This is a genomic window from Streptomyces sp. NPDC021096, from assembly GCF_040641275.1.
Lineage (GTDB): Bacteria > Actinomycetota > Actinomycetes > Streptomycetales > Streptomycetaceae > Streptomyces.
The window spans coordinates 57095-163555 of the sequence record NZ_JBFADG010000012.1; the positions used below are offsets into that span (position 1 = coordinate 57095).

The window sequence follows — 106461 nt, forward strand, 5'->3', positions numbered from 1 at the left end:
CGGTACGGATTGATTTCACGGGGTGTACCTCCTTGCTTCCGAGGTTCACCCGGCAACCCGGGCGGAGCATCCGCAGGGTAGTCGTATTGCTCCATTCGGTAAGGGATTCCGGCCGGATGGGTGGCGCGGCCCGGGATTCCGACTGAATCCGGGGCGGCGGGGGCTTGGTCGAGGAAGCGGTCCCAAGCCCCTGCGCCGCAGGTGGGAGGCCTTACGCGAATGTCCTGAGGGGATGCGTCGTCAGGAAGAGGGAGTCGGCCCCTCTATGTGCTCGCTTATCCACTCGATGGGCCCCTTGCCGAGATTCGGGGCGTAGGTGGCGCCGTCGTGCTTGCCGCCCTCGATGGTGTTCAGGTAGGTGTGGACCGGGCCCTGGGTGTATGTCGCCATGAATTTCTTGACGTCGGGCAAGGTGTGCTTGTTGCTTTCCCTGGTACCGACCTGGAAGGCGAGATAGACGTCCGGGCCCTTGGTGTCGATCAGCCGCTTGGCCAGGACCTCGGGGTTGTTCTCCGCCTTCTCCTTCTCGTGGCCGTTCCAGAGGGGGGAGTCGGGGACGACGTCGGGCCCGTTGGCGATGACGGCCTTGAACTTGTCCGGGTGCTTCAGCACGGCCTTGAGGCCGGCGAACCCACCGGTGGAAGAGCCCATGAATGCCCAGCCGTCGCGCGACGTGAGGGTGCGGAAATTGGCCTTCATCAGGTCGGGGACGTCCTCGGTCAGCCAGGTGCCCATCTTCGGCTGGCCGGGGATGTCACTGCCGTCCCAGTAGATTCCCTTGTCGTCCGGCCCCGGATTCAGCACCGGCATGGCCAGCAGGAACGGCTTGCTCTTGCCCTCCTTGTACCACTTGGCCATGTTCTCCTGGAACCTGAAGCCGGCCCACCAGTAGTTCGTGCCGTAGCCCGGCCCGCCGGGCAGAGCGATCATGACGGGGAACCCGCTCTTGGCATACTTCGGGTCGTCCGTGTACTCCTTGGGCGCCCAGACCCACACCTTCCCCTTGAAGCCCGACTTCTTGCCGTCGAGGGTGACGACGCTGACGTGGGTGCCGTCCTCCAGAGTCCGCGCGTTCTTGAAGTCCGCGGCGGGACCGGTCGGCATGAGGACCTTGGGGTCGGCGGCCTTGGCGCCGTTCCTCCCGCCTTTACCGCCGCCACCCTGGGACTGGCTGGGGACCTTTCCGTAGCTGACGGGGTCGCCCTTGTCCGTGAACGGGGGAATCTCGAAATAGCTCATGACGGGCCAGGCGATCAGCCCGAGCACGACTATGCACGCCGTGACGATGCCCCATCGCCTCGCCCGCGAGGCCCGGCGAGGCCCCCGGGGCGGGTGAGTACCGGAAGGTGAACGCGTCATCGGCTGGCTCCGCAAGGGTCCGCGGCCCCGGAGGGCACATGGCAGGTGGTGTGCCCTTGTGGAGGGGGGAGCGGGGCCTGGGCGTTCCCGATGTGTGGCGTGAAAACCGCCACAGGGGCGGAAGGCGCCGGTGTGCGGCAGTGCGCGATCCGCTATGCGAAGGCGGACGTGCCGGTGACGGCTGCCCGCCTACGGCGCGCGGCCGGCCTGCGGTTCGACCTGATCCGTCGCCACGGGCCGGAACCCCTGCAGGGGGAGCTGGACCTCGGCCTGGAGGACACGCACGCCCAGGAGATCCACGGCGACCTGAGCCGCCTCGCCCCGGACGTGAGCCTGGTCCTGGTGGCGTACGCCTGCTCCATGGACCGCGGGGTGATGCGCCTCGAATGGGGCATCGCGGAGGTGCTCCCGGACCGGTACTTGCTCTGGCACCATCATGAGCCGCTGCCTTTGCCGGATCGACCAACGCTTGCCTGACATTCATGGCGCTCGAAGAGAGGAGTCACTTGGGCGACGGCTCCGGAGTGATCTCCTCCTGGCCGATTTGATCGCCGGAATCGTAGATCGTGACGACTCCGTCGTGAATGACATAGCGGTACGAGTCGTTGTTCGCCTCGTACCCGTCGGTCGTTTTCTCGGCGCGCATGGCGATGCCAGGCTCGCGGTGGTCGCTGAACTCTCCGAAGTAGTAGAGCGAGCCGCCGGTCGTACGGCACAGCGTGATCTGCTTGTTGTCCGTGCGGAACGCCTCGACCAGCTCGGCGTTTTCTCCGTGGGGCAGCTCGGCCGCGACCCGGCCTGGGCAGGATGCCGCGGTACGGCTCGGGCGTGGGTCACTGTCCGGGCCGTCGGAGTCGAACATGCCCTGGCACTTGTCGACCAACAGGGCGAGAAGAACGAAGATCACAGCCGCCCCTATGCAGCCTGACAAGCGCCCTTCGGAGTTCTTCTTGGGGGCGGCCGACGGCCAGGGCCGCGGCGCCGGGGCCGGAGCCGGCGCGGGCCGTGGAGGGGAGTGCGGGGCCGGCGGGCGTGGCGCCGTGGGGGTATAGCCGGCCGTTCCTGATGAGGGGTAGAAAATTCCCTCGGGGCGCGGGCCGCCAGATGCGCTGCGCCCGGAGCCAGTCGACGGTCGGCCGGCGGCGCCGGGGCTGGGAGACTTCGGCGCGGACGCGGAAGCCCTAGCTGCGGAGGATCCGGAGGGCGCCCGTTTCGGTGTCGGCTTCTTGGGTGCTGTCGTCCTGGTGGTCGACTTCCTCGGCGCGGCCTTCCCGGTGCCGGACGGTGCCCCGCCTGATGCCCCTGCGGCGGGCTTCCCGGCAGCCGACTTCTTCGTGGCCGCCTTCCAGCCCGTGCCACAGACGATGCAGGCGAGGTCGCTGCGGGCGTTGTTCGTATCGCACAGGTTGCATCGCCAACCGGCGGCGGGCCGCCCCGCCGCCGGTCGCTTTGCCGCTGAGGGAGGCTTGCGAGGGGCGGATTTGGCGGCACTCGGCCTCGACGGAGTCGGCTCGGCGCCGGTGGATTTCGGAGAGCCCGGCTTCGATGCCGCCGGTTTCGAGGCCGTTGGGCCCGTGGCGGCGGCCGTGCGACGCTTCCCCCCGCAGATCGTGCAGGACCTTTCCGCAGGAGAGTTGTACGTGTCGCAGTCCGCGCAGCGCCAGTTGGCCGTTGCCCCCACCCGTGTTCTACCTCTCCTTGTCGAGTAGTTCAGTCGGTGTCGCGTGCGATTCGGGCCATGACATGCTCGAACAGCTCTTCGGACGCCGGTCCCGCAGGAGCCACGATCCAGCCCGGCCCGTCGGGGACCCTCTCCAGCTCGGTGTCGTCGCTTCGCTCTTCCGGTTGGTCCGGCACCCCGAACTGCAGCCACAGAGTGTTCATGAACATCTGTGCCTCCCGGGCCTGCCGGGCCGGAGCGTCGACACGCACCACCACCAGGTCCTGCCTCTCCTGCGCATCGCCCCCTGCGGGGAAGCGAAATCGGAAGATCAGCTGACATCCGCTGTCCGGGCCGGGAGAGTGGAATGTCGCGGCGACGCACCGCTCCAATTTGGCGTCGAACACGCCGAAGCTCTCCCAGACGAACTCCAGGCGGCCCTCGCTGCCGCACGACAGGGAGAACCCCGGCCAGTGCAGCTTCACAGGCTGTTCGCGATTGTCTCGATGATCTCGTCCATCTCGAATTCCTCCAGGCCCGCTCCGGCCTTGGACGCGAAGTGGAGGGTCAGGTCCCACTCCTCGGCGATGGGATCGGACCAGGGGGCTCCCTCCGGGGCGAACAGGACGAGCCGCTTCGCCGACTGCTCCATGACGGCGGTCTGGCTGCGCGCGTAACCCCACTGTTCGAAGAGGTCGTCGATGCTGCGCGGGATGTCGGACGGGTAGGTATGCGCCGTGGTGCCGACCGTGCCAAGGGGATGGGCCGGGGCATCGGTGAACATCACGATCACATGGCGTCGACGGTCGAGGCCGGTCTCCCACGGTGCGTTGATGGCCAGAGCGAGTGCCTCCAGGCCGGATTCCGGGATGTCGCCGCCGCCGGACGCCTCGATGCCCCGCACGAACTGCTCGAAGCCCTTCGCCTGGGAGGGCAGGTGCAGGAAGTCGGTCTGTTCGATCGCGGACCCCGGGTCGTCGCCGAAATCCCGGAAGGCGATGGTCTTGAGGCGCAGCTGGCTGATTGCCTTTCCCTTCTTCGCCATCACGTCGTTGAGCCGGTCATGGAACTGCAGCGCGCTCGACTTCACGTTGTCGAGGACGGGAAACATGCTGCCGGTCGCGTCGATGCACAGGACGATGTCCACCGCGTACTGCAGGTTGCCCTGGTACTGGTCGATGTTGGCGTTCACTCACGTCTCCTTGTGTGGGGTCAGGGTGTGCGACGTTCCCGGCCGCGGTCACCCAGATTGATCCGGACCCGGGACGGCCGAGGGCCGGGCGGCTCGGTGACCGCAGGCGCCGGGTGGGCGGCCGCGGGATCCGCGGCGGCCGGCGGCGGTGGAGCGGGCGCGGTCGTCTCCGTGCCGGCCCGTCCCGCCGACCCCTGCTTGAGGTTGGTCCGGATGCGGCTCGTGCGAGGCCCGGGTGCCTTCGGTCCGCCGGCCGTGGTGGGTGCAACCGCCGGCTTGCTGGTCCCCGGCCTGCGGTGCTGGAGTGCGCACACCTTGGGATCCGACAGGGCCTTCAAGAACGCCGCCATGCGGGGGCGCCTGCCGGGAGCGCGGGCGGTCATCGCGCGCAGAAGCCCGAGCATGTCGTCGGACAACCGTGTGCTGAACGAGAGTTCCTCGCCGGCGTTCACCGCGTCGGCCGGGGATCCGAACCGCTCCGCGTGGTGCGGAAGCTCACCCGTGATGTAGAGGTGCGTCATCAGTCCGAGCGCGAACACATCCACGGCGCAGGTGAGGTGCTCCGGGCCGACCCCGTCATCGCGCTGCATGTAGCGGCGCCACTCCGGCGCCCCGTACACCGAGTCGCCGGAGATGTCGTCGGGCTCCGGCGGGCTCCCGGAGATGTACGAATCGTCGAAGTCGATGAGTTTCGCGGTGTGGAACGCGGCGTCATCGCGCTTTTGCACCAGAACGTTCAGCGGCTTCAGGTCACCGTGCACCACGTCGATGTCGTGCAGCTGCTTGAGGCTCGTGCCGAGGGTCTTGAGCAACACCATCTTGTGGCGCGGCTCCAGGGCCTGCGGCTTCTCCAGGCTGGAGGTGTCAATCCGCTCCGTGACCTTGTAGTACGTGCTTCCCTCATGGAAGAAGTCCGTGGCCAGAACGATGTTGCCACCGCCTCGGGCGTCGGGCCGTAGACGCGTCATGATCGTACGGTGACGCTCCTCGAATTCCCGTGCCAGCTGGCGGCGGATTCGCAGGCTGGGGGTGTCGCGGCTGTCGTCGTCACGCGGACGCTTGGGCTCCAGGAACTGCTTGACGAAGTAGTGAGACCCGCCCTTTTCGGCGAACGCCCATATGCATTTCCCTCCGTTGGCGTTGGTGGGCTCTGTGGTGATGCGGTAGCCCGCGATCACATCGCCGTTCTTCATGCTCGCTCCTCGGGTGCGGGCGGCAGGTATGTTTCGTAGCCGGCGCGGTAGGCGTGCCAGGTGTCGTCCTGCCAAGCACGGATGGCGGCGGACATCTCGCCCGGGTCCTCCTGCTCCGGAGGCCGGCCCGGGGACGCCGCCGTCCGGCGGTCGAGGGCGTGAGGCCGTGTCCGAACATGGCGGTCGGTCACATGGCGCAACCGATCGGCGAACAGGTCCCGCAAGGAGGCGAAGTTGTCGTGGCCCAGAGCCAGAAGGGCGAGAGAGGCATCGTCCGCCGTGTAGCTCTGCACCTCGCGACGCAGCAGATCGGCCCACTCGTCCTCGGTGTTGGCCTCTTGCAGCGTGCGGAGCAGAACGTACTCGAAGTCCGCAGGGGTGTGGACATAGCCGAAGAACCCGTCGGTGGCGACGACGAGCACGCAGGGCAGCGGGAAGTCTGCGAGGAGCTGCGTGTCGACCTCGAAGCCGCGGTCCGCGCAGATCAGGTTGGTCATGGGCGGGTCTGTGCGCAACAGCTCGAGGGCGTCGCTCTCGCGGGTGTGGTCGCGGGTGATCACGTGCAGGCCCGTCGCGGGCAGCAGTACGTACGCCCGGGAATCGCCGGCCCACAGGGGCCGCAGCTCAGCATGGGCGCCGCCGTCCAGTACGCGATAGTGCACAGCCGCCAACGTGGTGGGCAGCTGGCGCCGCATCGTGCCGCTGATCTTGCTGCGGCGCTGCGGTGCCTTGGACAGGTACCACTGGAGGTACTCCTGCAGGTCCTCCGGCCCGCCGGGCTCGCCACCCCGCGCCACTTCGCGGAACCAGCAGTCCGTCGCCAGGCGTGCCACCCGCGCGCCCACCCAGGCACCGGTGCGCGTGGTGCCGTCCGGGGCCTGCCATACGGGAGCCGCGCCCGAGCCACCCGAGCCGTCGAACACAGCCAGCAGCCCTTGGTGGCTTTCCCAATGGTGTGCCACAAACGGTTCCGCGTCTTCGCCGCGGCCGTGGACCCGTTCCGTCCAGACGGTGAGTGCCCGCACACCGGACTCGCGCCACGTCCAGATCTGCTGCGGAGGTTCCAGGCGGTCCGCTTCCGCCTCCGCGCGCGGGGCCGTGACATGCGGTTCGTCAGATGCGGAAGCAGGAGATCCTTCGACTTGCGCGTCGAGCGGGAACGTGAGCGGGCCGGTCTGCTGACGTGTCGGTGCAATCCAGGAGCGCGGCTGCGGTGCCGGGGCGGCGTGCCGTGGTCGGGGAGCATGTTCGGTCATCGTCGCTCTCCCTCGGTGCCGCCATGCGTACGCTTGGCGGTTCCTCGAACGCGGCTCACACGGGGTGCGGGAGCCGTGGGGCGATCGGGGGTGTCCCCGGAGCCGGGGTACGGACTGTGCCGCTCGGCGTTTCCGTCTCCAGCAGGTGGGCGGTGGGGCGCTCGTTCCACGGTGTCGCTCTCGGCGGTCGGCGAGGAGTGGCTGCTGCCGGGTGTCGGCAGCGGTTCGTCGCCGGGCGGGGTCGAGCCTGCGCCGGCCACCCGGGACGTACCTCGCCGTGGGTCGTGGCGGCCGGCGCGGTCGTGGGGCGTGGGGCCCCGGCCGTCGTCGGCGGTGCGGGGCTCGTGATGGACCACCTCGCCCCGAAGCGGCGCGCGGCGTGAAGAGTCCTCCCCGGAGACCGGGGCGTCGTCCCGGGAGGCAGGATCCAGCGCACGGGACAGGGAACCGCTCAGCCGGCCGCGCCGCGCCGCAGTACCGAACACCCCGTCTCCGTCGCGCAGCACCTCCTCCAAGACCGCGCGCTCCAGCTCGGTCTGCTCGAACGGTTCGCGGTCGGCGTCCCCGCGTTCCAGGACCATGCGCATCACTTCACGCCGGACCTCGCGCTTCTCCGCCTCGCCCTTCTCGATCCAGGCCAGCGCCGCACGGGGACCCTCTCTTTCCATGATCTCGGCGATGAGGCCGTCGACGCCGTCTTCGCGGATCATGCCGAGGTGCCTTTCGCGGCGCATGCCCGCGAGCCGCGTCTCCCGTACGACGTCTCTGAACTCTCGTCCGCTGGCGGCGATTTCGTCCTCGTCGACGAGTAATTCCACCTGTATGCCGCGGAGGCGTATCGCGTCGTCGCCGGTGAAGCCGGAAAGAGCGGCGCCGAGCGCCTGCTCCGCCTCGTGGAACTGGGCGATGTCGTAGTCCCGGGCCACTGCGCGCAGGGTTTTGCGTAAGAAGCCGTACAGCGCTCCGCTCATGTCCCGGATGCCGCGCGACACCACCTTCGCGGGGTCGGCCACTCGACATACCAGCTCCACCCGACTGCGGAACGAGAATGTGGGGTCACGGCTGAGCAACGGGATGTCGAGGACGAGCCGGTGCTCGGCCAGGTCGACGGTGAACACACTGCGATATACGCCGAAGCGCGAGGACGGGATCTCCTCGCCGCTGCGGATCGTCAGCGACGGCCCGCTGTCCCGCACCAGGACCAGGGCGCGCCCCGGATCCGGAGGCCGGAGCGGATTGGTCAGCCGCCACTTGGGCAGCTCCTCGATCGCCAAGACCGGATCGTAGGTGTGTTCCTCCACGGTTTCTTCCACCCCTTCGCTGGGTTCTCGCGGCGTACGCAGGACAGGCGTGCGGGGTCGCATGTCGCGGACGCCTACTGATGGGCGTCAAGAATCTCGCTCGAGCCGGCGATGCAGCGCTGCCGCGTTCGCGGACGGATGCTCACGGTCGTTCGCCCACTTGGCCAGCCACCACAGGAGCCGCTCGCGGTGCCGGCCCGGTCGGCCGGCCACATCGGCAAGGAGCGTGCCGATCGCGTCGAGCGAGCCGGGGCACCGATCTGCGTACGAGGTGACCCACTCGCGCAGTGCTACCAGTGCGGTGTCCTGTACGGGACGCCGGGCCAGGGCGCGCGCCCACAGCTCGGCAAGCCGGTCGCTGTGCCGGGGGAGGTCACTCAGCAACAGTGGAACTCCCGGGACGACGGCGCGCCCGGTCGCATCGGGGCCGTCTGAGGGCTTCTCGTACGGACGGGACGCCGCGAAGACGAAGGCAGAGAGAGTCTTGACGACTATCGGGGAGAGGTCCTGTGGTGCCGACCAGTCGAGGTACGCGTCGAGCAGAGGGCCGGCCTGCCCTTGATGGATCAGATGGACGCCGCCCCAGGCAACCGAGGGCAGGGTGCCCCAGTCGTCCCCGCGATCCAGGGCGCTGCGCAGCACCGCGACGGCCTGGTCGGGAGAGTGCCGGCCGAGGATCCCGCCCGCGGCGTTCGCCGCAGTTCCCGCGAGGCGCCGCTCGTAGGCCGAGCTGCCCCGGCAGGCCCAGTCGTGCAGCAATCCCCAGACGGCATCCGCTGATTCGGGGCGGTTGCCTGCCACGCCGAGCGCGGTGGCGGCGGCCTGCCGCAAGGGCCATGAGGTGCTTCCGGCCCATGTCGTGAGGAACCGGTGCGTGGCGTAATGGTGATCCGCCCAGGTGAGGACGCCGGCGGCGACCGCGGCCCGCGCCCGCACCTCGAGATCGCTGTGGCTCAGCAGCCTCCGCAGCCACTCGAGCACGGCGTCGCGGCGGCCGTCGAGAGTGCTCCAGGCGTAGACGAGGATCACCTGGCCGAGCAGCGCGTTGCGGAACCGTACCCGCATCGGGCCGGTAGCAACTGCGGGCCCGGAGTCGGCTGCCTGGAGCTGTATCCAATGCTGCTCATAGCCCAGCCGGTCCCGGAACCTCAGGTCGGGCGGGGCGAGGTCGGGGGGAGTGAGAGCCGCGCAGAGCTTGACCGCGGCCTCCGCGACAGTGAGGTAGCCGCTGTCCTCCAGGACGGCGGAGGCGAGGGTGAACGCGAGCGCTTCCGGCTCACGGTGCTGGTCGAACCATGCGCGCACCTGGCCGCTGGGATCGCGCAGGGCGGCCACCGCCGCTGCCACATCCCCGCCCGCGCTGATCACCGAGGCGAGGTGAACGGCGTGCCGTGCGGCGGGCTGCTCGCGCAGCGCCCCGGCGGTGCCGCTGGATTCGATCAGCACGTGCAGCTCCGCGCGGGCGTCGGGATCCTCGCTGTGTCCCAGTACGCGACGCTCGAGGACGGCCAGCGGGTCGACCGGCGTCAGAGCGTGCCGGGCGACCGTTTCGCCGCCCGGTCCGGCGGCGGCCACGGCGAGGTCATGACCGCCTGTGAGCACGAGATGGCAGCCGGATGCGCGTAAGGAGGTGACGACAGAGGCCAGCTGCCGTACTCCCGCGCTCCCCCGTCCGGCGCCGACGGCCCGGCTCGCACCGAAGGCCGCGGCGAATTCCCCGACCCCAGAAGGTCCGTCCGCCAGTTCGGCCAAATATCCGCAGTTTTTGACGGGCGGCTCCCAGCCCGGTTCGAGCATCACGGCAGGCTCGAGGAGCCGGTGGCAGCCGCCGTCGCCCCCACCGTCCAGGGCGGAGGCTTCGGCCAGGAGGTTGACGGCGGTGGCCTCGCGGCCGCTGCCGGCCGGCCCTGTCAGGACGAGCAGCCGATGCTCGCACAGGCCGCCCAAGGCCTCGTCGTAGCCCTCGGGTTGTACGAACAGGTCGGTGAACTCGGCGAGTTCCTGCGAAGCGAACGGCAGAGCCGCCTCTGCACTCCGCAGGCCCGCGGGGGTGCCGTACGGTCGACCGCCTGCTGTGTGGAACCCACCGCCGAAACTGACCGTGTCGTTGAACAGCGCGAGGGTGCCGATGCGGGTGCCGGACGCATCGGCGTTCAGGCGCTGGGCGATGAGATCCGCGATCGCGCCGGCCCGAAGCGCCTCGGACCGCTCGGCCGCTTCGTGCCCGACGCCGTCGGCGAGGGAGCGCAGGGCGTCGGTCTCGCTGACGGGGCCATCGCGTTCCTCGCCGGAGAGCGGCTCGGGAGCGGTGTCCTTCGTGGCCGACGCCGGGTCGGTGGCAGTCGGTTCCGGTACGGGGGCCTCGGCTTCCGCAGCGGGTTCGGCCGTGGGTTCCTTGCTCATGACTCTCGGTCTTCTGGAGGCTGGATCGGGTCATCCGGTGCGGTAGGCGCGCAGCGCGGGCGCATCGCACGGCAGCGCGGGCCGCCTGAGGTCACAGACGTGTGCTCCGGTGGGTGAACGGCAATTCCACGTGCCGTTACGAGATGTTCCAGTCCCCCTGCACTTCGACCTTCTCATTGAAGACCTGCGCGTTCTTGATCAGCGCCGCGTTGACCTGGGCACCGCGCCCCCGGGCACTGACGGCCTCGTCCACCAGGCGCCGCATCTCGTCCTCGAAGGACCGGTCACGCAACATATGGGCGGCGATCACCCGCGCGAGCTCCTGCTGGGCGGCCTCGTCGCCCGGTGTCCGGGTCAGCCGGTCCAGTGCGTTCTGCGCGTCGGTGTCGCCGCGGAACCTCGCACGGATTCGCTCCACCAGACGCGCTCCGCCACCCCAACCGGACCGTCCGGCCTCCTGGCCGACCGACTCCAGGGCCCCCTTGGCCATGAGCGCGACACCTGCCGCCGCGACGGCTGTTACCGGATCCATCTCTTGCTCTCCCCGTTTCCCGCACAGACAAGGCAGTTAATCTAGGGGACCTTCATAACTTTTGAATGCTCTTCCGCGCGGTTGGCCGAAACTCGCCTGACAACCGCGCCCGTCGGAGGCGGGATGTCCGATGGGTGGAACTGTGGGGCAAGCGTGGATGTTTACCGTCCATTTGAAGTGAACGGTGCGAACGTTCCCCGGCGTGCCCTCCGCTGCCCGGCGCCCGCGGACGGACACCCTGGGCTGTTACCCGGCACCGGCCTCGACCCAGGAGCGCTCATCATGTTCGACGTGGCCCACGAACCCCCGTACCCCGACGCCTTTCGACAGGACGAAGCACCTGCACCGCACGAACTGCTCGCGCCTCTGATCGGGTTCCTGGGCACCTGGACCGGTCGGGGCATCGGTGGGTACCCGACGCTCACTGAGGAGTTCGCGTACGCGCAGGAGGTCACCTTCAGCCACGACGGGCGTCCCTTCCTCCGCTACGAGGCGCGCGCCTGGCTCCTCGACGCGGACGACACCCCGTTGCGGCCGTCGGCTCGGGAGAGCGGCTGGTGGCGGCTGCAGCCCGACGGGCGCGTGGAGGCGTTGATCACCCAGCCCACCGGCGTCGCGGAGATCTCGGTCGGCCGCGCCGGTGACGGCACGGTCGATCTCGCCACCCATGAGGTGGCCCTCACTCCCACAGCCAAGGAAGTCAACGCCACCCGCCGCCGCTACACCCTGACCGACGAGGACACGCTCGCTTTCGTCCACGACCTCGCGGCGGTTGGCCAGCCGTTGCAACACCACCTTTCGGCGCAGCTTCGACGCGGGGGCAGAAGCTTCAGCGACCGTCTTCGGTTGGGTTGACCACGGAGACGCGGATTCGGGCCTACGCGCGGAAGGCCTTCCGGAGGAGTTCGCCGAACTCTGCGGGGTGGGTGGTCAGGCCGGTGTGGCCGCCGGGGAAGTGGAGGAGTTCCGTGCCGAGGCGCTCGGCCAGGAGTGCGGCCGGACGGTAGGGCAGTTCGCCGCGTGAGTCCTGGCCGCAGGCGAGCACGAGGCGGTCCGACAGCGCTTCCAGACGGTGGATGTCAGGGGTGTAGGACATGAAGCGGGGCACGATGCGCCCGACGAAGTACGGCAGGTTGGCCATCGTCCGCTCGGCCCGGGCCGCCGCCTGGGGCGGGAGTTTGAGTTCGGCCTTCGGCTCGGCGGTGTCGCCGCCCTTCTTCTTCATGCCGGCGGCGAACACGGCCATGGCCGGCATGAGCCCCTCGGAGCGGAAGGTCTCCTGCACGCGTGCGACGAGGGCGCGGTGTTCGGGGGCGTCCGGAAGGACCTCCACCAGCGGCGGTTCGTGCGCCACGAGGCGTTCGACGCGTTCGGGGTGGGTGGTGAGCAGGTGCACGGCGGCGATCGCGCCCGAGCTGGAGCCGAACACCCGGGCGGGCTCGCCGGGCGACAGCAGGTCCAGTATCCGCAGAGCGTCGTCGGCGTGCTCGGCCACGCGCTGCTCGGCCTCGGGGTCGTCCAGTGTGCTGCGGGACATGCCGCGCGGGTCGTAGGTCGCGACGGTGTACTCGGCGGCCAGGTCGTCGGCGATGCCGTCGAAGGCGGCCGCGCCGCCCGCCCCGCCGGGGATCAGCAGCAGGAGCGGGCCCTGACCGCGTACTTCGTAGTGCAGGGTCGCGCCGTTCACGCGCAGGCTGCCGGTGGTCGGGTCGGTCATGAGGAGTCTCCTTCTCGGGACGGGGGCCAGTGCTCCAGGAGGGCGTGCAGGGCGTCGAGGGCGCGGAGCCAGGACTGCTGCGGCGAACGCTTGTGCGCGAACCCGCCGGCAGCCTCCAGGGCGACGAACCCGTGGAACGTGCTGCGCAACAACCGGACCGCGTCGGTCAGGTCGGGCTCGGCCAGTCCGTAGCCGCGCAGCATGCCGTAGGTCAGCTCGACGGCGCGGCGCGGTCCGGGCGCCTGTGCGGCCAGCTCGGGGTCGATCTGGATCGGGGTCTGCGTCGCCATGTAGCGGCCCGGATGCTCGTGGGCGTACTCCCGCCAGGCGTTGGCGAACGCGACCAGCGCGTCCTTGCCCGCGCATCCGGCGGTCGCCTCCGCGATGCGGATGGTCTTCTCGTCCGCCGCCAGCAGCGCGATCCGTCCACGCAGATCCTCCAGATTGCGCACGTGGCTGTAGAGGCTCGCGTCCTTCACGCCGAGCCGCCGTGCCACCTGCGACATGGTCACCCGGTCGAACCCGACCTCGTCCGCCAACTCGGCGCCCGCGACCGTCACCCGCTCCGCCGTCAGCCCTGCACGCACCATGCGCCCTCCAGTCGTTCCTTGGGCCTCTAGTTTTAACCTAGGAGTCCTAGGTAAGCAAGCGGGAGGCGACACGAAGGCAACGCGAAGCCCCCCGCCCGGACCTGGGCGGGGGGCGACGGGGGGCTTCGTGTTGAGGGAAAGTCGCTGATCTAGCCTTTGCGTATGCGCATCGACGAGATCTCTTCCTGGCTTGACGAACATGGCGCGAGCGCGGGGCCGGCGGCTCTGTCGGCCGAGTTCGATGCGTACCTCTGCACGCTTCCGTGGGCGGGATCGGGCATTGACTGGCGGGAGATCCCGCACCGCTCGCTCGCACTGGACGGCGTCTCGGACGACGCGGCAGTGGAGTGGGCTCGGCAGACGCCCATGGCCCTGCACGATCACGTACTGGTGATCGATTCGGCTTCCGAGCCGGGGGTGGTGTGCCGGTTCGAGGACGCCGTGAGGGACTTCGAGCTGTTGTCCAACCGTCCGGAGCTGTACATGTGCGGTGTCGACCTCGTGGGCGCCGAAGTGCGTCCGGCCTTCGACCGCTTCATCGAGCGCCGGTTCTTCATGACCCTCAACGCCCGTATCTGAGCGCTGGACGGCGCCGTCCCGGGCCGACGGCTCAGCCGGAGTGGGTGTGGTTCAGGCCCAGGGCGCGGAAGGTGACGCGCTGGTCGAACCACAGCAGGGTCACCGTCAGCGCGGCCATGACGAGCCCGAGCGCGAGGTGGCCGGCCGTCGAGGCGATCGGAGCGCCGACGGCGGCCAGCAGGCCGTGGACGCCAAGGCGCAGGGCGACCAGGGCGAACACGATCTTGCGGGTGCGGGAGTTCTTGAGCATGGCCTTCACCAGCTTCGTCCGGCGGCGCAGCACCGTCAGGCCGACCAGGATGTTGACGGCGCAGAGGGCGGCGAGGACCATCCAGGCGCCGTCCCACGCCTTGCAGAGGTCGAACGCCGCGGCCAGGGCGCCTTCGAAGGCGAAGAACCACACCGGCAGCGGCTTCACCTCGGAGAGGGCGGCGGCCTGGGTGTTCTCGGTCTGCCGCTCGGTGATGCCGTTCATGTGACCCGCTCCTGAAGGTGGTGTGGTGTGTGCCGTCTTTCCGACACCCACGATCATTCCGGCCGGCGGACGCTGTCGGCAGAGTCGGGCGTCCTCCTTCCTCCATGACAAATGTCGTACGGGGAGGCGGACGGGCTGCTCGGCCTGCCGGCGCCCGCAACCATGAACGAAACGGATACGTGAGAATCGATGGCCACCCATCGGCGCCCGATCCAGGGCGACGAGGCAGTGACGAGGCAGTGACGGGGCCACGAGGCGGAGGAGACAGGATGCTGACCGAGACCGAGTTCCGGACCGAAGACCTACCCGGTGCGGACCGGTTCGACTTCTGGTGCGAGCACATCGGCCGAACCCACGCACCCCTGGACCTGCACAGCGAGTACGCGGCGGATTACCGGGCGCATCTGCGCGTATTGGAGCTCGGCGCGGTTCATGTCTGGCCCACGACCCATCAGGCCCTTCGATTTCGCCGTACCCCGAAGCTCATCCGCCAGTCCGATCCCGAGCGGTACCACTTCGGGATCCCGCTGCGCGGCACCCACCGAGTCGCCTGGGGCGACCGGAATGCCGTGCACGGGCCGTACGAGATAGTGCCCTTCGACAGCTCACGGGCTTGCGAAGTCACCTGCGTCAACGGAACCGATCCCTTCTCCGGGATCGGGATCGAAATCCCCAGGTCGTTACTGCACCTGCCGCAGAGCAAGATGGACCGGCTGTTCGCCCGTGGAATGTCCGGGCGGGAGGGGATGGGCGCCCTGCTCGTCCAGTTCCTCACCCAGCTGACGGCGGACACCAGCCCCTATCTGCCGTCCGACGGCCCCCGTCTGGGAACGGTCGTGGTCGACCTGCTGTCCGCGCTGCTGGCTCACACTCTGGACGCCGACCGCTCCCTTCCACCGGAATCCCGCAGCCGGACTCTGGTGCTGCGCATTCGCTCCTACGTCCAACAGAACCTGCACGACCCGAGGTTGACCCCGCGCGCGATCGCCGCCGCGCACAACATCTCCACCAGCTATCTGCACCGCCTCTTCCAGGACGAGCACGAGACCATCGCGGCCTGGATCCGCCAACAGCGCCTGGAACGCGCCCGCCGCGACCTCGCCGACCCCGCGATGTTCTCCACCACCATCCAGGCCATCGCCGCCCGCTGGGGCTTCACCCGCGCCGCCGACTTCACACGCGCCTTCCGCACTGCCTACGGCATGCCGCCCAAGCACTACCGCCAGCAATGCCTCCACAGCCCTGAACCGACTGCGTGGACTCATTGCTAGGAACCTGTGGACGCTGCGCGAACGACTTCCGGCCGTATCTCCGGCAAGCTGGCTGACAGCTGCAGCCGGCGCGTACCTGCAAGGGAATACGGGGGTTTTCCTTGCAGGTACGACCCGTGTCCGCGAGCCGTGTCTGCCACCCGTGTCTGCCACCCGTGTCTGCAGCGCGCAGGCGAGGCCATCAGGCCTAGGCCATACTTAGGGTGGTCCTGGCTTTCCCAGGAACGGCAGAGCTCTGGGTCGCCGTTCCGCCCGGGCGCAGAGTGGTCCGCATCAGCCCACCGCGCCGGCCTATCGGGACCCACCGGTCCACCGGGGCCCCACCGGCCCCTTGGCCCACCGGCCCATCGGCCACCATGTCGGTCCCCACCGATACCGGCCTGCGCAGCAGACCAGGAGCACGTACCCATGAGCTACCCCGCCCTCGCCACCCGCACCGCGGTCGTCACCGGAGCTGCCAGCGGCATCGGCGCGGCCGTCGCCCGCCAGCTCGCCACCGGTGGCGCCCGCGTCGCGCTGCTCGCCCGGCGCACCGACCGGCTGGAGGCGCTGGCCGCCGACATCACCGCGGCCGGAGGCCAGGCCCTCACCGTCACCGCCGACATCACCGACCAGGCGTCCGTCGACGCGGCCGCCAAGGCCGTCCACGATGCCTACGGCCGGGTCGACCTGGTGGTCAACAACGCCGGTGTGATGCTGCCCAATCCCCTCGCCGACGGTCGGCTCGACGAGTGGACCCGCATGATCGACACCAACCTCACCGGCGCCCTGCGCGTCATCCGCGCCTTCACCGCCGACCTCACCGCGGCCGCCGCCGACGGCCGCACCGCCGACCTGGTCAACGTCTCCTCCATCGCCTCCCACGTCCTCTTCCCCGACTACGCCGTGTACGGAGCCACCAAGGCCGCCCTCACCCAGCTGTCCGCAGCGCTGCGCACCGAGCTGGGCCCGCTCGACGTCCGGGTCAGCGCCATCGAGCCGGGCCTGACCGACACCGAACTCGGTGGGCACATCGACAACCGGGAACTGCGCGAACAGCTCGGCGGCATGTTCGATGCGGTGCCCGCCCTCGCCGCCGAGGACATCGCGGACGTCATCGCGTACACCGTCAGCCGCCCCCGGCACGTCAACCTCCGCCAGTCGATCGTCCTGCCGACCCGCCAGGCCTGACGTATTTCGTCACGCACCTTGCCGGGACCCGGGCGGCCCGCGCGCCCGGTGAGCCTGGCCCTGACAGGGCCAGGCTCACCACCCACACCACCAGGCACAATCACCGCATGAGCACAGCGATCGACCTGGGCGCGTTCCTGCGGACCCGCCGCGCCCGTCTACGCCCCGAAGACGTCGCCCTGCCGGACTACGGCGGCCGGCGCCGGGTCGCCGGGCTGCGCCGCGAGGAGATCGCCCAGCTCGCCGGCGTCAGCGTCGACTACTACATCCGCATGGAACAGGGCCGCGTGCGCCCCTCACCGGCCGTCCTCGACGCCCTCGCCCGCGCCCTGCGCCTGGACGAGGACGAGACCCGCCACCTGCACCGCCTCGCCCAGCCCCGCCCCACGGCCCGGCACGCTCCCCGGCCCCGCCCCGAACAGCAGCAGGTGCGCCCCATGCTCCGGCTGCTGCTGGAGGAACTGCGGGACGTCCCGGCCATGGTGATGGGCCGACGCATGGACATCCTCGCCTGGAACACGGCAGCCTGCGCCCTCATGGGCGACTACGCGTCCCTGAAACCCGCCGAACGCAACATCCCCCGCATCACCTTCCTCGACCCCGCCTCCCGGCACCTCTACGCGGACTGGACCGCCTGCGCCCGCGAGAACGTCGCCTACCTGCGCCTGGAGGCCGGCCGGTACCCCGACGACCCGCAGCTGGCGAGCCTGATCGGGGAGTTGTCGCTGAAGAGCGAGGACTTCCGCCGGTGGTGGGCCGAGCACCCCGTCCAGGACAAGACGTCCGGCACCAAGCGGTTCCACCACCCGGTCGTGGGCGACCTGGCCCTCACCTACGAGACCCTGAGGGCCGCGGACGACCCCAGCCAGGCCCTGATCACCTACGCCGCCGCCCCCGGCACCTCCTCCCACGACGCCCTCCGCATGCTGCTGGCCTGGGCCGCCCCGACGGCCACGACTGATTACGGTCCGGCCCATGGCCGGAAAGAATTGCTATGACCTTGTGAACTCACGGGTTTAGAGCACCAGTTGTGCCACCAGTCGCTACCGTCTCCTCCGCAACCACCTCCGACGGGTGGTCGCTCCATGGCATCGGGAGTCCATCCGCCCTCGCACGCCGCATAGAAGCGACGCGCCTGGACGGCTCTGGTGACGGGTCTGTGGAGGCGGCGCTTGCGTCGTCACGCAGGTGAGTTCCGCTCTCCTGCGCAGCACACCGATGACGCACCCGTCCTCACCGTGTCCCCCGTACCGCACTCCATGGCCGTGCACTCGGCGTTCTTCCGCCTTCCGCCGTCGGCCGGCGCCTCGTGCGTACGGGCATCGCGCTGCGACGGGTGTCGACCCCATGAGGAGGTTGCCACCCATGGCTGCCCGTAAGAGCACCTTCCAGTTCCTCGCCCCCAACAGCCTGGACGTGAATTCCGACGCCGTCCCGCTCGACGGCGTGTTCCCTCTGCTGCCGCCGGTCTTCGAGCCCCTGAGTGGCGAGCCCGCCCTCTCCGACGGGGAGCCGCCCACCGAGCTCGGCAAGGCCGTCATGGAGTGGTACGGCCAGGCACGGGGCTGCCCGCCCGAGGAGACCCCTGCCGGGCTCGTACGGGCCATCGAGGCTGTCTCGGTCGGCCGGGAGAACGTCGCGGCCGTGCGCCGGGCGCACTGGCGGCGCAACCACGCCGGACGGCTGTCGGTGGCTCAGCTCGTGGTGTGCGTCCCGATGGTGCGACCGGCCACCGTGCAGCCGCGCATGGCCGCCTCCGCCCAGCGGATCATGCGTGAGGAGTACAAGCAGTCATTGATCCACGAGGTCGGTATCGGCCTGCGCATCCAGGCCCGCTCCGCCCAGCACCTGCGCGACATCACCGACGCGCAGAAGAAGGTGCGCATCCCGCATGCGTACGCGGGCGAGGCCGAGAAGGAGTTCGCCGACTCGCTGGCCCTCGAAGGGATCCGCGAGGAGATCCGCGGATTCGCCTACGACATGTACGTGTCCGACGGCGAGCGCGGCCACCTCGTCGAGACGGACGACGGCTGGACGCGGGTGAGCGTCGCCCAGTCGTTCATGGCCCAGCTGATCGGCCTGGACGCCAACCTGTCCACGCTGCACTGGGAGAACCCGGCCGACGGCACCCTCACCGTGCGCCCCCACACCCCCGACAGCATCGAGGCCGCACACCGGGAGCTGCGCTTCGAGGACGCGTCCTTCGCCGTGTGGCCTGCCGGCCGGACGAGGAACGCCGTAGAGGCATGGCTCGACGGCGCCTCGCCGGAGGCCCAGGCGACCCTGCGCATGATGACGGCCCGGATGGACATCGGCATCGCCGTCCGGCCGTACCGCGAGAACAGCGACCACGACGTGGTCTACGCCGACATGGCCCGCTTCCACGTCAAGGGCCAGAACCCGACCCTGTGGGGGAAGGCGGACGACGAGGCCTTCAAGGCCCGCACGGTCGTCAACGACCTCGTGCGCCGCGGCTACGTCACCGAGGAACAGCGGGACGTGTTCTTCGGTGACACGGTGGTGCCCTGGGCGGACGACCCGGCGTGCACGCCCTACCGCAACCGGGTGGTGGCCACCACCCACGTCATGGTCTCCACGGTGGTGGACGACCCGGCCGTCTCCACCCGGTACTGCGTGGTGCGCGAGACGCTCAAGCGCCTGCGGGTGCGCAACTCGCCCCTGCAGGCGGCGACCACCACCGCCTCGCTGGCCGGCCTGGTCGCGGGCCTCGAAGGGGACGGCGAGATGGGCCAGTTCACCGCGGTGATCGCGCGCTCGTTCCGCAAGGCGGAGTTGCGCGACATCGGTCAGCACGGCGGCAACTGGACCGAGTTGATCGAGCGGGACGTCGAGGAGATCGCCGAGGGCGCCCGCCAGGAGCTCGAGAACGCCCTGCACGCCAAGCGGACCCGGCTGAGCCCGCACCAGCGCGCCCTCGCCGTCCTCGCCCTCGTCGCGCACGCGGCGAACCCCGCCCTGCGCGACTACCGCCGCCCGGACGGCGGCACCAACTCCGACGGCACCCCCCGCACGATCCGCTACCCGTCCTCGATGACCCTGACCGGCCGTGGTGGCCGCGGTGGCGTGATCAAGGTCGAGGCGGATGTCATCTTCTTCCACGCGGCCCGCTCGCCCGAGGGAATCGACCAGCTCGAGGCGATCATCGCCGCGGCCACCACCGAGAACCCCGTCGTCCCGGTCGACCCGGCCAGCGGTGACGAACTGCTGGAGGAGTGGCTGCGGCGGCGGTGGGCGAACGGGCCCGGCCCCGGCCCTGGCCCCGACGGCCGCCCCGCCGACCGATCCGACCGATCCGACCGCGGTACGGACGGCTTCGCGGGACCCTATGCCCTCGTAACCGGGGCCTCTGCCCTCGTACCCGGGGCACGTACCGATGGCGCCGACCAGGGTCCGGCCGACCGGTCCGGGGCGGTCCTCACCCTGTGGCAGGACACACCGGAGGAGGAAGAGGGCCGGGCCGGTGGTGCCCACCCGCTCGCCGACACCGGCGAATGGGGGCAGGCCACGGCCGATCTGGTCGAGGACATCGACCACCTGGCCGCCCGGGCGAGCGCGCTCGCCGACGTCCGGGTGGACGCAGTACGCGCCGGCATCGACGAGAAGGACTACGACCCCGATGACGAGAGCCTCCCCCGCATGATCGACGCGGTCGGCATCGACCCGGACGTGGAAGGCGGCACCGACGAGTCCCTCGAAAGCCTGCGCCGCTTCCTCCGGCAGGGCGTGATGGCCTACCTCAAGCAGCAGGCCCGCCGGTGACCGCAGACCCGCTGATGACCGCCGTCGAGACCGAGAACGATCGCGCCACAGGCACAGGCACAGGCACAGGCACAGGCACAGTCACCGTCGACGAGGACGGCCGCCCCGTCGTCCGCCGGCCCCCGCACGTCACCGACCGCTGGTGGCAGGACGTGATCGCCCTCCTCGGGCCCACCTTGCACGGCGCCTCCGCCACAGCGGCGACCGCGACCTCGGTCACCGTGCGCCGCGACCGGGCCCGTGCGCTGCCCCGGCTGCTCGCCCGCTACCCCGCGGCCGCCGCTCGATGGATGTGGACGCCGGCCGCCGAGCGGCTGCGCGCGGGCGGGGTCGCCGCGGCGGACGGACTGGCCCGGCTGCTCGCCACCGACGTGGCCGAACAGTCCGTCTGGCCGGCCGGAGTCGATCTCCCGGCCCTGGGGTTCGTCCGACCCCTGCGCCCCTTCCAGCGCACGGCCGTGGCCCGGCTGCTCGCCGCCGGTGGCGGGGCGAACTTCTCCGTGCCGGGCTCGGGGAAGACCACGGTGGCGTACGCCGTGTTCACCGCGCTACGTGCCCGGGGCGCGGCACACGCCATGCTCGTGGTCGCACCGCCGTCCGCGTTCGAGGCATGGGTGGAGGAGGCCCGCGCCTGCTTCGCGCCGGACCGGGTGCCCTCCGTCGCCGTACGCCCCCGGGTCCTCGCGCGCGCCGACACCGTCGTGGTGCTCAATTACGAGCGGCTCGGCGACCCGGCGGTGCGCGCCGGGCTCGCCGGCTGGTCCCGCGGCCGGAAGGTCCTCACGGTGTTCGACGAGGCCCACCGCGCCAAGGCCGGCGCGGCGTCCCGCCGTGGCGCGGAGGCGGCGGAACTCGCCCGCCGCGCCGACGCCGCGATGGTCCTGACCGGCACCCCGATGCCCAACCGGCCGCGCGATCTGGAGGCCGTCTTCGACCTGGTGTGGCCGGGGCAGGGGCACCGCCTCGTCCACGGCGACCTCACCCGTCTCCGGGAACGGGCCTACGTACGGGCCACCAAGGACGACCTGGAGCTGCCGCCGCTGCAACTACGGGTGGAGCGCATCGCCCTCGACTCCACCCACCGTGCCCTGTACGACGCCATGACGAGCCGGGTACGGGAGTGGGCGCGGGAGGCGGACGGGCCCGAGGGGGCCGCCTCGGGGGCGGTGGCTGCCCAGGCGGGCCGTGCCCTGTTGCATCTGATCGCCGCCGCGGCCAACCCGGCCGCCGTCTTCGCCCCGGGCCGCCCGTGGTCCCTGCCGCTGGAGGAGGCGGCCCACGCGGACCTGGCATCCCTCGTCGCCGATCCGACCGGGCACATCCGCCCGGCCAAGGTCGTCCGCGCTGCCCAGCTCGTCGCCGAGAACCGTGCCCAGGGCCGTAGGACCGTCGTCTGGTCCGGCTTCCTCGGCAACGTCGAGGCCCTGGCCACGGCACTGGCCCGGCACCGCCCGGCCGTCGTCACGGGCGCCACCCCGCTCGACGGCCCTGCGGGCCGGGCCGACCGCCGGGCCGAGCTCGACCGCTTCCGTCACGACGACGACTGCTGGGCACTGGTCGCGACCCCGCAGACCCTGGGGGAGGGGGTCTCCCTGCACCTGGCGGCGACCGACCAGGTGCACCTGGACCGCGGGTACGCCGCCGGCACCTGGCTCCAGGCCATCGACCGCACGCACCGCCTGGGCCTGCCCGCGGATGCCCGCCCCACCTGTACGGTGCTGCTCGCCGCCGACACCGTCGACGAACGGGTCAACGAGGTGCTCAACCACAAGGTCGCCGCCCTGGCCGCCGCGCTGCGCGACCCGGCGCTCCGGCCCGTCGCGGATCCGTCTCTGACGGACGAGGACACCGACGGGCTGCTGGGTGACATCGACGCGCTGCGTGAGCTGCTGGGGCTGCGGTAGCCGCTCGATATGTGCCCCAAATCATCACTCCGGGCAATTCCGTCCGGGGAAATTCAACAAGTTCTTGCCCTGAGTTCTAGTGGATGCGGACCTTCCCCGCTTCGTGCTCCTCGTCGAGGATCGTGTGACATCCGGAAGCAGTCAGTCCGCTTCGTCGACTCTGTACTCCTATGAGGACTCATGTGGGCCCCAATCGACTCCCTGCTCTGCGTGTCTGTGCCTAGAGGACGAGGCGCTTGGGGTGATGTCGCCAGGCGGTATGCCCGGAAGAAGTCACTTCGCGCAGTGGATGGGGGAGCGCTGGCGCCTTGAGATTCCGGATCGGTCGTCCAAGCAGCACATCCGCATACCCGGCTCCGGAAGATCCGGCACCTTTCCAGGCCGTACACACCGGAGAACCGGAGACCGCCGAACCGCCTCTGTCGGACTACGAGATAGGCCTGATAAGGGCTTCCCTGTCGGTAGTCGAGCCGCAGGCAGGGGAAATAACGGTCTACTTCTACGCAATCCTGTTCGCTCGGTACCCCGAGGTCCGTTCGATGTTCCCGCACGGGATGGACCCCCAGCGCGATCGCCTCCTGCGCGCGCTGTTGCGCATCGTGGATCTGGTCGACGACCCCGAGAATCTCGTCCGCTTCTGCGGAAGTCTCGGCCGCGATCACCGCAAGTTCGGCGCACTCCCCGCGCACTTCCCGGCAGTGGGCGAATGCCTCCTCGCCACTCTTGCCCGATATGCCGGCTCCGCGTGGACGCCGGAAATCGAGGCCGCCTGGACGAAGGCGTACGGCACGGTCGCCCAAGTCATGATCAGTGCGGCCGAGGAGGACGAGGCGGTACGGCCCGCCGTGTGGCCCGCCACGGTCGTGCACCGTATCTCGCGCGGCCATGGAATCGCCGAAATCACCGTGCGTCCCCATATGGACTATGAATTCGCCGCAGGCCAGTACGTGAGCGTCGAGACCCCATGGTGGCCGAAGCACTGGCGCTATTACTCCGCCGCCAACGCGCCTCGTCGGGACGGCACGCTCACCTTTCACGTACGCGCGGTGCCCGGCGGCTCGGTCAGCAATGCGCTGGTGCACCGAGCGGTGGTGGGAGACGTCATCCAGCTGGGCGCTCCGATGGGGGACATGGTCCTGGACGCGGCCGACCACAGAGACCTCCTCTTCGTGGCCGGCGGCACTGGTCTCGCCCCGATCCGCGCACTCATCGAAGAGGTCGCCCGCCGAGGGGGACACAACCAAGTGCAGCTCTTCCTCGGCGCCCGAACCGGGGCGGAACTGTACGGCGTCGACGACATGCTCCGGATGGCCCAACGGCACCACTGGCTGACCATCAGGGCCGCGGTCTCCGACGAGTACATCCCCGGAATCCGCGGATCCCTGCCGGACGTACTGACCGAGTACGGGCCGTGGTACGAGCACGACGTCTTTCTCAGCGGCCCGGCTCAAATGGTCGCCTCCGCCAGGGAATCGCTCACCCTCAACGGCACCCCGCTCGACCGCATCCACCACGACCCGTTCGAGACCCCCGTCCTGTCCACTCCCTGAGCCGTACCGACCCCGTATCCGCCCTGCCAGGAGACCTCTTCGTGACCGTGCCCCCGCCGCCTTTCGGATCAGCAGGTGAGCACCAGCTGCAGCAGCACCTCGGCACCGCCGACCGCGCTGCCCGGTTCTACGACCAACAGGTGCGGCGCCATCTCACCCCCGAGATGCGGGACTTCATCGGCCGCCAGTCCATGGTCTTCCTGGCCACCGCCGACTCGCACGGAGAATGCGATTCCAGCTTCCGCGCCGGCCCACCGGGTTTCGTCCACGTCATCGACTCCCACACCCTCGCCTACCCCGAATTCCGCGGAAACGGCGTAATGGCCAGCGCCGGCAACATGCTCGAGAACCCCCACCTCGGCATGCTCTTCGTGGACTTCACCCACCATCACGTGGGCCTCCACATCAACGGCGTGGCCCACCTCTACGGCGACTACGACCTCCGCAGCATCCACCCCGGCCTACCGACTGACGTAGCCCCCGGCCGCAGCCCCGAAATGTGGGTGCACCTCACGATCGAGGAGGCCTACATCCACTGCTCCAAGTACATCCCCCACCTGGAGCCGGCCCCCCGCCCGGCCGGCCGCGACGCGGCGCGACCCAAGGACTCGGACTATTTCACCAGTCCCCGTACGACACACTGGCCGAGTCATTCGTGAAGGCGATTACCCCAGCTCCCACCCGGACGGGGCGGCGCCCAGGGTCGTAGTGCCGCGGCAGAGGCCCTCGACGCGGAACCACAGGCCCGGGGCGTAGACCGCATGGATGACGGCGCCCTCGCCCCTTGTGACCCGCAGGATTCTCAGGACGCCGCCGGGAAGCACGTCGTACTGGTAAGTGATCTCGGAATCACCCTCGACGGTGTCGTCGTAGGAGACATCCGCCGTACGGTCGTTCGCGTATTCCTTCGGCGGGCGATTCTCCACCAGCTTGATGAAGACGCTCATGGACCAACGGTACGGGCCTTTCGCGAGCTTCGCCCTCCGGCATGTGGGGAGGCCGCTGAGCTGGGGGTCTGTACGGGGCCAGTACGGGGCATGCGCGGGCTGTTCAGGCCTTGTCATCCTGCGGATGGTCGGCCGCCGCAGGCCGGCTGGTCACCAGCCAGGATCGCGCGGGCTCGGGGGGATGCGTGGTGTCCACGGTGAGGTGGAGGCGGGTACCGCCTTCGCGGCCGGCGGGGTAGCTGCGTTGCTCGGTGGAATCGAAGCAGCGCCGGAGGACTTCCGCGACGCGGCGGGCGGTCTCGGGGGACGCGGCGATGACGCGAATGTCGGCGTGTCCCGCCGGCGGCACCGGCTCCGCTGGTGTGCGGGTGGGTGTTGCGCGTGCGGACGTCATGTTCACCACCTCCGGCCGGAGAAGAGCCGTAGTCGCCTGCGTGCGGTCCCCATGCGGTCGCTCGCGGCGGTTACGGGCGAGGGAAGCCCCGACCGGCTTCCCGACCGGCTTCCCGGCCGGTGGCGGCGCGGTCCCGCCCTCGGTCTCCCACTCCTCTTCGCTGTCCCGCGACTCGGCCGCGTCGTCCGCCGCTCGCTCGTCGTCCATCAGCATGCTCGCGGTGAGAAGGCTTCCGGGGACGGCCGCGGCGGTCATCAGCCGGGCGGCCGCGGCCGGGCTGGTCTCCGGCGGGACGACCAGCAGGTCCCAGCGGCCGGAGCAGGAGAACAGCAGCAGCTTGTGCGGGTCCTGTTCACCGGCGAACCAGCCCACGTGCACCGTGTGTCCGGTGACGGGCACCTTGCGGGGGATCACGGGCCAGGAGGCAGGGTTCACCGTGACGCGGGTGATCCGCCCCCAGCAGTGGTCCAGCCTGTCCGTCAGTGCGGGGAGTTCGCGGGAGAGGTCACGCGATCGAGGCCACCAGGCGCCGTCCAGCAGGCCCGGCGTCCTTCCCGGGGTCAGGGACAGGCGGGCGGGCGGCGAAGGGGCGCGCTCGTCGGCGGTCGTACGGTCGATGGTCACGGTCATGCTGCGGACCTGCCCCCGGGCTCGTCGACTGCCCGGCATCGTGGCTCACCGGAAACGACACCCGCGTGGAAGCCGGTGTACGAAGTGCTCCCGGTCTTCTCACCCTACTCCGGCTCTACTCCGGTCGGCGGTTCCGAGATCGCCGACGACCAGGCAATTCTCCGGTGAGCGCGGGCGTGCGTCCGGCACTGCCGACGAGCCTGCCGCCGGGCCCGCGGAGTACGGTGGGAATACCGCGAGCGCTTCGCCCGGTGAAGCGACGCACGCCGGACGACGAATGAACGCGCCGAATTCGCCGAATTCTCGGAGACAGGCGAGCACACCATGGCCGATTCCGACACCCCAGACCTTCCCAGGCTTCTGCCGGACGCGATTCACCACGCCGTGAAACCCGGAACGGCGCTCCTGCGGCTGGAGACGACGCAGGAGCGCGGAGGAATCCTGGACGGCGCGTGGTGGCCACGCTCCCGCGACATCGGCGCCGAGCTTCCCGGCCTGATCAGCGCCCTGACCGAGCACCTCGGCCCCATCACCCGCGTCGGCCTGGACGCGAGCGCCTGGGAGGCGCTCCCCACACGGCTGACCGTCGACGACCGGGTCGTCCACCTGGATTCCTTCCCCGTCGGTGACGACACCGTCCTCATCACCCGGGGCGACAACGATCACTTCACCCTGCTGGTGGTCCCACCCGACGCGGCACTCGACGCGGCCCGGGCGGCGATGGCCAGAGCCGTACGGGCCGACAACGTCACCCAGGCCGGACAGATCCTCATCGACACCGGCAGCACCCCGCAGACCTGAACGTCCGGGCAGCGCGGCGTCCGGTCAGCCTCCGAGGAAGGACATCCGGACCCGGCGGTCGGGGGCGTCCCGGCCGGCGGTCACCAGAACGACGGACTGCGAGGCCCCCAGCTCGAGCTCACCGCCGACCACGGGCAGCGTGGCGTGGGGCGGGACCAGAGCCGGGAGCATGTGATCAGGACCCGGGCCCGCACCGCCGTGCCGGTCCCGCCAACGGTCGCCCGCGGGAAGCACCTCACGGAGGGCCGCCAACAGGTCGTCGTCACTGCCCGCGCCGGTCTCGATGACAGCCAGACCGGACGCCGCGTGCGGGGTGAAGACGTTCAGCAGCCCGTCCCGACCGTGAGCGACCTCCCGGAGGAACGTGGAACACGCGTTTGTCAGGTCGTGCATGGTTTCGGTGGAGCCGGTCGTCACGTCGACAGTGCGGGTGCTGAAGGTGCCAGTCATGGTTCACCAGTACCCGCTGTACGGGAGCGGCGCTGACGGCCGGACGGGTTGGGTTGTCGAGGGCGTTCTGTTCAGCCCTGTCCGTGACGTACGGGCAGGACTAGGCTGCGCGGTGGGGCCCCAGCCCTCGGCAGCATCGAGGTGTGATCCGCTCCGAGGAGGCACGTGGTGCCCGTAGAGCGCACGACCGTCCCTGTCCCCGCCCCCGCCGAAGCTCCGCGAGGGGCAGGCGGGCGGGTGTCCGCATCGCACTGCCACTCCTCACCCTCCGGCGGCGGCCCACGGGACCGCGTGCTCATGGTGCGCGGAAGGCTGGACCTCTCCGGCGTTCCGAAGCTGCGCGAGTGCCTTCTGCACGTATCCCACAGCCCCGGAAGCCGCCTGCTCCTCGACCTGTCCGGCGTCCCCTCCTGCGACGCCCTGGGCCTCGGCCTCCTCGTCGCCGCCGCCCGCTGCGCCCGCCACTCCGGCGGCGACCTCTGCCTTGTCGCACCGCGTCCCGCTGTCGCCCAGGCGCTGAAGGTCAGCGGGCTGAGCAGGATCCTCCCGGTCCTTCCCGGCTTTGACGGCCAGGGTCGCTAGGCGTTGCTCCACCCGGCTGTGCTGGAATACGAGTCGAGCAGGTCCACCACGAAGACCAGGGTCGAGCCCGGCGGGATCAACGGCGAGGGCGACTGTTTGCCGTAGCCGAGACGCGGGGGAACGATGATCTCGCGCCGACCGCCGACCTTCATCCCCCTCACCCCCCGGTCCCAGCCCTTGATGACCCTGCCACTGCCCAGGGCGAACTTGAACGGCTGGCCCCGGTCCCAGGAGGCATCGAACTCCTTCCCGGACTCGAAGGTCACCCCGACATAGTGGACCCTGACCACCATGCCCGGCGTCACCTCGGCCCCGTCCCCGACGACCAGGTCCCGGATGGTCAGCTCGGTAGGAGCCTCACCCTCCGGAACCTCGACCTCGGGCTTCGTCAGTTCACTCATTGCAGCCTCATCACTCTCCGTCGAAAGCCCCCGCACGGACCGGCCGGACACGTGGACATCCCATGCAGCAGATGGTCACGCTACCCGCAGCAATCGCCCGAACGAGACGAGGCGCAGACGGCTGTCGGCACACTGACGCGCTTTGTTGCTCGCTCAGAAAAAGCCCAGCTTCTTCGGCGAGTAGCTCACGAGCAAGTTCTTCGTCTGCTGGTAGTGGTCCAGCATCATCTTGTGGCCCTCCCTCCCTATCCCCGACTGCTTGTAGCCGCCGAAAGCGGCATGGGCCGGGTAGGCGTGGTAGCAGTTCGTCCAGACTCGGCCTGCCTGGATGGCTCGGCCCGCGCGGTAGGCCGTGGTGCCGTTGCGGGTCCAGAGGCCGGCGCCCAGGCCGTAGAGGGTGTCGTTGGCCAGGGAGATCGCTTCGTCGAAGTCCTTGAAGGGGGCCACCGCCACTACGGGGCCGAAGATTTCTTCCTGGAAGACGCGCATGTCGTTGCGGCCTTCGAAGATGGTGGGCTGGACGTAGTAGCCGCCCTCGAGTTCGCCGCCCAGTTCGGCCCGGGCGCCGCCTGTGAGGGTGCGGGCGCCTTCCTGGCGGCCTATGTCGAGGTAGGAGAGGATTTTTTCCAGCTGGTCGTTGGAGGCCTGGGCGCCGATCATCGTGTTCGTGTCCAGGGGGTGGCCGGGTGCGATCGCTTCGGTGCGGGCTATCGCTGCTTCCAGGAACGGCGCGTAGTGGCCGCGCTGGATCAGGGCGCGGGACGGGCAGGTGCAGACTTCGCCCTGGTTCAGGGCGAACATCGTGAAGCCCTCCAGGGCCTTGTCGAGGAAGTCGTCGTCGGCGGCCGAGACGTCGTCGAAGAAGATGTTCGGGCTCTTGCCGCCGAGTTCGAGCGTCACCGGCTTCAGGTTCTCGGAGGCGTACTGCATGATCAGGCGGCCCGTCGTCGTCTCGCCGGTGAAGGCGATCTTGGCGACGCGGGGGCTCGACGCCAGTGGCTTGCCCGCCTCCGCGCCGAAGCCGTTGACGATGTTGACCACGCCCGGGGGCAGGAGGTCCGCCACCAGGTCCAGCCAGACGTGGATCGAGGCCGGGGTCTGCTCGGCGGGCTTCAGCACCACCGCGTTGCCCGCCGCCAGGGCCGGGGCGAGCTTCCAGGCGGCCATCAGGATGGGGAAGTTCCACGGGATGATCTGGGCCACCACGCCCAGCGGCTCGTGGAAGTGGTACGCGACCGTGTCCTCGTCGAGCTCCGAGAGGCTGCCCTCCTGGGCGCGGATCGCGCCCGCGAAGTAGCGGAAGTGGTCGACGGCGAGCGGGATGTCGGCCGCGAGGGTCTCGCGGACGGGCTTGCCGTTCTCCCAGGACTCGGCGACCGCGAGGGCCTCGAGGTTGTGCTCCATGCGGTCCGCGATGCGGTTCAGGACCGCGGCGCGCTCCGCCGGGGACGTGCGGCCCCACGCCGGGGCCGCGGCGTGCGCGGCGTCCAGGGCGCGTTCGACGTCCTCGGCCGTGCCGCGCGCGACCTCGGTGAAGGGCAGGCCGTTCACCGGGCTCGGGTTCTCGAAGTAGCCGCCCTGCTTGGGCGGTACGTACTCGCCGCCGATCCAGTGGTCGTAACGCGGCCGGAACGAGACGACGGCGTCGGGGGAGCCCGGGCTGGCGTAGCGGGTCATGGGGCGGCCCTTTCGTTGACGGAGGTGCCAGGACGCTAGTCGCGCGCAGGTTGCGTGAACGTTGCCCGCAGGCGCCTCGCCCGCGCCGCCACCGAGCCGCGGTGCGCCGCGCTCTCCGGGAGCGCGGCCAGCAGCCGCTCCCACACCTCCAAGTCGTCCTCGCCCCACGGGCTGTCCGCCCACAGCTGCAGCGCCCCCGCGTCCGCGCTGCCCAGCACCGTCCGTCGCAGCCGGTCCTCCAGCAGCCGGCGCATCCTGCACACCCCCGGCGCCTCGGACAGGGGGAGGAGCGGGCCGTTGTACGCGTGGAGGGCCGATCGGAGGTCGCCCGCCTCCAACTCCCGTTCCACTGCCGCCACGTCCGTCTCCATTGGGACGTTCAGGCGGTACGGGCGCGACGCCACCAGTTCGCCCACCAGGCGGCGCAGACGCGACAGCTCCGCCCGCAGCGTCACCGCCGGAACCGACCGTTCGCCGTACAGCGCCATGGCCAGGCGGTCGCCGGACAGGCCGTCCGGGTGGGCAGCCAGCAGGGCGAGGATCTCGCTGTGCCGTCTGCCCAGCCGTAATCGCCGGCCGTCCGTCACCAGGAGCGCCTCGTCCCGGCCCAGTACGGACAGGGCCTGGCGCGGCCCGGCCGCGGCGCCCGCCAGCTGCGCCTCCGCCGCCCGTGCGGTCGCCTGGACCAGGGCCAGGCTGTGCGGGCCCGCCAGATGGTCGCCGCCGGTGATGTCCACCGCGCCCAGCAGTCGGCCGGTGCGCGGGTCGTGGACGGGGGCGGCGGCGCAAGTCCAGGGCTGGACCCGGCGGTTGTAGTGCTCGGTGGCGAAGATCTGCACGGCGTGGTCCAGGGCGAGTGCCGTGCCGGGGGCGTTGGTACCGGCGTGTCGCTCGTCCCAGCGGGCGCCCGGGACGAAGTTCATGCCCTCCGCGCGCTTCCGTACGCCCCGGTGTCCCTCCACCCACAGCATGCGGCCCGCGGCGTCGCAGACCGCGAGCAGGTGGGCCCCGTCGTCGGCGATGGAACCGAGCAGTTCACGGAAGAGCGGCATGACCCGCGCGAGCGGATGCGCCCGGCGGTGGACCTCCAGCTCGCCGTCGGCCAGATCGATGGGAACCGTGAACTCCGGTGCGGCCAGGGCCGCCGCGGAGCGCCGCCAGGAGTCCGCGACCACCGTGCGTACGTGCGGGTTCAGCTCGCCCCCGGTGACGAACGCGGCGTGCGCGCCGCGGACCGTACGGCACCGCTCGGCGGGGTCGATGCCACAGGCCATCGCCAGCCAGGGGTTGACCGTGTCGACCATAGGAGCCCCTTCCCTGCGGGCCGGGCTCGGTGGAGCGCCGGCCCTCGCCGGCCCTCGCCGGCCCTCGTCGGCCGCTGCCTGCCGTCGCCGTGACGATACTGCTGGGCGCTCCGGTGCCGAACCGCCGTGCAGCGGGTACATCCTGGCGCGGCAGAGGCTTGCGGTGCACACGTCACAGCAGGGACTCTGCCATCTGGAACCGACCTGGAGTGGGCCAACTTCCGCTCCTCGTCGTACGTCCGAAGCAACTCACTCGCGAACTCCCCGAAACGGAAACACATTTATGCGCAAGGTGCTTGTCGACATCGCCGAACGTACTCTCGCCGCCTACGTGACCACTTTCCTCGGTCTGCTCATAGCCGACGGATTCGATCTCACCAGCGTCTCGGCGATAAAGGCCGCCGCCATCGCCTCGCTGCCCGCCGCGCTCTCCGTCATCAAGGGAGCGATCGGCAGCCGCTTCGGCGACAAGGGCACCGCGGCCTGGCTGCCCGCCCGGCGGGGCGCCGACCGGGCGTAGCTACGCTCGGGCGGATGGGCAGCTTCACAACACACCGCCGTCGGGCGCACGACCGTACGCGCTCACCGGTGCAGCGCTTCGGCGCGCTGCGCACGTGCCTCGCGGAGTTCGCCCCGTACGGCTTCCATGCGACCTACCACCACCTGTGCCGCAGCGCCGGGATTCCGGCCGAGCCGGGGATGGATGCGGAGGCGGTGGGGCGGGCGGTCGAGGAGCTGCACGCCGCGCGGGAGATCTGGTTGGCGGAGTTCCGGGTGTGGCAGGTCCGCCGCCGTGAGCAGAAGGCCGCCGGCGCACGCGTACCCGACTCGCCCGAGCCGCGGCGCGCGCTCTGGTACCCCGACCCGGAGTTCCATCCGGGCGAACCGCTCGCGACGGTGATGCCGCTCATTCTGCGTGCTCCGGTAGGGGATCTGGTGGAATGCCCGGTGTGCGGGGCGGGCCCCCGTACGAAGGCCTGGCACGACGGGTTCGCCGAACACCGGCTCTGCGCGGGATGCGGGGCGAGCCTCGCCAGGCGGCCCACCGAGCCCGCGCCCGTGGTCGGGGCCGCCCGCGCGGAGCGCTGGAGGCTGGTCTGGAGGCGGCGGGTGTGAGGGCGGGCGGCTGCGGTCGCGCTCGTCGCGCGGCGGCGGCCTCGTTCCTCGCGCGGCGGTGACCCCTCGCTCCCGGTCCGGTGGGCGGCTGTCCTGTACCAGGCTCCGCCGCGAGGGCGGCCCGCCCGGCCCCCGCTCGTCGCGCGGCGGTGACCCTTGCTTCCGGGTCCGGTGGGCGGCCGCCCTGTTCCGGGCCCCGCCGCGAGGGCTGCCCGCCCGGCCCCCTCGCTCGTCGCGCGGCGGTGACCCTCGCTCCCGGTCCGGTGGGCGGCTGTCCTGTACCGGGCTCCGCTACGAGGGCTGCCCGCCCCGCCGCCCGCGCGGAAGGCCGCAGTCCACACGGGGTGTGCGCGGCGCACCCGCGGCCACCCCCCTACACACGCTGCCGCCCGGGGCCCGTGCGCGGTTCACTCGACAGCGCGAGTCCCACTGGCGCGACGGGACCGGGTTGCCGGTCATTCCCCCCGAGCCGGCGGCCCACCGCCCCGTACCGCCGGGCGGACGGTACGGGGCGGAGCCATGCGCCCGAGCGGGGGGTCGTACGGGCGTCAGCGCGCCCCCCGCCGTCGCGCCGCGCGGGGCGGGTGCAACGATGTCTCCGTCATGAGAGCAGGGCCGGAGACCGGGCAGGGACCGCGCGCGCTGCGAGCCGGTGTGTTCGCAGCGGTCTGTGTGCTGCTCGCGGCCCTGGGCCACGCCGTCATGTCCGGGACCACCGTCCCGTGGTGGGCCATAGCCGTCGCGCTGTCGACGACCGGCGCCTGCGCCTGGTTCCTGGCCGGCCGCGAACGCGGTCCGCTGCTGATCACGCTCGCCACCGTGGGCGCGCAGACCGGGCTCCACTCCTTCTTCACGCTCGCCCAGAACGTCGTCCAGAACACGGCGCGGGAGGCCGCCCAGGCGGCCGGCGGCGTCGTCGTGGACCTCGGCACCATGGGTTCGTCCGCCATGTGCGGGGGCGCGGGGCATGTCATGGGCATGGGCGGTGGCCCTGCGGGGCCGTCCGGGCCGACGTCCATGTCCGGTTCCATGCCCATGGATCACGCCATGGGCGGCATGGACATGAGTGGCATGGGCGGCATGCACGCCGGCCATGGCGCCCTCGGCATGTGGTCCGCCCACGTGCTCGTCGCCGTGATCTGCGGCGCCTGGCTCTCCGGCGGCGAACAGGCCGCCTTCCGGCTAGGCCGGACCATCGGCGCCCGACTCTGCGCGCCGCTGCTCCTCCTCTTCCACGACGTACCCGTACGCACGGGTCCGCCCCGCGTCCGCGCCGGGCTCGGGCGCCCCGCCCAGCGGCTGCGCCAGCTGCTGTACGCCCATGTCCTCGCCACGCGTGGTCCGCCGGCCGGCGTCGCCGCCTGCTGACCCCTTCGGGGTCCGGCCGGCGTGCGACCGACCAGGTCGGATCACGTCACCGGGCCGGCCCGCCGCACCTTCGACCAGTGCCGGGCGCCCGGATTCCAGGAAGGACCCAGGGCGATGACCCCTGCCCTCACACTCTTCGGCCTCTCACACGAGGCCCAGGCCCGCCGCGAGCACCTTGAGCCTGCGGGCCCGCGTGCCCCATTCGCTGCACTCGGCGCAGCCGTACAGATGCGCGTCGAGCGCCGCCGGGGAGATGCCCGGCGGCAGCTCCTCGCCGTCGACGCGCGCGGATATAGCGGTACGAACCTCACTGCAATGCACCCCGCCATCGTCCCCGGCGCGGGTACGGCCGTCCCCACCGGGGGCCGTCGTGCGTGACGACGAGACGGTCACCGCCTGGGCCCTGGCGGCGCGCGGCGGCGACGGCGACGCGGTGGAACGGTTCATCCGTGCCACGCAGGGCGACGTACGGCGGTACGTGGCGCGCCTGAGCAATGACCCGCAGGGTGCCGATGATCTTGTGCAGGAGACGTTTCTGCGGGCTTTGCGGTCGCTGCCGCGGTTCGAGGGGCGCTCGTCCGCCCGTACGTGGCTGCTGTCCATCGCGCGGCGCACGGTCGTGGACCGGCTGCGGTTCCAGGCGGCGCGGCCGCGGCTGTCCGATACGGATGACTGGCAGTCGGCTGCCGAGCGGGCGCAGTCGGCGGAGCTGCCGGGGTTCGACGAGGGGGTTGCCCTCTCGCAGCTCCTGGACCGGCTGCCGTACGAGCGGCGGGAGGCGTTCGTGCTGACGCAGCTGCTGGGGTTGCCGTATGCGGAGGCTGCCGTTGTCGCCGGGTGTCCGGTGGGGACGGTGCGGTCGCGGGTCGCGCGGGCGCGGGAGGCGTTGATCGTGCAGCTTGATGCGGCGGAGAGGGGGGCGGTGCGGATGCCTGTGGTGCGGGTGCCGTCTGTGCGGGTTGCTGCGCTTGCCGGGTAGGGCGCGCGTGATGGTCGCCGGGGGCCGGGCGTGTTCGTCGCCTTGGCCCCCGGCGCTGTTGGGGGGCTTTCTTTCCCCGATCCCGCCCCTTCCCGAAACCGGGGGCTCCGCCCCCGGGCCCCCGGTCCTCAAACGCCGGACGGGCTGGAACGACGGCTCGCTCAATTAGGTTGCCGACCACACATCAAGGGATTAGCGTGGTCGGCAACCTATTGGGGAGGCGGTCCCAGGCATGACCGACACATCCGAACTCAGCGCCTCCGACCGGTTTCCGGTCAGCTTCGCCGTCTTCGCGGTCGCCCGCACCCATCGGGCCCTGGCGGCATCGCTGTTGCGGGAACTCGGGCTCTACCCCGGGCAGGAGATCATGCTTCTGCAACTGTGGGACCGTGACGGCCAGTCCCAGCAAGCCCTGGGGAAGACGCTGGGGCTCGACCACTCCACGGTCGCGAAATCCGTTCGCCGGCTCGCCGACGCCGGACTGGTCACACGTCAGCGCAGTGACACCGACCGCCGTGTGACCGTCGTGTCACTGACACCGGAGGGGCGGGCGCTCGAGCCCCTTGTCGCACAGGTGTGGGCGCGGCTCGAAGAGCGCACCACCGCGGGACTCGGCGAACGGGAGCGGGCGCAGTTCGTGGCGACTGCCCGCGCCATAGAGGCCAACATCGACGGCTGACCCCGCACCACTCACCACCGAACCGACTGGAAGGAAAACTGCCATGTCATCACCCTCCGGGCGCAAGGCCGCGTTGATCACGGGAGGTTCACGTGGCATCGGTGCCGCGATCGCCACGCGACTGGCCGCGGACGGCGTGCGCGTCGCGATCACCTACCACTCGTCTCCCACCGCGGCCGACGACGTCGTCAAGACCATCACCGCGGCCGGCGGCCACGCACTGGCGCTTCGTGCCGACAGCGCCGACCCGGACCAGCTCCGCGCCGCCGCCGAGGAGGCGAGCAGGGCCTACGGCAAGATCCACATTCTGGTCAACAACGCCGGCATCGGCGAGGCCGCACCGTTCGACGAGATGTCACTCGAACACTTCGACCGCATCATGGCGGTCAACGTGCGCGGCCCGTTCGTCGCCGCCCAGGCCGTGCTCCCGCACATGCCCGAGAACGGGCGGATCATCAACATCGGCAGCGTGTTCGCCGACCGGACCCCGTTCGGCAGCATGTCGGCGTACGTCACCAGCAAGGCCGCCCTCGCCGGCCTGACCCGTGCCCTCGCCCGTGACCTCGGCGCCCGCGGCATCACCGTCAACAACATCCAGCCCGGCCCCATCAGCACCGACCTGACCTCGTCCGCCGACGCCCACGCGCACGACGTCATGACCGCGGCCACCGCCCTGCGGCGTTTCGGCACCCCGGAAGAGATCGCCGGACTCGTCGCCTACCTTGCCGGCGAAGAGGCCGCCTACATCACCGGCGCCACGATCAACGCCGACGGTGGTTACACGACCTGAGGCCGAATCCCGCGTCCCCGCAGCCTCCTCGCCGCCCCCGACCGGTCCCGCCAATTCAGTTCCCCGGCCTTACCACCCTCGCCTCCACCCTCATCGTGCCGCTCTCGCGGAAGCGGAGGACGACCGGGACCGTGTCGCCCACGCGGACCTGCGGTGGGCGGTAGACCATGATGTCCAGGGTGTGGGGGGTCATCCTCACCGTGCTGCGGGCGGGGACGGTCGCTGTCGGGATCATGCGCATGGAGCCAGCGCCGTTCTTGACGACCGTGCGGCTCAGCATGGCGCCGCCCGCTGAGGGGACGTCGACGGAGAGGAGTTCGTCGTCGGCGTCGCCGGTGTTGCGGAGGGTGAACATCGCGGCCGTGTCGTCGATGCCGAACGGCAGCAGGATGCGGCCGTCCTCGGCGGTCACCGACGCCGGGCGGCCCGCGGCGCCGGAGGCGGTCCAGGCGGTGAGGCCGCCCAGGGCCACCGCGCAGGCCACGACGGGGACGAGGGCCGCACGGGCGGTGGGGAGCAGGGAGTCCTTCATCGGTTCGCACCTCGTGTGGGCCGGGTTCCGGTGGGGCGCGGCTGCCAGCCGCGCAGGCGCAGGCTGTTGCCGACGACCAGCAGTGAGCTGGCGGACATCGCCGCGGCGGCGACCATCGGGCTCAGCAGGCCGACCGCGGCGAGCGGCACGGTGATGAGGTTGTAGCCGAAGGCCCAGGCCAGGTTGGAGCGGACGGTCACCGAGGTGCGGCGGGCCAGGCGGACCGCGTCGGCCAGGGCGCTCATGTCCTCGCGTACGAGGGTGACGTCCGCCGCGCCGATGGCCGCGTCCGTGCCGCTGCCCATGGCGATACCGAGGTCGGCGCCCGCGAGGGCGGCGGTGTCGTTGACGCCGTCGCCGATGACGGCGACGCGGTGGCCGCGTTCGCGCAGCGTGCGGACGAGTTCCGCCTTGTCCTCGGGGGTGGCCCGGGCGTGGACCTCGGTGATGCCGAGTTCGCCGGCCACGGCCTTGGCGGCGGCCTCGCTGTCGCCCGTGGCCAGTACGGGCCGCAGGCCGAGTCGCTTGAGGTGGTCGACGGCGCGGTAGCTGCCGGCCCGTACGGTGTCGCCGAGGGCGACGACGGCCTCGGCGGTGCCGTCCACGCGGACGAGGACGGCCGTGTGGCCGTGCTGCCCGGCCCGCCGGACCGCGTCGGGGAGCGCCTTGTCCTTGCCGCGGGAGGCGGGGGAGAGGTCCGCGGTCTCCGCCCGGACCACCTCCACCACGTGCCCGTCCACCTTCGCGCGCACGCCCACGCCCGCCGTGGCGGTGAAGTCCTCCGCCGTCGGCAGCGGGCCGTCCGCCGACTCCAGGACGTACGCGTGGATCGCCCGGCCCACCGGGTGCTCCGAGCCGGCCTCCGCCGCCGCGGCCAGCCGCAGGGCCTTCTCGCGGCCCGGGCCGCCGGTACGGACGGTCGCCTCGGTCACCGTCATGGAACCGGTCGTCAGCGTGCCGGTCTTGTCCAGCACCACCGTGTCGACCCGGCGCAGTCCCTCGAGCGCCTGCGGGCCGCTGACCAGGATGCCCAGGCCCGCGCCCCGGCCCGTGGCCGCCAGCAGGGCCGTGGGGGTGGCCAGGCCCAGGGCGCACGGGCAGGCGACCACGAGCACCGCGACCGCCGCGGTGATCGCGGCCTGCGGGGAGGCGCCCGCGCCCAGCCAGAAGCCGAGGACGGTGACGGCGACGGTCAGGACCGCCGGGACGAAGACGCCGGCGACCGCGTCGGCGACGCGCTGCACGCGTGCCTTGCCCGCCTGCGCGTCCTCCACCAGGCGGGCGATGCGGGCCAGCTGGGTGTCGGCGCCGACCGCTTCGGCGCGTACCTCCAGCACGCCGCCGGAGTTGACCGCGCCACCGACCACCGCCGAGCCGGGACCCGCCTCGACCGGCGCGCTCTCGCCCGTGACCAGCGACAGGTCGAGCGCCGAGCCGCCCGAGACGACGACGCCGTCGGTGGCCACGCGCTCGCCGGGCCGTACGACGAAGTGGTCGCCGACGCGCAACCGCGCGATGGGGATCGTGCGTTCCGTGCCGTCCGCGGTCCGGACGACCACGTCCTTCGCCGCGAGCGAGGCGAGCGCCCGCAGCGCGGAGCCCGTGCCGCGCCGTGCGCGCGCCTCCAGCAGCCGGCCCGTCAGGACGAACAGCGGGACGCCGACCACCGCTTCCAGGTACACGTCGGCCGTGTCGCCCATGGCCTGCGGTACGAGCGTGAACGGCATCGTCATCCCCGGCTCACCGGCGCCGCCGAAGAACAGCGCGTACGCCGACCAGAGGTAGGAGGCCAGCACGCCGAGGGAGACGAGGGTGTCCATGGTCGCGTCCGAGTGCCGCAGCCCGCGCAGCGCGCGCTGGTGGAACGGCCACGAGCCCCACACGGCGACGGGCGTGGCCAGGACGAAGCACAGCCACTGCCAGTTGCGGAACTGCCACGCCGGCACCATGGACAGCACCAGCACCGGTACCGACAGGACGGCGGTGATCAGCAGCCGGTTCAGGGCCGCGGCCTCCGGCCTGCCCGCGTCGTCCGCGGACGCGCTCTCGTCGGGCGCCGGCGGTTCGGGGAGCGAGGCGGTGAAGCCCAGGCCCTCGATGACCGCCACCACCTCGGCGACGGTCACCTCGGCGGGGTGGCTGACGCGCGCCCGGCCGGTGGCCAGGTTGACGCTCGCGCTGACCCCCTCCAGCCGGCCGACCTTCTTCTCGATGCGGGCCACGCACGCCGCGCAGGTCATCCCGCCGACGATCAGCTCGGTCTCGACCGTGGACCCGGCGGCGGCATGCGTATCGGTACTCGTCGTCGTGCTCATCAGTGGCCCATCCCGTGCATGCCGCCGCCCATGCCGCCCATGCCTCCGCCGGAGCCGCCCGCCGGCTCACCGCCGGAGACCTCGCCACCGCCGGTGCGGTGCATTCCGGGTGCCACCGGGCCGGCCGCCGACCCGGCCGCGTAGGCGACGCCGAAGACGGCGGCCAGCAGCAGGACGAAACCGGTGAGGGTGGCGTACGGGCGGAGTGGGGGGCGTGCTCGACGTGCGGTCATCGCCGCATCGTGACACGGTCCGAGCCGCCCGGAGTCGCGCCTGCCGCTTCCTCGGCGCGTGAGGATTATCCCTTTCGCGCCCGGGAACCAGAGGGGCCGCGCAGCCGACTACCCCTAGATCGCGGGACTTCGTCGAAGACCCGTGCGAACGGGTGTGAACGGCCGGGAACCCGCCGGGCGTTCCATCCGACTTCTCAGGGGTCCACGACTTCGCGAGGAGAGCCCACCGTGTCGCTGCCCGACCCCGTACCCCTCTACGGCCCCGAGTACAAGCGCGATCCCTATCCGCTGTACGCGCGGATGCGCGAGGCGGGGCCGATCCACCGGGTCCTCTTCCCCAGCGGGGTCACCGCCTGGCTGGTCACCGGCCACGCCGCCGCCCAGCAGACCCTCGCCGACCTCCGGCTCGGCAAGAACCACGCGCGCGGCAACGACCGCTGGCGCGAACGCGCCTCGATCATGCCCGAGCCGCAGCACTCCCAGCTCCAGGTCCACCTCCTGCACCAGGACCCGCCGAAGCACACCGCCATGCGCCGGCTCGTCACCGACGCCTTCGCCCCGCGCCGCGTGGAGGAGTTGCGGCCGCGGTTCCAGGAGATGGCCGAGGCGCTCGTGGACGCGATGACGGACGCGCCGGCCCGGACGACGGCGCACGCCGGGGTCGTCGGGACGGCGGAGGCGCCCGTAGACGCCATGCCCGCCGGAACCGGAACCGGAACCGGGACCGCCGGCGGCGGCACGGTCGATCTGGTCCGCTGCTTCGCCGCCCGCTTCCCCTTTCAGGTCCTCGCCGAAGTCATCGGCCTGCCCCCGCACCTGGCCGCCCGCTTCCGTCGCGAGTGGGGCAAGGTCGTGGCGCCCGTGGGCCCCACCGACCCCGGCCGGCCCGCGTACGAGGCGCTGCTGCGCGAACTGCAGGGCTATATCGCCGAGGTCGTCGCCGACCGCCGCGAGCACCCCGGCGACGGGCTCCTCAGCCGCCTGGTCACCGCCCGCGACGCGGGCGAACTGACGGCGGAGGAGCTGGACTCCATGATCTTCCAGCTGCTCGTAGCCGGCCAGGAGCCGGTCACCAACCAGATCACCACCGCCCTGGTGGCCCTGCTGCGCCACCCCGACGCGCTGGCCCGGCTGCGGGACGAACCGGAGCTCATGCCCGCGGCCGTCGAGGAGCTGATGCGCCTCGACGGCGCCTTCGAGCTGACCACCTGGCGCTTCCTCGCCGAGGACGCCGAGCTGCACGGCACCCGCGTGCCCGCCGGCGACTCCGTGATCGTCTCCCTGTGCGCCGCCAACCGGGACCCCGAGCGCTTCCCCGACCCCGACACCCTCGACCTCGACCGGGCGCAGGGCCCGCACCTGGCCTTCGGGCACGGCATCCACTTCTGCCCCGGTGCGGCCCTCGCCCGCATCGAACTCCAGGTCGCCCTCGCCACCCTGATCACCCGGCTGCCGGGCCTGCGCCTGGCCGTCCCCGACGAGGAGCTCTCCTGGATCCCGGCCGTCCTCGGCCGCGGCACGGCCGAGCTGCCCGTCGCCTTCGACCGGCCCGCGTGCCCGTACTCCCGTGGAACGACCGCATGACGACCTGCAGCGACACCCTCACCGCGCCCGCGCCCGGCACCACCGCCGCAGACGCCGCGGACGTCGCGACCCGCATCCTGGGGCTCCTGCTGCCCTACCACCGCACCACCGAGCCGGGGCCGTGCGAACCCGGCGCCCACCCGGAACAGCTGCGCCAGATACGGCGGTTCACGGACGCGGGCCTGCCGGTGCTCTTCACCCTCCCCGGCTTCCCCTGCAAGTCCCCCAACCCCGCCAAGGTCCTCGGCCACCTCCCCGACGAGGGCGAACGCCTCTCGCTGGCCTTCCTCGACCGGCTGTGCGCGCGCATCGGCGAGATATACGCGCCGGGCGCCCGCATGCTCATCTGCTCCGACGGCCACATCTTCGGCGACCTCATCGACGTCCCCGACGCACACATCGACGCCTACGGCGACGGCCTGCGTGCCATGATCCGCGACGAGGGCCTGCGCCACCTCGAGACCTTCGACATGCGCCACGTGCACGGCGACGCCGACTACGACACCAAGCGCGCCCTGGTCAGCGAGGCCTACGCCCCCTCCCTCGACTCCCTGCGCGCCCTCGTCCGCGGCGACGAGGAGACCGCCCGGCTCTACCGCGGCATCACACGCTTCCTCGTCGAGGACACCGCGGGCTTCACCGGCACCCGCTCCGCCCTGCAGCGCGAGTGCCGCGGCCGGGCGTACGGCGTCATCGCCCGCAGCCGCGCCTGGGGCGACCTCATCGCCGACTGCCACCCCCACTCCGTACGGCTGTCGATCCACCCGCAGCGGCCGGGCGCCGCCAAGTTCGGCATCCGGCTCCTGGAGTCCGCCGACGCGTGGGCCACGCCCTGGCACACGGCCGTGCTGCGCGAGGCCGGGGGAGCGGCGCGGCTGGTGCACCGCGCGGACGCCGAAAAGCTGGGTCGCCTCGTCCTGCGCGACGGGCGGCCGAGCCACTTCGAAGCCCCGCGCTGACACGCGCAGACGAGGGGAGGGGCTGATGCGTCCGCATCAGCCCCTCCCCTCGTCTCACGCGCCGGACAGCGGATCAGCTGACCGGTACGACCACGGCCCCCGCCTCCGCCGGCGACCGGTGGTCGAAGGCGATCAGCGGATCCCCGGTCAGCGGGTGCTCGACCACCGCGGCCCGCACCCCGAACACCTCCGCCAGCAGCTCGGGCGTCAGCACCTCGCGCGGCGCACCCGACGCCACCACCGCCCCCTCGTGCAGGACGTGCAGCCGGTCGCACACGGACGCGGCCGCGTTCAGGTCGTGCAGCGCCAGCAGCGTCGTACGGCGCTGGGCCCGCAGCAGGGCCAGCAACTCCACCTGGTGGCGCACGTCCAGATGGTTGGTCGGCTCGTCCAGCACCAGCACCTTCGGGTCCTGGGCCAGCGCCCGGGCGAGCAGCACCCGCTGCCGCTCGCCGCCCGACAGCGCCGAGAACCGGCGCCGCGCCGCGCCCGCCATGCCCGCCTGGGCCAGCGCCTCGGTCACCGCGTCCCGGTCGGCCGCGTCCTCGCCCGCGAACGCCCGCTTGTAGGGCGTACGGCCCATGGCGACGACCTCGCGGACCGACAGCTCGAAGTCGGTGCCCCGCTCCTGCGGCAGCGCCGCGACCTGCCGCGCGGACTGCAGCGGCGTCAGCTGCCGGATGTCGGTGCCGCCGACGAGCACCCGGCCGGCCTGCGGCGCCAGATGCCGGTAGACGGTCCGCAGCACCGTGGACTTGCCGCTTCCGTTGGGACCCACGAGCCCGGCGATCTCACCGTCGTCGGCGAGCAGGTCGACCCCGGAGACCACCGTCCGCCCCGACAGTGCCACCTCCAGGCCCTCGATGGCGATCCTCACAGCCGCTCCATCCGTCGGTCCAGCAGGTACAGCAGCGTCGGCGCGCCGATCAGCGCGGTCACCACGCCCACCGGCAGCTCCTGGTCGGGAAGAACGGTACGGGCCAGCAGGTCGACGACGACCAGCAGCAGGGCGCCGAACAGCCCGGCCACCGGCAGCAGCCTGCGGTGATCGCCGCCCACCAGCATCCGGCACGCGTGCGGCACCATCAGCCCCACGAAGCCGATCGCCCCCGACACCGACACCAGCACGCCGGTCAGCAGGCTCGTCACCACGAACAGCTCGCGCCGCAGCCGCGTCACGTCCACGCCCAGGCTGGCGGCGGTCTCGTCGCCCATCAGCATGGCGTTGAGCCCCCGGGCCCGGGCCAGCAGCGCCGCCGTGGCGAGCACCACGGCGGCCGTGGGCAGGGCGAGCGTGGCCCACTGGGCCCCGCCCAGGGAACCCATCAGCCAGAACAGCGCGCCGTGCGTCTGCTGTTCGTCCCCGGCCTGCAGCACCAGGTAATGCGTGAAGCCCGACAGGAACTGCCCGATGCCCACCCCCGCCAGCACCAGGCGCAGCGGCCGGAAGCCGCCCCCGCGCCGGGCGAAGGTCCACACCAGCGCGAAGGAGGCGAGCGCCCCGGCGAACGCCGCCGAGGACAGTCCCAGCCCCAGCGCCCCGCCCGTGCTCGCCCCCAGCACGATCGCCGAGACCGCGCCCAGCGACGCCCCGCTGGAGATGCCCAGCAGATAGGGGTCGGCCAGCGGGTTGCGCACCAGGGCCTGGACGGCCGTGCCGACCAGGCCCAGGCCCGCGCCCACCACGGCCGCCAGCAGGGCGCGCGGCACCCGCAGCTGCCACACGATCAGGTCCTGGGTGCCGGGCACCGGCCCCTGCCCGCCGATGCCGCGCACCACCGCCGACCACACGTCCGCCGGCGGCACCGAGGTCGAGCCCAGACAGACGGAGGCGACCAGCGCCGCCAGCAGGCCGGCCCCCAGCGCGGCGCACGCCCAGCCGGCGCCCACCGTGCGGGCGGCCCCTTCACGATCCTCCCGCGCCTTGCCGGCGTCGGCGAGCGTCGTCATCTACTTGACCCGGTCCGGGTGGAGTACGTGCGCGATCTCGCGCACCGTGTCGGCGCTGCGCACCCCGCCGATCGTGGTGCGCTCGGAGCCGATGCGCAGGAAGCGGCCCGCCTTGACGGCCTCGAGCTCGGCGGTGGCGGGGAAGGACTTCAGGAACGCCGCGGCCTCGTCGAAGGCCTTGTCGTTCGCCTCCTGGCTGCCGCGGTTGCGCACGGCCAGCTGGATGTAGTCCGGGTTCTTGGCGACGACGTCCTCCCAGCCCACGGGCTTGAAGTCGCCGTCGCAGCCCGCGAAGACGTTCCGGCCGCCCGCCATGGTGATCACGGCGTTGGCGACCTGGCGGTTGCAGACCGCCATCGGCTGCTTGGTGCCGGCGTCGAAGTCGAACAGGAAGTAGGTCGGCCGCTTGTCCTCGGGCACGTCCTTGAGGGCGCCCCGCACCTCGCCCGTCTTCTTGCGCATGCCCTCGACGAGCTCGGCGGCACGCTTCGAGGTGCCGGTGACCTTGCCGAGCTCCTCGATGTCGGCCTCGACGCCCGACAGGTCCGTGCGGGCGGACTTGTTCATCGCCGCGCAGGCCGTCGACTTCAGGAAGACGTGCTTGATGCCCGCCGCCTCGAACTCCTTGGGCGTGGGGGCGTCGCCCATCTTGCCCATGTTCTTCATGGAGGAGAACGAGTCGACGTACAGCTGCGCGCCCGAGCCCAGCAGCTTCTCCTTCGGGATCACCGTCCTGCCCAGCACCGGCACCTTCGCCGCCTGCTCGCCGTACTGCTCGGGCAGGACGCCCTTGCCGGGCGGGAAGCCCGTACCGACGACCTTGTCGCCCGCGCCCAGCCACATCAGCAGCTCCAGGCCGGCGGAGTTGCTGGTGACGATCCGCTGCGGCGGCGCGTCGAACGCCGTCTTCGCGCCCATGCAGTCGCTGACGCTCACCGGGAACCCGGCCTTCGCGCCGGCGGCCGCGTCGTCGGCCTTCTTCGCCTCACCGCCACCGCCGCCGCAAGCCGTCGCCGACAGGGCCACAGCGGCCAGCACACCGCACCACGCACGAGGGCGCATCAGTAACTCTCCAGAAGCTCGACGTTCCCGGGCCCGCCGATACGGGCCCGGATCAGATAGTCGGACCGCGCGTCCCCCCAGTTCCCGCGTGTCGCGAAGAAGAGCGAAAAGCGGCGGCGACGCCCCGCATACGCTGCCCCGGGGCGCATCGACCGTGGAAGACCGGACGCGAAGGAGACGCCATGTCCGACCAGCTCGCCGAGATGCCCACCGACTGGCGGCGCGCCCTCGCCGTCGTCGCCCACCCCGACGACCTCGAGTACGGCGCCTCCGCCGCCGTCGCCGCCTGGACCGACGACGGCCGCGAGTGCGCCTACCTGCTGGCCACCTTTGGCGAGGCGGGCATCGACACCGTCACCCCCGCCGAGGCCGCGCCCCTGCGCGAGAGCGAGCAGCGGGCCAGCGCCGCCGCCGTGGGGGTGGGGAGCGTGGAGTTCCTCGGCCACACCGACGGCACCCTCGAGTACGGCACCGCCCTGCGCCGCGAGTTCGCCGCCGCCATCCGCCGCCACCGCCCCGAGCTGGTGCTGACCCTCAACCACCGCGACACCTGGAACCCGGGCAGCGGCGGCTTCTGGAACACCCCCGACCACCGGGCCGTGGGCCGGGCCGTCCTGGACGCCGCCGCCGACGCCGGCAACCGCTGGATCTTCCCCGAGCTCGTCGAGGACGGCCTGATGCCCTGGAACGGCGTGCGGTACGTGGCCGTCGCCGGCTCCCCGCAGCCCACCCATGCCGTGGACGCGCGCGCCGGCTTCGAGCGGGCCGTGGAGTCGCTGCTCTGTCATCGCACGTACATCGAGGCGCTCACGGACGAGGCCCCGCGGACGTACTGCCGCCGGTTCCTCGAGGGCGGCATGGCCGCCGTCGCCGACCGCTTCGGCGGCCGGCCCGGCGTGGCCTTCGAGCTGTTCACGCGCTGACGGGCCCGCATGTCAGCCGGCCTCCCGCGGCCCGGCGGGGGCGTCGGCCGCGCGCTCCATCACCAGGACCGCCACGTCGTCCTGCAGCCGGCCGCCGGTGTGCGCGTCGAGGTCGGCGCGCAGCCGCGCCAGCAGCTCGGGCGTCGGCAGGCCCGCCCAGTCGTTCAGCCGCTCGGCCAGCGGATAGAAGCCGCCGTCCGGGCCGCGCGCCTCCGTGACCCCGTCGGTGCAGGCCAGCACCCGGCAGTCCGCCGGCAGCGCGATCCGCCGGGGCGAGCGCGGCTGCGGCACCAGATTGCCGAGCCCCAGGGGCAGGCCCGGGTCCTGCTCCAGCTCGTGGACGCCGCCGTCCGAACCGATCAGGAACGGGGCCACGTGCCCGCAGTCGAGGAAGACCACCCGCACCCGGCCGGCGGCATCCGGCCGCTCCGAGGGGTCCTCCGGATCCTCCTCCGTGCCGAAGACCAGCGCGGTGACGAACTCCTCCGCCGCCTGCGCACCCCCCGAGCTCGCCTCGTACTCCACCGAGCGGTGGTAGCGGTACAGCCCCTGCTCCATCGCCACCACCCCGCCCTCCAGGTCCTGCCGGTGGTACGCGGCCTCCCGGAACGCCGTCAGCACCGCCGCCCCCGCACCGAGCGTGCCGAGCCCCTTGCCCCGCACGTCACCGATCAGCACCCGCGTCCCGTACGGGGTGTCGACGACCTCGTAGATGTCGCCGCCGATCAGCGCCTCCCGCTGCGAGGACACGTAGAAGCCGTCCACGACCACGCGGCGGGTGCGCAGCGGCAGCGGCCGCAGCAGCGCCCGCTGGGCGGCCTCGCCGGTGGCGCGCACCCGCTCCAGCAGGTCGACCTCGTCGCGCCGCAGCCGGGCCACGGCGATGCTCGCGCCGGCCATGAGGGCGTTGCCCAGCACGGAGCCGACGCGGTTGACGGCCGGCATCCCCGCGGGCAGCACCCCGTGGTGCGCCACCATCAGGCCGAAGTCCAGGACGCCGACGAACACCGTCTGGCGGTAGGTGCACAGGGCGGCCGCGGTCATGGGCGCCAGTGCGGCGTACATGTCCAGGCGGAGGTCGGCGGGGGTCACCAGATCGATGATCACCACGGCCATGAGGTAGGTCAGGGCCAGAGCGAAGGGCACGCCGCCCGGCCTCGACCGCGACATCGACAGGGTGCGCGACACCGTGGCAGGACCTCCGAGCCGGGGTCGCCGGAACACCGGGACGACAAGGGAAGGGAAAAGGGAACACGTAGACAGTTCCAGACTTTCCCGTCGAATGTCCCGCGGTCGCCCTCGTGTCGGCCACATCTGTTCGGTTGCCGCGGCCCGCGGCACGGCCCTGACAGGCCGGGGCCGTCAGAGCTTGCGGTACGTCCGCGCGTCGTCCGTCGCCGCGAGGACCGCCGCCCGGTCGCCGCCCGCCGACGCCGTCACCGCGGCCGCCACCGCACCCTCCACGAAGGGCGCGTCCGCGATGCGCACCTCCTCGAACCCCTTCTCCGTCAGCAGCGTCTTGACGGTCAGGACCGCGCTGCCCATGTCGCACAGGACGACCACGCCGGCGCCCTCGTCGGCGTCCTGTACCGCCCGGCGCACCAGCTCGGCGCTGGTGCCGATCGAGCCGTCGGGCAGGCCGCCCGCCGGTGCGACCGGCGCCGCGTCACCCGTGCCGACCAGGGCCCGGGCCAGCGCCGCGGCCGACCCGGCGACCTCGCGGCTGTGCGAGACCAGCACGACGCCGACCCGCCCGGCCTTCCGCTCCGGCAGGGGCGCCGCCTCCCGCTCCTCCGCCTCCGCCTGAGGTACTCGGGCGCACAGCGCCGGGTCCGTGGCCTCCCACAGCGCGGTCAGCAGCAGCGCCGAGGAGGTGGCGCCCGGGTCCTGGTGGCCGATGCTGCGCTCGCCCAGATAGCTGGCGCGCCCGCGCCGCGCCTGCAGCGGAATTGTGGCCTCCGCGCCCGCGCGGGCCGCGCGGGCCGCCGCGTCGAGAGCGGCCGTCACATCGCCCTGCTCCAGGGCCTCGGCGTAGGCGTCGGCGGCCGGCTGCAGGGCGTCGACCATGGTCTTGTCGCCGGGGGCGGAGTCCCCGAGCCGCCGTACGCTCGCCACGGCCGCGGCCAGCGCCCGGCCCAGCGTGGCGGGTTCGACGACGGGGTCCTCGCCCAGGATCTTGCCCATGCGGCGCAGCACGGTCCCGTACAGCGGGCCGGAGGCGCCGCCGACCGTGTTGGTCAGGTGCACCCCGACGGCGGTCAGCAGCGCCCCCGGGGTGGCGGGCGGCTCGGCGGCGACCGCCTCGGCGGCGGAGGTGAAGCCGCGCTTGAGGTTGGCGCCGTGGTCGGCGTCGCCGATGGCCGCGTCGAGCTCGGTCAGGTGTGCGGCCTCGGCGACGAGGACGCGCGTGGCGCGGTCCAGGAAGCGGCGGAAGAAGTCCAGGTCGAGCGTGACGGTCATGGGCGGCGGCTCCTTGTGCGGGCTCGGTTCCGCTCAGGGTAGTTCGGCCGCCCATGACCGTGGATCAGCCGCCCGTGACCGTGGATCAGTTGATCGCCTTGATCAGCTCGCCGTTCGCGGTGTCACCGCTGAGCTCCCAGAAGAACGTTCCGCCCAGGTTCTGCCGGTTCTTGTACGCCATCTTGCCCGCGATGGTCGACGGGGTGTCGTAACTCCACCAGTCGTTGCCGCACTTGGCGTAGGCCGTGCCGCCGACCGTGCCGTTCGCGGGGCACTTCGACTTCAGGACCTTGTAGTCCTCGAAGCCCGCCTCGTAGGTGCCCTTCGCGGGACCGGTGGCCGTGCCGCCGGGGGCGGACTGGGTGACACCCGTCCAGCCGCGGCCGTAGAAGCCCAGGCCCAGCAGGAGCTTGGAGGAGGGGATGCCCAGGGACGTGAGTTTGGTGATGGTGGCGTCGGTGTTGAAGCCGGCCTTCGGGATGCCGTTGTAGGAGCTCAGGGGGGAGTGCGGGGCGGTGGGGCCCTTGGCCTCCCAGGCGCCGAAGTAGTCGTACGTCATGGGGTTGTACCAGTCGACGTAGCGTGCCGCGCCCGCGTAGTCGACGGCGTCGATCTTGCCGCCGGCGGAGGCGTCGGCGGTGATGGCGGCCGTGACCAGGTTCTTGCCCCCGAACTTCGCCCGCAGGGCCGCCATCACGTCGCGGAAGGCGGTGCGGCCGCTGGTGTCGCAGGTCAGGCCGCAGGCGTTGGGGTACTCCCAGTCGATGTCGATGCCGTCGAAGACGTCGGCCCAGCGGGGGTCCTTGACCAGGCCGTAACAGGACTCGGCGAAGGCGGCGGGGTTCTTCGCGGCCTCGCCGAAGCCGCCGGACCAGGTCCAGCCGCCGAAGGACCAGACGACCTTGAGGCCCGGGTGCAGCTTCTTGAGCTTGCGCAGCTGGTTGAAGTTGCCGCGCAGGGCGCCGTCGTCCCAGGTGTCGGCCTTGCCGTCGACGCTGCCGGCCGCGTCGTAGGCCTTGTCGTAGTCGGCGTAGGCGTCGCCGATGGCGCACTTGCCGCCGGTGACGTTGCCGAAGGCGTAGTTGATGTGGGTGAGCTTGGCGGCCGAGCCGGAGGTCTCGATGTTCTTGACGTGGTAATTGCGCTCGTACACGCCCCAGTTGGTGAAGTAGCCGACCACCCGCTTGCCGGCGGCGGTGTCGTCGTCCGGGGTGTCGGCGGTGGCCGGGGCCGCGGCGAGGGCGGTGGCCAGGAGCGTGGCGGCGGCCGCCGCCGAGGCGAGCAGGGCGTGGGGGCGGCGGATTCCGTGCGGTCGGGGCATGGTTCTCCTCGGTGGGTGGGGAGAGCGGCGGGGGTGACCGGCGTCCCGGGTGTTGGCATGGACGCGTTGAACGGTGGGGAAACCGTAGAAGGACTAGACCAATGGGTCAATGGTTCGGACCAAACCTCGCGGAGAACTGTTCAAGATCCGCAGACCCGTGACGTCAGGCCCCCGATCGGGCATACTCCAAGCGCCACAGCCGCAGGTCACCCACGGTCCGCAACCCGGCACGGGACCTTCGGCTGGGCGACCACGGTGGCGCCGCCGACACCCTTTGCGCGCCCGCCGCCGCCGCGCCCGACAGGGAGGAGAGCCGCCGTCATGACCGAGCACGGCCCGCAGCCGGTGGAGCGTCAGCTGCCCACCGAGGAGGCCCACGACCTGATCTCGCTCGTCCGCGATCTGATCCGGCGGGAGATCGAGCCCCACGCGGCCGAGGAGGAGGACGCCGGGCACTTCCCGCGCGAGGTCTTCGGCCTGCTCTCCGCGTCCGGCCTGCTCGCCCTGCCCTACTCCGAGGAGTTCGGCGGCGGCGACCAGCCCTACGAGGTCTACCTGCAGGTGCTGGAGGAGCTCGCCGCGGCCCGGCTCACGGTGGGCCTGGGCGTCAGCGTGCACACCCTCGCCTGCCACGCGCTCGCCGGTTACGGCACCAAGGAGCAGCGCCAGGAGCACCTGCCCGCCATGCTCGGCGGCGGCCTGCTCGGCGCCTACTGCCTCTCCGAGCCGTCCTCCGGCTCCGACGCCGCCTCCCTGCGCACCCGCGCCACCCGCACCGGCGACACCTGGACCCTCGAGGGCACCAAGGCCTGGATCACCCACGGCGGGATCGCCGACTTCTACACCGTCCTGGCCCGCACGGGCGGCCAAGGGCCCCACGGGATCACGGCCTTCCTCGTGCCCGGCGACGCCCCGGGCCTGTCGGCCGCGCCGCCCGAGCGCAAGATGGGCATGAAGGGCTCGCCCACCGCGCAACTGCACTTCGACGGCGTCGAGATCGGCGACTCCCGCCGCCTCGGCGCCGAGGGCCAGGGCTTCGCCATCGCCCTGGACGCCCTCGACTCCGGCCGCCTCGGCATCGCCGCCTGCGCCGTCGGCGTCGCCCAGGCCGCGCTCGACCAGGCCCTGGCCTTCGTCACCGAGCGCCGGCAGTTCGGGCGCCCGCTGTCCGACTTCCAGGGGCTGCGCTTCATGCTCGCGGACATGGCCACCCAGATAGAGGCCGGCCGCTCGCTCTACCTCGCCGCCGCCCGCCTGCGCGACGGGGGCAGGCCCTTCTCCCGCCAGGCCGCCATGGCCAAGCTCTTCTGCACCGACGCCGCGATGCGGGTGACCACCGACGCCGTCCAGCTCATGGGCGGCTACGGCTACACCGCCGACTTCCCCGCCGAGCGCTACATGCGCGAGGCGAAGGTCCTGCAGATCGTCGAGGGCACCAACCAGATCCAGCGGATGGTCATCGCCCGCCACCTCGCGGGCCCCGAGACCCACGTCGGCTGACCCGGGACCGCCCGGGGCGCGCCCGCCCCGGGCGGCGCGCGCTCAGGGCCGGCGGCGCATCTCCGGCACGCGCAGCGGGCGCGAGCCGGGCCCGCCGATGTGCGAGAACGGCTGCGTGCGCCAGTCCAGGCTCTCGGGCAGGGTGAGCAGCATCGCCGCGTCCAGACCCTGCGCGGTCAGCGACTCGTCGGCCGCGGAGGCGTCCTCCATGCCGCGCCCCGAGCCCGGGCACACCGTGAGCCCGAAGGGGTTCCACGGCGACGGGCAGAGCGCGTGCTCCGGCAGTACGTCCTCGTCGGCGAGCAGCGCGATGGGCCGTGCGCAGTCCGGGCACGTCACCCGGAACATCTCGTAGGTCTCGAAGTCGTACGGGCTGCCGTCGCCGTCGTTCTCCAGGCGTTCCAGGCTGGGCATAGTGTTTTTCCCCCTCGGATGGGCCGGCCAGGCACCTCGGCCTCGGCCACAGCAAGCACTTCCCTCGTGGAGAGTCGGGTAATCGCCGCGTACGGGAGGACACGGGTGCATACCTGTGGTGTTTGTCACATACGCAGTGCGCCTGCGGCGCCGTCGGCTGTCCTGGACACGCAGGGACGCAGTAGGTTGACCCATGTGGAGGAGTTGGACAGAGAAATCGTGGAACTGCTCGTCAAGGACGGGCGGATGAGCTACACCGACCTGGGCAAGGCCACGGGCCTGTCCACTTCGGCGGTGCACCAGCGTGTGCGCCGGCTCGAACAGCGGGGCGTCATCCGCGGATACGCGGCGGTCGTCGACCCCGAGGCCGTCGGGCTGCCCCTGACCGCGTTCATCTCGGTCAAGCCCTTCGACCCCAGCGCCCCCGACGACATCGCCGACCGGCTCGCCGAGATCCCCGAGATCGAGGCCTGCCACAGCGTCGCCGGCGACGAGAACTACATCCTCAAGGTGCGCGTCGCCACGCCCCTGGAGCTGGAACACCTGCTGGCCCGCATCCGCTCGCTGGCGGGCGTCTCGACCCGCACCACGATCGTGCTGTCCACCCCCTACGAGGCGCGGCCGCCGAGAGTCGGCTGAGGCGGGCCGTTCGCCGGCTCCTCCCACGCGCGGGGGAGCGGGCCCGGTTTCGGGAAGTGGCGGCACGGGGGCCACACTGATCCCCATGAGCGAGCGCACCGCCTTCCAGGACCAGCCGCACCGTACCGTTCTGCTGCGGAACGGCACCGTGCACAGCCCCGCGGACCCCTTCGCCACCGCCATGGTGGTCGAGAACGGCCACATCGCCTGGGTCGGTTCCGAGGGCGCCGCGGACTCCTTCGCCGACGGCGTCGACGACGTCGTCAACCTCGAAGGGGCGCTCGTCACCCCCGCGTTCACCGACGCGCACGTGCACACCACCGCCACCGGCCTCGCGCTGACCGGCCTCGACCTCACCGGCGTCGCCACGCTCGCCGACGCCCTCGAGCGCATCCGCGCCCACGCCGCCTCCCGCCCCGCCGACCGGGTCATCCTCGGGCACGGCTGGGACGCCAGCGCCTGGCCCGAGCGGCGGCCCCCCTCCCGCCGGGAGCTCGACGAGGCCACCGGCGGCCGGGCGCTCTACCTCACCCGCTCCGACGTCCACTCCGCCGTCGTCACCACCGCCCTGCTCGACCTCGTGCCCCGCGCCCGTGAGATCAGCGGATACGCCGCCGACGCGCCCCTGACCGGCCCGGCCCACCACGCCGTGCGCGCCGCCGCGTACGACAGCGTCACCCCCGCGCAGCGCACCGAGGCGCAGCGCGCCGCGCTCGCCCGCGCGGCCTCGCTCGGCATCGGCTCCCTCCACGAGTGCGCCGGGCCCGAGATCTCCAGCGCCGACGACCTCACCGGGCTGCTGAGCCTGGCCGCCGCGGAGGCCGGCCCCCGCGTGACCGGCTACTGGGCCGAGGCGCTCACCTCCGTCGAGGGCGCCGGGCGGGTCCGCGAACTCGGCGCGATCGGCGCGGCCGGCGACCTGTTCGTCGACGGCTCGCTCGGCTCCCACACCGCCTGCCTCCACGAGCCGTACGCGGACGCCGCCGGGCAGCACGGCGTCGCCCACCTCGACGCCGGGGCCATCGGCGCCCACGTCATCGCCTGCACCGAGGCCGGCATCCAGGCCGGCTTCCACGCCATCGGCGACGCCGCGCTCTCGGCCGTCGTCGAGGGCGTGCGCACCGCCGCCGACAAGCTCGGCCTCGCCCGCGTCCGCGCCGCCCGGCACCGCGTCGAGCACGCCGAGATGCTCAGCCCCGAGCTCATCGCCGCCTTCGCCGAACTCGCCCTGACCGCCTCCGTCCAGCCCGCCTTCGACGCGGCCTGGGGCGGCGAGGAGGCCATGTACGCCCGGCGCCTGGGCCCCGAGCGCGCCCGCACCCTCAACCCGTACGCGGCGCTGCTGCGCGCCGGCGTCCCGCTCGCCCTCGGCTCCGACAGCCCCGTCACGCCCCTGGACCCCTGGGGCACGGTCCGCGCCGCCGCCTTCCACCGCACGCCCGAGCACCGCATCTCGGTCCGGGCCGCGTTCACCGCGCACACCCGTGGCGGCTGGCGGGCCATCGGCCGGGACGACGCGGGCATCCTGGTGCCGGGCGCGCCCGCCGACTACGCCCTGTGGCGCACCGGCGACCTCGTCGTCCAGGTCCCCGACACCCGGGTCGCCAACTGGTCCACCGACCCCCGCTCGGGCACGCCGGGCCTGCCCGAGCTCATTCCGGGGGGCCCGCTGCCGGTCTGCCTGCGGACCGTCGTGGGCGGCCACACGGTGCATGCGGGCCCGAACGAGTGACGCGTCAAGATCGGCGTACCGCCGAACGACGTGCCGCGGCCGGTCGCCGCCCTGCGTCATCTGCCGTACTGACCTGCTGATTTGAAAGAGGCACGCAGGTCGCGAGGGTGTTGACACGGTCCGGGCGGCGGCGGGTAGGTTCTCCGCTGTCCACCACAGGACGTCCGACCGGTGAATCTCCACGCAGTCGTCGAGCGCCGCTGGGCCATGGGGCGGGGTGCCGAGCAGGCGCGCCGCCACTGGGAGCCAGGTCCAGCGCACGGGGGCGAGGGAAGGTTCCGCCGGGCCGGCAGGTGCGACCCGGGTGGGGCCCGGACGTTCAGTAGACAACGGCTCTCGGTCGACCCGCAGCCAGCGGATCCCAGGTCGGTACGAAGGACACCGGGCCCCCATTCCGCCCTTTCCGCCCCCTCGCGAGATCGCCCGGCCACCCGCCGGGCCGCGGCGCGCCCGGAGCGAGGTACGGTCAGCTGATACCCCGAAAGCTCCAGGAAGGCGCGACCGTGCCCCCGGGTCCCGAAACCACCCCAGAAGCCGCAGTGAGCCCGTCGGCGGCCGACAGCGTGCCCTCCCGACCGGCCGATGCGGCGCGCCCCGGACGGGCCGTGCGCCTGGCCCGGCTCGCCCGCCGCGAGGCGCCCCGAACGGCCCTGGCCGCCGCCGGCGGCCTCGCCCTGGCCGCGGCTTTCCCGCCGTACGGCCTGTGGCCGCTGTCGGTCGTCGCCGTGGCCGTGCTCGCCCTGCTGACCCGCGGGCGCACCGCGCGGCAGGGCGCCTGGAGCGGCTTCGCCTTCGCGCTGCCGTTCTTCTTCGTCCTGCTGCGCTGGCTGCACGTGGTCGGCTACGACGCGGTGCTGGGCCTGTCCGTCGTCGAGGCGCTGTTCGTGGCCGCGCTCGGCGCGGGCCTGGCGGTGAGCTCGCGGCTGCCCGGGTGGCCGCTGTGGGGCGCCTGCCTGTGGATCACACAGGAGTGGGCGCGTGACCGGGTGCCGTTCGGCGGCTTCCCCTGGGGACGGCTCGCCTTCGCCAACACCGGCTCCCCCTTCACCCCCCTCGCCGCCCTCGGCGGGGCGCCGCTGGTGACCTTCGGGGTGGCTCTGGCCGGTTCCCTGCTGGCCTACGGGGCGGTCGCCGCGTACCGGCTGCGGACGGGCCCGTGGAGCCCGCGGGCGGCGCTGCCGGGCGTGGGAGCCCTGGGGCTGGCCGCGGCCGTGCTCGTGGCCGGGTACGCCGTCCCGGTGCCCACCAAGGGCGACGACACGGTGGACATCGCCATCGTGCAGGGCAACGTCGAGAAGCCCGGCATGGACTTCCTCGGCCGTCCGCTGATGGTCCTCAACAACCACGTGGACGCCACCCTCGAGCTGGCCCGGGACATCCAGGCGGGCAAGAAGAAGCGGCCCGACCTGGTCATCTGGCCGGAGAACTCCTCCGACCTCGACCCGTTCCAGTACCCCCAGGCCCGCGACCGGATCGAGGAGGCGGTACGGGCCGTCGGCGTACCGGTCCTGGTCGGCGCCCTCATAGACCACCCGGGCAAGCAGGGCTACATCGACAACAAGGGCATCGTCTGGGACCCGAGGAGCGGTCCGGGCGCCTCGTACGCCAAGCAGCACCCGGTGCCCTTCGGCGAGTACGTGCCCTTCCGGGACCAGCTGAGCAAGGTCATCACCCGGCTCCAGCGCGTCCCCCGCGACTTCTACCCCGGCGACCACACCGGTGTGCTGCAGCTCGGCCCGGCCCGCCTCGGTGACGTCATCTGCTTCGAGGTCGCCTACGACGAGATCGTCCGCGACACCGTCAAGGCCGGCGCCCGGGCCCTGGTCGTCCAGACCAACAACGCCACCTACGGCCGCACCGGCCAGCCCGAGCAGCAGCTGGCGATGTCCCGGCTGCGGGCCGTGGAGCACGGCCGGGCCGTGGTGACCGCCGCGACGAGCGGCATCAGCGCGGTGGTCTCCCCCGACGGCAGGGTGCTGCAGCGCAGCGAGGAGTTCACCCGGGACGTGATCACCGCGAGCATCCCGCTGCGGGACGGGACGACCGTCGCGGACCGCGCCGGTGCGGCTCCCGAATGGGTGCTCGCTATGGTGGGCCTTCTGTCCTGCGCGGCCGCAGTCCTGATCGGCCGCCGGGGACGTCCTGACAAGGAGGGGCAGAAGTGAACGACGATGGTCAGCGGAGATATGGTCCGCTCGGCACGACCTTGGTGATCATCCCGACCTACAACGAGGCGGAGAACATCAAGTCCATCGTCGCGCGGGTGCGCGAGGCGGTACCGGAGGCGCACGTCCTCGTCGCCGACGACAACAGCCCCGACGGCACCGGAAAGCTCGCCGACGAGATGGCGGCGGAGGACGAGCACGTCAAGGTGCTGCACCGCAAGGGCAAGGAAGGGCTCGGCGCCGCCTATCTGGCGGGCTTCCGCTGGGGCCTGGACCACGGCTACGGCGTGCTGGTGGAGATGGACGCCGACGGCTCCCACCAGCCCGAGGAGCTGCCCCGGCTGCTCACCGCGCTCAAGAGCGCCGACCTGGTGCTCGGCTCCCGCTGGGTGCCGGGCGGCCGGGTGGTGAACTGGCCGCGCTACCGCGAGTTCCTCTCCCGCGGCGGCTCCACCTACTCGCGCCTGATGCTCGACGTGCCGATCCGTGACGTGACCGGCGGCTACCGTGCCTTCCGGCGCGAGACGCTGGAGGGGCTGGGCATGGAGGAGGTGGCCTCCCAGGGCTACTGCTTCCAGGTCGACCTGGCCTGGCGCGCGGTCAAGGCGGGCTTCCACGTCGTGGAGGTCCCCATCACCTTCGTCGAGCGCGAGCTGGGCGACAGCAAGATGAGCCGTGACATCGTCGCCGAGGCCCTGTGGCGGGTCACGTCCTGGGGGCTGGGCTCCCGGGCCTCCAAGGCGCTGGGCCGGGACCAGTAAGGTCCCCATAAGCCCGCTCCGGCCGTTCCGCCACCCTCCGGGCACACTTGAGGCATGACGTTCGGAGCGCAGCAGCAGACGTTGAACAGCCGGCCGCCCAAGCGCGGCCGTGCCCGCCGGCTCATCCCCCTGGCCGTGGCCGCGTGGGCGGTCCTGGAGATCTGGCTCCTGACCCTGGTGGCCGGTGCGGCGGGCGGCTGGACGGTCTTCGCCCTGCTGGCCGGCGGCGTGGTCGCCGGATCGTATGTGATCAAGCGGGCGGGCCGGCGGGCCTGGCAGCGCCTGACCCAGTCCCTGCAGACGCCCGGGGCGGCCCCCGCGCCGGAGACGGGCGGCGGCAACGCCCTGACGATGCTGGGCGGCCTGCTGCTGATGGTGCCGGGCCTGCTCTCCGACGTGGCCGGGCTGCTGTGCCTCTTCCCGCCGACCCGGGCGCTGCTGCGCAGGACGGTGGGGCGCCGGTTGGAGCGCGCGGGCGGCGCCGGCCCGGGGAGCCTGGGCGAGGCGTTCCGCCAGGCGCGCGCCGGTCAGGGCGGCGGCACGGTGGTCCAGGGCGAGGTCGTCCGCGACGACGAGCCGCCCGCGCCGCGCCCCGGCGGACCCCAGCTGCCGAGGTAGCCGGCGGTCCCCGTACGGATGCGACAAAGGGCCCGGGCCACTGCGTGAGCAGTGGCCCGGGCCCTTTGTCGTGCTGGTGGTGCTTCCGCCGTCAGGCGGACTTGCGCGTGTCCCGCGGGTGCACGGCAATGTTCATGGCACCGGAGCGCAGGACGGCCAGCCTCTCGGCCAGCACCTCCTCGAGCTCCTCGCGGGTACGCCGCTCCATGAGCATGTCCCAGTGCGTACGCGCGGGCTTGCCCTTCTTCTCCTCCGGCCCATCGCCGTCCACAAGGAGTGCCACGGCGCCGCACGCCTTGCACTCCCACTCCGGCGGAATCTCCGCCTCTACCGAGAACGGCATCTCGAATCGATGGCCGTTCGGGCATGCGTACTCCACCGCCTGGCGCGGTGCCAGATCGATGCCGCGGTCGGTCTCGTAGCTGGTAACCACAAGTCGCGTGCCGCGGAGAGCTCGCTCACTCATGAATCGTGCCTCCCGGGCTTGTCGCCCACAGGACAGGTGTCGCTGTCGTCGTCATCCGGTCAACGTCCGGTCGGCGGTGAAGATTCCCCGTTGAGGGACATGCGTCGCCCGTCGTGCCGCCCCTTGTTGTACCCACCAGCGCCCGTTTTGTCACATCTGACAACAGATGTCACCCTGTGTTTCTGCTGCTTGAGCGCGCAGTAACGGTCCGTCCGGTGGGTCAGAGGCGTACACTACCGGCCCGCTTGGTTCACGCCTAAACCGGGTCCGGGCATTCGCGGACAGGCGTGGTCGGAAGCGCCACTTCCGGTACCTTCGGGCGCTCCTCCGGCGCCTGCGGGAGCCCCTTCTCGGGCAGGGCGAAGACCCGCAGGAAGAACTGTGCCAGCGGGCCTATGCCCACCGCGTAGAGCACCGTGCCGACGCCCACCGAGCCGCCCAGCGCGAAGCCGGTCGCCAGCACCACGACCTCGATGCAGGTCCGCACCAGCCGCACCGAGCGCCCCGTACGGCGGTGCAGCCCGGTCATCAGGCCGTCGCGCGGCCCCGTCCCGAAGCGGGGCGAGATGTAGAGGCCGGTCGCCACCCCGCAGAGCACTATGGAGAACAGCAGCAGCGGGATCCGCACCCACAGGGAGGTGGGGGCGGGCGTCAGGCTCAGCGTGGCGTCGATCACCAGACCGATCAGCAGCACGTTCGAGAGCGTGCCGAGCCCGGGGCGCTGTCGCAGCGGGATCCACAGCAGCAGCACCGCCGCGCCCACCACGATCGTGGCGGTGCCGATCGACATGCCGGTGTGGCGGGAGATGCCCTGATTGAGCACGTCCCACGGCGCCAGCCCGAGGCCCGCCCGCAGCTGCAGGGCGGAACTGACCCCGTACAGCACGACCCCGCCGTACAGCTGGACGAGACGGCGGGTGAGACCTGATCCCCGATGCGCGGACAAAGAAATCCTCCCCTTGCGATGGTGCAGTGGTGGTGCGAGTGGCATGTCGCGTGACAGTCTGTGGACTGGGCCTGGCGAAGATCCATGGCCAATCCCGGGAAGGTGGACTGCAAGCGATGACTCAGTGGACCTCTTCGGTGGGGGCGCCCCAACTGGCACGCCTCCTCGGTTCGCAGCACGAGCGCGCCCTGGTGACGTCGCTCGGCTCCCGCCGGACGCCCGCCTACCGCTCCCTCGCGGACGGCGTCCGGCTGCTCGTCCTGGAGGGCCGCGTCCCCGTGGCCGCCCGGCTGCCCGCCGAACGGGAGCTGGCCGCCGCCCTCTCCGTCAGCCGCACCACCGTCGCCGCCGCCTACGAGGCGCTGCGCGGCGAGGGCTTCCTGGAGTCCCGCCGCGGCGCGGGCAGCTGGACCGCCATGCCCGCCGGCAGCCCGCTGCCCACCCGCGCCCTCGATCCGCTGCCCCCGGAGGCCGCCGGCTCGGTCATCGACCTCGGCTGCGCCGCCCTGACGGCCCCCGAACCCTGGCTGACCCGCGCCTTCCAGGGTGCCCTGGAGGAGCTGCCGCCCTACGCCCACACCCACGGCGACTACCCGGCCGGCCTGCCCGCCCTGCGCGAGGCCCTCGCCGACCGCTACACCGCCCGCGGCATCCCCACCATGCCCGAACAGATCATGGTCACCACCGGTGCCATGGGCGCCGTCGCCGCCATCTGCCGGCTCATGGCCGGGCGCGGCGAGCGCGTCGCCGTCGAGTCGCCCTCCTACGCCAACGTCCTGCAGCTCATGCGCGAGGCCGGCGCCCGGCTCGTGCCCGTCGCGATGGCCGACCGGCTCGCCGGCTGGGACCTGCCCGCCTGGCGCCAGGTACTGCGCGACGCCGCACCGCGCATGGCCTACGTCATCGCCGACTTCCACAACCCCACCGGCGCCCTCGCCCCCGAGGAGCAGCGCCGGGAGCTCGTCGAGGCGGCCCGGGCGGCCGGCACCCTGCTGGTCGCCGACGAGACCATGTCCGAGCTTGTGCTGGAGGACGGCCTCGAACTGCCCCGGCCGGTCTGCGCCTTCGACCCCGCCGGCAACGCCGTCATCACCGTCGGCTCGGCCAGCAAGTCCTTCTGGGCCGGGCTGCGCATCGGCTGGGTGCGCGCCGCCCCGGACGTCATCCGCAACCTCGTCGCCGCCCGCGCCTACGCCGACCTGGGCACCCCCGTCGTCGACCAGCTCGCCGTCTCCTGGCTGCTGAACACCGGAGGCTGGGACTCCGCCCTGGCCCTGCGGCGCGCCCAGACCCGCGAGAACCGCGACGCTGTCGTCGCCGCGCTCCGCCGCCACGTACCCGACTGGGAGTTCACCGTCCCCCGCGGCGGCCTCACCCTGTGGGCGCGCACCGGCGGGCTGTCCGGCTCGCGGATCGCCGAGGCGGGGGAGCGGCTGGGGGTGCGGGTGCCCTCCGGCCCGCGCTTCGGCGTCGACGGGGCCTTCGAGGGCTACGTCCGGCTGCCGTTCACCGTCGGCGAGGCGGTCGCGGAGGAGGCCGCGACGCGGCTGGCCGAGGCGGCCCGCCTGGTGGCGAGCGGCGCGACCGCCGCCGTGGAGATGCCGCGCACCTACGTGGCCTGAACCGGCAGCACCCCCTCGTCCACCGCCCGGCCCGTCACCGCGAGGATGCGCTCCGGCAGCAGGTCCAGCACCGCCTGCCGCTGCGCCTCGGAGGCGTCCTGGTCGTACGGGTCCGGGGTGGCCGGCACCTGCAGCCGGTGCACCGGCCCCGCGCCCAGCCGCGCGTACCCCCGGCCGGGCGGCACGTCCTCGGCCGGCGTGGTGTGCGGGGGCACGCCCAGCACGGCCGCCACGTCCTCGGGCGCGAGCGCGCCCAGCACCACCCGGGCGGCCGTCCGGGCGAGCAGCTGCTCGCCGAGCAGCCCCGCGCCGTCGAGCTGCTCGCCCGCCACCACGGTCACCTGGGCCATGTGCCCGTGCCGCAGCGCCGTCCCGAGCAGCGCCTGCGGGTCGCGGCGGCCCTGCTCGGCCGCGAGCCGGCTCAGCGCCACGGGCCGGTCCACGACGATCCACAGCGGCCGGCGGACGTCGTCGGCCGGCGGACGCCCCAGCCGGCGGGCGTGGTGCGCGGCCGCCAGCCGCCGCTCCGTCTCGTACGACGCCCACTCCAGGGCGGCCAGCACGCCGCAGGGCGCCGATTCGACGGCCAGCACGCCCTCGCGCCCCGCCAGACAGGCGTACTCGCCCGTGCCGCCGCCGTCCACGACCAGGACGTGGCCGTGGTGCAGGGCCTGGACGGCGACCGAGCGCAGCAGGGTCGTGGTGCCGCTGCCGGGCCGGCCGAGGACGAGCAGGTGCGGCTCGGTCGAGCGCCGGCCCGTGCGCCAGACGACCGGGGGCGCGTCACGGGTGCCGCCGCCGACGGTGACCGGCAGCGTCCGCTGCACGGTGGACGGATCGGTGAAGCCCAGGACCGTCTCGCCGGGCGCGGTCACGAAGCGCTGCGCCCCGATGTCGGTGGGCAGCGGCGGCAGCGCGCTCAGGTACAGCCGGTTGGTGGCCTCGTCCCAGTCGAACCGGTACTCCCGGCCCCGCCCCGCCTTCAGGTACAGCAACTGCTCGATCCTGGCCCGGGCCTCAGGCTCGCCGTCGGTGAAGTAGCCCGGATAGCGCAGGGTCAGGGCGGCCAGTCGGCCGTGCTCGTCGAAGGCGTGCCCCTCGAAGGCCGTCTCCCGGTCGCCGCCGTGCTCGTAGAGCGGCGCCGGGTCCTGCGGGTCGGAGAAGTACGGCACCAGGGCCTCGTAGACCGCCTGCAGCCGCGCCTCCTCCGCCTCGCCCGCCTCGGCCTCCTCGGGTTCGCGCTCGCGCCCCGCCCAGGCGCCCGCCGCCATCAGGGCCGCCGCGGCGAGGGTCGGCCCGTACGGGAGCAGGGCCACGATGACCGTGCACGAGGCCAGCAGGAGCAGGGTGGGGCCGCGCCGGTCGCCGGGCATCGCCTGCCATCGGTGCCACGCCCCGGCCGCCAGGGCGCGCAGCCCGCGCGCCACGACCAGCAGCGGATGGAGCATGTCCCGGGTGTTGTCGGCGACGCTGTGCGCGAGCTCCCGGCCCTGGGCGAGCGAGGTGCGGGCGGGCAGGGTGCGGGGGAGCGATCGCCGGCCCATGCGGGCCTCCCTGGTGTCGGTGCGACAGGTGCGACAGGTGCGACGAGTGCGAACGGGCTAGAACTTGATGCCGCCCAGCAGGCTGGCGAGGCTCGCGCCGCCCGCCTTGATGCTGGGGGCGATGCCCGTTCCCGCCAGGTAGAAGCCGAACAGGGCGCACACGAGCCCGTGCGAGGCCTTCAGGTTGTCCTTGCGGAAGAAGAGAAAGACGACGACACCGAGGAGCACGACGCCCGAGATGGAGAGGATCATGGGAATCTCCTGGAACTGGGGGGCGGTCACCATGAGCCCCTCCAGCTTCACAGAAAGTACTTTTCCGGCAACTGGGGATACCCCCGTACGGAGGATGGCAGACCATGACCGGACCGACGCCCGAGTTCGAAGAGCCCGCCCACGACCCCGAGCTGCTCCAGCTCGCGGCCAAGGTCTTCGACCTGGCGCGACACGGCGACACCGATACCCTCGCCGCCTATGTGGACGCAGGAGTTCCGGTGAACCTCACCAACGACCGGGGAGACTCCCTCGTCATGCTGGCCGCCTACCACGGCCATCCGGCGACCGTCACCTCCCTGCTGGAGCGCGACGCCGACCCGAACCGGCCCAACGACCGGGGCCAGACCCCGCTGGCGGGCGCCGTCTTCAAGGGCGAGAGCGAGATCGTACGCATCCTCGTCGCCCACGGCGCCGACCCGGCCGCCGGGGAGCCGTCCGCGATCGACACCGCGGCCATGTTCGCCCGCCAGGACCTGCTCGACATCCTCCAGGGCCGCTGACGCGAGCCGGCCGGGGCCGCCGACCTCTGCAGTGACGTTTCCTCAGCGTCCTTGGTCCCGGCCGGATTTCGCTGGTCCTCCTTAGAACTCTCTTAAGGCGGACCGTTATCAACTCCTCATGCACTTCAACAACCCCAGCCGCACCGCCCGCGCCGCCGCCGTGGCGCTCGCGGTGACCATCCCGTGCGTCACGCTCGCCACGCCCGTCCACGCCGCCGACCGGAAGCCGGCCCAGGCCGTCCGCGTGCACGACCGGCTCGTCGACATCCCGCTCAAGGGCGGCACCGCCACCGTCGACACCACCACCCTGCGCGTGAGCGCCCGCACCGCCCGGGGAACCGTCGAGCTCTCCGCCCCCGCCGCGAACGCCCCCGGCACCCCCGGCGCCGTCACCACCACCGCGGACGGCGTCCGCTGGACGTACGGCGACACGGGCCTGACCGTCACCGCCCGCGCCGACCGGGGCCGCCTCCTGGTCTCCGTACGCTCCACCGGCACCGCCGACCGCACCCTGAAGTGGCCCGTCACCGGCACCGGATCCACCGCCTCCGCCCTCCAGCTGCCGCGCGGCGAAGGCCTGTCCATACCGGTGGCCGACGCCTTCTGGAACGGGCCCGACGCCGGGCTCGCCGGCAGCGACATCGCCATGGACTCCCAGCTGTCCCTGCCGCTGTGGGGCTACAGCGCCGGCGGCGTGGGCGTCAGCTACCTCGTCCCCACCGACATCGGCACCACCCTGAAGGTCACCTCCGAACAGGGCCGGCTGCGCACCACCGCCGTGCACGCCTTCTCCCGCGCCGAGGACACCACCGAGTACACCGTCGCCCTCTCCCTCACCGACGGCTCGCCCGTCGCCCCCGCCGCCGACTACCGCGCCTGGCTCCGCGAGCACGGGCAGCTCGGCAGCCTCAAGCGCAAGATCCAGGCCGTTCCGGCCAACGAGAAGCTGCTCGGCGCCTTCCACGCCTACACCTGGGGCGGGGCCCGCACAGCCGAGGGCGTCCGCAAGCTGCGCGCGCTCGGCGTGGACCGCATGTGGCTCGGCTACGACGCCGACGACCAGCCCATGACCCCGGACGCCGTCAAGGCCGCCAAGGAGGCCGGCTACCTCGTCGGCCCCTACGACTCCTTCGCCAACGGCCAGGACCCGCAGAAGTCCGACGCGCCCACCTCCGTCTGGCCGGACAAGGTCTACCCCGACTTCTGTGTCGAGCGGGCCGACGGCTCGCCCGAGCCCGGCTTCCACGACCGCGGCTGCTACCTCAGCACCGAGGCGTTCGAGAAGGCCGAGCCCACCCGCCACTACCTCGCCGACCGCACGCGCAAGATGACCGCCAACGGCGCCGACAGCTACTTCCTCGACGTCGACGCGGCCGGCGAGCTCTTCCGCGACCACAGCGCCGCCCACCCCATGACCAAGGCCCAGGACCGCGCCAACCGCCTCGCCCGCATGAAGCGCCTGGCCGACGGCGACAAGCTCGTGCTCGGCTCCGAGTCCGCGGGCGCCTGGTCCAACCAGGTCCTCGCCTACGACCACGGATCCGGCACCCCCGTCCACGACGGCCTGTGGAAGGCCCAGCGCGACAAGGAGAAGTGGGGCGGCTACACCCCCGCCAAGGCACCCGGCGTCTTCTTCAAGCCCGCCGAGCTGCCGGCCCCCGTCGCGAAGGCCATGTACGACCCCACGTACCGCGTCCCGCTGTACGAGACGGCCCTGCACGACTCCCTCGTCAACGCCGAGCGCTGGGAGCTCTCCTACGACAAGCTGCCGCGGCAGAAGACGGACCGCGCCCTGCTGGCGATGCTCTACAACACCCCGCTCAACTTCGTCATCGGAGGCGACTCCCTGGAGAAGCAGGGCAGCGAACTGGCCGCCCTGCAGAAGTACTTCTCCCCGCTGCACAGGGCGGCGGGGACCGAGGCGATGACGGACTTCCGCACGCTCACTGGTGACCGCACGGTCCAGCGCACCGTCTTCGGCGACGGGACGCTGACCGTGACGGCGAACTTCGGCACGAAGGCGTACGACGGGCTGCCGGGCGGTTGCGTCGACGCGAAGCTGAAGGGCGACAAGGAGCCGCGCCGGCTCTGCCCTTCGGACGTCAACCGGTAGGTTCAATCGCCGGGGTCCGGGGCGGAGCCCCGGCCCAGGGCCAGCACCGTCTCCACCGTGTCCGCCTCCTCGGCCCGCTTGTCCTCCCGGTACCGCACCACGCGCGCGAACCGCAGCGTCACCCCCGCCGGGTACCGGGTGGACCGCTGGAGACCGTCGAAGGCGATCTCCACCACCAGCTCCGGCCGCACCGTCACCACGAAGCCGTCGTCGCCCACCGCCAGCGACCGCAGCCGCTCGGTCTGCCACGCCAGCATCACGTCCGTCATGCCCTTGAACGTCTTGCCGAGCATCGCGAACGAGCCGTCCGCCCGCCGCGCCCCCAGGTGCAGGTTCGACAGCTTCCCCTGCCGGCGCCCGTGCCCCCACTCGACGGCCAGCACCACCAGGTCCAGGGTGTGCACCGGCTTCACCTTCAGCCACGACGCGCCCCGCCTGCCCGCGCTGTACGCCGCGTCCAGCGCCTTGACCACCACCCCCTCGTGGCCCCGCCGCAGCACCTCGGCCGCGAACTCCCGCGCCGCCGCCCGGGCCCGGTCGTCCCCCGGGTCCGCCACCACCTGCCGCCGCACCCGCAGCGGCCCGGGCACCACCTCGTCCAGCACCGCGTGGCGCTCGGCCGTGGACAGCGCCAGCAGCTCGCGGCCGTCCACGGCCAGCACGTCGAAGAAGACCGGCGACAGGGGGAGCGCCGCTCCGGCGGCCGGCACGTCGAGCCGGGAGCCGACCCGGCCCGCGACGTCCTGGAAGGGGTGCGGCCGGCCCGCCGCGTCCAGGGCGATGACCTCGCCGTCCAGCACGGCCGAGGTCACCGGCAACGCCAGCGCCGCCGAGGCCAGTTCCGGCAGCCGGCCGGTGATCTCGTCCAGCGTCCGGGTGTAGACCCGCACGTCGGGGCCGTCCCGGTGCACCTGCACACGGATGCCGTCCAGCTTCTCCTCCACCGCGCACGGGCCCAGCCGGTCCAGCGCCTCGTCGACGTCCTCGGCGCTCTGCGCCAGCATCGGCAGCACCGGCCGCCCCACCTCGAGCCGGTACCGCGCCAGTGCCCCCGGCCCCTCGGCCAGCAGTGTCCGCGCCACCGCCCCCAGCGAACCGCCCAGCATCACCGCCCGCCGCACCTCCTCCGGCGCCGCCCCCGCGGCCGCCGCCAGGCCCTCGACGGCCAGCGCGTCCAGGGCGCCCTGCCGCAGCTCGCCCCCGATCAGCCGGAGCAGGAAGTGCTGCTCGCCGGCCGTGGCCGCCGCCAGCAACGCGCCGACCAGCCGCCTGCGTTCGCCCTGCGCGCCCTTGCCCGACACAGCGGCGATCTCATCGAGGGCCCGGTCCACCTCCCGTACGGTCAGGGACGGCCCGGCGGCCGGGGCGGGCGCGTCCCGCAGGGTGCTCCAGCCGACGCCGATCCTGCGCTGCGGCAGCCGGCCCGCCAGGTAGGGGATGACGACCGGCGCGTCGTCCGGCCCGGCGTCCCGGAACAGCCCGGCCAGCAGCGCGATCTTCCCCGACCGCGCGCTCGTCGCCGCGACCTCCGCGGACACCTGCGCGACCTCGGCGAGCAGCATGCCCCCATCGTGCAACGGGACGGGGCGCCCCGCAGCGCGGGTCAGGCGCCATGGGCCGCCCAGAAGCCGCAGTGGTGCACGGCGCCGGTGTCCACCGGCCGGATCCCGCCCGGGCCGGGGCGCAGGTCCAGGGCCACCGGCGCCGTGTCCCCGGCGCCGAAGCGCGGCCAGGGCGGCCCGTCGCCCGTGGCCGGGACGCCGGTGCGGGCGAAGCCCGTCCAGTAGCCGGCCATCGTCCCCGCCAGTTCGAGCTGCGCCGCGGAGAGGGGCGGCCAGGCGTCGGAGGGGAAGAGGTAGGGGAGTTCGAAGCCGTGCGCCGCACCGTAGGGGAAGCCCTCCACGGGGGGCAGGCCGGGGTGGCGAGGGGCGTCCGGGTCGCTGAACTCGAAGCCGTACACCGGCACGTGCGCGGCCAGCGCGCGGGCGGCCCGGAAGGTGGTGCACGTGAACGTACGGTCGGTGAGGACGGTCGCCCAGGCGAGCGCCGGCGTCGGGAACGCCGCCGCCGGATAGCGCGCCTCCACCTCGCCCGCCGCGTCGCCGAAGGAATCGGCGAGCCGGGCCCGGTAGTCCCGCTCGTCGCGGACGGGGTGCGCCGCGAGGGACAGGCCCACGAAGAACCGCATCTCGTCGTGGTTCGTGCCCTGCAGCACCGGCATCCGGTGGAAACGCCCCTCCTCCAGGGCCCGGTCGGGCCTACGGGGCAGCAGCTCGCCGCCGTAGGAGAGGTGGGAGAAGGCCAGCATCAGCTCGGGCGTCGCCAGCCTCTCCGCCGGCAGCGCGCGCAGACAGCGCAGCGCCGACGCCGCGTCCGTGCACCCCAGCCGCCGGGCCGCGGCCGCGCCCGCCGCGCTCGTCTCCTGCTGCGACGGCCAGGACGCCTGCTGCGGCGAGCCGGGGACGGTGCTGCCCCGCGGGAAGGAGGTCATGCACGAACCGCTCTGCAGGGCCGCCTTGTGGAAGAGGCCCGCAGCGCCCGGCGAGGTGAGCAGGGCGCAGGTGCTCAGGGCGCCCGCCGACTCCCCGAAGACGGTCACGTCGCGCGGGTCGCCGCCGAAGCGGGCCGCGTTGGCCCGTACCCAGCGCAGCGCCGCCCGCTGGTCGGCGAGCGTGAAGTCGGGCGCCCCGCCCAGCTCCGGGTGGCCGAACAGACCGAAGACGCCCAGCCGGTAGTTGAGGGTCACGACCACGACGTCGCCGCGCGCCACCAGCCGCCGCGCGTTGTAGGGGTCGCCCGCGCCGGCGATGAAGGCGCCGCCGTGCAGCCAGACCATGACGGGGCGGCCCCGGGCGGGCGCGGGGCCGGTAGGTGCGGTGACGTTGAGGTAGAGGCAGTCCTCGGAACCGGCGCCGCCCGCGCCGAGGAACGGCAGCTGGACGCAGCGGGGGCCGGGGCGGGTGGCGTCCCGGACCTCCGCCCAGCGGCGGGCCGGCACGGGCGCCCGCCAGCGCAGGGGCCCGGTCGGCGGCTGGGCGTAGGGGATGCCCTCGTAGGTGGCGTAGGAACCGTGGGCCGTGCCGCGGACGGGGCCGCGGTCGGTGGTGACGACGGGCGCCGCGTCCGCCGCCGAGGCGGTGGGGGAGGTGACGAGCGGGCCCAGGGCCAGCAGGAGCGCGCCGAGCACACCACCGCGGCGCAGGAGACGGGTGAGCACCATGGCCGATGGCTACCCAGGGGTTCCACCCCGCATCCGCGCGCCGCCTGCCGCCCGCTGCGGGGAGGGCGTGGGCGGCCGGGAGCTTGCATATCCGGTCGCTTCCTCCTCCGACGCGGCCATCCGGAGTCACGGTGGGTGATGTCGCGCACACTTAGTGGAAGTGTCGTAACCGGCCGGTGTCGCGGCGGGTTGACGCACCGGCACCGCAGGATCGACGACGCAGGACGGAGCAGTGGTTCAGCCATGAGCAAGCGCCAGAAGGGCCGCCGACACCGCAGGGTCAACCGCACCCCACGCCCGGTGGGTTCGACCCGCCCGTCCGCGGTGCGGCACGAGCCGCGCCCGGATTCCCGGCCCGAGCCGAGGCCGCTGACCGGCCTCGGCCGCCACGAGGCCCGCACCTTCGACGGGCTGCGGGCCCTCGGCGCCGGGGGAGCCTCCGTCGACGAGCTGTGCGCGGCGGTGGGCTACCAGGCGCGCACGATTCTCAAGCACGTCAACGGCCTCGCAGAGCACGGCCTGGCCGAGCTGCGCGGCGAGCGCTGGTACGCCACCGAGGGGCAGCCCGCGAGCCGCTGACGCACCGGCGCACCGGGCCGGGGGCGTGAGCGCCCCGGCCCGGTGGCCGTCAGCCGATGTGCGTCGCGCCCCCGTGCTCGCGCCGCCTGCGCGCGAGGACCCCGAGCACGGCCTCGTGGCCGAAGAGGGCGTCGGCCGCCCGTTCCAGCGAGCGGGCGGCGTTCTCCGCCCGCTCGGCGTGCGTGAGGATTCGCTCCCGCAGGGCCGCCCCCTCCGGGCCCGGCAGCGTCACCGCCTCGGCACCCGCCCGCAGCCGCCCGGCCTGCTCGCGCAGCCGGCCCGCCCTCTCCCGCACCGGCCCCGACCAGGGCGCTTCGCCGGCGGCCCCGGCTCGGCCCCTCACCTCGGCCCCCGCCAGGGCGCGAACGCGTTGCGCATGCCCTCCAGGGCAGGGGCGAGTTCCGGGTGGTGGCGCAGCAGCACGTCCCGCATGCTCGTGCGGTCGACCCACTCCAGGCCCTCCGCCGTATAGACCTCCGGCCGGTAGTCGGTGGTGAAGAAGCGGTCGCTCTTCAGCCGCCGGGACGCCATCAGCACGAACACCCGGAACGCCGTGTCGCTGAACGCGAAGCCCCGCGGCCTGGGTTCGGCGTACATGCCGACCATGGTGTCCACGCGCTCCAGGCGCCCGTCGTAGACCTCCTTCAGCTCCCCGGCCAGCTTGGCGTCGCCGCCGGTCAGCTCCTCGAAGCCGCTCACCGGCGGCCGGTGCAGCGCCGCCCGGAACGCGGTGTAGCGGGGCACCCCGCGCTCCCGGTCGCGCAGGACGTCCACCGTGCCCACGTCGACGCGCTCCCCGGACACCCGCGCCAGGTCGCGCAGGCAGTCGGGATGGTTGTGCAGGGTGATGGCGCCGGGATGCATGGTGCCGAAGGAGTACAGCAGGTCGGCCAGGCCCCAGTGGTCCACCGCCTTGCGGGTGGCCAGCGCCTGCAACGGCTCGAAGCCCGTGACCTCGATCAGCTCGCCCGTGCGGTGCGAGCGGATCTCGTACTCGTCGCGGATCAGCGGATGCAGCCGGTAGGAGGTGACGAACTCCTCCGTCATCGAGTACGGCGCCGCATGGTGCCCGGTGGGGGAGCCCAGGATGCCGAACAGGGCCTCGCCCTTGCCGAAGCGCCCCACCCGGCGGCGCAGCCGCGCGGGCAGTACGCCGTACCAGTTGAGGTGCATCGCCGCACGCGTCACCGGCTGGTCGATGACGGCCGGCGTCCACTCCACCGTATGGATCTTCGCCATGACGGCGGCGTTGACCAGCCGCGCCGTCTGGAAGAGCCGCTCGTCGCCCCAGGTGGGGTGGACGGAGGCGATGCGGTCGCAGATCGCGTTGTGCTCCTTGGCGAAGAGCGTGTGCAGCAGCGACAGCCCCACCCAGTAGTTGTCGTTGAAGCCGGTGGCGTCGATGCCCGACAGCCCCGCCCGCGGCTCGTCCGGCAGCCGGCCCCCCGTCAGCGCCAGCTTGCCGCCCTCGCCCGTGCGCAGCGCCCGGCACCGCTCCTCGCTCGAGCCGTAGATCTGCGAGCCGTCCCACCAGTGGGTGACGGTGTTCTCGTACGTCGGCGGCCGGCCGGGACCGGTGTGGGCGACGGGGTCGGGGCGGGAGCGGCGTACGAGCATGGGGCACTGCGGCCAGTCGTCGTCCGCGGCGAGCGGCACGTCCAGCGGCCGGTCGGTGGTGTTGTCGCCGTGGCTGAACCAGCCGTGGTTCTGGAACTGGATCCAGGCCGCCGCCAGCATGTTGAGGGTCGGCGCCGGGCGGAAGCCCGAGGTGCGGGCCAGCAACCGCCGGGAGACCTCGCGCGGGCTGGGCGCGAACAGGCCCTGCTCCTCGGCCTCGGGGAAGGTCTGCGGCAGCGCGCAGTTGCGGTCGAAGCGGGTGCCCGCCCGGCCCATGTCCGCATCGCGCGGGTCGTAGCCCGAGCCGTCGTAGCTGCGGTGGGGCAACAGGCCGGGGCTCGGCCTGCGGGGCCGCTCGCCGCCCGCGCCGTAGGTGTCGTGCAGGTTGTGGGCGCGCAGCAGCTCCCGCTGCCGTCTGAGCTCCCACAGCGCCAGGGGGAAGGGCAGCGAGTGCCACTCGCGTCGGGGCCGTGGTACCGGGGTCATCTATCGCTCTCCAGGGGGCGGGGAAGGGGAGGTTCAGCGGTCGTGGAGCCGGAGGACGACGGTCTCCTCCACCCGGCCCCGGTACGGCTCCAGCAGGGCGTCGACCCGGTCGCGGGCCGTGGGCGCCACCTCGTCGAGGCTCTGCGCGTACACGCCCGCGGAGTGGCACTGCGGGAAGTCGTGCGTGGGGTCCACCCAGGTGATCTCCAGCCAGTCCGCGGGCACCGGGAAGACCGAGACCGGGCTGCGCCCCTCCAGATTGGGCACCACGTCGTGCTCGTTGACGAGGCTGACGACGCGGGTGGCCGGGTCGAGGGGGCGCTTGAAGTCGATCGGCGAGCCCACGGCCACCACGTGGGTGAGCCGCCACCGCCGGTTGACCTCGGGCAGCTCGGCGAGGTTCATGGCCGTCAGCCCGCCCAGGCTGTGCCCGACCAGCGCGATCTGCGCCCCCTCGGGCACGGCCCGGGCCAGGCCCTTGCGGACGGCCCGGGTGTAGGGCGTGTCGTTGCGGCCCACGGCGGTGACCGCGCCGACGAGGTCCTGCGGAGTGGCGTTGCGGGGCCGCCCGAAGGCCATGCCGGGCAGCAGCACCACATGCCGGGTGACGCCGTCCGGGCCCGTCACGCGCTGGATCAGCATCCGCCCGTCGTTGCCCAGGGTCGCCACGTTCCGCAGGTGCGCGGCGATGCCGCCGCCGCGGTCCAGACGGGCCAGCAGCCCCGCGTCGGCAGGCTCCGCCTCCGCCCGGCCCGGACCGCGGTCCCAGCGGGCCCAGGCGCCGATGGCCGTGCCCAGCAGCGGATCGCCGTCGGGCCGGGTGCCCGTGACGATGTGCCAGGCCGCCGCGTCGTTGAACGGGTTCTCGTCCACCAGCGCGTTCCACGCCATCACCTCGGTCAGCGAGGGCGCGAGGCGGGCCAGGGCCCGCTCCGCGCCCTCGGCGCGCATGCTCTCCCGCAGGATCCGCAGCGCCCGCACCTGCCGGTCCGCCTCGATGGCGTCCAGCAGCCGCCGTACGGGGCCCTCCTCGGCGAACTCCGGATGCCGCACCGAGCACAGCCGGATCCGCAGCTTCAGCGAGGTCACCGCCACCGCGACGGCCAGGGACTCCCGGCCGGCGAGGACCCCGCCCAGCCACGCGGCCCGGCCCAGCGTCCCGCCGTCCGGCGCGTAGCCCAGCCCCGCGGGGGCCGTCAGGGCCCGCGCCAGGGCCCTGACGGCCCGCAGCCCGCTGCGCGGGGAGCGGCCCAGCGAGGCGGTCAGCGCCGGGTCGGTGGCCACGGCGGTCAGCGCCCGGCCCGCCTCGCGGATCTCCCCCGCCACCTCGCCCAGCGTGCGGGCCACCGCCGCGAGGGCGGCCACGTCCGGGCCCGCCTCGACACGGGTGACGCTGCCGGTGCTCACGTGCCCTCCGGGATGCGGTGGGGGCGGTAGCCGATGCGCAGCCGCGTCACGTCGAAGGTGTGCGGCAGCGGCCGCTGGGGGCTCAGCCGCACACCGGCCACCGCCAGCTCCCCGCCGCGCAGGAACTCCGCGACGAAGGAGGTGGCCAGCAGCAGCCCCAGCTCCATGCCGCTGCACTGCGCCTCGCCCCGGCTGAACGGGCTGACGGCCCAGTCCGCGTCCGCCGTGCCGTCCAGCCACCTCTCGGGCGCGAAGCGGTGGGCGTAGTCGAGGCGCTCCTCGTCGCGGGCGTGGAAGCCGGCCGGCACCAGCACGTTCATCCCGCCCGGCGCCACCGCCGAGCGCCAGCGGGTCTCCGCCGTGGTGCGCCGCATCAGGCTCGGCACCGGCGGCCACAGCCGCGCGGCGTCCTGGACGCAGGCGCGCAGGTACGGCATGTCCCCGAACCCCGCCACCGTATGGGCGCCGTGCCGCTTGTCGGCCGCCCGTACCTCCTCGACGGCCTGCCGGTAGGGCAGCGGATGGGTGGCCAGCAGCGCCAGCGTCTGCACCACGGCGGCGTGCACCACCCCCAGCGCCATGAACCAGTGGGCGACCTGCCCCTCGGGAGCGGTCTCCGGGCCCCGGGGTGCCGTGCGGAACAGCCCGGTGAGGCTGCGCGGATCGGCGTCGCACAGATAGCGGGCCTGACGCTGCATCATCTTGCGCCGGACCCGGCGGGTGCGGGCCTTGCGCCAGCGCCGTGCTCCCATCCAGTTGGCCTCGGCCAGCAGCTCGCCCAGCAGCCTTGAGAACTCCTCGTCGCCGGCCGCCGCCTCGCCCAGGAAGCAGCGCCGCCCGACGCGTTCGAGGCGCCCGCGGACCTCCTGCGCCGACAGGCCGGCCTCCGCCCGCAGGCCCAGCAGTGCCCGTGACTCCTCGCCCACGACCCGCAGGAAGTGGCCCGCGAGCCGGTGCGCGGGACAGCCCGCGTCGAGCACCGCGTCGTTGAACGCCCGGCGCGCGGTGCGCTGCCGGCCGTGCGAGGCGACCAGCGCCTCGGGCTGCACGGCCGCGAAGCCGCTCACCTTCTCCCAGGTGTCGACGGCGTACGTCTCGACCGGGCCGGCCAGCACCTGCCGGGCGTCGTCGGCGTCGAGGACGAGCAGCGTGGGCCCGGACGTGCCGCGCACCACGACCGGCCCCCGGCCGTGCCGCCGGCGCAGCTCGCGCATCAGCTCCATGCCGCGCCGGTTGGGGTCCACCGCCGCCACCAGGCGGGCCATGCCGGGGCGGGAACGGAAGACGCCCCGGAGGTAGTTGGGCAGGAAGTAGCCCAGCGTCAGCCGCAGGTTCTCGCTCCTGGACGCGGTGGGCAGGGCGGTACCGTCCTCGGGACCGGTGATCGTCCCCGTGCCGCCGCCGAACGTCTCGCTGGTCGAGGTCATGCCAGCACCTTCCCCGGGTTGAGCAGCCCCTCCGGGTCCAGCAGCCGTTTGATCTCCCGTTGCAGCCGCAGGTTGCGCGGCGGCAGCTCCCGCACCAGCCAGTCGCGCTTGAGGGTGCCCACGCCATGCTCGCCGGTGATGGTGCCGCCCAGTTCCAGGCCGGCCGCCATGATGGCGTCGTAGGCCTCCTTCGCCCGCCGCACCGCCTCGGCATCGGACCGGTCGAAGACCACCGTCGGGTGGAGGTTGCCGTCGCCCGCGTGCCCGACGGTGGCGATGAACAGCCCGTACTCCTCGGCGATCTCCTCGATCCGGTCGACCAGGAGGGCCAGCCGGTCGCGGGGCACCGCCACGTCCTCGATGAACGCCGTCACCTCGCCCGGCATCCGCCCGGCCCGGGCGCTCAGCGCCGGCATCACCATCCGGCGCGCGTCCAGCACCTGCCGGCTCTGCCCCGCGTCGGCGGCCGCCGTCACGGACAGCGCCTTCGCCTCCCGGCACAGCTCCGCCATCTCCCGCACCCGCCCGGCCGCGTCGGGGGCGTCGCTCGCCACGATCAGCGTGGCCGCGGTGGTGTCCGGGTCCCGGTCCAGCAGCGGGTGTCCCAGCGCCGCGACGGCCTCGGTCGTCGTGCGGTCCATCAGCTCCAGCGCGGACGGCACATGGCCGGCCCGGATGATCGCCCCGACGGCCGCGCCGGCGTCCGCGGTGGACGCGAACCGGGCCAGCAGCGCCAGCTCCGGCGCCCGCGGCGGCCGCAGCGCCAGCGTCGCCTCGACCACGACGCCCAAGGTCCCCTCGGACCCGACGAACAGGCGGGTCAGGTCGTAGCCCGCCACGCCCTTGACCGTGTCCCGCCCGGTGCGCAGCACCTCGCCGTCGGCCAGGACGACCGTCAGCCCGAGGACGTAGTCGGCGGTGACCCCGTACTTCACACAGCACAGCCCGCCCGCGCCGGTGGCGATGTTCCCGCCGATCGTGCAGCTCTCCCAGGAGGCCGGGTCGGGCGGGTAGCACAGCCCCTCCCCGGCGACGGCCGCCGCCAGGTCGGCGGTGATCACGCCGGGCTCGCAGCGCACCAGGCGGTTCGCGGCGTCGATCTCCAGGATGCGGTTCATCCGCACCATGGACATAACCACGCAGCCGTCCACCGCGTTCGCGGCGCCGGCCAGGCCCGTGCGGGCGCCCTGCGGCACTACGGGCACGCCGTGCGCGCGGGCGGTGCGCAGCACGTGCTGCACCTGCTCCACGCTCTCGGGCCGGACGACCACGGCGGGCAGGCCGGCCTCGCTGAAGGGGGCGGAGTCGTGGCGGTGCAGGGCGAGGTCGTCCTCGCCGGTCAGGAGCGCGTCGTCGGGCAGGCCTGCGGCCAGCGCCGCGAGCAGCGGGCTCCGGGGGGAGTCGGTCATGGGCAGCTCCATGCGGTGGGGGTCCGGAAAGAGGGCGTGGGGGAGCGGGCGCACGGCGGGGGCCGTCGTGCGCCGAAGGAGCGTTAAAGGGGGTCAGAGCGTGGGCGGCACGGTCGTGACCGGGGCCTCGATCAGCACCGGACCGTCCGGGCTGGTCGTGGCGGCGGCCACCAGCTCGGCCAGGTGCGCCGGGTCCGTGGCGCGGTGGGCGGGCACGCCGTAGCCCCGGGCGAGCGCGCACAGGTCGAGGCCGGGCAGGTCCAGGCCGGGCACGCCGGGGGTGTTCTCGAAGCGGCCGAACCACTTGAGGATGGCGTACTCGCGGTTGGCCGGGACGACGAAGGTCACCGGCACCCGGTAGGCGGCGGCCGTCCACAGCGCGGTGATCGCGTACTGGGCCGAGCCGTCGCCCACCACCGCCACCACCGGCCGTTCGGGGCGGCCCAGCTGGGCCCCGACGGCCGCCGCGAGGCCGAAGCCCAGGCCGCCGCCGGTGGTCATCAGGAAGGAGCCGGGCCGGTCGACGCGCACGTGGTCGCGGAACGCCTGGATGTTGGAGGGCGATTCGTTGACCCACACGGTGTCGGCGGGGGCCCCGCTCGCGACGGCGGCCAGCGCGATGGCCGCCGACATCGGCTCGCCGTCGGCCTCCGGTACTTCGGCCGTGCTCTCGCGCGTGGTGGCCGCCGGCTGGTCGCCGCGCTTGTCCACGAGCTCGGTGAGCAGCTCCAGCGTGGGCCGCAGCCCCGCCACCAGAGCGTCCCCGACCGGTGCGCGGGCGGCCTCGCCGGGGTCGCTGGTGAGCAGCACCAGCTCGGTGCCCTCGGGCAGCAAGGGGCCCGGGACGTAGGGGTAGTAGCGGAAGACGGGGGCGCCCACCACCAGCACCAGGTCGTGCCCGGCCAGGGTCTGGGCCAGCGGTGCGATGGCCGGGGGGAGCACGCCCTGGTAGAGGGGGTGGTTCTCGGGAAAGCCCACCCGCCCCTCGATGGGGGACGCCCACACCGGCAGCCCCCGCCGCTCGGCGAGCGCCACGGCCGCGTCCCAGGCGCCTTCCGCGTCCACCGAACCGCCGGTGATCAGCACCGGATCGCAGGCCGCCTCCAGCCGCCGGGCGAGCGCCTCGACGGCGGGGGCGTCGGCGGCCGTCAGGTCGGCGACCCGGCGGTCCGCGGCGTGCCGGGCGGCCCGCTGCCCGGCCTCGTCGAGCTCCACGTCGAAGTCGTCCATCGGCAGCGAGAGGAACACCGGCCCGCGCGGCGCGGACTCGGCGATGTGGAAAGCGCGGGCGAGGGCGGCCGGCACGTCCTGGGGGCGGGGCGGCTCGTACGCCCACTTCACGGCCGGTCGCGGCAGGAGGGTGGCGTCGGCGTTCGTCAGCATCGCCTCCATGGTCATCATGGCCCGCACCTGCTGCCCCGCCGTCACCACCATCGGGGTGTGGTTGGCCGCCGCCGTGACCAGGGCTCCCATGGCGTTGCCCACGCCGGGCGCGGTGTGCAGATTGACCAGGGCCGTGGTGCCGGTGGCCTGGGCGTATCCGTCGGCCATCCCCACGACGACGGCCTCCTGCAGGCCGAGCACGTACCGGAAGTCGGCGGGGAAGTCCTGGAGGAAGGGGAGTTCGGTGGAGCCGGGGTTGCCGAACACCGTCGTCACTCCGCGGGACCGCAACAGCTCACGCGCGGCTGCGCGTACGGTCGTCATGCCTGGCACCTCTTGGGGTCATGTGGGCCGGATGGGGGAGGGGAGCATTGCCACTTCCCGTCCGGCGAAGCCATGACACCGGAAGATCACCTGAGTATTCATCCGAGCGGGTGAATACCCCCTGGCCTGCGCCGTGTTGCCGTCGGCCGGGTCCTACCGTCGCCCGCATGCCTGACATGGATGAGATGATCCGACGAATCCGCCGGGACATGGACACGGAGCTGCGCAAGCGGGCGCGACGGGCGCTCACCACGACCGGCACCGGGGCCCGGCAGGACGCCCCCGTCCCCGCCCGGGTCCCCGCCCAGCCACCCGGCACCGCCCGCGACCCCGCCGCGGGGGCCCCGTTGACGGCGCCCGAATAGCCGCCGCCGCGCGCGGGTGGCCCCGCCGCCCGGAGCAGCGGGCGACGGGGCCGGGGCGGGCGCATCGCGTCAGACGCGCCGTCGTTCCCTGCTGACGCCCAGCCCCGCGAGGGTCAGGGCGGTCAGGCACGCCAGGATGCCGACGACGACGTTGCTCACGCCGGCCCGCGTGACCCATACGTGGCCCGCGACGATCCAGGGGGCCATGATCGTCCATGCGGCCAGGGCCAGTGCGGCCCAGCTCATGGAGTGTGTCCGCTCGTATGCGGGCCCAAAGCCGCCGACCAGGCAAGCAAAGGCGACACCGCAGATCAGATTGTTGATTGCCAGGGTGGTGGAGCCACTGAAGCCCGCTATCCATGGCGAGGCGGCCAGATAGACGCCGCAGAGGATGGCGAGGGCCTCGACGGCCTGGGCGACGGGGGTCGCTGTCGTCTCCTCGGAGTGGGCGCGGAGCGCCACGATGTCCGGGTGTGTGTCGATCCGGGGCGACGTAGGGACGGTCACGTCAGCCACCTTCTTTCCGTGGGGTTCGGACCTGGTTGCAGTTTATCCCAATTGCCCGTTATTTCACCCTGTTGGCGGTAGGAAGTGACACCTGGTCCGAACTCGTGGCATATCGACCCGTCGAACGGGGAAGACTCTTCCGTCAGCCAACCGCTCCTCTGGGGGAGGAACGCGCGATGGAAGAACCCAGGAGACACCAGAGCCCCGAGCGCGGCACCGCCGGACCGCCCGAGGGCGCCGTCCAGGCGCGCCGCGTGCCGCCGGACGACCGGCCCGGCCGTCATCACACCGGTGAGGAGGACGAGTCGGAGTCCCACATCGTCCGCGGCGTGGACTGACGCTCACGGGACGTTCCCCGGGCGGAAAGATCCACGTGGCCCGCGCAACGCGCCGGTCGCCGACAACTGGCGTATGCGTGTCGTCATCGTCACCGAATCGTTTCCGCCCGACGTCAACGGCGTCGCGCACTGCGCCTGGCAGACCGCCCGGCACCTCGCGCTGAGCGGCCACGACACCCTCGTCGTGGCGCCGGCCGCCCGCCCGCGCCCGGACGACGGGGAGCACGGGACGGCCCCGTTCCCCATCGTGCGCGTGCCGTCGGTACCGCTGCCCGGCTATCCCCAGATCCGCCTGGCGCTGCCCGGCCGCCGGCTGACCGCCGCGCTCGCCGGCCACCGCCCCGACGTCGTCCACCTCGCGAGCCCCTTCGTCCTCGGGGCCCGCGGCATGACGGCCGCCGCCCGCCTCGGCGTGCCCGCCGTCGCCGTCTACCAGACCGACCTCGGCGGCTACGCCCGCACCTACCTCGGCATGGGCGAGAACGTCGCCTGGCGCCGCATCCGCACCGTCCACCGCGCCGCCGACCGCACGCTCGCCCCCTCCGCCGCGGCCGTCCGCGACCTGGCCCTCCACGGGGTGCCCCGGGTACGGCTGTGGCCGCGCGGCGTGGACTCCGAGCGCTTCCACCCGGCCCGGCGCGACCTGGAGCTGCGCCGTGCGCTCGCACCCGGCGGCGAGCTGATCGTCGGCTACGTCGGCCGCCTCGCCCCCGAGAAACGCGTCGAATTACTGGCGCCCCTGTGCGCCCTGCCCGGCGTGCGCGTCGTCATCGCCGGCGACGGCCCGCACGCGGCCCGCCTGCGCACCGTCCTGCCCGGCGCCCGCTTCCTCGGCACCCGCACGGGCGACGAACTCGCCCGGATCTTCGCCTCGCTGGACGTCTTCGTCCACCCCGGCACCCAGGAGACCTTCTGCCAGACCCTCCAGGAGGCCCAGGCCAGCGGCGTGCCCGTCATCGCCCCCGCCGTCGGCGGCCCCCTCGACCTCGTCGACCACGCCCGCACCGGCCTCCTGGTGCGCCCCCACGACGCGCAGGCGCTGCGCGACGCGGTCCTCACCCTGGAGGACGCCCGCCGCACCCGCACCGAGTACGGCCGGGCGGGCCGCGCCTCCGTCCTGGCCCGCACCTGGGCGGCGGTCGGCGACAGCCTCCTGGGCCACTACCGCGAAGTGCTCCAGGACAGGGCGCGGCACGCGACGGCCGCCTGAGCCGGACCCCGGCCTGCGCCCGTAGCGCTTACGCCCGTACCGGAACGAACCGCACCGGTGTGCCCGGCAGGGCCTGGGCCGCGGCGGCCAGGGCGGGTTCGGGGACGACGCCGATGACGGGGTAGCCGCCGGTCGTGGGGTGGTCGGCGAGGAAGACGACCGGGTGGCCGTCCGGGGGCACCTGGACGGCGCCCAGGACCATGCCCTCGCTGGGCAGTTCCCCGGCACGGGAGCGGACCAGCGCGGGGCCCTCGGTGCGCAGGCCGATGCGGTTGCTCGCCGGGGAGACGCGGAAGCCGCCGCCCGCCAGGACGGCCGGCGCCTCCTGCGCGAACCAGTCGTCGCGCGGCCCGGGCACCAGCGGCAGGACCAGCTCACCGGCCGGCGGCGCCGGCCACGGCACGGCGTCGGCACCCGTGGACGGCCCGTACGGGGTGCCCAGCGGCAGCTGCACGCCGTCGGCCAGCGGCTCCGGGCCGAGGCCGGACAGCAGGTCCCGGGAGCGGCTGCCCAGCACCGGCGGCACCGCGACGCCGCCCGCGAACGCGACGTAGCTGCGCACCCCCGCACTCGGCGGGCCCACGTCCAGCACCGCCCCCGCCGGGACCCGCACCGCCGCGCCCCACGCCACCGGGCGGCCGTCGACCCGCACCGGGCAGGGCGCGCCCGTCACGGCGACGGTCACGGCCGCGCCGGTGCGCACGGCGCAGCCGTTGAGCGTGGTCTCCAGCGTGGCGCAGTCCTCGGGATTGCCGGCCAGGCGGTTGGCGAGCCGGTGCGCCGGCTGGTCCAGGGCGCCCGAGCGCGGCACCCCCAGATGGGCGTGGCCGGGCCGGCCCAGGTCCTGAACGGTCGTCAGCGCCCCGGCCCGCACGACGGTGACGCAGCTCATGCGCACTCCTCGAAGCGCACGCGCGTACCGGGCGCGAGCAGGGCCGCCGGGTCGCGCTCCACGTCCCACAGCACCGCGTCGGTGCGGCCGATGAGCTGCCAGCCGCCGGGGGAGGAGCGCGGATAGACGCCGGTGTACGGGCCGGCCAGGCCGACCGAACCGGCGGGGACCGAGGTGCGCGGCGTGGCCCGGCGCGGTACGTGCAGCCGGTCCGGCAGGCCGGTGAGATAGCCGAAGCCGGGCGCGAAACCACAGAAGGCGACGCGGAATTCGATGCCGGAGTGGATGCGCGCGACCTCGCCCTCGGCCACGCCCCACAGCGCCGCGACCTCCGCGAGGTCGGCTCCGTCGTAGCGCACGGGCAGCACGACGGGCTCGGCCTCGGCGGCCGGCAGCGGCGGAACCGTCCAGTGGACGAGCTCGGCGGCCAGCGCGCGCGGGTCGGCCAGGCCGTCCAGGAGCACGGTCCGGGCGGCCGGCACGATCTCGACGACCGGCGGCAGGGCGTCCGCGGCGCGCCGCCGCAGCAGCTCGGCGTGCAGGGCCTGGGCCTCGTGCGCCGTGGCGACCTCCACGAGCAGGGCGTGCCGGCCCACGACGAGCGCCTTCGGCGGGGCGGCGGGCGGCGTCGGGCCGGGGGCGGTCATGCGAACGCCTCGACGCGGACGCCCGCCGCCTCCAGCCCCTCGCGCACGCGCCGGGCGAGCAGCGCGGCCCCGGGGGTGTCGCCGTGCACGCACAGCGACCGGGCGCGGACGGCGACCTCCTCGCCGGTGAGCGCGGTGACGGCGCCCTCGCGGGCCAGCCGTACGGACCGGGCGATGACGGCGTCCGCGTCGAGGACCACGGCGCCCGGCTGCCGGCGCGGCACCAGCGTGCCGAGCGCGGTGTACGCGCGGTCCGCGAACGCCTCGGTCACGACCGGCAGTCCGGCCCGCCCTGCCGCCTCGTGCAGCCGGGAGCCGGGCAGGCCCAGGACGGGCAGCGGCCCGCCGGCGCGCAGGATGCCGCAGACCACGGCCGCGGCCTGTTCGTCGTCGGCGACCACGCGGTTGTACAGCGCGCCGTGCGGCTTCACGTACGTCACGTCCGAGCCGGCGGCCCGCGCGAAGGCGCGCAACGCGCCGATCTGATAGGTGATCTCGTCGGCGAGCTCGTCGGGCGGCACGTCCATGGCGCGCCGGCCGAAGCCGGCGAGGTCCCGGTAGGAGACCTGCGCGCCGATGCGCACGCCGCGCTCGGCGGCGCGCTCGCACACCCGTCGCATGGTGGAGGGGTCGCCCGCGTGGAAGCCGCAGGCGACGTTCGCGCTGGTGACGACCGACAGCAGCGCGTCGTCGTCCGTCAGGTGCCAGCGGCCGAAGCCCTCGCCGAGGTCGGCGTTGAGGTCGAGCACGCCCGTGGTCACACCGTCGTCCGTCATCGGTCGGCCTCCCGCATCGTGTCGAGGATGAGCCGGCGGGCGTCATCCAGATAGCCGGTCAACTCCGCCTCGGCGCGCCCGTGCTCGCCGTTCGCGAGGAGCTGGGCGAGGGCCCGGTTGCGGGCCACGAACGGCTCGTGGAAGCGGCGCGGCGAGGGCATCTCGTGGAAGGCGAGGCGCAGTTCGGCCATCAGCCGGTCCATGGCTGCGTCGATGCGCTCGCTGCCCGCCAGTGCGGCCAGCGCCCGGTGGAAGCGCAGGTCGGCGGAGCCCACCTCCCGCCAGTCGCCGGCGGCCGCGGCGCGCTCGGCCTGGGTCACCGCCGTTTCCACGGCCTCGCGCAGCGCGGCCGCGGCGGTGGCCGCGGCCCGTACGCCCGCGGTCTCCAGGGCCTCGCGGACCCGGTAGATGTCGATGACGTCGGCGGGCTCCAGGACCCGTACGAACACCCCGCGGTTCAGCAGGTGCACCACCAGGCTCTCGTGCACCAGCAGCCGGAAGGCTTCGCGGAGCGTGTTGCGGGACACCCCGAGCTCCCGGCCCAGGGCCTCCTCCGACAACTGTGTGCCGGGCGGCAGACCGCCGTCCTCGATGCGGTCGCGCAGGGTGGCGGCGACGCGCTGCGCGGTGGATCGGGCCATGGCGTCTCCCTTGCGGGCGGTGGCGGCACTGCTGCCGGAAATCACTGTTTCAGCATGGGCTATTGAGGATTGTTGAACAATATCTTAGCCTCCTCGCCAGTCGCCTCACCTCGTCGAGTGGGGTCCGGGAATGCGGAAGGCGGACGCATGCTCGTACTGCTGGGCGTCCTCGTCGTGGTGGCCGGCTTCGCCACCAGGCGCAACCCCCTGCTGGTGGTGGGCGCGGCGGGCATCGTCACCGGCCTGCTGGGCGGCCTGTCGCCCCGGGAGGTGCTGGCGGCCTTCGGCACCGGCTTCGCCTCCAGCCGCGCGGTGACCATCTTCGCCATCACCCTCCCGGTCATCGGCCTCCTGGAGCGCTACGGCCTCCAGGAACAGGCCCGCGCCGTCGTCGCCCGCTTCGGCAGGCTCACCCCCGGCCGCTTCCTCGCCCTGTACCTCCTGCTGCGCCAGGCCACGGCGGCCCTCGGGCTCATGAGCGTGTTCGGGCACGCCCAGACCGTACGCCCGCTCGCCGCCCCCATGGCCGAGGGCGCGGCCGAACGCCGCCACGGCCCGCTGAGTGAGACGGCGCGGGAGAAGCTGCGGTCCTTCGCCGCCAGCGCCGACAACGTCGGACTGTTCTTCGGGGAGGACGTCTTCCTGGCCGTCGGATCGATCCTCCTGATCACCGGTTTCGTCAACACGACGTACCACACTCACCTGGAACCGCTGGAGCTCGCGCTCTGGGCGATACCCACCGCCCTGTGCGCGCTGGCCGTCCACGGGTGGCGGCTGCTGCGCCTGGACCGCACGCTGGAGCACGCGGCGGCCGGCACCGCGGGGGCCGTCAAGTGATCAAGGCGGAGTGGTTCTTCTGGCTCGTCGGCGGCATCTTCGTGGTCATGGCCGCCCAGATGGCCGCCGACCGCACCAACCCCAAGCGCCTGGGCACGGCGGCGTTCTGGGGCCTGCTCGGCGTGGGCTTCGTCTACAGCACCTGGGTGGTGGACAAGAGCGCGCCCCCCGAACCGCTGGGCGCCGCCGTCCTCGCCATGATCTGCCTCGCGGGCTTCGGCTTCACCGGGCGCGGCACGGCCCGTACCGCCACGCTCCGGGAGCGGGGGGCGGGCGCCCGGCGGTTCGGGTTCCGGCTCTTCGTGCCCGCCCTGACCATCCCGTTCGTCGCGCTGGTCTGCGCGGTCGGTGTCAAGAGGCTCTCCGTCGGCGGCGAACCGGTCCTGCAGAAGGGCAGCGAGACGGTGCTGGGCCTGGGCATCGGCTCCGTGGTCGCGCTCGCCGTCGGCATGGTGATGCTGCGGGAGCGGCGCCTGTCGACGCCCGTGCACGCCGGGCGGTCGATCCTGGAGTCGATGGGCTGGGCCATGCTGCTGCCGCAGTTGCTCGCGACGCTCGGTGCGATCTTCTCGGCGGCCGGGGTCGGCGAACAGGTCCGCCGGATCACCACCTCCGTGCTGCCGGAGGGGTCCGTCTTCCTCGCGGTCGTCGCCTATTGCGTCGGAATGTTCCTCTTCACCGTCGTCATGGGCAACGGCTTCGCCGCCTTCCCCGTGATGACCGCCGCCGTCGGCTGGCCGGTGCTGGTGGAACAGGCGCACGGCAACCCCGCCGCCGTCCTCGCCGTCGGCATGCTCGCCGGCTTCTGCGGCACGCTGGTGACACCCATGGCGGCCAACTACAACGTCGTGCCCGCCGCGCTCCTGGAGCTCAAGGACCAGTACGGGCCCATCAAGGCGCAACTTCCGACCGCGTTCATCCTTCTTGGGTGCAATATCGCCATCATGTACGCATTCGCGGTCTGAGGGGCCGCCCACCACCGGACCGCGGCGGCCCCCGCTCTAGACTGGTGGGCCGCCCCGCCGCGGCGAGCCCGTGCCGTTTCGTCCGTTGTCGGTGCGACCGCCTACTCTGTGCGACGTGACTTCTGCAGCCCCGGCGGCCGTTCCGCCCCAGCTCAACGGGTCCTCGCGCCCAGCCCCGGGCCCGGCCGCCGACGAGGGCCTGGCCCGTAGGCTGCGCGCGCTGGCCTGCACCGCGCCCCTGCACGACCTCGACGCCCGCAAGGCCAACCTCGCGGGCGAATACGGCGTCTACGCGATGGCGGAGGTGGCGCTCGCCGCCATCGACCTGGTCACGCTCAACATGGACTTCGACACCGGGGCCGACCACGAGCAGATAGTCGCCCGGCTCCAGCCCCGCGTCGCCGCCCAGGCGCCCGAGCGGCCCCACGCCGAGCACGAGCGCGTCGCCCGCTGGGTGCTGGAGAACCTCATCAACGTCGGCAGCGTCGACCGGGGCTTCCGCGCCGTCTACGGCACGTTCGGGGCGGACGGTGTCTACGTCCGGCGCGACTACGACTTCAAGCTCGTCGAGGAGGTCCCCGGCCCCGGCGGCACGGTCTTCCTGCGCACCACCGACGAGGCCGTCAACGTCCTGGTCGGCGCCCTCGACACGGACGTCACCAGCGCCCAGATCGCCGCCGAGGTCAAGCTCGAGGTCCTCATCAGCCGCGGCCGCCTCGCCGACGCCCAGCTCGCCGCCGAGCAGGCCCGCTACCGCACGGTGCAGTACGCCGAGACCCTCCGCAAGACCCTCGACGCCACGCGCCGCAACGTCCGCGCCGTCGACTGGCTGCGCGCCGTCCCCGACATGATCGCCGAGGCCCTCGACCACGTGGCCGACCGCTACCGCCACGAGAACGCGATCCTCACCAACATCCGCAAGGCCCGCGACGAGGCCGAGGAGCCCGAGCACAAGCGGCGCGCCGCCGAGCTCGTCGACATCGTCAAGGACTGCATCCGCCGCCACACCCAGCTGCAGTCCCGGCTGCTGGAGGCCGGCCCCCTCTTCCGCGCCGAGCAGGACCGCCAGGCCTTCGCGACCCCGGCCGCCCAGTCCGGCCTCGACCTGTACGGGCAGCTCCTGGCGCCCCTGCTGCCGCTGCCCCTGGAACAGGCCGGGCGCGTCACCGACGCGTTCTTCGCCCGGGGCACGGGCCTGCGCACACCGTCCTCGGTGCGCGTCGGCGACCTCGTCGAGATGCTGCTGACGCCGCCCACCGAGCGCGAGCACCTGGGCGCCGAGATGCCCGAGCCGGACCTGATCGCCACCCCCGACGACAGCCGCTTCAGCGAGGAACAGCTCGCGAGCGCCATGGAGCTCCTCGCCCTGCCGCCGGACGCGCCCCGCCGCCTGTCCGGCCTCCTCGCCGAGGCCCGCCGCCGCGACCCCGAACTGCCCTACCTCCTCGCCCTGCTGGCCGTCCACGCCGCCAGCCCCTCGGTCGGCACCGCCTACCGCCAGGGCGAGCAGTCCCTGCTCTTCGCCGTCGACGACGGCACCGTCCTCGACGACCCGGAGTTCGGCGGCGCCGACCTCATCGTCGGCACGGCCCTGCTGGACGCGGCCGGCATGGCCGCGGACCGCCAGGAGGCGGTGTGAGCGGGTTCCCTCTCCGCCGGGACGGCGATCAGCCCCCGGCCACGTCCCCGGCGCTGCCGAACCGACCGCGACACCACGCACACCCCCAGCAGGAGCACCGACCGTGACTGAGTACGACGCCTACGAACCGGCGGAGCCGGACGCCGCGGCCGGCGGCGAGGAGGCCCCCGCCGCGAGCGGGACCGCACAGGTCACGCCCGCCGACGCCGCCGACGCCGCGCGCCTGATCGCGTTCGGCCTCCAGCCCAAGCTGCAGCCGGCCCGGGACGGTGAGTACACCGAGCTGCTGCGCCGCCACCGCGACGAGCCCGCCTTCGCACGCCTGGCCGACGCCGTCGCCGCGGGGCTCGGGCTGATCGTCCTGGAGGTCTCCACCCGGGCCGGCATGGCCGTCACCGCCGCCGAGGACTCCGTCTTCGCCGTCCGCATGGGCGACTACGCCCGCCGCGCCACCGCCGACTCCGCCGACCGCTTCCTGCACGGCCTCGCCCACCTCGCCGTCGCCGCCCTGGCCTTCCCGCGCCCCGAGGACCTCGCCGACGACGGCTACATCGGCCGCATCACCGTCAACGGCGTCGACGCCTTCGTCCGCCAGGCCTGCCGCCGCCTGGAGGAGAAGGCCGCCGAACAGGGCGAGAACACCGACCCCACCACCGACGCCCCCGGCCTCGAGGCCGCCTGGCGGGTCTACGCGCGCCGCAGCGCCACCGGCGCCACCAAGGACGCCCGCCGCCTGGCCGGCTCCACCACCGGCATCATCGCCAAGGCCGTCGCCTTCCTCGTCGACTCCGGCTTCCTGCAGCGCACCGGCGACGACGCGGGCGGCGCCTTCCGCACCACCGCCCGCTACCAGCTGCAGGTCCGCGACATGGCCGGCAGCGCCGCCATGACCGAGCTCCTGGAGCTCGGCGTCGTGCCCGTCGCCGACGGCGGCGCCAGCCTCCTGCCGCCGGACCACGCCGACGACCTCGACCTGGTGGCCGACGCCGGCCTGCCCTTCCACTCGTCCTGATCCACCGCCCGTAAACGACAACGAGAGTCCGCCATGTACGAGCTGTCCCGGGTCCGCCTCTACTCCATCGGGCCCGCCGGTGCGCGCTACGCCGACACCGTGCTGGACCTGCGCGGGGTGGGCGCCCCGGTGCCCTCTCCCGCGCCCGCGCAGGCGGAGTTCTTCGAGGACGAGCCCATGGGCCCGCCGCGCCGCCCCGCACCGGCCGGCGTGCTCTTCCTGGAGAACGGCGGCGGCAAGTCCGTACTCCTCAAGCTGATCTTCTCGGTGATGCTGCCGGGCCACCGCAACACCCTGGGCGGCGCCAGCTCCGGCGTGCTGCGCAAGTTCCTCCTCGCCGACGACTGCGGCCACGTCGCCCTGGAGTGGCAGCACGTCCTGACCGGCGAGTCCATCGTCGTCGGCAAGGTCAGCGAGTGGCGCGGCCGGCAGGTCTCCAACGACCCCCGCAAGTTCGCCGAGGCCTGGTACTCCTTCCGCCCCGGCCCCGGCATGAGCCTGGACTCGCTGCCCGTCGCCGAGTCCACCGCGATGCGCCCGGCCGCCGACGGCGCCTCCGGCGCCCGCGGCCGCCGCCGCACCATGAAGGGCTTCCGGGACGTCCTCACCGAGGCCGGCAAGGCCTACCCCAACCTGGACGTGGTGTGGGAGGAGATCCACGAGCGCTGGAACGAACACCTGGGCGAGCTGGGCCTGGACCCCGAACTCTTCCGCTACCAGCGCGAGATGAACGCCGACGAGGGCGAGGCCGCCGGCCTCTTCGCCGTCAAGAACGACTCCGACTTCACCGATCTGCTGCTGCGCGCGGTCACCGACACCCGTGACACCGACGGCCTCGCCGACCTCGTGCACGGCTTCGCCCACAAGCTGGGCCGCCGCGCCGAGCTCACCGCCGAGCGGGACTTCACCGCCGGCTCCCTCGACCTGCTCTCCCGCATCGCCGAGGCCGCCGTGCAGCGCGACGCGGCCCGCGGCGTGCACGCCGCGGCCGAGCGCCGCACCCGCGTCCTGGCCCGCCGCCTGTCCGCACGCGGTGACCAGGAGCGCGGCCGCGCCGCCGAGCTGGCCGACCAGGTCGACGCCGCCGCGGACGCCGTCACCGCGGCCGAGACCGAGCGCGGCCGCCGCTCGCTGATCGCCGCCGAACTCGCCTACCGGCACGCCTCGCTGGCCCTGGCCGCCGCCGAGAAGGCCGCCGCCGCCCAGCGCCGCGAGCTCAACGACGCCCGCACTCTGCACTCCGCCTGGCAGGCCGCCGAGACCGTGCTGCGCCACCGCGCCGCCGCCGACCGCTCCGCCCGCGTGGCCGCCGCCATCCACGAGGCCGAGCGGGACGCCGCCCCGGCGCTGGCCGCCCGCTCCCAGGCGGCCACCGAGCTCGTACGCGCCCTCAACGCCGCCGCGGAGGAGGGCGAGCGCCTGGCCAACGAGCACGAGGAGCGCTCCGCCGTCCTGCAGGAGACCGGCGAGGCCGCCCACCGCGACGCCACCGCCGCCGCCACCGAGGCGCAGCGCGCCCGCAGCGAGTCCGGCCACCTGCGCCAGCGCCTGGCCGAGGTCGAGCAGGAGACCGCCGAAGCGGTGCGCGCCGGCTGGCTCGACGACACCGCACCCGACGCCGACCCCGCCCGCGCCGCGCTCGCCGCCAGCGACGCCGAGAAGCCGGCCGTCGCCGCCTACGACAGCGCCCGCGAGGCCGCCCGCCAGGCCGCCGAGCAGGCCAAGGAGACGGCCGCCGCCGAGAGCCGTGCCGAGCTGGCCGCGGCCCGCGCCGCCGACGCCGCCACGGCCGCCGAGTCGGCGTACGCCTCCGAGCGCCGCGCGGCCGAGTCGATCGGCGCCGACCAGCGCCTGCTCGACCTGCTCGGACTGCCCGAGTCGCCCGCCGCGGGCCGGCTGCCCGGCCAGCGCACCGGCCAGGACGAGCCCGTCGCCAGCGGCTACCCCGGCGCCGTCTGGGCGGCCGCGTCCGCCGCCCGGAGCGACCGCGCGGAGAACGGTCCGCTGACCGCCGAGGAGCTCGACCGCAACGCCGACGCGCTGCGCGAGATGCTCGACGAGAGCGTCGCCGGCGCCGAGCGCAAGCTGTTCGACCTGCGCACCGCGGCCGCCGACGACTCCCGCATCCTGGGCGCCCTCGGCGACGGCGGGCTGCTGCCCCCCAGCCCCGACGTCCTCGCGGCCGTCGAGTTCCTCGGCGAGCACGGCATCCCCGCCCTGCCCGGCTGGCGCTATCTCGCCCAGGCCGTCGACCCCGCCCGGCACGCCGCGGTCCTCGCCGCCCGCCCCGAGCTCGTCGACGGTGTCGTCATCACCGACGCCGACTCCCACACCCGCGCCCGCGAGGTGCTCGGCGCCGCCTCGCTGCTGCCGCGCTCCGCCGTGGCCGTCGGCACCGCCGAGGCCCTCCTCGCCCCCGCCCCGGACACCGGCGCGGCCGACTCGGGCGTCTTTTTGGTACCCCCGAACCCCGCCATGCACGACGAGCGCGCCGCCGACGAGGAGCGGCACGCCCTGCGCGAGCGCGCCATGGCCCGCGACGAGGAGATCCGCACCGTGGCGGCCCGCCTCGCCGGCGACCGCACGCTCGCCGCCCGCCTGGCCTCCTGGCGCGCCGGCTGCCCCGCCGGCCGCCTCGCCGAGCTGGCCGCCGAGGCCGAGCGCTCCCGTACCACCGCCGACACCGCCCAGCGCGAACTGGCCGAGCTGCGCACCGCCCGCGCCGAGGCCGACGAGGTCGCCGCCGAGACGGCCCGCGTCCGCGACGAGCGGCAGGAGGCCGCCCAGCGCGCCCGCCGCGTCGCCGACGCGCTCGCCGGCCTCGCCTACCGGCTGCGCGAGCGCGCCAACTGGCAGAGCCGCCAGCGCGAACTCGCCGAGGAGGCCGCCGAGGCCGAGGAGCAGGCGGCGGTCTGCGTGGACCGCGCCCGCGCCGCCGACGAGGACCGCCGCGCCGCCCAGCGCGCCGCCGACGACGCCCGCCGCACCGCCCGCGCCCTGCGCGCCGAGCGCGCCGAGATCGCCGGCGCCCCCGATGACGTACCCGAGGGCACCGAGCCGCCCGCCGTGTCCCTGCCCGCCCTGCGCGAGGCCTACCGCGCCGCCTCCCAGCTGTACGAGAAGGTCGGCGTCGGCGCCGACCTGCGCGCCGAGCAGGCCCGCGCCGAGAGCGACGAGAGCGCCGCCCGCGCCGAGCTCGACCGCCTCACCAACAAGGTCCGTACCCGCGCCGCCCAGCTCCTCGAGGGCACCGACGGCGCCGACGGCCCCTCCCGCCAGGCCGCGGTCGCCCGCGCCGAGGCCCTCGTGGCGATGCTGGAGACCCGCGCGTCCACCGCCAGCGAGCAGCTGGGCCGCCTGCGCGGCGAGGCCGAGCGCCTCGCCCCCGCCGACGGCGACGCCCACACCGAGCTCCCCGAGGAGCTCGTGCCCGCGGACGCCGACCGGGCCAAGGAGCTGCTGCGCACCGCCACCTCCGAGCTCGCCGCCCGCACGGACGCCCTCGACGGCGCCCGCCGCGCCCACGCCGACCTGGTGCGCGCCCACCGCGCCGCCGAGGACGCCGCCACCGGCTTCGACGACACCTGCGCGCTCCTGCGCGACCTGATGCGCGACAACTCCCCCGAGGAGGACGCCGAGCAGCCCGAGCCGTACGCCGGGACGCTCGAGGAGGCCCGGCAGACGGCCGCCGAGGCCCGGCGCTCCCTGCGCGGCTGCGCGGGCGACCTGTCGGCCGCCGAGGCCTCCGTCCGCGAGGCGAGCGACGTCCTCGTGCGCCACGCCAACTCCACCCGCTACGAGCAGGTGCGCACCCCCGCCCGCCAGCAGATCCGCGAACTGCCCGCCGCCGCCCTGCCGGAGCACGCCGCCGCCTGGGCCGAGGCCTTCGCGCCCCGGCTGCGGGTGCTGACCGACGAGCTGGAGCAGCTGGAGCGCAACCGCGACAGCATCGTCGACCGGCTGCGCGGCCTGGTGGAGTCCTCGCTGACCACCCTGCGCTCCGCCCAGCGCCTGTCCCGGCTGCCCGAGGGCCTGGGGGAGTGGTCCGGCCAGGAGTTCCTGCGCATCCGCTTCGAGGACCCCGACCAGTCCACGCTCACCGAGCGCCTGGGCGAGGTCATCGACGAGGCGACCCGCTCCGCCGTCAAGAAGAACTCCGACCTGCGCCGCGACGGCATGTCCCTGCTGCTGCGCGGCGTCCACGCGGCGCTGCTGCCGCGCGGCGTGGCCGTGGAGATCCTCAAGCCCGACGCGGTGCTGCGCGCCGAGCGGGTCCCGGTCCGGCAGATGGGCGACGTCTTCTCCGGCGGCCAGCTGCTGACCGCCGCCATCGCGCTGTACTGCACCATGGCGGCGCTGCGCAGCAACGACCGGGGCCGCGACAAGCAGCGGCACGCCGGCACGCTGTTCCTGGACAACCCCATCGGCCGCGCCAACGCCACGTACCTGCTGGAGCTCCAGCGGGCCGTCGCCGACGCCCTGGGCGTGCAGCTGCTCTATACGACCGGCCTGTTCGACACCACGGCGCTGGCGGAGTTCCCGCTGGTCATCCGGTTGCGCAATGACGCGGACCTGCGGGCGGGGCTGAAGTACATCAGCGTCGAGGAGCACCTGCGGCCCGGACTGCCGCAGCCTCAGGACCCCGAGGCCGAGAAGGTGCACGGCGAGATCACGGCCACGCGGATGTTCCGCCGCCCCGTGGAGGAGGAGAGCGCCGAGCCGGCGGTGGCCGGACGCTGACGCCCGCGCCCGCACGCCCCCGGCCCACCGCCGGTCAGGGGAAGTGCGGGCGCCGCACCCGGCGTACCGGGCGCGCCGTGCTGCTCGGCACGGACACCACGCCGTGCCGCTGCAGCCACACCTGCCGGGTCACGTACACATCGAGCACCCCCCAGGTCGCGGCCACCGTGCAGGCCACCGCGCACAGCACCGCGGGAAAGGCGAACCAGGAGCCGGACAGCGCCAGCAGTATCGTCACGACGGTCTGAACCAGCGTCACCGCGACGATGAGGAACGCCCGCACCGCGGACGTGCGGACGGGATCGGGCATGCGCGGCCTTCGGGCCGGCTCCTCGACCCACAACGGCCTGCGGGCGTACGACGGGATGTCGTGGTCGTGGTCCATGGCGGCTCACCTCCCCCAGTGGCTGCCCCGGGCTCCGTCTCCATAGGAGAAGAGCGCACAATGACCCCCAAAGGTTCCCCCGGGGAGGGGGATTCCGGCCAGACCCCCATCCGTCGGCCGTACTGGTCTTCGAGGCGCGTACCCCGCAGTAGTAGGCTCACGCCGCATTACTGTCGGAACACCACCCCCGTGCGCCGGGGTTGACGGAGGGGAGGCCATGCGCCTGCGCGGGAAGTCGATCCGCCGGAAGATCGTGGCGCTGCTGATGGTGCCGTTGGTGTCCCTGACCGGCCTATGGGCGTTCGCCACCGTCATCACCGGCAACGAGGCCGTTCGCCTGCTGTCCGTCGCCGACATCATGCGCAAGGTCGGCTACCCCGCCGACGACATGGTCCGGTCGCTGCAGAAGGAACGCCGCCAGACGCTGGTCTACCTCGCCGACCCCCGGCGCGGCGACGCCCTGGCCGAGCTGCGCGAACGGCAGCGCCTGACCGACAGGACGGTCGCCGACTTCCGCGCCCGGTTCCACGACGGCGTGCGCGACGAGATCGCCGCCGAGGCGGCGAATCGTTTCCACACCATCGAGAAGAGCCTCGACGGCATCGAGGGCCTGCGCCGCAAGGTCGAGGACAACACCCTCACCCGCTACACCGCGCTCCAGGCCTACAACGAACTCGTCGAGCCCTACTACGACTTCCTCGGCAGCCTCAGCGCCCTCCAGGACGCCGGCATGGACCGCCAGGGCCGCGCCCTGGTCGGCATCGCCCGCGCCCGCGAGGCCCTCTCCCGCCAGGACGCGCTGCTCGCCGCCGCCCTCGCCGCCGGCAGCATGAGCAGACAGGACCTGCGGTCCTTCTCCGACCGCGTCGCCGAGCGCCGCGTGCTCTACAGCACCCACCTGGCCGCCCTGCCCGACTCCGAGCAGAAGATCTTCGACGACTACTGGCGCGGAGCCCACGCCCAGGCGCTGCGCTCCGCCGAGGACACCGTGATCCTCGCCGGCGCCGCCCGGGCCGCCCACGTCACCGACGCCCAGCGCTGGCAGGCCGCCTCCGGCCCCGTCCTGGACGACCTCGGCCGGATGGGCGTCGACTCCGCCGAGCGCTTCGGCGCCCGCGTACGGCCCGTCGCCATCGGCGTCCTGATCAAGGCCGCCATCGCCGCCGTCCTCGGCCTCGCCGCCCTCGTCACCTCGCTCGTCATCTCCCTGCGCATCGGCCGCGGCCTGGTCAGGGACCTGCGCCGGCTGCGCAAGGAGGCCCACGAGATCTCGGGCGTGAGGCTGCCCGCCGTGATGCGCCGCCTCGCGGCCGGCGAACGGGTCGACGTCGACGCCGAGGCCCCCCGCCGCGCCCACGGCTCCGACGAGTTCGGCCAGGTCGGCCAGGCCCTCGACACCCTCCAGCGCGCCGCCGTCGAGGCCGCCGTCAAGCAGGCCGACATGCGCCGCGGGGTCTCCGACGTCTTCGTCAACCTCGCCCGCCGCAGCCAGGTGCTGCTGCACCGTCAGCTGACCCTCCTGGACACCATGGAGCGGCGCACCGAGGACACCGACGAACTCGCCGACCTCTTCCGCCTCGACCACCTCACCACCCGCATGCGCCGCCACGCGGAGGGCCTGGTCATCCTCTCCGGCGCCGCCCCCTCCCGGCAGTGGCGCAAGCCCATCCAGCTGATGGACGTCGTCCGCGCGGCCGTCGGCGAGGTCGAGGCGTACGAACGCATCGAGGTGCGCCGGCTGCCGCGCCTGGCCCTCAACGGCCCCGCCGTCGCCGACCTCACCCACCTCCTCGCCGAGCTGCTCGAGAACGCCACCGTCTTCTCGCCGCCGCACACCACCGTCCAGGTCCTCGGCGAACGCGTCTCCAACGGCTTCACCCTGGAGATCCACGACCGCGGCCTGGGCCTGACCCCCGACGCGATGCTCGAGGCCAACCTGCGCCTCGCCGAGACCCCCGAGTTCGAGCTCTCCGACACCGACCGCCTCGGCCTCTTCGTGGTCAGCCGGCTCGCCCAGCGCCAGGGCATCCGCGTCAGCCTGCAGACGTCCCCGTACGGCGGCACCACGGCCGTCGTGCTCATCCCCTCCACGCTGCTCACCGACACGCTGCCCCTCGGCGGCGCCCGGCGCACCGAGGACACCGGCGGCCGCCCGCTCCCGCGCAAGCGGCCCGCCCCCGGCCCGGCCGGGGCGGAGCCCGCGCTCCGCCCGCTCGACGGCGGGCCGGGAGAGCAGCACCACCAGGCCCCCGACGGCCCCGACGCCGAACGGACCCCGACCGGCGGCCTCCCCCGGCGCGTGCGCCAGGCCAGCCTCGTGCCGCAGCTGAAGGAGGCCCCGGCCGCCCGCACCCGTCCCGAACCGGACCCCGCCGACGCCGGCGCCGACCGCGACGCCGAGGAGGTACGGGCCCGCATGGCGGCCCTGCAGCGCGGCTGGGAACGCGGGCGGGAGCACAATGACGGGCCGGGGCACCGGGGGACGACGAACCCACCGAGCACCACAGCACCAGGAACGACAATTGAGGGGGACGGTCGATGACCGCACCGAAGGCCGCCATACGCAACGCTCCGTCGCAGACGGACCCGGCCCGGCAGACCAACGGCACCGGTGAGCTCAGCTGGCTCCTCGACGAACTCGTCGAGCGCGTCAGCAGCATCAGCAGGGCACTCGTGCTCTCCAGCGACGGCCTGGCCACCGGCAGCTCCAAGGGGCTCACCCGCGAGGACGCGGAGCACCTGGCAGCCGTCGCGTCCGGCTTCCACAGCCTCGCCAAGGGCGTGGGCCGCCACTTCGCGGCCGGCCAGGTCCGCCAGACCATGGTCGAACTGGACGAGGCGTTCCTGTTCGTCACCGCCGCCGGCGACGGCAGCTGTCTGGCCGTCCTGGCCGACGCCGACTCCGACATCGGCCAGGTCGCCTACGAGATGACGCTGCTCGTCAAGCGGGTGGGCACGCACCTGGCCACCGCTCCGCGCGCCGGCGTCGCCGACGAGTGACCGGCGGCATGACCGGAGACCCCGCGCACGAGGCCCGCTGGTACGACGACGCGGCGGGCCCCGTGGTCCGTCCGTACGCCATGACCCGCGGCCGCACGCGGGGCCCGGCCGAGGAGCGGCTCGACCTGATCGCGCTCGTCGTCGCCGAGGACTTCCTGGTGTCCCACCCCGGCGGGGCACACGCCATCGCCGACCGGACCCTCTCCCCGGAGCACCTCGACATCGCCGAGCTCGCCCTGGAGGAACCCCGGTCCATCGCGGAACTCGCCGCCGGGCTCGACCTCCCGGTCGGCGTGGTCCGCGTCCTCGTCGGCGACCTGATCGACGCCGGCTACGTCCGGGCCTCGCGCCCGGTCCCGCCGGCGGAGCTGCCCGACGCGGGCATCCTGCGCGAGGTGATCGCGGGCCTGCGGGCGCTGTGACCGGCCGCCCCGGGCCGGCACCGGACCCGGCCGGTCCGGTGCCGGCCCGGGGCGGACCGGACGGGGGTTGTCGAGGCGGTGGTCCTTACGGAACGATCACTACCACGGGGGAGCGCGATGCCGCACTGACCCTGAATCGGAGGAGAAACCCATGGTGTTCGGGCGCTCTGACCGCCGGATACGACCCTCGGTCACCCCGGTGGCCCTCAAGGTCCTCGTCGCCGGCGGCTTCGGCGTGGGCAAGACCACCCTCGTCGGTGCCATCAGCGAGATCAAGCCGCTGCGCACCGAGGAACTGCTGACCGAGGCGGGCCGCCCGGTGGACGACACCTCCGGCGTCGAGGCCAAGACCACCACCACCGTCGCCATGGACTTCGGCCGCATCACCCTGCGCGAGGACCTCGTCCTCTACCTCTTCGGCACCCCCGGCCAGGACCGCTTCTGGTTCCTGTGGGACGAACTGGCGCAGGGCGCGCTCGGCGCGGTCGTCCTGGCCGACACCCGGCGCCTGGAGGACTGCTTCGCCGCCGTCGACTACTTCGAGCGGCGCGGCATCGCCTTCACCCTCGCCGTCAACTGCTTCGACGGTGCGGTCCGCTACCCCGAGGAAGTCGTCCGCGACGCCCTCGACCTCGACCCCGAGGTGCCCGTCATCATGTGCGACGCCCGCGAGCGCGAGTCCGTCAAGCACGTCCTGGTCTCCGTCGTCGAACACGCGCTCGCCGCGGGCATCACCGACCGCCGGGCCGCCGCCGTCTGACGAACCCTCCAGCCGTCTGACGACGCGGCGCGCCTAAACGTCCTCGTCGAGCCAGCCGAGCGTACGCTCCACCGCCTTGCGCCACTGGCGGTACTCGCGCTCCCGCTCCGCCCCGTCCATCCGCGGCTCCCACCGCGCGTCCCGCCGCCAGTGCGACCGCAGCTCGTCCAGATCCCGCCACACCCCCGTGGCGAGCCCGGCGGCGTAAGCCGCCCCCAGCGAGGTCGTCTCCGCGACCACCGGACGGATCACCGGCACCCCCAGCACATCGGCCTGGTGCTGCATCAGCAGGCCGTTGACGGTCATCCCACCGTCCACCTTCAGCTCGGTGATCCGCACGCCCGAGTCTCCGGCCATCGCGTCCACCACCTCGCGCGTCTGCCAGGCGGTCGCCTCCAGCACCGCCCGCGCCAGGTGCGCCCTGGTGACGTAGCGCGTCAGCCCCGTGATCACACCACGGGCGTCGGAGCGCCAGTACGGCGCGTACAGCCCGGAGAACGCGGGCACCACATACGCGCCCCCGTTGTCGGGGACGCTCGCCGCCAGCGCCTCGATCTCGTCGGCCGAACGGATCAGGCCCAGCTGGTCGCGGACCCACTGCACCAGCGAGCCCGTCACCGCGATCGAGCCCTCCAGGCAGTACACCGGGTCCTCACCACCGAGCCGGTACCCCACCGTCGTCAGCAGACCGCTCTTGGACGGCACGGGCCTGGTCCCGGTGTTCAGCAGCAGGAAGCTTCCGGTGCCATAGGTGTTCTTGGCCTCGCCCACCCCGTAGCACGTCTGCCCGAAGACCGCCGCCTGCTGATCGCCGAGCGCGGCCGCCACCGGCACCCCGGCCAGCCGGCCGGTGGCCCGCCCGTACACCTCCGCCGACGAGCGGATCTCCGGCAGCACCGCCTCGGGGATCCGCATCGCCGCCAGGATCCGCGGGTCCCACTCCAGCCTCTCCAGGTCCATCAGCAGGGTGCGGGAGGCGTTGGTGACGTCCGTGACGTGCACGCCCCCGTCCGTACCGCCCGTCAGATTCCAGATCAGCCAGGAGTCGACGGTCCCGAAGGCGATCTCCCCGTTCTCCGCCCGCCGCCGCAGCCCCGGCACCTCATCCAGCAGCCAGGCGCACTTGGGCCCGGAGAAGTAACTGGCCAGCGGCAGCCCCGTCGCCCGCCGGAACCGGTCCTGCCCCTCCGCGCCGCCCAGCTCGCGGCAGAGCGCCGCGGTGCGGGTGTCCTGCCAGACGACGGCGTTGTGCACGGGCCGGCCCGTGGCGCGGTCCCACAGCACCGTCGTCTCGCGCTGGTTGGTGATGCCCAGCGCGCTCAGCTCGTCCGCCCGCAGCCCCGCCCGGGACAGCGCACCGGCCACCACCGCCTGCACCTTCGCCCAGATCTCGCTCGCGTCGTGCTCCACCCAGCCGGGCCGGGGGAAGATCTGCCGGTGCTCCCGCTGGTCGACGGCGACGACCGCCCCGTCCCGGTCGAAGATCATGCAGCGGCTCGAGGTGGTGCCCTGATCGATCGCGGCTACGTACGAGCCCGTCATGGCGTCTCCCCAGTCGGAAGCCGGTCGGCAAGGACCGCGCGGAAGGCCGCGCGGCAACGGGCAGTGTTCTGCGGCCCCGCAGGAGCGTCAAGAGCCGTCGCGTCAGCGCACGGGGAAGTCGAAATACGTCGACGGATAGGGCTCGCCCTTCAGCGTGTAGTGCCACCACTCCTCCGGGAGATTGCCGAAACCCGCCCGCTCCATGGCCGACTTCAGCAGCAGCCGGTTGGCCCGCTGCCGGCCCTGCACCCGCGGATCGAGGGTGTGGGAGAGCGTGTCGAAACAGTCGAAGCCGGTGCCCATGTCGACCGAGTTGTCGGGAAACCGCTCCGCCCTCGGCGCGAAGCACGGCACGAGCGGCTCACCGGGCACATACGGCCGCGTCGGCCACGCCGGCAACCGCACCACCGTCAGATCCAGCGTGCTGCCCCTGCTGTGACCCGACTTCGCCGCGATGTAGCCGTCCTCGAACAAACGCGACTTCTCCACCCGCGGATAGAACTCCCCCTTCATCCGCACGTCCCCGAGATCCTTCGCCCACGCCACGAAGTCGTTCACCGCACGCTGCGGCCGGTAGCAGTCGTAGACCTTGAGGGTGTACCCCTGCCGCAGCAGCCCGCGCTGCGCCCGGCGCAGCGCCTCGGCGGCCGGGCGCGTGAGCAGACAGCGCGGACGCTCGTAGCCCTCGACACGGTGGCCGGTGAAGTTGTGCACCCCGGCGTACCGCATCTCCTGCACGATCGTGGGATCCACCTCGGCGAGGGCGACGAAGCCGGGCGGAGCCTGCCGCTGCGGACCTCCCGGCGCGGCAGTAGCGGCCACCGCGGGAGCGGACACGGCGGCGACGGGAAGGACGAGCGCCGCCACCACGGCGCGCAGCACAACGGAGAGTCTCGACATGACCCCCTCAACTACCAGGTGCCGCGGCCCCGGGGAAGGGGGTACGGCGCCTCAGCCGCGCAACCGCACCGGGTACCCCACCTCCGACGCCCCCTCCTGCTCGACCGTCACCAGCCCGTTCCGCGACCGGGTCGTGAACCGCACCACCTCCGGCCGCCCCCACCCCTCACCCGCGTCCGTGATCAGCACCCCGCCCCCCGTACGCCCCGCCGCCGGCGGCCACACCTCCAGCTCCACCGCCCCGTCCGCACCCGCCACCGGCACCACCGAACCCGCCCGCGCCAGCACCGGAACACGCGACAGCGGAGCGTCCAGCAGCACCTGCCCCGGCCCCTCGTGCGCCCGCCCCGTCGCCGTGTCGTACCACCGCCCGCGCGGCAACCGCACCGCCCGCCGGTCCGCCCCCGCCTCCAGCACCGGCGCCACCAGCAGCGAATCGCCCAGCAGGAACGCGTCCTCGCAGTCCCGCAGCGCCCGGTCCTCCGGCGAGCGCCACCACACCGGCCGCACATACGGGGCCCCCGTCCGCTGCGCCAGGTGCGCCAGCGTCACGTAGTACGGCAACAGCCGCATCCGTTCCCGAAGCGCCGCCCCCGTGTGCTCCAGCGCCTCCGCCCCGAACTCCCACGGCTCCCGCCGCCCCGCCGTGATCGCCGCATGCGTACGGAACAGCGGCATGTACGCACCCAGCTGGAACCACCGCACGAACAGCTCGGGCGACGGAAAGCCGGTGAACCCCCCGACGTCCGGCCCCGAGTACGGCACCCCGCACAGCCCAAGCCCCAGCACCAGCGCCAACGACGCCCGCAGCCCCGGCCAGCCCGTCGCCACGTCCCCCGACCACGTGCCGCCGTAGCGCTGCATGCCCGCCCAGCCCGACCGCGAGAAGAGGAACGGCCGCTCCTGCGGCCGCAGCGCGCACAGGCCCTCGTAGCCCGCCCGCGCCATCGACAGCCCGTACACGTTGTGCGCCTCGCGATGGTCGCCGCCGCGCCCCTCCAGCGCGTGCCGGGCCGAGAGCGGCAGCGAAGGATCACCGAACGCCGCGAACGACACCGGCTCGTTCATGTCGTGCCACACCCCGGAGAAGCCCTGCACCAGCCGCTCCGCGTACAGCCCGCCCCACCACCGGCGCACCCCCGGATCGGTGAAATCGGGAAAGACCGACTCACCCGGCCACACCTCGCCCCGCACGTCCTCGCCCCGGGCGTCCCGCACGAACGCCCCCGCCTCCCGCCCGCTGTCGTACACCTCCAGCCCCGGCTCCACCTTCACCGCCGGATCCACGATCGACACCAGCCGCACGCCCTCGCCGCGCAGATCGGCCGCCAGCCCCGGCAGATCCGGGAACCGCTCCCGGTCCACGGTGAACACCCGGTGCCCCCGGTAGTGGTCGATGTCCAGATGCACCGCCGACAGCGGCAGCCCCCGCTCCCGGTAACCGGCCACCACCCGCCGCACCTCGCCCTCACTGCCGAACCCCCAGCGCGCGTGCTGGTACCCCAGCGCCCACGCCGGCGGCAGCGCGGCCCCGCCCGTCAACGCCGCCCAGCCGTGCAGCACCCGCGCCGGCGTGCCCACCACCACCCACGAGCGCAGCGGACCGCCCTCCATCCGCATCTCGCAGCGCCCCGGCCGGTCGTGCCCCGACCCCGCCCCCTCCTCGCCCTCCCACAACGTCACCCGGCCGTCCCAGGTGTTGTCGCAGAACGCCAGATGCGTGCCCGCGTCCGCCACCACCAGCTGCACCGGCATCGTGATGTACAGCGGATCGTCCCCCGGCTCGAACGCACCCCCCGGATCGGTGTTCCACAGCCGGTACACCCCGTCCCGCAGCCGCGGCCCCGCCGCCCGCCCGCCCAGCCCGAAGAACCGCGCGTCCGCCGCCACCTCCGAACGCTGCACCCAGCGCGCACCGCCCGATGCCCCCGCCACCGGCTCCCACCAGCGCGGCGGCAGATCACGGCGCAGCATCACCCCGCCCGGCGTGCGCACCTCCACCGCCCCGTGCCGGGACACCACCACCAGCACCCGCTCCGACACCACCCGCCAGCCACCGTCCGTGTCCGGCTCCAGCACCGCCCGCTCGTCCACCTCCGGCACCGGCCCCGCCAGCGCGTACGACGGCTCCGGAGCCGCCCCGTCCCACCCGCAGAACACCGCACCGCCCGCCGCCACCCGCACCCGCAGCGACGACCGCGCGAACCGCACCACCCCGCCCCCCGGCTCCGGATCCGCACCCTCCGCCGGCCCCGGCACCCGCGCCCGCTGCGCCCCCGGCCGCGGCAGCCCGGCCGCGTCCACCCGGCGCCGCCGCCACGCCGAGCGCACGGACCGCAGGCCCTGTGCGCTCCCCACGGTCCGCAACGAGGCCATCCACTTCACCGTTCGCACAAGGTCACCCGCGTCCATGTCGCTCACCCTGCCACCGTCCCCATCCGCCTCGCGCAGCGTTCAACCGGCGTTCACCCCAGCAGGGCGTGCCCCCCACATGGCGGTGTGACACCACCCCTGGTGCGGGAGTCGATCACATGGCATCGTCCTGGTCAGCCGTGTCACGCGCCGATCCCGCCGTGCCACGGCGCCGCCCACGACGCGTACCGCCCGGGAGCAGCCAGATGACCACCGCACCGCAGCCCGCCGACTCGCCGCAGCCCCTGTGGAGCCCGGGCGAGGACCGCATCGCCCGCGCCCAGGTCACCCGCTTCCACCGCCGGGCGGCCGAGCGGCACGGCGCCCCCGCACCCGTCGCCGGCGACCCCGTCGCGAGCTACGCGGCCCTGCACCGCTGGTCGGTGGAGGAACCCGAGCCGTTCTGGCAGGCCCTCACCGAGTGGTGCGACGTCCGCTTCTCCACCCCCTACGAGCGCGTCCTCGCCGACCGCGCCATGCCCGGCGCCCGCTGGTTCCCCGGCGCCACCCTCAACTACGCCGAGCACGCCCTGCGCGCCGCCCAGGACCCCGCCAGAGCCGGCGAACCCGCCCTCCTGCACGTCGACGAGACCCACGAACCGCGCCCCGTCACCTGGGCCGAGCTCCGCCGCCAGGTCGGCTCCCTGGCCGCCGAGCTGCGCCGCATCGGCGTACGCCCCGGCGACCGCGTCAGCGGCTACCTGCCCAACGTCCCGCAGGCCGTCGTCGCCCTCCTGGCCACCGCCGCCGTCGGCGGCGTGTGGACCTCCTGCGCCCCCGACTTCGGCGCCCGCAGCGTCCTGGACCGCTTCCAGCAGGTCGAACCCGTCGTCCTGTTCACCGTCGACGGCTACCACTACGGCGGCAAGCGCCACGAGCGCACCGACGTCGTCGCCGAGCTGCGCGCCGAACTGCCCACCCTGCGCGCCGTCGTCCACATCCCCCTGCTGGGCACGCCGGCCCCGGAAGGCGCCCTGGAGTGGGACGTGCTGGTGTCGGCCGACACCGAACCGGTCTTCGAACAGGTCCCCTTCGACCACCCCCTGTGGGTGCTCTACTCCTCGGGCACCACCGGCCTGCCCAAGGCCATCGTCCAGTCCCAGGGCGGCATCCTCGTCGAACACCTCAAGCAGCTCGCCCTCCACTGCGACCTCGGCCCCGGCGACCGCTTCTTCTGGTACACCTCCACCGGCTGGATGATGTGGAACTTCCTCGTCTCCGGCCTCCTGGTGGGCTCCACCGTCGTCCTGTACGACGGCAGCCCCGGCCACCCCGACACCGCCGCCCAGTGGCGCATCGCCGAGCGCACCGGCGCCACACTCTTCGGCACCTCCGCCGCGTACGTCATGGCCTGTCGCAAGGCCGGTATCCACCCGGGCCGCGACTTCGACCTCTCCCGCGTCCAGTGCGTCGCCACCACGGGCTCGCCGCTGCCGCCGGACGGCTTCCGGTGGATCCACGACGAGGTGGCCGAGGACATGTGGATCGCCTCGGTGAGCGGCGGCACGGACGTCTGCAGCTGCTTCGCGGGCGCGGTGCCCACCCTCCCGGTCTACATCGGCGAGCTGCAGGCCCCCTGCCTCGCCACGGACCTCCAGGCCTGGGACGCCCGCGGCAAGCCCGTCGTCGACGAGGTCGGCGAGCTCGTCGTCGCCGCCCCCCTGCCCTCGATGCCGATCCACTTCTGGAACGACCCGGACGGCAGCCGCTACCGCGACAGCTACTTCGAGATGTTCCCGGGCGTATGGCGGCACGGCGACTGGATCACCCTCACCTCCCGCGGCACCGTCGTCATCCACGGCCGCTCCGACTCCACCCTCAACCGGCAGGGCGTCCGCATGGGCTCCGCCGACATCTACGAGGCCGTCGAACGCCTCCCCGAGATCCGCGAATCCCTCGTCATCGGCGTCGAACAGCCCGACGGCGGCTACTGGATGCCCCTCTTCGTCCACCTCGCCCCCGGCGCCACGCTCGACGACGACCTTCTCGACCGCATCAAGCGCACCATCCGCCAACAACTCTCCCCGCGCCACGTCCCCGACGAGGTCATCGAGGTCCCGGGCATCCCGCACACCCTCACCGGCAAGCGCATCGAGGTCCCCGTCAAACGCCTGCTCCAGGGCACCCCGCTGGAGAAGGCGGTCAACCTCGGATCCGTCGACGCCCCCGGACTCCTCGCCTTCTACGAACGCCTGGGACGCGAACGCCGCTGACCGGCCGACCGCCGCCGGACGGCCCGTTGTCAGACCCCCCGGTTACTGTGAGTGAGCATCGATCGCTCGCGCTGAGGGGGAGAAGCACATGGCGCACACCGACAACGACCGGCGGCGGCCGACCGCGCGACGCAGGCTGCGCAACGAGACGCCGAGCACCGTGGCCGTCCTGGCCGACGGGAGGGACTTCGCCGCCATGCGGCGGTACGACAGCTTCCACTTCGACGACCACACCACCTACCTGCGGCAGATGGAAGGTCACCTGCGCGCACTCGCCGCCCAGGGCACCTACACCAGCATCGCCCTGTTCGACCCCGTGGACTACGAGGAGTACTGCACCGACCTGCACCTCGACCCCGACACCGCCCTCAGCCGCACCCGCTACACGGCCGAGGTCGCCGCGGCCGGCACCAAGGTCACCTACGACGGCCGGCCCCTCACCCGCCTGCTGCCCCACCTCGTCCACGAGGCCGAGCAGCAGGCCACCTGGGAGTACGCCTCCGCCCTGCTGGCCACCGGCGGCGACTGCGCCGCCTGCGGAGAGGACATCGGCCGGGCCGCCTTCGCCCGCGCCTCCCAGGCACTGCGCCGGATCGTCGAGGCCGTGGGCGAGGGCAGACACCACCTCGTCTGCAGCGTCCAGGCCGAAGGGGACACCCCACTCGTCGCCGTGCTCCCCACCGAGTGCGACGACGGCCGACTGCAGCTGGGCGAGGCGGCGGCCCTCGTCTTCTGCACCGTCCTGGCGGCCGGCCTCGCCACCGACCGCCCCGGCGGCGTCGTCCTGCGCACCACCCTGCCCGGCCGGCCGGACACCGTACGGGGCTGGGGACTGAAGGACGGCGGGCTGCGCCCCCTGAGCGAGGCCGAGGTCTTCGCCGCCTACTGCACCGACGCACGCACCGGCGAACCCGTACCGCCCGAGCCCGGCGTCGACTACAGCGCCGGCATCGACCTCGGCATGGAGGAGGCCGACTGAAAGAGAAGGGGTGTCCCGCCGGCCGGCGGGACACCCCTTCTCTTCTCACTTCACACGCACATCACGCGTGCCACCCCGGCTCACTCGCCGGACAGCACCGCCTGCGCGGCCCGACGGGCCTCCTCGGCCGAGTCCGTGGCACGGGCGGCAGCCGCCGCACGCTCGCACTGCGCGAGCGTGTGCTTGGCCAGCGTGGCACGCACGTAAGGAATCGAGGCAGCGCCCATGGACAGGCTCGTCACACCCAGACCCGTCAGCACACAGGCCAGCAGTGGGTCCGAGGCGGCCTCGCCGCACACGCCGCAGCTCTTGCCCTCCGCCTTGGCGGCCTCGGCCGACAGGGCGATCAGGTCGAGCAGCGCCGGCTGCCAGGGGTCCTGCAGACGCGAGACCGCACCGACCTGACGGTCAGCCGCGAACGTGTACTGCGCCAGGTCGTTCGTCCCCAGCGACAGGAACTCGACCTCCTGCAGGATCGAACGCGCCCGCAGCGCGGCGGAGGGAATCTCCACCATCGCACCGAACTTCGCCTGCAGCCCCGCCTCACGGCACGCGTCGGCGAACGCCTTGGCGTCGGTCCGGTCCGCCACCATCGGAGCCATGACCTCGAGGTAGACCGGCAGCCCCTGCGCGGCCTTGGCCAGCGCGGTCAGCTGCGTGCGCAGCACCTCCGGGTGGTCCAGCAGCGTGCGCAGACCCCGCACGCCCAGCGCCGGGTTGGGCTCGTCGGCCGGGGTCAGGAAGTCCAGCGGCTTGTCCGCGCCCGCGTCCAGCACCCGCACGACCACACGGCCCTCGGGGAACGCCTCCAGCACCTTGCGGTACGCCTCGACCTGCTTGGCCTCCGACGGCGCCTTCGCACTGTCGTCAAGGAAGAGGAACTCGGTACGGAACAGGCCCACGCCCTCCGCACCCGCCTCGACCGCGGCCGGCACGTCCGCCGGACCGCCGACGTTCGCCAGCAGCGGCACCTTGTGCCCGTCCGACGTCGCACCCGGACCCGACGACGCGGACAGCGCGGCCTTGCGCTCCTCCGCGGCCTTCGTCAGCTCCGCACGCTTCTCCGGGCTCGGGTCGACGAAGATGTCGCCCGTGCTGCCGTCCACGGCCACCACCGTGCCCTCGGCAAGCTCCCCGGCACCCGGCAGCGCCACCACGGCCGGAACCCCCAGCGCCCGCGCCAGGATGGCGCTGTGGCTGGTCGGCCCGCCCTCCTCGGTCACGAAGCCCAGCACCAGCGTCGGGTCCAGCAGCGCGGTGTCGGCCGGCGCCAGGTCCCGCGCGATGAGCACGTACGGCTCGTCGCTGTCCGGCACACCCGGCATCGGCACGCCCAGCAGGCGCGCGACGATGCGGTTGCGCACGTCGTCCAGGTCGGCCACGCGGCCGGCCAGGTACTCGCCCGCGTTGGCGAGCAGCGCGCGGTAGGCGGCGAAGGCGTCGTACACCGCACGCTCGGCGGTGCTGCCGACGGTGATGCGCCGTTCGACGTCGGCCATCAGCTCCGGGTCCTGCGCCATCATGGCCTGGGCCTCGAGCACGTGCTGGGCCTCGCCACCGGCCAGGTTGCCGCGCGCGATGAGGTCGGCGGCGACGGCCTCGACGGCCTGGCGCGCACGCCCCTGCTCGCGCGGCGCCTCGTCCGCCGGGATCTGCTTGGCCGGCGGCTCGAGAACCGCCGTGCCCATGTGCCGCACCTCGCCGATCGCCACACCGTGGCTCACGCCGACGCCTCGCAGCGTTGTCTCCATTTCACCCGTCTCCGGTTGGATGCGGCGGGTCGTGTCCGCCGCAGTGGATGTCGTACGCGCCGTCCTCCGGACGGCTCAAGGTCACCGCAGGTGAAACGTCACTGCCAGGTGAAGAGGGTGTCGCCCGCCTTGAGGTCGCCCTCTTCGCGGACGTCGGCCAGCGCGTCGGCCGTGGCCTCGAGCGCGACGATCGGGCAGATCGGCGACTTGCCGGCCTCTTCGACGGCGACCGGGTTCCAGCGCACGACTTCCTGCCCGCGCGTCACGGTGTCGCCCTTGTTGACGAGCAGCTCGAAGCCCTCGCCGTTGAGCTGGACGGTGTCGATGCCGAGGTGCGTCAGCACACCGTGGCCCTCGCCGTCGACGACGACGAACGCGTGCGGGTGCAGCGAGACGATGACACCGTCGACGGGCGAGACCGCGGCGGCGGGCTCACGCACGGGGTCAATGGCGGTACCGGGTCCCACCATCGCGCCGGAGAAGACCGGATCGGGCACTGCCGCGAGTCCGATGGCGCGTCCGGCGATCGGGGACGTCACGGTGGTCATGGGAAGCCTCCCAGAGGTGGAGATTCATCACGCGCCGTCACTACCTGTCCTGGACGGCGCACTGGTCGGAAGCCTAAGTCATAGGAACTGAGGATTCCGCACGAGCGTGCGCGCGGGACCCCGTGTGCGCTGCGTAATCGATTTGCCTCGGATCGGCGAGGCATGTACTGTCAGATTCCTGCCCACGACCGAGGCCCGCAGTCAACTGCTGGCAAGGCGGAGGGCGGCACTCCATCGGATAAGATCCAATTCCCGGATCCGCTTCTGTATGTCTGCGTGCATTCGTATGCAGAAAACGAGCGGTAAGGGGGCCGGAAAACTCCTGATAGAGTGGTGGAACACCGAAGGGAACGCCCGGAGGAAAGCCCGAGAGGGTGAGTACAAAGGAAGCGTCCGTTCCTTGAGAACTCAACAGCGTGCCAAAAGTCAACGCCAGATATGTTGAC

General features: G+C 73.2%; 97 protein-coding genes and 3 pseudogenes (1 of these 100 running past the window's edge). 46 read left to right on the top strand and 54 right to left on the bottom strand.

Features of this window, described 5'->3' with window-relative positions; genetic code table 11:
- Positions 1-19: the 5' portion of a hypothetical protein gene (locus AB0G59_RS17815; protein WP_360912572.1), read on the bottom strand. 692 nt of this gene lie to the left of the window's left edge; only the first 19 of its 711 coding nucleotides appear in the window; the start codon lies at positions 17-19; its stop codon lies off the left edge, out of view.
- 221 nt (positions 20-240) lie between these two features.
- The gene (locus tag AB0G59_RS17820) at positions 241-1239 is read right to left on the bottom strand and encodes an alpha/beta fold hydrolase (protein ID WP_360912574.1); all 999 of its coding nucleotides are present in this window, start codon (positions 1237-1239) and stop codon (positions 241-243) included.
- A gap of 210 nt (positions 1240-1449) precedes the next feature.
- On the opposite strand from AB0G59_RS17820, the gene AB0G59_RS17825 reads away from it, so the two are divergent.
- Complete coding sequence (locus tag AB0G59_RS17825) at positions 1450-1836, top strand: hypothetical protein (RefSeq protein ID WP_360912576.1); 387 nt, start codon at positions 1450-1452, stop codon at positions 1834-1836.
- Between the two features lie 25 nt (positions 1837-1861).
- Here AB0G59_RS17825 and AB0G59_RS17830 read toward each other — a convergent pair whose 3' ends face one another.
- The gene (locus tag AB0G59_RS17830; protein WP_360912578.1) at positions 1862-2266 is read right to left on the bottom strand and encodes a hypothetical protein; all 405 of its coding nucleotides are present in this window, start codon (positions 2264-2266) and stop codon (positions 1862-1864) included.
- Between the two features lie 337 nt (positions 2267-2603).
- Here AB0G59_RS17830 and AB0G59_RS17835 point away from each other — a divergent pair, with 337 nt between their 5' ends.
- On the top strand, positions 2604-3068 hold the full coding sequence (locus tag AB0G59_RS17835; RefSeq protein WP_360912580.1) for a hypothetical protein: 465 nt from the start codon (positions 2604-2606) through the stop codon (positions 3066-3068).
- A 1-nt stretch (position 3069) separates the two neighbouring features.
- Here the strand turns inward: AB0G59_RS17835 and AB0G59_RS17840 are convergent, their stop codons facing one another.
- The 7 genes from AB0G59_RS17840 to AB0G59_RS17870 all read right to left on the bottom strand — a co-directional run bounded on the left by AB0G59_RS17840 (position 3070) and on the right by AB0G59_RS17870 (position 10896).
- Positions 3070-3504, bottom strand: coding sequence for a hypothetical protein (locus tag AB0G59_RS17840; protein WP_360912582.1), 435 nt, complete (start codon positions 3502-3504; stop codon positions 3070-3072).
- A complete protein-coding gene (locus AB0G59_RS17845) occupies positions 3501-4211 on the bottom strand; it encodes a vWA domain-containing protein (RefSeq protein ID WP_360912584.1) in 711 nt (236 codons plus the stop codon). Before AB0G59_RS17845 ends, AB0G59_RS17840 begins: the two co-directional genes overlap by 4 nt.
- A gap of 20 nt (positions 4212-4231) precedes the next feature.
- Positions 4232-5389 carry a lipopolysaccharide kinase InaA family protein gene (locus AB0G59_RS17850; RefSeq protein ID WP_360912586.1) on the bottom strand — a complete coding sequence of 386 codons (1158 nt, stop codon included), beginning with the start codon at positions 5387-5389 and terminating at the stop codon, positions 4232-4234.
- 11 nt (positions 5390-5400) lie between these two features.
- Positions 5401-6366: a serine/threonine protein phosphatase gene (locus AB0G59_RS17855; RefSeq protein ID WP_360912588.1), complete on the bottom strand. Its 966-nt coding sequence runs from the start codon at positions 6364-6366 to the stop codon at positions 5401-5403.
- Between the two features lie 290 nt (positions 6367-6656).
- Positions 6657-7961: a hypothetical protein gene (locus tag AB0G59_RS17860; protein ID WP_360912590.1), complete on the bottom strand. Its 1305-nt coding sequence runs from the start codon at positions 7959-7961 to the stop codon at positions 6657-6659.
- An 87-nt stretch (positions 7962-8048) separates the two neighbouring features.
- Positions 8049-10364 (bottom strand): hypothetical protein, encoded by a 2316-nt coding sequence (locus tag AB0G59_RS17865; protein ID WP_360912592.1) that lies wholly within the window; start codon positions 10362-10364, stop codon positions 8049-8051.
- A 136-nt stretch (positions 10365-10500) separates the two neighbouring features.
- Positions 10501-10896, bottom strand: a complete 396-nt coding sequence (locus AB0G59_RS17870) for a hypothetical protein (RefSeq protein WP_360912594.1) — start codon at positions 10894-10896, stop codon at positions 10501-10503.
- Positions 10897-11178: 282 nt separating this feature from the next.
- Between AB0G59_RS17870 and AB0G59_RS17875 the strand changes: the two genes are divergently transcribed.
- Entirely contained in the window at positions 11179-11751 is a 573-nt protein-coding gene (locus AB0G59_RS17875; RefSeq protein ID WP_360912596.1) for an FABP family protein, read from the top strand.
- 22 nt (positions 11752-11773) lie between these two features.
- On the opposite strand, the gene AB0G59_RS17880 is transcribed toward AB0G59_RS17875, so the two are convergent.
- Together AB0G59_RS17880 and AB0G59_RS17885 are read right to left on the bottom strand one after the other, a co-directional pair.
- Positions 11774-12613: an alpha/beta hydrolase gene (locus AB0G59_RS17880; protein WP_360912598.1), complete on the bottom strand. Its 840-nt coding sequence runs from the start codon at positions 12611-12613 to the stop codon at positions 11774-11776.
- Complete coding sequence (locus tag AB0G59_RS17885; RefSeq protein ID WP_360912600.1) at positions 12610-13203, bottom strand: TetR/AcrR family transcriptional regulator; 594 nt, start codon at positions 13201-13203, stop codon at positions 12610-12612. The genes AB0G59_RS17880 and AB0G59_RS17885 overlap by 4 nt, the downstream gene beginning before the upstream one ends.
- Before the next feature lie 162 nt (positions 13204-13365).
- Here AB0G59_RS17885 and AB0G59_RS17890 point away from each other — a divergent pair, with 162 nt between their 5' ends.
- Positions 13366-13782 carry a hypothetical protein gene (locus AB0G59_RS17890; RefSeq protein WP_360912602.1) on the top strand — a complete coding sequence of 139 codons (417 nt, stop codon included), beginning with the start codon at positions 13366-13368 and terminating at the stop codon, positions 13780-13782.
- A 31-nt stretch (positions 13783-13813) separates the two neighbouring features.
- Here AB0G59_RS17890 and AB0G59_RS17895 read toward each other — a convergent pair whose 3' ends face one another.
- Positions 13814-14257: a hypothetical protein gene (locus tag AB0G59_RS17895; protein ID WP_360912604.1), complete on the bottom strand. Its 444-nt coding sequence runs from the start codon at positions 14255-14257 to the stop codon at positions 13814-13816.
- Between the two features lie 269 nt (positions 14258-14526).
- Between AB0G59_RS17895 and AB0G59_RS17900 the strand changes: the two genes are divergently transcribed.
- The 7 genes from AB0G59_RS17900 (at position 14527) to AB0G59_RS17930 (ending at position 24591) form a co-directional block, all read left to right on the top strand.
- Positions 14527-15528 carry a helix-turn-helix domain-containing protein gene (locus AB0G59_RS17900; protein WP_360912606.1) on the top strand — a complete coding sequence of 334 codons (1002 nt, stop codon included), beginning with the start codon at positions 14527-14529 and terminating at the stop codon, positions 15526-15528.
- A 408-nt stretch (positions 15529-15936) separates the two neighbouring features.
- The gene (locus AB0G59_RS17905; protein ID WP_360912608.1) at positions 15937-16698 is read left to right on the top strand and encodes an SDR family oxidoreductase; all 762 of its coding nucleotides are present in this window, start codon (positions 15937-15939) and stop codon (positions 16696-16698) included.
- Positions 16699-16805: 107 nt separating this feature from the next.
- Positions 16806-17696, top strand: coding sequence for a helix-turn-helix transcriptional regulator (locus AB0G59_RS17910; protein ID WP_360912610.1), 891 nt, complete (start codon positions 16806-16808; stop codon positions 17694-17696).
- Positions 17697-18063: 367 nt separating this feature from the next.
- Positions 18064-20478: a hypothetical protein gene (locus tag AB0G59_RS17915; protein ID WP_360912612.1), complete on the top strand. Its 2415-nt coding sequence runs from the start codon at positions 18064-18066 to the stop codon at positions 20476-20478.
- Positions 20475-22382: a DEAD/DEAH box helicase gene (locus tag AB0G59_RS17920; RefSeq protein WP_360912614.1), complete on the top strand. Its 1908-nt coding sequence runs from the start codon at positions 20475-20477 to the stop codon at positions 22380-22382. The genes AB0G59_RS17915 and AB0G59_RS17920 overlap by 4 nt, the downstream gene beginning before the upstream one ends.
- A gap of 308 nt (positions 22383-22690) precedes the next feature.
- Positions 22691-23932: a globin domain-containing protein gene (locus tag AB0G59_RS17925; RefSeq protein WP_360912616.1), complete on the top strand. Its 1242-nt coding sequence runs from the start codon at positions 22691-22693 to the stop codon at positions 23930-23932.
- A 41-nt stretch (positions 23933-23973) separates the two neighbouring features.
- On the top strand, positions 23974-24591 hold the full coding sequence (locus AB0G59_RS17930) for a pyridoxamine 5'-phosphate oxidase family protein (RefSeq protein ID WP_360912618.1): 618 nt from the start codon (positions 23974-23976) through the stop codon (positions 24589-24591).
- Positions 24592-24597: 6 nt separating this feature from the next.
- Here the strand turns inward: AB0G59_RS17930 and AB0G59_RS17935 are convergent, their stop codons facing one another.
- Together AB0G59_RS17935 and AB0G59_RS17940 are read right to left on the bottom strand one after the other, a co-directional pair.
- On the bottom strand, positions 24598-24879 hold the full coding sequence (locus AB0G59_RS17935; RefSeq protein ID WP_360912620.1) for a hypothetical protein: 282 nt from the start codon (positions 24877-24879) through the stop codon (positions 24598-24600).
- A gap of 520 nt (positions 24880-25399) precedes the next feature.
- Positions 25400-25903: pseudogene (locus AB0G59_RS17940) on the bottom strand (DUF5994 family protein); the annotation flags it as partial.
- 324 nt (positions 25904-26227) lie between these two features.
- Between AB0G59_RS17940 and AB0G59_RS17945 the strand changes: the two are divergent.
- Positions 26228-26704, top strand: a complete 477-nt coding sequence (locus AB0G59_RS17945) for a DUF5994 family protein (RefSeq protein WP_360912622.1) — start codon at positions 26228-26230, stop codon at positions 26702-26704.
- 24 nt (positions 26705-26728) lie between these two features.
- Here the strand turns inward: AB0G59_RS17945 and AB0G59_RS17950 are convergent, their stop codons facing one another.
- Entirely contained in the window at positions 26729-27154 is a 426-nt protein-coding gene (locus tag AB0G59_RS17950) for a YjbQ family protein (protein ID WP_360912624.1), read from the bottom strand.
- A gap of 237 nt (positions 27155-27391) precedes the next feature.
- Between AB0G59_RS17950 and AB0G59_RS17955 the strand changes: the two genes are divergently transcribed.
- Positions 27392-27736: an STAS domain-containing protein gene (locus AB0G59_RS17955; protein ID WP_360912626.1), complete on the top strand. Its 345-nt coding sequence runs from the start codon at positions 27392-27394 to the stop codon at positions 27734-27736.
- Here the strand turns inward: AB0G59_RS17955 and AB0G59_RS17960 are convergent.
- The 3 genes from AB0G59_RS17960 to AB0G59_RS17970 form a co-directional block, all read right to left on the bottom strand.
- Positions 27733-28137 (bottom strand): FKBP-type peptidyl-prolyl cis-trans isomerase, encoded by a 405-nt coding sequence (locus AB0G59_RS17960; protein ID WP_360912628.1) that lies wholly within the window; start codon positions 28135-28137, stop codon positions 27733-27735. The two genes, AB0G59_RS17955 and AB0G59_RS17960, sit on opposite strands and share 4 nt — an antisense overlap.
- Positions 28138-28290: 153 nt before the next feature.
- Complete coding sequence (locus tag AB0G59_RS17965; protein WP_360912630.1) at positions 28291-29814, bottom strand: aldehyde dehydrogenase family protein; 1524 nt, start codon at positions 29812-29814, stop codon at positions 28291-28293.
- Between the two features lie 35 nt (positions 29815-29849).
- The gene (locus AB0G59_RS17970; RefSeq protein WP_360912632.1) at positions 29850-31118 is read right to left on the bottom strand and encodes a GAF domain-containing protein; all 1269 of its coding nucleotides are present in this window, start codon (positions 31116-31118) and stop codon (positions 29850-29852) included.
- Between the two features lie 283 nt (positions 31119-31401).
- On the opposite strand from AB0G59_RS17970, the gene AB0G59_RS17975 reads away from it, so the two are divergent.
- The 3 genes from AB0G59_RS17975 to AB0G59_RS17985 all read left to right on the top strand — a co-directional run bounded on the left by AB0G59_RS17975 (position 31402) and on the right by AB0G59_RS17985 (position 33602).
- Positions 31402-31638, top strand: coding sequence for a holin (locus tag AB0G59_RS17975; RefSeq protein WP_360912634.1), 237 nt, complete (start codon positions 31402-31404; stop codon positions 31636-31638).
- A 14-nt stretch (positions 31639-31652) separates the two neighbouring features.
- Positions 31653-32234, top strand: coding sequence for a hypothetical protein (locus AB0G59_RS17980; protein WP_360912636.1), 582 nt, complete (start codon positions 31653-31655; stop codon positions 32232-32234).
- A gap of 603 nt (positions 32235-32837) precedes the next feature.
- Positions 32838-33602: a hypothetical protein gene (locus AB0G59_RS17985; RefSeq protein ID WP_360912637.1), complete on the top strand. Its 765-nt coding sequence runs from the start codon at positions 32838-32840 to the stop codon at positions 33600-33602.
- Between the two features lie 144 nt (positions 33603-33746).
- Here the strand turns inward: AB0G59_RS17985 and AB0G59_RS17990 are convergent, their stop codons facing one another.
- A complete protein-coding gene (locus tag AB0G59_RS17990) occupies positions 33747-33923 on the bottom strand; it encodes a zf-HC2 domain-containing protein (RefSeq protein ID WP_360912639.1) in 177 nt (58 codons plus the stop codon).
- A 49-nt stretch (positions 33924-33972) separates the two neighbouring features.
- Here AB0G59_RS17990 and AB0G59_RS17995 point away from each other — a divergent pair, with 49 nt between their 5' ends.
- The 3 genes from AB0G59_RS17995 to AB0G59_RS18005 all read left to right on the top strand — a co-directional run bounded on the left by AB0G59_RS17995 (position 33973) and on the right by AB0G59_RS18005 (position 36050).
- Positions 33973-34581 (top strand): sigma-70 family RNA polymerase sigma factor, encoded by a 609-nt coding sequence (locus AB0G59_RS17995; RefSeq protein ID WP_360912641.1) that lies wholly within the window; start codon positions 33973-33975, stop codon positions 34579-34581.
- A gap of 232 nt (positions 34582-34813) precedes the next feature.
- The gene (locus AB0G59_RS18000) at positions 34814-35260 is read left to right on the top strand and encodes a MarR family transcriptional regulator (RefSeq protein WP_360912643.1); all 447 of its coding nucleotides are present in this window, start codon (positions 34814-34816) and stop codon (positions 35258-35260) included.
- Positions 35261-35303: 43 nt separating this feature from the next.
- The gene (locus AB0G59_RS18005) at positions 35304-36050 is read left to right on the top strand and encodes a 3-oxoacyl-ACP reductase family protein (protein ID WP_360912645.1); all 747 of its coding nucleotides are present in this window, start codon (positions 35304-35306) and stop codon (positions 36048-36050) included.
- Positions 36051-36105: 55 nt separating this feature from the next.
- Here the strand turns inward: AB0G59_RS18005 and AB0G59_RS18010 are convergent, their stop codons facing one another.
- The 3 genes from AB0G59_RS18010 to AB0G59_RS18020 are packed head-to-tail and all read right to left on the bottom strand — an operon-like array spanning position 36106 to position 39130.
- A complete protein-coding gene (locus AB0G59_RS18010) occupies positions 36106-36582 on the bottom strand; it encodes a copper chaperone PCu(A)C (protein ID WP_071962820.1) in 477 nt (158 codons plus the stop codon).
- The gene (locus AB0G59_RS18015) at positions 36579-38897 is read right to left on the bottom strand and encodes a cation-translocating P-type ATPase (protein ID WP_360912647.1); all 2319 of its coding nucleotides are present in this window, start codon (positions 38895-38897) and stop codon (positions 36579-36581) included. The genes AB0G59_RS18010 and AB0G59_RS18015 overlap by 4 nt, the downstream gene beginning before the upstream one ends.
- The gene (locus AB0G59_RS18020; RefSeq protein ID WP_071962818.1) at positions 38897-39130 is read right to left on the bottom strand and encodes a hypothetical protein; all 234 of its coding nucleotides are present in this window, start codon (positions 39128-39130) and stop codon (positions 38897-38899) included. Before AB0G59_RS18020 ends, AB0G59_RS18015 begins: the two co-directional genes overlap by 1 nt.
- 228 nt (positions 39131-39358) lie before the next feature.
- Between AB0G59_RS18020 and AB0G59_RS18025 the strand changes: the two genes are divergently transcribed.
- Together AB0G59_RS18025 and AB0G59_RS18030 are read left to right on the top strand one after the other, a co-directional pair.
- Positions 39359-40714: a cytochrome P450 gene (locus AB0G59_RS18025; protein WP_360912650.1), complete on the top strand. Its 1356-nt coding sequence runs from the start codon at positions 39359-39361 to the stop codon at positions 40712-40714.
- Positions 40711-41673, top strand: a complete 963-nt coding sequence (locus AB0G59_RS18030) for an isocyanide synthase family protein (RefSeq protein ID WP_360912652.1) — start codon at positions 40711-40713, stop codon at positions 41671-41673. The genes AB0G59_RS18025 and AB0G59_RS18030 overlap by 4 nt, the downstream gene beginning before the upstream one ends.
- Before the next feature lie 73 nt (positions 41674-41746).
- Here the strand turns inward: AB0G59_RS18030 and AB0G59_RS18035 are convergent, their stop codons facing one another.
- From AB0G59_RS18035 to AB0G59_RS18045, 3 genes are read right to left on the bottom strand one after another with little or no spacing between them, the layout of a single operon-like run.
- Positions 41747-42550: an ABC transporter ATP-binding protein gene (locus tag AB0G59_RS18035; protein ID WP_360912654.1), complete on the bottom strand. Its 804-nt coding sequence runs from the start codon at positions 42548-42550 to the stop codon at positions 41747-41749.
- Entirely contained in the window at positions 42547-43623 is a 1077-nt protein-coding gene (locus AB0G59_RS18040) for an iron ABC transporter permease (protein WP_071962825.1), read from the bottom strand. Before AB0G59_RS18040 ends, AB0G59_RS18035 begins: the two co-directional genes overlap by 4 nt.
- Positions 43624-44685: an ABC transporter substrate-binding protein gene (locus AB0G59_RS18045; RefSeq protein WP_360912656.1), complete on the bottom strand. Its 1062-nt coding sequence runs from the start codon at positions 44683-44685 to the stop codon at positions 43624-43626. It lies immediately after the preceding gene.
- Positions 44686-44867: 182 nt separating this feature from the next.
- Here AB0G59_RS18045 and AB0G59_RS18050 point away from each other — a divergent pair, with 182 nt between their 5' ends.
- Positions 44868-45608 (top strand): PIG-L deacetylase family protein, encoded by a 741-nt coding sequence (locus AB0G59_RS18050; RefSeq protein ID WP_360912658.1) that lies wholly within the window; start codon positions 44868-44870, stop codon positions 45606-45608.
- Between the two features lie 12 nt (positions 45609-45620).
- Here AB0G59_RS18050 and AB0G59_RS18055 read toward each other — a convergent pair whose 3' ends face one another.
- The 4 genes and pseudogenes from AB0G59_RS18055 to AB0G59_RS18070 all read right to left on the bottom strand — a co-directional run bounded on the left by AB0G59_RS18055 (position 45621) and on the right by AB0G59_RS18070 (position 49389).
- A complete protein-coding gene (locus AB0G59_RS18055) occupies positions 45621-46754 on the bottom strand; it encodes a PP2C family protein-serine/threonine phosphatase (RefSeq protein ID WP_360912660.1) in 1134 nt (377 codons plus the stop codon).
- Positions 46755-46970: 216 nt separating this feature from the next.
- The gene (locus AB0G59_RS18060; protein WP_360912745.1) at positions 46971-47348 is read right to left on the bottom strand and encodes a PTS fructose transporter subunit IIA; all 378 of its coding nucleotides are present in this window, start codon (positions 47346-47348) and stop codon (positions 46971-46973) included.
- Positions 47349-47453: 105 nt separating this feature from the next.
- Positions 47454-48068, bottom strand: a pseudogene (dhaL, locus tag AB0G59_RS18065) (dihydroxyacetone kinase subunit DhaL); the annotation flags it as partial.
- A gap of 85 nt (positions 48069-48153) precedes the next feature.
- A complete protein-coding gene (locus AB0G59_RS18070) occupies positions 48154-49389 on the bottom strand; it encodes a glycoside hydrolase family 18 protein (protein ID WP_360912662.1) in 1236 nt (411 codons plus the stop codon).
- 321 nt (positions 49390-49710) lie between these two features.
- On the opposite strand from AB0G59_RS18070, the gene AB0G59_RS18075 reads away from it, so the two are divergent.
- Complete coding sequence (locus AB0G59_RS18075; protein ID WP_360912664.1) at positions 49711-50889, top strand: acyl-CoA dehydrogenase family protein; 1179 nt, start codon at positions 49711-49713, stop codon at positions 50887-50889.
- A 42-nt stretch (positions 50890-50931) separates the two neighbouring features.
- Here AB0G59_RS18075 and AB0G59_RS18080 read toward each other — a convergent pair whose 3' ends face one another.
- Positions 50932-51303: a hypothetical protein gene (locus tag AB0G59_RS18080; protein ID WP_360912666.1), complete on the bottom strand. Its 372-nt coding sequence runs from the start codon at positions 51301-51303 to the stop codon at positions 50932-50934.
- 195 nt (positions 51304-51498) lie between these two features.
- On the opposite strand from AB0G59_RS18080, the gene AB0G59_RS18085 reads away from it, so the two are divergent.
- From AB0G59_RS18085 to fxsA, 5 genes are all read left to right on the top strand, one after another.
- Entirely contained in the window at positions 51499-51942 is a 444-nt protein-coding gene (locus tag AB0G59_RS18085) for an Lrp/AsnC family transcriptional regulator (RefSeq protein ID WP_030365423.1), read from the top strand.
- Positions 51943-52027: 85 nt separating this feature from the next.
- Positions 52028-53674: an amidohydrolase gene (locus AB0G59_RS18090; protein WP_360912668.1), complete on the top strand. Its 1647-nt coding sequence runs from the start codon at positions 52028-52030 to the stop codon at positions 53672-53674.
- A gap of 539 nt (positions 53675-54213) precedes the next feature.
- Positions 54214-55839 (top strand): apolipoprotein N-acyltransferase, encoded by a 1626-nt coding sequence (gene lnt / locus AB0G59_RS18095; RefSeq protein WP_360912670.1) that lies wholly within the window; start codon positions 54214-54216, stop codon positions 55837-55839.
- On the top strand, positions 55836-56600 hold the full coding sequence (locus tag AB0G59_RS18100) for a polyprenol monophosphomannose synthase (protein WP_360912672.1): 765 nt from the start codon (positions 55836-55838) through the stop codon (positions 56598-56600). The genes lnt and AB0G59_RS18100 overlap by 4 nt, the downstream gene beginning before the upstream one ends.
- A gap of 54 nt (positions 56601-56654) precedes the next feature.
- Positions 56655-57218, top strand: a complete 564-nt coding sequence (gene fxsA, locus AB0G59_RS18105; protein ID WP_360912674.1) for an FxsA family membrane protein — start codon at positions 56655-56657, stop codon at positions 57216-57218.
- Positions 57219-57309: 91 nt separating this feature from the next.
- On the opposite strand, the gene AB0G59_RS18110 is transcribed toward fxsA, so the two are convergent.
- Both AB0G59_RS18110 and AB0G59_RS18115 read right to left on the bottom strand, forming a co-directional pair.
- Positions 57310-57684, bottom strand: coding sequence for an RNA polymerase-binding protein RbpA (locus AB0G59_RS18110; protein WP_004948858.1), 375 nt, complete (start codon positions 57682-57684; stop codon positions 57310-57312).
- A gap of 256 nt (positions 57685-57940) precedes the next feature.
- A complete protein-coding gene (locus AB0G59_RS18115; protein ID WP_360912677.1) occupies positions 57941-58630 on the bottom strand; it encodes a hypothetical protein in 690 nt (229 codons plus the stop codon).
- A gap of 116 nt (positions 58631-58746) precedes the next feature.
- Here AB0G59_RS18115 and AB0G59_RS18120 point away from each other — a divergent pair, with 116 nt between their 5' ends.
- Positions 58747-60252: a PLP-dependent aminotransferase family protein gene (locus AB0G59_RS18120; protein ID WP_360912679.1), complete on the top strand. Its 1506-nt coding sequence runs from the start codon at positions 58747-58749 to the stop codon at positions 60250-60252.
- On the opposite strand, the gene AB0G59_RS18125 is transcribed toward AB0G59_RS18120, so the two are convergent.
- Together AB0G59_RS18125 and AB0G59_RS18130 are read right to left on the bottom strand one after the other, a co-directional pair.
- Positions 60240-61796 carry a hypothetical protein gene (locus AB0G59_RS18125; protein WP_360912681.1) on the bottom strand — a complete coding sequence of 519 codons (1557 nt, stop codon included), beginning with the start codon at positions 61794-61796 and terminating at the stop codon, positions 60240-60242. The two genes, AB0G59_RS18120 and AB0G59_RS18125, sit on opposite strands and share 13 nt — an antisense overlap.
- Before the next feature lie 57 nt (positions 61797-61853).
- On the bottom strand, positions 61854-62048 hold the full coding sequence (locus AB0G59_RS18130; RefSeq protein ID WP_071965316.1) for a hypothetical protein: 195 nt from the start codon (positions 62046-62048) through the stop codon (positions 61854-61856).
- A 104-nt stretch (positions 62049-62152) separates the two neighbouring features.
- Between AB0G59_RS18130 and AB0G59_RS18135 the strand changes: the two genes are divergently transcribed.
- The gene (locus AB0G59_RS18135; RefSeq protein ID WP_360912683.1) at positions 62153-62569 is read left to right on the top strand and encodes an ankyrin repeat domain-containing protein; all 417 of its coding nucleotides are present in this window, start codon (positions 62153-62155) and stop codon (positions 62567-62569) included.
- Between the two features lie 118 nt (positions 62570-62687).
- Positions 62688-64682, top strand: a complete 1995-nt coding sequence (locus tag AB0G59_RS18140) for a glycoside hydrolase (RefSeq protein WP_360912685.1) — start codon at positions 62688-62690, stop codon at positions 64680-64682.
- Between the two features lie 2 nt (positions 64683-64684).
- Here AB0G59_RS18140 and AB0G59_RS18145 read toward each other — a convergent pair whose 3' ends face one another.
- Positions 64685-66244 (bottom strand): ATP-dependent DNA ligase, encoded by a 1560-nt coding sequence (locus AB0G59_RS18145; protein ID WP_360912687.1) that lies wholly within the window; start codon positions 66242-66244, stop codon positions 64685-64687.
- 41 nt (positions 66245-66285) lie between these two features.
- A complete protein-coding gene (locus AB0G59_RS18150; protein WP_360912689.1) occupies positions 66286-67902 on the bottom strand; it encodes a carboxylesterase family protein in 1617 nt (538 codons plus the stop codon).
- 243 nt (positions 67903-68145) lie between these two features.
- On the opposite strand from AB0G59_RS18150, the gene AB0G59_RS18155 reads away from it, so the two are divergent.
- Entirely contained in the window at positions 68146-68481 is a 336-nt protein-coding gene (locus AB0G59_RS18155; protein ID WP_071965864.1) for a helix-turn-helix transcriptional regulator, read from the top strand.
- A gap of 49 nt (positions 68482-68530) precedes the next feature.
- On the opposite strand, the gene AB0G59_RS18160 is transcribed toward AB0G59_RS18155, so the two are convergent.
- The 6 genes from AB0G59_RS18160 to mdlC form a co-directional block, all read right to left on the bottom strand.
- The gene (locus AB0G59_RS18160) at positions 68531-68824 is read right to left on the bottom strand and encodes a hypothetical protein (protein WP_177338459.1); all 294 of its coding nucleotides are present in this window, start codon (positions 68822-68824) and stop codon (positions 68531-68533) included.
- The gene (locus AB0G59_RS18165) at positions 68821-70584 is read right to left on the bottom strand and encodes a peroxidase family protein (protein WP_360912692.1); all 1764 of its coding nucleotides are present in this window, start codon (positions 70582-70584) and stop codon (positions 68821-68823) included. The genes AB0G59_RS18160 and AB0G59_RS18165 overlap by 4 nt, the downstream gene beginning before the upstream one ends.
- Before the next feature lie 33 nt (positions 70585-70617).
- Positions 70618-71991: a hypothetical protein gene (locus AB0G59_RS18170; RefSeq protein ID WP_360912694.1), complete on the bottom strand. Its 1374-nt coding sequence runs from the start codon at positions 71989-71991 to the stop codon at positions 70618-70620.
- Complete coding sequence (locus AB0G59_RS18175; RefSeq protein WP_360912696.1) at positions 71988-73418, bottom strand: cytochrome P450; 1431 nt, start codon at positions 73416-73418, stop codon at positions 71988-71990. The genes AB0G59_RS18170 and AB0G59_RS18175 overlap by 4 nt, the downstream gene beginning before the upstream one ends.
- Positions 73415-74827: an FAD-linked oxidase C-terminal domain-containing protein gene (locus AB0G59_RS18180; RefSeq protein ID WP_360912698.1), complete on the bottom strand. Its 1413-nt coding sequence runs from the start codon at positions 74825-74827 to the stop codon at positions 73415-73417. Before AB0G59_RS18180 ends, AB0G59_RS18175 begins: the two co-directional genes overlap by 4 nt.
- A gap of 93 nt (positions 74828-74920) precedes the next feature.
- Positions 74921-76534: a benzoylformate decarboxylase gene (mdlC, locus tag AB0G59_RS18185; protein WP_360912700.1), complete on the bottom strand. Its 1614-nt coding sequence runs from the start codon at positions 76532-76534 to the stop codon at positions 74921-74923.
- A 167-nt stretch (positions 76535-76701) separates the two neighbouring features.
- On the opposite strand from mdlC, the gene AB0G59_RS18190 reads away from it, so the two are divergent.
- On the top strand, positions 76702-76899 hold the full coding sequence (locus AB0G59_RS18190; protein WP_360912702.1) for a hypothetical protein: 198 nt from the start codon (positions 76702-76704) through the stop codon (positions 76897-76899).
- A 69-nt stretch (positions 76900-76968) separates the two neighbouring features.
- On the opposite strand, the gene AB0G59_RS18195 is transcribed toward AB0G59_RS18190, so the two are convergent.
- On the bottom strand, positions 76969-77406 hold the full coding sequence (locus AB0G59_RS18195; protein ID WP_360912704.1) for an SPW repeat protein: 438 nt from the start codon (positions 77404-77406) through the stop codon (positions 76969-76971).
- 176 nt (positions 77407-77582) lie between these two features.
- On the opposite strand from AB0G59_RS18195, the gene AB0G59_RS18200 reads away from it, so the two are divergent.
- On the top strand, positions 77583-77744 hold the full coding sequence (locus AB0G59_RS18200; protein WP_360912706.1) for a hypothetical protein: 162 nt from the start codon (positions 77583-77585) through the stop codon (positions 77742-77744).
- 73 nt (positions 77745-77817) lie between these two features.
- On the top strand, positions 77818-78954 hold the full coding sequence (locus AB0G59_RS18205) for a glycosyltransferase family 1 protein (RefSeq protein WP_360912708.1): 1137 nt from the start codon (positions 77818-77820) through the stop codon (positions 78952-78954).
- A 28-nt stretch (positions 78955-78982) separates the two neighbouring features.
- Here the strand turns inward: AB0G59_RS18205 and AB0G59_RS18210 are convergent, their stop codons facing one another.
- The 4 genes from AB0G59_RS18210 to AB0G59_RS18225 are packed head-to-tail and all read right to left on the bottom strand — an operon-like array spanning position 78983 to position 81910.
- Positions 78983-79846 carry a biotin-dependent carboxyltransferase family protein gene (locus AB0G59_RS18210; RefSeq protein ID WP_360912709.1) on the bottom strand — a complete coding sequence of 288 codons (864 nt, stop codon included), beginning with the start codon at positions 79844-79846 and terminating at the stop codon, positions 78983-78985.
- Positions 79843-80493, bottom strand: a complete 651-nt coding sequence (gene pxpB, locus AB0G59_RS18215) for a 5-oxoprolinase subunit PxpB (protein ID WP_360912711.1) — start codon at positions 80491-80493, stop codon at positions 79843-79845. The genes AB0G59_RS18210 and pxpB overlap by 4 nt, the downstream gene beginning before the upstream one ends.
- Complete coding sequence (locus AB0G59_RS18220; protein ID WP_360912713.1) at positions 80490-81269, bottom strand: 5-oxoprolinase subunit PxpA; 780 nt, start codon at positions 81267-81269, stop codon at positions 80490-80492. Before AB0G59_RS18220 ends, pxpB begins: the two co-directional genes overlap by 4 nt.
- Positions 81266-81910, bottom strand: coding sequence for a GntR family transcriptional regulator (locus AB0G59_RS18225; RefSeq protein WP_360912715.1), 645 nt, complete (start codon positions 81908-81910; stop codon positions 81266-81268). The genes AB0G59_RS18220 and AB0G59_RS18225 overlap by 4 nt, the downstream gene beginning before the upstream one ends.
- A 147-nt stretch (positions 81911-82057) precedes the next feature.
- Here AB0G59_RS18225 and AB0G59_RS18230 point away from each other — a divergent pair, with 147 nt between their 5' ends.
- The 5 genes from AB0G59_RS18230 (at position 82058) to AB0G59_RS18250 (ending at position 91103) form a co-directional block, all read left to right on the top strand.
- A complete protein-coding gene (locus AB0G59_RS18230; RefSeq protein ID WP_360912717.1) occupies positions 82058-82747 on the top strand; it encodes a DUF969 domain-containing protein in 690 nt (229 codons plus the stop codon).
- Entirely contained in the window at positions 82744-83712 is a 969-nt protein-coding gene (locus tag AB0G59_RS18235) for a DUF979 domain-containing protein (RefSeq protein WP_360912719.1), read from the top strand. Before AB0G59_RS18230 ends, AB0G59_RS18235 begins: the two co-directional genes overlap by 4 nt.
- A gap of 115 nt (positions 83713-83827) precedes the next feature.
- A complete protein-coding gene (locus AB0G59_RS18240) occupies positions 83828-85351 on the top strand; it encodes a hypothetical protein (protein WP_360912721.1) in 1524 nt (507 codons plus the stop codon).
- Positions 85352-85454: 103 nt separating this feature from the next.
- On the top strand, positions 85455-86363 hold the full coding sequence (locus AB0G59_RS18245) for a hypothetical protein (protein ID WP_360912723.1): 909 nt from the start codon (positions 85455-85457) through the stop codon (positions 86361-86363).
- Between the two features lie 33 nt (positions 86364-86396).
- On the top strand, positions 86397-91103 hold the full coding sequence (locus AB0G59_RS18250; protein WP_360912725.1) for a hypothetical protein: 4707 nt from the start codon (positions 86397-86399) through the stop codon (positions 91101-91103).
- Positions 91104-91152: 49 nt separating this feature from the next.
- Here the strand turns inward: AB0G59_RS18250 and AB0G59_RS18255 are convergent.
- Positions 91153-91488: pseudogene (locus AB0G59_RS18255) on the bottom strand (hypothetical protein); the annotation flags it as partial.
- A gap of 217 nt (positions 91489-91705) precedes the next feature.
- Here AB0G59_RS18255 and AB0G59_RS18260 point away from each other — a divergent pair.
- The 4 genes from AB0G59_RS18260 (at position 91706) to AB0G59_RS18275 (ending at position 95670) form a co-directional block, all read left to right on the top strand.
- On the top strand, positions 91706-94030 hold the full coding sequence (locus AB0G59_RS18260) for a nitrate- and nitrite sensing domain-containing protein (RefSeq protein WP_360912727.1): 2325 nt from the start codon (positions 91706-91708) through the stop codon (positions 94028-94030).
- Positions 94027-94488 (top strand): roadblock/LC7 domain-containing protein, encoded by a 462-nt coding sequence (locus AB0G59_RS18265; protein WP_360912729.1) that lies wholly within the window; start codon positions 94027-94029, stop codon positions 94486-94488. Before AB0G59_RS18260 ends, AB0G59_RS18265 begins: the two co-directional genes overlap by 4 nt.
- An 8-nt stretch (positions 94489-94496) precedes the next feature.
- Entirely contained in the window at positions 94497-94910 is a 414-nt protein-coding gene (locus tag AB0G59_RS18270) for a DUF742 domain-containing protein (RefSeq protein ID WP_360912731.1), read from the top strand.
- A 151-nt stretch (positions 94911-95061) separates the two neighbouring features.
- A complete protein-coding gene (locus AB0G59_RS18275) occupies positions 95062-95670 on the top strand; it encodes an ATP/GTP-binding protein (protein ID WP_360912733.1) in 609 nt (202 codons plus the stop codon).
- Between the two features lie 33 nt (positions 95671-95703).
- Here the strand turns inward: AB0G59_RS18275 and glpK are convergent, their stop codons facing one another.
- The 3 genes from glpK to AB0G59_RS18290 all read right to left on the bottom strand — a co-directional run bounded on the left by glpK (position 95704) and on the right by AB0G59_RS18290 (position 100524).
- Complete coding sequence (gene glpK, locus AB0G59_RS18280) at positions 95704-97212, bottom strand: glycerol kinase GlpK (RefSeq protein ID WP_071964742.1); 1509 nt, start codon at positions 97210-97212, stop codon at positions 95704-95706.
- Between the two features lie 102 nt (positions 97213-97314).
- A complete protein-coding gene (locus AB0G59_RS18285) occupies positions 97315-98112 on the bottom strand; it encodes a M15 family metallopeptidase (protein WP_360912735.1) in 798 nt (265 codons plus the stop codon).
- A gap of 51 nt (positions 98113-98163) precedes the next feature.
- Complete coding sequence (locus AB0G59_RS18290) at positions 98164-100524, bottom strand: glycoside hydrolase family 31 protein (RefSeq protein ID WP_360912747.1); 2361 nt, start codon at positions 100522-100524, stop codon at positions 98164-98166.
- A gap of 206 nt (positions 100525-100730) precedes the next feature.
- On the opposite strand from AB0G59_RS18290, the gene AB0G59_RS18295 reads away from it, so the two are divergent.
- Together AB0G59_RS18295 and AB0G59_RS18300 are read left to right on the top strand one after the other, a co-directional pair.
- Complete coding sequence (locus AB0G59_RS18295) at positions 100731-102737, top strand: acetoacetate--CoA ligase (protein WP_360912737.1); 2007 nt, start codon at positions 100731-100733, stop codon at positions 102735-102737.
- A gap of 88 nt (positions 102738-102825) precedes the next feature.
- Positions 102826-103716, top strand: coding sequence for a hypothetical protein (locus AB0G59_RS18300; protein ID WP_360912739.1), 891 nt, complete (start codon positions 102826-102828; stop codon positions 103714-103716).
- Positions 103717-103796: 80 nt separating this feature from the next.
- On the opposite strand, the gene ptsP is transcribed toward AB0G59_RS18300, so the two are convergent.
- Together ptsP and AB0G59_RS18310 are read right to left on the bottom strand one after the other, a co-directional pair.
- Positions 103797-105467: a phosphoenolpyruvate--protein phosphotransferase gene (gene ptsP / locus AB0G59_RS18305; protein ID WP_071964745.1), complete on the bottom strand. Its 1671-nt coding sequence runs from the start codon at positions 105465-105467 to the stop codon at positions 103797-103799.
- A gap of 98 nt (positions 105468-105565) precedes the next feature.
- The gene (locus AB0G59_RS18310; RefSeq protein WP_071964746.1) at positions 105566-106015 is read right to left on the bottom strand and encodes a PTS glucose transporter subunit IIA; all 450 of its coding nucleotides are present in this window, start codon (positions 106013-106015) and stop codon (positions 105566-105568) included.
- Between the last annotated feature and the right edge of the window lie 446 nt (positions 106016-106461).

What these genes read in the sequence shown, in the direction of transcription:
- AB0G59_RS17820 (WP_360912574.1), bottom strand. Translation starts at nt 1,239, where the DNA reads ATGAGCTATTTCGAGATTCCCCCGTTCACGGACAAGGGCGACCCCGTC.
- AB0G59_RS17825 (WP_360912576.1), top strand. Translation starts at nt 1,450, where the DNA reads ATGTGTGGCGTGAAAACCGCCACAGGGGCGGAAGGCGCCGGTGTGCGG.
- AB0G59_RS17865 (WP_360912592.1), bottom strand. Translation starts at nt 10,364, where the DNA reads ATGAGCAAGGAACCCACGGCCGAACCCGCTGCGGAAGCCGAGGCCCCC.
- AB0G59_RS17870 (WP_360912594.1), bottom strand. Translation starts at nt 10,896, where the DNA reads ATGGATCCGGTAACAGCCGTCGCGGCGGCAGGTGTCGCGCTCATGGCC.
- AB0G59_RS17875 (WP_360912596.1), top strand. Translation starts at nt 11,179, where the DNA reads ATGTTCGACGTGGCCCACGAACCCCCGTACCCCGACGCCTTTCGACAG.
- AB0G59_RS17880 (WP_360912598.1), bottom strand. Translation starts at nt 12,613, where the DNA reads ATGACCGACCCGACCACCGGCAGCCTGCGCGTGAACGGCGCGACCCTG.
- AB0G59_RS17885 (WP_360912600.1), bottom strand. Translation starts at nt 13,203, where the DNA reads ATGGTGCGTGCAGGGCTGACGGCGGAGCGGGTGACGGTCGCGGGCGCC.
- AB0G59_RS17890 (WP_360912602.1), top strand. Translation starts at nt 13,366, where the DNA reads ATGCGCATCGACGAGATCTCTTCCTGGCTTGACGAACATGGCGCGAGC.
- AB0G59_RS17895 (WP_360912604.1), bottom strand. Translation starts at nt 14,257, where the DNA reads ATGAACGGCATCACCGAGCGGCAGACCGAGAACACCCAGGCCGCCGCC.
- AB0G59_RS17900 (WP_360912606.1), top strand. Translation starts at nt 14,527, where the DNA reads ATGCTGACCGAGACCGAGTTCCGGACCGAAGACCTACCCGGTGCGGAC.
- AB0G59_RS17905 (WP_360912608.1), top strand. Translation starts at nt 15,937, where the DNA reads ATGAGCTACCCCGCCCTCGCCACCCGCACCGCGGTCGTCACCGGAGCT.
- AB0G59_RS17910 (WP_360912610.1), top strand. Translation starts at nt 16,806, where the DNA reads ATGAGCACAGCGATCGACCTGGGCGCGTTCCTGCGGACCCGCCGCGCC.
- AB0G59_RS17915 (WP_360912612.1), top strand. Translation starts at nt 18,064, where the DNA reads ATGGCTGCCCGTAAGAGCACCTTCCAGTTCCTCGCCCCCAACAGCCTG.
- AB0G59_RS17935 (WP_360912620.1), bottom strand. Translation starts at nt 24,879, where the DNA reads ATGAGCGTCTTCATCAAGCTGGTGGAGAATCGCCCGCCGAAGGAATAC.
- AB0G59_RS17945 (WP_360912622.1), top strand. Translation starts at nt 26,228, where the DNA reads ATGGCCGATTCCGACACCCCAGACCTTCCCAGGCTTCTGCCGGACGCG.
- AB0G59_RS17950 (WP_360912624.1), bottom strand. Translation starts at nt 27,154, where the DNA reads ATGACTGGCACCTTCAGCACCCGCACTGTCGACGTGACGACCGGCTCC.
- AB0G59_RS17960 (WP_360912628.1), bottom strand. Translation starts at nt 28,137, where the DNA reads ATGAGTGAACTGACGAAGCCCGAGGTCGAGGTTCCGGAGGGTGAGGCT.
- AB0G59_RS17965 (WP_360912630.1), bottom strand. Translation starts at nt 29,814, where the DNA reads ATGACCCGCTACGCCAGCCCGGGCTCCCCCGACGCCGTCGTCTCGTTC.
- AB0G59_RS17970 (WP_360912632.1), bottom strand. Translation starts at nt 31,118, where the DNA reads ATGGTCGACACGGTCAACCCCTGGCTGGCGATGGCCTGTGGCATCGAC.
- AB0G59_RS17975 (WP_360912634.1), top strand. Translation starts at nt 31,402, where the DNA reads ATGCGCAAGGTGCTTGTCGACATCGCCGAACGTACTCTCGCCGCCTAC.
- AB0G59_RS17980 (WP_360912636.1), top strand. Translation starts at nt 31,653, where the DNA reads ATGGGCAGCTTCACAACACACCGCCGTCGGGCGCACGACCGTACGCGC.
- AB0G59_RS17985 (WP_360912637.1), top strand. Translation starts at nt 32,838, where the DNA reads ATGAGAGCAGGGCCGGAGACCGGGCAGGGACCGCGCGCGCTGCGAGCC.
- AB0G59_RS18000 (WP_360912643.1), top strand. Translation starts at nt 34,814, where the DNA reads ATGACCGACACATCCGAACTCAGCGCCTCCGACCGGTTTCCGGTCAGC.
- AB0G59_RS18005 (WP_360912645.1), top strand. Translation starts at nt 35,304, where the DNA reads ATGTCATCACCCTCCGGGCGCAAGGCCGCGTTGATCACGGGAGGTTCA.
- AB0G59_RS18010 (WP_071962820.1), bottom strand. Translation starts at nt 36,582, where the DNA reads ATGAAGGACTCCCTGCTCCCCACCGCCCGTGCGGCCCTCGTCCCCGTC.
- AB0G59_RS18015 (WP_360912647.1), bottom strand. Translation starts at nt 38,897, where the DNA reads ATGAGCACGACGACGAGTACCGATACGCATGCCGCCGCCGGGTCCACG.
- AB0G59_RS18020 (WP_071962818.1), bottom strand. Translation starts at nt 39,130, where the DNA reads ATGACCGCACGTCGAGCACGCCCCCCACTCCGCCCGTACGCCACCCTC.
- AB0G59_RS18030 (WP_360912652.1), top strand. Translation starts at nt 40,711, where the DNA reads ATGACGACCTGCAGCGACACCCTCACCGCGCCCGCGCCCGGCACCACC.
- AB0G59_RS18040 (WP_071962825.1), bottom strand. Translation starts at nt 43,623, where the DNA reads ATGACGACGCTCGCCGACGCCGGCAAGGCGCGGGAGGATCGTGAAGGG.
- AB0G59_RS18045 (WP_360912656.1), bottom strand. Translation starts at nt 44,685, where the DNA reads ATGCGCCCTCGTGCGTGGTGCGGTGTGCTGGCCGCTGTGGCCCTGTCG.
- AB0G59_RS18050 (WP_360912658.1), top strand. Translation starts at nt 44,868, where the DNA reads ATGTCCGACCAGCTCGCCGAGATGCCCACCGACTGGCGGCGCGCCCTC.
- AB0G59_RS18070 (WP_360912662.1), bottom strand. Translation starts at nt 49,389, where the DNA reads ATGCCCCGACCGCACGGAATCCGCCGCCCCCACGCCCTGCTCGCCTCG.
- AB0G59_RS18075 (WP_360912664.1), top strand. Translation starts at nt 49,711, where the DNA reads ATGACCGAGCACGGCCCGCAGCCGGTGGAGCGTCAGCTGCCCACCGAG.
- AB0G59_RS18080 (WP_360912666.1), bottom strand. Translation starts at nt 51,303, where the DNA reads ATGCCCAGCCTGGAACGCCTGGAGAACGACGGCGACGGCAGCCCGTAC.
- AB0G59_RS18090 (WP_360912668.1), top strand. Translation starts at nt 52,028, where the DNA reads ATGAGCGAGCGCACCGCCTTCCAGGACCAGCCGCACCGTACCGTTCTG.
- fxsA (WP_360912674.1), top strand. Translation starts at nt 56,655, where the DNA reads ATGACGTTCGGAGCGCAGCAGCAGACGTTGAACAGCCGGCCGCCCAAG.
- AB0G59_RS18110 (WP_004948858.1), bottom strand. Translation starts at nt 57,684, where the DNA reads ATGAGTGAGCGAGCTCTCCGCGGCACGCGACTTGTGGTTACCAGCTAC.
- AB0G59_RS18120 (WP_360912679.1), top strand. Translation starts at nt 58,747, where the DNA reads ATGACTCAGTGGACCTCTTCGGTGGGGGCGCCCCAACTGGCACGCCTC.
- AB0G59_RS18125 (WP_360912681.1), bottom strand. Translation starts at nt 61,796, where the DNA reads ATGGGCCGGCGATCGCTCCCCCGCACCCTGCCCGCCCGCACCTCGCTC.
- AB0G59_RS18130 (WP_071965316.1), bottom strand. Translation starts at nt 62,048, where the DNA reads ATGATCCTCTCCATCTCGGGCGTCGTGCTCCTCGGTGTCGTCGTCTTT.
- AB0G59_RS18135 (WP_360912683.1), top strand. Translation starts at nt 62,153, where the DNA reads ATGACCGGACCGACGCCCGAGTTCGAAGAGCCCGCCCACGACCCCGAG.
- AB0G59_RS18140 (WP_360912685.1), top strand. Translation starts at nt 62,688, where the DNA reads ATGCACTTCAACAACCCCAGCCGCACCGCCCGCGCCGCCGCCGTGGCG.
- AB0G59_RS18145 (WP_360912687.1), bottom strand. Translation starts at nt 66,244, where the DNA reads ATGCTGCTCGCCGAGGTCGCGCAGGTGTCCGCGGAGGTCGCGGCGACG.
- AB0G59_RS18150 (WP_360912689.1), bottom strand. Translation starts at nt 67,902, where the DNA reads ATGGTGCTCACCCGTCTCCTGCGCCGCGGTGGTGTGCTCGGCGCGCTC.
- AB0G59_RS18155 (WP_071965864.1), top strand. Translation starts at nt 68,146, where the DNA reads ATGAGCAAGCGCCAGAAGGGCCGCCGACACCGCAGGGTCAACCGCACC.
- AB0G59_RS18165 (WP_360912692.1), bottom strand. Translation starts at nt 70,584, where the DNA reads ATGACCCCGGTACCACGGCCCCGACGCGAGTGGCACTCGCTGCCCTTC.
- AB0G59_RS18175 (WP_360912696.1), bottom strand. Translation starts at nt 73,418, where the DNA reads ATGACCTCGACCAGCGAGACGTTCGGCGGCGGCACGGGGACGATCACC.
- AB0G59_RS18180 (WP_360912698.1), bottom strand. Translation starts at nt 74,827, where the DNA reads ATGACCGACTCCCCCCGGAGCCCGCTGCTCGCGGCGCTGGCCGCAGGC.
- mdlC (WP_360912700.1), bottom strand. Translation starts at nt 76,534, where the DNA reads ATGACGACCGTACGCGCAGCCGCGCGTGAGCTGTTGCGGTCCCGCGGA.
- AB0G59_RS18190 (WP_360912702.1), top strand. Translation starts at nt 76,702, where the DNA reads ATGCCTGACATGGATGAGATGATCCGACGAATCCGCCGGGACATGGAC.
- AB0G59_RS18200 (WP_360912706.1), top strand. Translation starts at nt 77,583, where the DNA reads ATGGAAGAACCCAGGAGACACCAGAGCCCCGAGCGCGGCACCGCCGGA.
- AB0G59_RS18205 (WP_360912708.1), top strand. Translation starts at nt 77,818, where the DNA reads ATGCGTGTCGTCATCGTCACCGAATCGTTTCCGCCCGACGTCAACGGC.
- AB0G59_RS18210 (WP_360912709.1), bottom strand. Translation starts at nt 79,846, where the DNA reads ATGAGCTGCGTCACCGTCGTGCGGGCCGGGGCGCTGACGACCGTTCAG.
- pxpB (WP_360912711.1), bottom strand. Translation starts at nt 80,493, where the DNA reads ATGACCGCCCCCGGCCCGACGCCGCCCGCCGCCCCGCCGAAGGCGCTC.
- AB0G59_RS18220 (WP_360912713.1), bottom strand. Translation starts at nt 81,269, where the DNA reads ATGACGGACGACGGTGTGACCACGGGCGTGCTCGACCTCAACGCCGAC.
- AB0G59_RS18225 (WP_360912715.1), bottom strand. Translation starts at nt 81,910, where the DNA reads ATGGCCCGATCCACCGCGCAGCGCGTCGCCGCCACCCTGCGCGACCGC.
- AB0G59_RS18230 (WP_360912717.1), top strand. Translation starts at nt 82,058, where the DNA reads ATGCTCGTACTGCTGGGCGTCCTCGTCGTGGTGGCCGGCTTCGCCACC.
- AB0G59_RS18250 (WP_360912725.1), top strand. Translation starts at nt 86,397, where the DNA reads ATGTACGAGCTGTCCCGGGTCCGCCTCTACTCCATCGGGCCCGCCGGT.
- AB0G59_RS18260 (WP_360912727.1), top strand. Translation starts at nt 91,706, where the DNA reads ATGCGCCTGCGCGGGAAGTCGATCCGCCGGAAGATCGTGGCGCTGCTG.
- AB0G59_RS18265 (WP_360912729.1), top strand. Translation starts at nt 94,027, where the DNA reads ATGACCGCACCGAAGGCCGCCATACGCAACGCTCCGTCGCAGACGGAC.
- AB0G59_RS18270 (WP_360912731.1), top strand. Translation starts at nt 94,497, where the DNA reads ATGACCGGAGACCCCGCGCACGAGGCCCGCTGGTACGACGACGCGGCG.
- AB0G59_RS18275 (WP_360912733.1), top strand. Translation starts at nt 95,062, where the DNA reads ATGGTGTTCGGGCGCTCTGACCGCCGGATACGACCCTCGGTCACCCCG.
- glpK (WP_071964742.1), bottom strand. Translation starts at nt 97,212, where the DNA reads ATGACGGGCTCGTACGTAGCCGCGATCGATCAGGGCACCACCTCGAGC.
- AB0G59_RS18285 (WP_360912735.1), bottom strand. Translation starts at nt 98,112, where the DNA reads ATGTCGAGACTCTCCGTTGTGCTGCGCGCCGTGGTGGCGGCGCTCGTC.
- AB0G59_RS18290 (WP_360912747.1), bottom strand. Translation starts at nt 100,524, where the DNA reads ATGGACGCGGGTGACCTTGTGCGAACGGTGAAGTGGATGGCCTCGTTG.
- AB0G59_RS18295 (WP_360912737.1), top strand. Translation starts at nt 100,731, where the DNA reads ATGACCACCGCACCGCAGCCCGCCGACTCGCCGCAGCCCCTGTGGAGC.
- AB0G59_RS18300 (WP_360912739.1), top strand. Translation starts at nt 102,826, where the DNA reads ATGGCGCACACCGACAACGACCGGCGGCGGCCGACCGCGCGACGCAGG.
- ptsP (WP_071964745.1), bottom strand. Translation starts at nt 105,467, where the DNA reads ATGGAGACAACGCTGCGAGGCGTCGGCGTGAGCCACGGTGTGGCGATC.
- AB0G59_RS18310 (WP_071964746.1), bottom strand. Translation starts at nt 106,015, where the DNA reads ATGACCACCGTGACGTCCCCGATCGCCGGACGCGCCATCGGACTCGCG.